General features: G+C 47.4%; 111 protein-coding genes, 1 tRNA gene and 5 pseudogenes (1 of these 117 running past the window's edge). 58 read left to right on the top strand and 59 right to left on the bottom strand.

What is annotated here, in order from left to right:
* Nucleotides 1–2,422, top strand: partial view of a CHAT domain-containing protein gene (locus NDI44_RS19955; protein WP_190411038.1) — the 3' portion only. 287 nt of this gene lie to the left of the window's left edge; the window shows 2,422 of its 2,709 coding nt (coding positions 288–2,709); its start codon lies off the left edge, out of view; the stop codon is at nt 2,420–2,422.
* 84 nt (nt 2,423–2,506) lie between these two features.
* Here the strand turns inward: NDI44_RS19955 and NDI44_RS19950 are convergent, their stop codons facing one another.
* The 6 genes from NDI44_RS19950 to NDI44_RS19925 form a co-directional block, all read right to left on the bottom strand.
* A complete protein-coding gene (locus NDI44_RS19950; protein ID WP_190411037.1) occupies nt 2,507–3,292 on the bottom strand; it encodes an ATP-binding cassette domain-containing protein in 786 nt (261 codons plus the stop codon).
* Between the two features lie 25 nt (nt 3,293–3,317).
* Entirely contained in the window at nt 3,318–4,091 is a 774-nt protein-coding gene (gene cbiQ / locus NDI44_RS19945) for a cobalt ECF transporter T component CbiQ (RefSeq protein WP_190411036.1), read from the bottom strand.
* Nucleotides 4,092–4,111: 20 nt separating this feature from the next.
* Nucleotides 4,112–4,501: a PDGLE domain-containing protein gene (locus tag NDI44_RS19940; protein ID WP_190411035.1), complete on the bottom strand. Its 390-nt coding sequence runs from the start codon at nt 4,499–4,501 to the stop codon at nt 4,112–4,114.
* 38 nt (nt 4,502–4,539) lie between these two features.
* Nucleotides 4,540–5,295, bottom strand: a complete 756-nt coding sequence (locus NDI44_RS19935) for an energy-coupling factor ABC transporter permease (protein WP_190411034.1) — start codon at nt 5,293–5,295, stop codon at nt 4,540–4,542.
* 305 nt (nt 5,296–5,600) lie between these two features.
* On the bottom strand, nt 5,601–6,053 hold the full coding sequence (locus tag NDI44_RS19930) for a VOC family protein (RefSeq protein WP_190411033.1): 453 nt from the start codon (nt 6,051–6,053) through the stop codon (nt 5,601–5,603).
* A 136-nt stretch (nt 6,054–6,189) separates the two neighbouring features.
* Nucleotides 6,190–6,699, bottom strand: a complete 510-nt coding sequence (locus tag NDI44_RS19925; protein ID WP_190411032.1) for a TIGR02652 family protein — start codon at nt 6,697–6,699, stop codon at nt 6,190–6,192.
* Nucleotides 6,700–6,825: 126 nt separating this feature from the next.
* Here NDI44_RS19925 and NDI44_RS19920 point away from each other — a divergent pair, with 126 nt between their 5' ends.
* Both NDI44_RS19920 and NDI44_RS19915 read left to right on the top strand, forming a co-directional pair.
* Nucleotides 6,826–7,380 carry a gamma carbonic anhydrase family protein gene (locus NDI44_RS19920; protein ID WP_190411031.1) on the top strand — a complete coding sequence of 185 codons (555 nt, stop codon included), beginning with the start codon at nt 6,826–6,828 and terminating at the stop codon, nt 7,378–7,380.
* Between the two features lie 120 nt (nt 7,381–7,500).
* Complete coding sequence (locus tag NDI44_RS19915) at nt 7,501–7,623, top strand: photosystem II protein Y (protein WP_190411030.1); 123 nt, start codon at nt 7,501–7,503, stop codon at nt 7,621–7,623.
* A gap of 304 nt (nt 7,624–7,927) precedes the next feature.
* On the opposite strand, the gene NDI44_RS19910 is transcribed toward NDI44_RS19915, so the two are convergent.
* Both NDI44_RS19910 and NDI44_RS19905 read right to left on the bottom strand, forming a co-directional pair.
* The gene (locus tag NDI44_RS19910; RefSeq protein ID WP_190411029.1) at nt 7,928–9,748 is read right to left on the bottom strand and encodes a right-handed parallel beta-helix repeat-containing protein; all 1,821 of its coding nucleotides are present in this window, start codon (nt 9,746–9,748) and stop codon (nt 7,928–7,930) included.
* A 692-nt stretch (nt 9,749–10,440) separates the two neighbouring features.
* Nucleotides 10,441–10,656, bottom strand: coding sequence for an NAD(P)H-quinone oxidoreductase subunit O (locus NDI44_RS19905; RefSeq protein WP_190411028.1), 216 nt, complete (start codon nt 10,654–10,656; stop codon nt 10,441–10,443).
* Nucleotides 10,657–11,193: 537 nt separating this feature from the next.
* Here NDI44_RS19905 and NDI44_RS19900 point away from each other — a divergent pair.
* Nucleotides 11,194–12,636: a methyl-accepting chemotaxis protein gene (locus NDI44_RS19900; protein ID WP_339380913.1), complete on the top strand. Its 1,443-nt coding sequence runs from the start codon at nt 11,194–11,196 to the stop codon at nt 12,634–12,636.
* A gap of 71 nt (nt 12,637–12,707) precedes the next feature.
* On the opposite strand, the gene NDI44_RS19895 is transcribed toward NDI44_RS19900, so the two are convergent.
* The 6 genes from NDI44_RS19895 to NDI44_RS19870 form a co-directional block, all read right to left on the bottom strand.
* The gene (locus NDI44_RS19895; protein ID WP_190411027.1) at nt 12,708–13,553 is read right to left on the bottom strand and encodes a DNA-formamidopyrimidine glycosylase; all 846 of its coding nucleotides are present in this window, start codon (nt 13,551–13,553) and stop codon (nt 12,708–12,710) included.
* A gap of 3 nt (nt 13,554–13,556) precedes the next feature.
* Nucleotides 13,557–13,934: a photosystem I reaction center subunit IV gene (locus NDI44_RS19890; protein WP_190411026.1), complete on the bottom strand. Its 378-nt coding sequence runs from the start codon at nt 13,932–13,934 to the stop codon at nt 13,557–13,559.
* A gap of 81 nt (nt 13,935–14,015) precedes the next feature.
* Nucleotides 14,016–14,675 carry a DUF6391 domain-containing protein gene (locus NDI44_RS19885; protein WP_190411025.1) on the bottom strand — a complete coding sequence of 220 codons (660 nt, stop codon included), beginning with the start codon at nt 14,673–14,675 and terminating at the stop codon, nt 14,016–14,018.
* Nucleotides 14,676–14,836: 161 nt separating this feature from the next.
* Entirely contained in the window at nt 14,837–16,303 is a 1,467-nt protein-coding gene (locus tag NDI44_RS19880; protein WP_190411024.1) for an ATP-binding protein, read from the bottom strand.
* Nucleotides 16,304–16,688: 385 nt separating this feature from the next.
* Nucleotides 16,689–17,282, bottom strand: coding sequence for a PD40 domain-containing protein (locus NDI44_RS19875; RefSeq protein WP_190411023.1), 594 nt, complete (start codon nt 17,280–17,282; stop codon nt 16,689–16,691).
* Nucleotides 17,283–17,669: 387 nt separating this feature from the next.
* Nucleotides 17,670–17,945, bottom strand: coding sequence for a LuxR C-terminal-related transcriptional regulator (locus tag NDI44_RS19870; protein ID WP_190411022.1), 276 nt, complete (start codon nt 17,943–17,945; stop codon nt 17,670–17,672).
* A 212-nt stretch (nt 17,946–18,157) separates the two neighbouring features.
* Between NDI44_RS19870 and NDI44_RS19865 the strand changes: the two genes are divergently transcribed.
* Together NDI44_RS19865 and NDI44_RS19860 are read left to right on the top strand one after the other, a co-directional pair.
* On the top strand, nt 18,158–19,165 hold the full coding sequence (locus NDI44_RS19865; protein ID WP_190411021.1) for a PfkB family carbohydrate kinase: 1,008 nt from the start codon (nt 18,158–18,160) through the stop codon (nt 19,163–19,165).
* An 11-nt stretch (nt 19,166–19,176) separates the two neighbouring features.
* Nucleotides 19,177–20,385, top strand: a complete 1,209-nt coding sequence (locus NDI44_RS19860; protein WP_190411020.1) for a class I SAM-dependent methyltransferase — start codon at nt 19,177–19,179, stop codon at nt 20,383–20,385.
* 5 nt (nt 20,386–20,390) lie between these two features.
* Here NDI44_RS19860 and dndE read toward each other — a convergent pair whose 3' ends face one another.
* The gene (dndE, locus tag NDI44_RS19855; RefSeq protein WP_190411019.1) at nt 20,391–20,798 is read right to left on the bottom strand and encodes a DNA sulfur modification protein DndE; all 408 of its coding nucleotides are present in this window, start codon (nt 20,796–20,798) and stop codon (nt 20,391–20,393) included.
* 588 nt (nt 20,799–21,386) lie between these two features.
* Here dndE and NDI44_RS19850 point away from each other — a divergent pair.
* The 11 genes and pseudogenes from NDI44_RS19850 to NDI44_RS19800 all read left to right on the top strand — a co-directional run bounded on the left by NDI44_RS19850 (nt 21,387) and on the right by NDI44_RS19800 (nt 31,228).
* Nucleotides 21,387–21,803 (top strand): hypothetical protein, encoded by a 417-nt coding sequence (locus tag NDI44_RS19850; RefSeq protein ID WP_190411018.1) that lies wholly within the window; start codon nt 21,387–21,389, stop codon nt 21,801–21,803.
* A 279-nt stretch (nt 21,804–22,082) separates the two neighbouring features.
* The gene (locus tag NDI44_RS19845; protein ID WP_190411017.1) at nt 22,083–22,256 is read left to right on the top strand and encodes a hypothetical protein; all 174 of its coding nucleotides are present in this window, start codon (nt 22,083–22,085) and stop codon (nt 22,254–22,256) included.
* Nucleotides 22,253–24,319, top strand: a complete 2,067-nt coding sequence (locus tag NDI44_RS19840) for an AAA family ATPase (protein ID WP_190411016.1) — start codon at nt 22,253–22,255, stop codon at nt 24,317–24,319. The genes NDI44_RS19845 and NDI44_RS19840 overlap by 4 nt, the downstream gene beginning before the upstream one ends.
* Nucleotides 24,309–24,962: a Uma2 family endonuclease gene (locus NDI44_RS19835; protein WP_190411015.1), complete on the top strand. Its 654-nt coding sequence runs from the start codon at nt 24,309–24,311 to the stop codon at nt 24,960–24,962. The genes NDI44_RS19840 and NDI44_RS19835 overlap by 11 nt, the downstream gene beginning before the upstream one ends.
* 81 nt (nt 24,963–25,043) lie before the next feature.
* A complete protein-coding gene (locus NDI44_RS19830) occupies nt 25,044–25,790 on the top strand; it encodes an SAM-dependent methyltransferase (protein ID WP_190411014.1) in 747 nt (248 codons plus the stop codon).
* Between the two features lie 247 nt (nt 25,791–26,037).
* Nucleotides 26,038–27,984, top strand: coding sequence for a DUF3370 family protein (locus NDI44_RS19825; RefSeq protein WP_190411013.1), 1,947 nt, complete (start codon nt 26,038–26,040; stop codon nt 27,982–27,984).
* 6 nt (nt 27,985–27,990) lie between these two features.
* Nucleotides 27,991–28,542, top strand: a complete 552-nt coding sequence (locus NDI44_RS19820) for a Uma2 family endonuclease (RefSeq protein WP_190411012.1) — start codon at nt 27,991–27,993, stop codon at nt 28,540–28,542.
* A gap of 51 nt (nt 28,543–28,593) precedes the next feature.
* A pseudogene (locus NDI44_RS19815) lies at nt 28,594–29,147 on the top strand (Uma2 family endonuclease).
* A gap of 151 nt (nt 29,148–29,298) precedes the next feature.
* Complete coding sequence (locus NDI44_RS19810; RefSeq protein WP_348235308.1) at nt 29,299–29,439, top strand: hypothetical protein; 141 nt, start codon at nt 29,299–29,301, stop codon at nt 29,437–29,439.
* Between the two features lie 78 nt (nt 29,440–29,517).
* Nucleotides 29,518–29,988: a DNA phosphorothioation-associated protein 4 gene (locus NDI44_RS19805; protein WP_190411010.1), complete on the top strand. Its 471-nt coding sequence runs from the start codon at nt 29,518–29,520 to the stop codon at nt 29,986–29,988.
* Nucleotides 29,989–30,184: 196 nt separating this feature from the next.
* Nucleotides 30,185–31,228, top strand: a complete 1,044-nt coding sequence (locus NDI44_RS19800) for an endonuclease/exonuclease/phosphatase family protein (protein ID WP_190411009.1) — start codon at nt 30,185–30,187, stop codon at nt 31,226–31,228.
* A 121-nt stretch (nt 31,229–31,349) separates the two neighbouring features.
* Here NDI44_RS19800 and NDI44_RS19795 read toward each other — a convergent pair whose 3' ends face one another.
* Nucleotides 31,350–32,951: a DGQHR domain-containing protein gene (locus tag NDI44_RS19795; protein WP_190411008.1), complete on the bottom strand. Its 1,602-nt coding sequence runs from the start codon at nt 32,949–32,951 to the stop codon at nt 31,350–31,352.
* A 129-nt stretch (nt 32,952–33,080) separates the two neighbouring features.
* Here NDI44_RS19795 and dndB point away from each other — a divergent pair, with 129 nt between their 5' ends.
* Nucleotides 33,081–34,169 carry a DNA sulfur modification protein DndB gene (dndB, locus tag NDI44_RS19790; RefSeq protein ID WP_190411007.1) on the top strand — a complete coding sequence of 363 codons (1,089 nt, stop codon included), beginning with the start codon at nt 33,081–33,083 and terminating at the stop codon, nt 34,167–34,169.
* 21 nt (nt 34,170–34,190) lie between these two features.
* Here the strand turns inward: dndB and NDI44_RS19785 are convergent, their stop codons facing one another.
* Nucleotides 34,191–35,315, bottom strand: coding sequence for a DNA sulfur modification protein DndB (locus NDI44_RS19785; RefSeq protein WP_277877510.1), 1,125 nt, complete (start codon nt 35,313–35,315; stop codon nt 34,191–34,193).
* A gap of 90 nt (nt 35,316–35,405) precedes the next feature.
* Here NDI44_RS19785 and dndC point away from each other — a divergent pair, with 90 nt between their 5' ends.
* Both dndC and dndD read left to right on the top strand, forming a co-directional pair.
* Nucleotides 35,406–36,962, top strand: coding sequence for a DNA phosphorothioation system sulfurtransferase DndC (gene dndC, locus NDI44_RS19780; protein WP_190411005.1), 1,557 nt, complete (start codon nt 35,406–35,408; stop codon nt 36,960–36,962).
* Between the two features lie 58 nt (nt 36,963–37,020).
* Nucleotides 37,021–39,006, top strand: a complete 1,986-nt coding sequence (gene dndD, locus NDI44_RS19775) for a DNA sulfur modification protein DndD (RefSeq protein WP_190411004.1) — start codon at nt 37,021–37,023, stop codon at nt 39,004–39,006.
* Nucleotides 39,007–39,241: 235 nt separating this feature from the next.
* Here dndD and NDI44_RS19770 read toward each other — a convergent pair whose 3' ends face one another.
* From NDI44_RS19770 to ndhC, 4 genes are all read right to left on the bottom strand, one after another.
* Nucleotides 39,242–40,639 carry a DNA phosphorothioation system restriction enzyme gene (locus NDI44_RS19770; protein ID WP_242036974.1) on the bottom strand — a complete coding sequence of 466 codons (1,398 nt, stop codon included), beginning with the start codon at nt 40,637–40,639 and terminating at the stop codon, nt 39,242–39,244.
* A gap of 528 nt (nt 40,640–41,167) precedes the next feature.
* Nucleotides 41,168–41,707, bottom strand: a complete 540-nt coding sequence (locus NDI44_RS19765) for an NAD(P)H-quinone oxidoreductase subunit J (protein WP_190411002.1) — start codon at nt 41,705–41,707, stop codon at nt 41,168–41,170.
* Nucleotides 41,700–42,446: a photosynthetic/respiratory NAD(P)H-quinone oxidoreductase subunit K gene (gene ndhK / locus NDI44_RS19760; protein WP_206755316.1), complete on the bottom strand. Its 747-nt coding sequence runs from the start codon at nt 42,444–42,446 to the stop codon at nt 41,700–41,702. Before ndhK ends, NDI44_RS19765 begins: the two co-directional genes overlap by 8 nt.
* Nucleotides 42,443–42,805 (bottom strand): photosynthetic/respiratory NAD(P)H-quinone oxidoreductase subunit C, encoded by a 363-nt coding sequence (gene ndhC / locus NDI44_RS19755; protein ID WP_190411000.1) that lies wholly within the window; start codon nt 42,803–42,805, stop codon nt 42,443–42,445. Before ndhC ends, ndhK begins: the two co-directional genes overlap by 4 nt.
* 319 nt (nt 42,806–43,124) lie before the next feature.
* Between ndhC and NDI44_RS19750 the strand changes: the two genes are divergently transcribed.
* From NDI44_RS19750 to NDI44_RS19725, 6 genes are all read left to right on the top strand, one after another.
* Nucleotides 43,125–43,460, top strand: coding sequence for a rubredoxin (locus tag NDI44_RS19750; protein ID WP_190410999.1), 336 nt, complete (start codon nt 43,125–43,127; stop codon nt 43,458–43,460).
* A 99-nt stretch (nt 43,461–43,559) separates the two neighbouring features.
* Entirely contained in the window at nt 43,560–44,564 is a 1,005-nt protein-coding gene (locus NDI44_RS19745; protein ID WP_190410998.1) for a photosynthesis system II assembly factor Ycf48, read from the top strand.
* Between the two features lie 110 nt (nt 44,565–44,674).
* The gene (psbE, locus tag NDI44_RS19740) at nt 44,675–44,920 is read left to right on the top strand and encodes a cytochrome b559 subunit alpha (RefSeq protein WP_190410997.1); all 246 of its coding nucleotides are present in this window, start codon (nt 44,675–44,677) and stop codon (nt 44,918–44,920) included.
* Between the two features lie 369 nt (nt 44,921–45,289).
* A complete protein-coding gene (psbF, locus tag NDI44_RS19735; protein WP_190410996.1) occupies nt 45,290–45,424 on the top strand; it encodes a cytochrome b559 subunit beta in 135 nt (44 codons plus the stop codon).
* 13 nt (nt 45,425–45,437) lie between these two features.
* Entirely contained in the window at nt 45,438–45,560 is a 123-nt protein-coding gene (locus NDI44_RS19730; RefSeq protein ID WP_190410995.1) for a photosystem II reaction center protein L, read from the top strand.
* Between the two features lie 47 nt (nt 45,561–45,607).
* Entirely contained in the window at nt 45,608–45,727 is a 120-nt protein-coding gene (locus NDI44_RS19725) for a photosystem II reaction center protein J (protein ID WP_190410994.1), read from the top strand.
* 117 nt (nt 45,728–45,844) lie between these two features.
* On the opposite strand, the gene psaI is transcribed toward NDI44_RS19725, so the two are convergent.
* The 7 genes from psaI to NDI44_RS19690 form a co-directional block, all read right to left on the bottom strand.
* Complete coding sequence (psaI, locus tag NDI44_RS19720) at nt 45,845–45,961, bottom strand: photosystem I reaction center subunit VIII (RefSeq protein WP_190410993.1); 117 nt, start codon at nt 45,959–45,961, stop codon at nt 45,845–45,847.
* A gap of 95 nt (nt 45,962–46,056) precedes the next feature.
* The gene (locus tag NDI44_RS19715) at nt 46,057–49,146 is read right to left on the bottom strand and encodes a hypothetical protein (protein WP_199304739.1); all 3,090 of its coding nucleotides are present in this window, start codon (nt 49,144–49,146) and stop codon (nt 46,057–46,059) included.
* Nucleotides 49,147–49,268: 122 nt separating this feature from the next.
* Nucleotides 49,269–50,552 (bottom strand): histidine--tRNA ligase, encoded by a 1,284-nt coding sequence (gene hisS, locus NDI44_RS19710; protein WP_190410992.1) that lies wholly within the window; start codon nt 50,550–50,552, stop codon nt 49,269–49,271.
* Between the two features lie 168 nt (nt 50,553–50,720).
* Nucleotides 50,721–50,987: a hypothetical protein gene (locus tag NDI44_RS19705; RefSeq protein WP_190410991.1), complete on the bottom strand. Its 267-nt coding sequence runs from the start codon at nt 50,985–50,987 to the stop codon at nt 50,721–50,723.
* A 38-nt stretch (nt 50,988–51,025) separates the two neighbouring features.
* Nucleotides 51,026–52,018, bottom strand: coding sequence for a hypothetical protein (locus NDI44_RS19700; RefSeq protein ID WP_190410990.1), 993 nt, complete (start codon nt 52,016–52,018; stop codon nt 51,026–51,028).
* Nucleotides 52,019–52,229: 211 nt separating this feature from the next.
* Nucleotides 52,230–53,006 (bottom strand): RNA polymerase sigma factor SigF, encoded by a 777-nt coding sequence (locus NDI44_RS19695; RefSeq protein ID WP_190410989.1) that lies wholly within the window; start codon nt 53,004–53,006, stop codon nt 52,230–52,232.
* Between the two features lie 417 nt (nt 53,007–53,423).
* Complete coding sequence (locus NDI44_RS19690) at nt 53,424–54,263, bottom strand: photosystem II manganese-stabilizing polypeptide (protein ID WP_190410988.1); 840 nt, start codon at nt 54,261–54,263, stop codon at nt 53,424–53,426.
* Between the two features lie 241 nt (nt 54,264–54,504).
* Between NDI44_RS19690 and NDI44_RS19685 the strand changes: the two genes are divergently transcribed.
* The 4 genes from NDI44_RS19685 (at nt 54,505) to ctpC (ending at nt 59,642) form a co-directional block, all read left to right on the top strand.
* Nucleotides 54,505–54,864 carry a hypothetical protein gene (locus tag NDI44_RS19685; RefSeq protein ID WP_190411053.1) on the top strand — a complete coding sequence of 120 codons (360 nt, stop codon included), beginning with the start codon at nt 54,505–54,507 and terminating at the stop codon, nt 54,862–54,864.
* Between the two features lie 147 nt (nt 54,865–55,011).
* On the top strand, nt 55,012–56,457 hold the full coding sequence (locus tag NDI44_RS19680) for a phosphoglucomutase/phosphomannomutase family protein (protein ID WP_190410987.1): 1,446 nt from the start codon (nt 55,012–55,014) through the stop codon (nt 56,455–56,457).
* Between the two features lie 418 nt (nt 56,458–56,875).
* Nucleotides 56,876–58,102, top strand: coding sequence for a (E)-4-hydroxy-3-methylbut-2-enyl-diphosphate synthase (gene ispG / locus NDI44_RS19675; protein ID WP_190410986.1), 1,227 nt, complete (start codon nt 56,876–56,878; stop codon nt 58,100–58,102).
* Between the two features lie 256 nt (nt 58,103–58,358).
* Nucleotides 58,359–59,642 carry a carboxyl-terminal processing protease CtpC gene (gene ctpC, locus NDI44_RS19670; protein WP_190410985.1) on the top strand — a complete coding sequence of 428 codons (1,284 nt, stop codon included), beginning with the start codon at nt 58,359–58,361 and terminating at the stop codon, nt 59,640–59,642.
* 49 nt (nt 59,643–59,691) lie between these two features.
* Here the strand turns inward: ctpC and NDI44_RS19665 are convergent, their stop codons facing one another.
* Nucleotides 59,692–59,880 (bottom strand): DDE transposase family protein, encoded by a 189-nt coding sequence (locus NDI44_RS19665; RefSeq protein ID WP_190411052.1) that lies wholly within the window; start codon nt 59,878–59,880, stop codon nt 59,692–59,694.
* A 106-nt stretch (nt 59,881–59,986) separates the two neighbouring features.
* Complete coding sequence (locus tag NDI44_RS19660) at nt 59,987–62,032, bottom strand: elongation factor G (protein WP_190410984.1); 2,046 nt, start codon at nt 62,030–62,032, stop codon at nt 59,987–59,989.
* Here NDI44_RS19660 and NDI44_RS19655 point away from each other — a divergent pair.
* Nucleotides 62,031–62,219 carry a hypothetical protein gene (locus NDI44_RS19655; RefSeq protein ID WP_190410983.1) on the top strand — a complete coding sequence of 63 codons (189 nt, stop codon included), beginning with the start codon at nt 62,031–62,033 and terminating at the stop codon, nt 62,217–62,219. The genes NDI44_RS19660 and NDI44_RS19655 overlap by 2 nt on opposite strands.
* A gap of 233 nt (nt 62,220–62,452) precedes the next feature.
* Nucleotides 62,453–63,286 (top strand): tetratricopeptide repeat protein, encoded by an 834-nt coding sequence (locus tag NDI44_RS19650; RefSeq protein WP_242036973.1) that lies wholly within the window; start codon nt 62,453–62,455, stop codon nt 63,284–63,286.
* 26 nt (nt 63,287–63,312) lie between these two features.
* Here NDI44_RS19650 and NDI44_RS19645 read toward each other — a convergent pair whose 3' ends face one another.
* Entirely contained in the window at nt 63,313–63,594 is a 282-nt protein-coding gene (locus tag NDI44_RS19645) for an HNH endonuclease (RefSeq protein WP_190410981.1), read from the bottom strand.
* Between the two features lie 440 nt (nt 63,595–64,034).
* Between NDI44_RS19645 and NDI44_RS19640 the strand changes: the two genes are divergently transcribed.
* Nucleotides 64,035–65,930, top strand: a complete 1,896-nt coding sequence (locus tag NDI44_RS19640) for a DnaJ domain-containing protein (RefSeq protein ID WP_190410980.1) — start codon at nt 64,035–64,037, stop codon at nt 65,928–65,930.
* Between the two features lie 64 nt (nt 65,931–65,994).
* Here the strand turns inward: NDI44_RS19640 and NDI44_RS19635 are convergent, their stop codons facing one another.
* The 4 genes from NDI44_RS19635 to NDI44_RS19620 form a co-directional block, all read right to left on the bottom strand.
* On the bottom strand, nt 65,995–66,822 hold the full coding sequence (locus NDI44_RS19635; protein ID WP_190410979.1) for a pentapeptide repeat-containing protein: 828 nt from the start codon (nt 66,820–66,822) through the stop codon (nt 65,995–65,997).
* 201 nt (nt 66,823–67,023) lie between these two features.
* Entirely contained in the window at nt 67,024–67,653 is a 630-nt protein-coding gene (locus NDI44_RS19630; RefSeq protein WP_190410978.1) for a heme-copper oxidase subunit III, read from the bottom strand.
* Nucleotides 67,654–67,736: 83 nt separating this feature from the next.
* Nucleotides 67,737–69,500, bottom strand: coding sequence for a cytochrome c oxidase subunit I (gene ctaD / locus NDI44_RS19625; protein ID WP_190410977.1), 1,764 nt, complete (start codon nt 69,498–69,500; stop codon nt 67,737–67,739).
* A 131-nt stretch (nt 69,501–69,631) separates the two neighbouring features.
* Nucleotides 69,632–70,723 (bottom strand): cytochrome c oxidase subunit II, encoded by a 1,092-nt coding sequence (locus tag NDI44_RS19620; RefSeq protein WP_190410976.1) that lies wholly within the window; start codon nt 70,721–70,723, stop codon nt 69,632–69,634.
* A 609-nt stretch (nt 70,724–71,332) separates the two neighbouring features.
* On the opposite strand from NDI44_RS19620, the gene NDI44_RS19615 reads away from it, so the two are divergent.
* The 3 genes from NDI44_RS19615 to NDI44_RS19605 all read left to right on the top strand — a co-directional run bounded on the left by NDI44_RS19615 (nt 71,333) and on the right by NDI44_RS19605 (nt 73,885).
* Nucleotides 71,333–72,259 (top strand): heme A synthase, encoded by a 927-nt coding sequence (locus NDI44_RS19615; RefSeq protein WP_190410975.1) that lies wholly within the window; start codon nt 71,333–71,335, stop codon nt 72,257–72,259.
* Nucleotides 72,260–72,371: 112 nt separating this feature from the next.
* Nucleotides 72,372–73,358: a heme o synthase gene (locus tag NDI44_RS19610; protein ID WP_199304738.1), complete on the top strand. Its 987-nt coding sequence runs from the start codon at nt 72,372–72,374 to the stop codon at nt 73,356–73,358.
* Nucleotides 73,359–73,669: 311 nt separating this feature from the next.
* Nucleotides 73,670–73,885, top strand: a complete 216-nt coding sequence (locus NDI44_RS19605) for a hypothetical protein (protein WP_190410974.1) — start codon at nt 73,670–73,672, stop codon at nt 73,883–73,885.
* Between the two features lie 337 nt (nt 73,886–74,222).
* On the opposite strand, the gene NDI44_RS19600 is transcribed toward NDI44_RS19605, so the two are convergent.
* Nucleotides 74,223–75,554 carry a serine/threonine-protein kinase gene (locus NDI44_RS19600; protein ID WP_190410973.1) on the bottom strand — a complete coding sequence of 444 codons (1,332 nt, stop codon included), beginning with the start codon at nt 75,552–75,554 and terminating at the stop codon, nt 74,223–74,225.
* Nucleotides 75,555–75,621: 67 nt separating this feature from the next.
* Entirely contained in the window at nt 75,622–75,822 is a 201-nt protein-coding gene (locus tag NDI44_RS19595; RefSeq protein ID WP_190410972.1) for a hypothetical protein, read from the bottom strand.
* A 95-nt stretch (nt 75,823–75,917) separates the two neighbouring features.
* On the opposite strand from NDI44_RS19595, the gene NDI44_RS19590 reads away from it, so the two are divergent.
* The 3 genes from NDI44_RS19590 to NDI44_RS19580 all read left to right on the top strand — a co-directional run bounded on the left by NDI44_RS19590 (nt 75,918) and on the right by NDI44_RS19580 (nt 78,422).
* Nucleotides 75,918–76,937, top strand: a complete 1,020-nt coding sequence (locus NDI44_RS19590; RefSeq protein WP_190410971.1) for an ATP-binding cassette domain-containing protein — start codon at nt 75,918–75,920, stop codon at nt 76,935–76,937.
* Between the two features lie 63 nt (nt 76,938–77,000).
* Nucleotides 77,001–77,897, top strand: coding sequence for an ABC transporter permease (locus NDI44_RS19585; protein ID WP_190410970.1), 897 nt, complete (start codon nt 77,001–77,003; stop codon nt 77,895–77,897).
* A gap of 135 nt (nt 77,898–78,032) precedes the next feature.
* On the top strand, nt 78,033–78,422 hold the full coding sequence (locus NDI44_RS19580) for a hypothetical protein (protein ID WP_190410969.1): 390 nt from the start codon (nt 78,033–78,035) through the stop codon (nt 78,420–78,422).
* A 95-nt stretch (nt 78,423–78,517) separates the two neighbouring features.
* Here the strand turns inward: NDI44_RS19580 and NDI44_RS19575 are convergent, their stop codons facing one another.
* Nucleotides 78,518–78,958: a peroxiredoxin gene (locus NDI44_RS19575; RefSeq protein ID WP_190410968.1), complete on the bottom strand. Its 441-nt coding sequence runs from the start codon at nt 78,956–78,958 to the stop codon at nt 78,518–78,520.
* A 248-nt stretch (nt 78,959–79,206) separates the two neighbouring features.
* Here NDI44_RS19575 and NDI44_RS19570 point away from each other — a divergent pair, with 248 nt between their 5' ends.
* The 4 genes from NDI44_RS19570 (at nt 79,207) to NDI44_RS19555 (ending at nt 83,308) form a co-directional block, all read left to right on the top strand.
* On the top strand, nt 79,207–79,614 hold the full coding sequence (locus NDI44_RS19570) for an Npun_F0494 family protein (protein WP_190410967.1): 408 nt from the start codon (nt 79,207–79,209) through the stop codon (nt 79,612–79,614).
* Nucleotides 79,615–79,806: 192 nt separating this feature from the next.
* Nucleotides 79,807–81,312, top strand: coding sequence for a cobyric acid synthase CobQ (cobQ, locus tag NDI44_RS19565; protein WP_190410966.1), 1,506 nt, complete (start codon nt 79,807–79,809; stop codon nt 81,310–81,312).
* Nucleotides 81,313–81,385: 73 nt separating this feature from the next.
* Nucleotides 81,386–81,625, top strand: coding sequence for a 2Fe-2S iron-sulfur cluster-binding protein (locus tag NDI44_RS19560; RefSeq protein WP_190410965.1), 240 nt, complete (start codon nt 81,386–81,388; stop codon nt 81,623–81,625).
* 27 nt (nt 81,626–81,652) lie between these two features.
* Nucleotides 81,653–83,308: a site-2 protease family protein gene (locus tag NDI44_RS19555; protein WP_190410964.1), complete on the top strand. Its 1,656-nt coding sequence runs from the start codon at nt 81,653–81,655 to the stop codon at nt 83,306–83,308.
* A gap of 93 nt (nt 83,309–83,401) precedes the next feature.
* Here the strand turns inward: NDI44_RS19555 and NDI44_RS19550 are convergent, their stop codons facing one another.
* The 3 genes from NDI44_RS19550 to NDI44_RS19540 form a co-directional block, all read right to left on the bottom strand.
* A complete protein-coding gene (locus NDI44_RS19550; protein ID WP_190410963.1) occupies nt 83,402–83,848 on the bottom strand; it encodes an SRPBCC family protein in 447 nt (148 codons plus the stop codon).
* Between the two features lie 49 nt (nt 83,849–83,897).
* Nucleotides 83,898–85,367 (bottom strand): 9,9'-di-cis-zeta-carotene desaturase, encoded by a 1,470-nt coding sequence (gene zds, locus NDI44_RS19545; RefSeq protein ID WP_190410962.1) that lies wholly within the window; start codon nt 85,365–85,367, stop codon nt 83,898–83,900.
* 140 nt (nt 85,368–85,507) lie between these two features.
* Complete coding sequence (locus NDI44_RS19540) at nt 85,508–87,160, bottom strand: hypothetical protein (protein WP_190410961.1); 1,653 nt, start codon at nt 87,158–87,160, stop codon at nt 85,508–85,510.
* A 298-nt stretch (nt 87,161–87,458) separates the two neighbouring features.
* Between NDI44_RS19540 and NDI44_RS19535 the strand changes: the two genes are divergently transcribed.
* Nucleotides 87,459–87,815 carry an iron-sulfur cluster assembly accessory protein gene (locus NDI44_RS19535; RefSeq protein ID WP_190410960.1) on the top strand — a complete coding sequence of 119 codons (357 nt, stop codon included), beginning with the start codon at nt 87,459–87,461 and terminating at the stop codon, nt 87,813–87,815.
* 24 nt (nt 87,816–87,839) lie between these two features.
* On the opposite strand, the gene NDI44_RS19530 is transcribed toward NDI44_RS19535, so the two are convergent.
* Complete coding sequence (locus NDI44_RS19530; protein WP_190410959.1) at nt 87,840–88,010, bottom strand: hypothetical protein; 171 nt, start codon at nt 88,008–88,010, stop codon at nt 87,840–87,842.
* Between the two features lie 9 nt (nt 88,011–88,019).
* On the opposite strand from NDI44_RS19530, the gene NDI44_RS19525 reads away from it, so the two are divergent.
* From NDI44_RS19525 to NDI44_RS19510, 4 genes are all read left to right on the top strand, one after another.
* Complete coding sequence (locus tag NDI44_RS19525) at nt 88,020–88,439, top strand: hypothetical protein (RefSeq protein WP_190410958.1); 420 nt, start codon at nt 88,020–88,022, stop codon at nt 88,437–88,439.
* 363 nt (nt 88,440–88,802) lie between these two features.
* Nucleotides 88,803–89,678: a M48 family metallopeptidase gene (locus NDI44_RS19520; RefSeq protein WP_190410957.1), complete on the top strand. Its 876-nt coding sequence runs from the start codon at nt 88,803–88,805 to the stop codon at nt 89,676–89,678.
* Nucleotides 89,657–89,740 (top strand) — tRNA-Leu (locus NDI44_RS19515). The genes NDI44_RS19520 and NDI44_RS19515 overlap by 22 nt, the downstream gene beginning before the upstream one ends.
* Nucleotides 89,741–89,762: 22 nt before the next feature.
* Nucleotides 89,763–89,963 carry a hypothetical protein gene (locus NDI44_RS19510; protein ID WP_190410956.1) on the top strand — a complete coding sequence of 67 codons (201 nt, stop codon included), beginning with the start codon at nt 89,763–89,765 and terminating at the stop codon, nt 89,961–89,963.
* Between the two features lie 6 nt (nt 89,964–89,969).
* On the opposite strand, the gene NDI44_RS19505 is transcribed toward NDI44_RS19510, so the two are convergent.
* The 6 genes from NDI44_RS19505 to NDI44_RS19480 all read right to left on the bottom strand — a co-directional run bounded on the left by NDI44_RS19505 (nt 89,970) and on the right by NDI44_RS19480 (nt 98,517).
* A complete protein-coding gene (locus tag NDI44_RS19505; RefSeq protein ID WP_190410955.1) occupies nt 89,970–95,837 on the bottom strand; it encodes a PAS domain S-box protein in 5,868 nt (1,955 codons plus the stop codon).
* 92 nt (nt 95,838–95,929) lie between these two features.
* Nucleotides 95,930–97,024, bottom strand: coding sequence for a WD40 repeat domain-containing protein (locus tag NDI44_RS19500; protein ID WP_190410954.1), 1,095 nt, complete (start codon nt 97,022–97,024; stop codon nt 95,930–95,932).
* Nucleotides 97,021–97,455: a heavy metal-responsive transcriptional regulator gene (locus NDI44_RS19495; protein WP_190410953.1), complete on the bottom strand. Its 435-nt coding sequence runs from the start codon at nt 97,453–97,455 to the stop codon at nt 97,021–97,023. The genes NDI44_RS19500 and NDI44_RS19495 overlap by 4 nt, the downstream gene beginning before the upstream one ends.
* Before the next feature lie 27 nt (nt 97,456–97,482).
* Nucleotides 97,483–97,776 carry a hypothetical protein gene (locus NDI44_RS19490; RefSeq protein WP_190410952.1) on the bottom strand — a complete coding sequence of 98 codons (294 nt, stop codon included), beginning with the start codon at nt 97,774–97,776 and terminating at the stop codon, nt 97,483–97,485.
* A 247-nt stretch (nt 97,777–98,023) separates the two neighbouring features.
* Nucleotides 98,024–98,194 carry a hypothetical protein gene (locus NDI44_RS19485; RefSeq protein ID WP_190410951.1) on the bottom strand — a complete coding sequence of 57 codons (171 nt, stop codon included), beginning with the start codon at nt 98,192–98,194 and terminating at the stop codon, nt 98,024–98,026.
* 104 nt (nt 98,195–98,298) lie between these two features.
* Nucleotides 98,299–98,517: a TOBE domain-containing protein gene (locus tag NDI44_RS19480; RefSeq protein WP_190410950.1), complete on the bottom strand. Its 219-nt coding sequence runs from the start codon at nt 98,515–98,517 to the stop codon at nt 98,299–98,301.
* A 381-nt stretch (nt 98,518–98,898) separates the two neighbouring features.
* On the opposite strand from NDI44_RS19480, the gene ald reads away from it, so the two are divergent.
* Entirely contained in the window at nt 98,899–99,987 is a 1,089-nt protein-coding gene (gene ald / locus NDI44_RS19475; protein ID WP_190410949.1) for an alanine dehydrogenase, read from the top strand.
* On the opposite strand, the gene NDI44_RS19470 is transcribed toward ald, so the two are convergent.
* The 3 genes and pseudogenes from NDI44_RS19470 to NDI44_RS19460 form a co-directional block, all read right to left on the bottom strand.
* Complete coding sequence (locus tag NDI44_RS19470; RefSeq protein ID WP_277877502.1) at nt 99,976–100,104, bottom strand: hypothetical protein; 129 nt, start codon at nt 100,102–100,104, stop codon at nt 99,976–99,978. The two genes, ald and NDI44_RS19470, sit on opposite strands and share 12 nt — an antisense overlap.
* A complete protein-coding gene (locus tag NDI44_RS19465; protein WP_190410948.1) occupies nt 100,082–101,518 on the bottom strand; it encodes a cation:proton antiporter in 1,437 nt (478 codons plus the stop codon). Before NDI44_RS19465 ends, NDI44_RS19470 begins: the two co-directional genes overlap by 23 nt.
* A 119-nt stretch (nt 101,519–101,637) precedes the next feature.
* Nucleotides 101,638–102,364: pseudogene (locus NDI44_RS19460) on the bottom strand (STAS domain-containing protein); the annotation flags it as partial.
* 231 nt (nt 102,365–102,595) lie between these two features.
* Between NDI44_RS19460 and NDI44_RS19455 the strand changes: the two are divergent.
* Nucleotides 102,596–103,327 (top strand): cytochrome b/b6 domain-containing protein, encoded by a 732-nt coding sequence (locus NDI44_RS19455; RefSeq protein WP_242033258.1) that lies wholly within the window; start codon nt 102,596–102,598, stop codon nt 103,325–103,327.
* A 12-nt stretch (nt 103,328–103,339) separates the two neighbouring features.
* Here the strand turns inward: NDI44_RS19455 and NDI44_RS19450 are convergent, their stop codons facing one another.
* From NDI44_RS19450 to NDI44_RS19420, 7 genes are read right to left on the bottom strand one after another with little or no spacing between them, the layout of a single operon-like run.
* A complete protein-coding gene (locus tag NDI44_RS19450) occupies nt 103,340–103,999 on the bottom strand; it encodes a Na(+)/H(+) antiporter subunit B (RefSeq protein WP_190410946.1) in 660 nt (219 codons plus the stop codon).
* Complete coding sequence (locus NDI44_RS19445) at nt 103,996–104,583, bottom strand: DUF4040 domain-containing protein (protein WP_190410945.1); 588 nt, start codon at nt 104,581–104,583, stop codon at nt 103,996–103,998. The genes NDI44_RS19450 and NDI44_RS19445 overlap by 4 nt, the downstream gene beginning before the upstream one ends.
* On the bottom strand, nt 104,580–104,861 hold the full coding sequence (locus NDI44_RS19440) for a monovalent cation/H(+) antiporter subunit G (protein WP_190410944.1): 282 nt from the start codon (nt 104,859–104,861) through the stop codon (nt 104,580–104,582). The genes NDI44_RS19445 and NDI44_RS19440 overlap by 4 nt, the downstream gene beginning before the upstream one ends.
* Entirely contained in the window at nt 104,858–105,109 is a 252-nt protein-coding gene (locus NDI44_RS19435; protein ID WP_190410943.1) for a hypothetical protein, read from the bottom strand. The genes NDI44_RS19440 and NDI44_RS19435 overlap by 4 nt, the downstream gene beginning before the upstream one ends.
* Nucleotides 105,106–105,495: a Na+/H+ antiporter subunit E gene (locus NDI44_RS19430; protein WP_190410942.1), complete on the bottom strand. Its 390-nt coding sequence runs from the start codon at nt 105,493–105,495 to the stop codon at nt 105,106–105,108. The genes NDI44_RS19435 and NDI44_RS19430 overlap by 4 nt, the downstream gene beginning before the upstream one ends.
* Nucleotides 105,492–106,925: a cation:proton antiporter gene (locus NDI44_RS19425; RefSeq protein WP_190410941.1), complete on the bottom strand. Its 1,434-nt coding sequence runs from the start codon at nt 106,923–106,925 to the stop codon at nt 105,492–105,494. Before NDI44_RS19425 ends, NDI44_RS19430 begins: the two co-directional genes overlap by 4 nt.
* Nucleotides 106,922–107,257 carry an NADH-quinone oxidoreductase subunit K gene (locus NDI44_RS19420; protein WP_190410940.1) on the bottom strand — a complete coding sequence of 112 codons (336 nt, stop codon included), beginning with the start codon at nt 107,255–107,257 and terminating at the stop codon, nt 106,922–106,924. Before NDI44_RS19420 ends, NDI44_RS19425 begins: the two co-directional genes overlap by 4 nt.
* Nucleotides 107,258–107,569: 312 nt before the next feature.
* Between NDI44_RS19420 and NDI44_RS19415 the strand changes: the two genes are divergently transcribed.
* From NDI44_RS19415 to NDI44_RS19380, 8 genes and pseudogenes are all read left to right on the top strand, one after another.
* Nucleotides 107,570–108,679 (top strand): ATP-binding protein, encoded by a 1,110-nt coding sequence (locus NDI44_RS19415; protein ID WP_347276892.1) that lies wholly within the window; start codon nt 107,570–107,572, stop codon nt 108,677–108,679.
* A gap of 113 nt (nt 108,680–108,792) precedes the next feature.
* A pseudogene (locus tag NDI44_RS19410) lies at nt 108,793–109,318 on the top strand (hypothetical protein).
* Nucleotides 109,319–109,547: 229 nt separating this feature from the next.
* A complete protein-coding gene (locus NDI44_RS19405) occupies nt 109,548–110,159 on the top strand; it encodes a hypothetical protein (RefSeq protein ID WP_190410938.1) in 612 nt (203 codons plus the stop codon).
* A gap of 56 nt (nt 110,160–110,215) precedes the next feature.
* A complete protein-coding gene (locus NDI44_RS19400) occupies nt 110,216–111,205 on the top strand; it encodes a hypothetical protein (protein WP_190410937.1) in 990 nt (329 codons plus the stop codon).
* Between the two features lie 52 nt (nt 111,206–111,257).
* Nucleotides 111,258–111,425 (top strand): hypothetical protein, encoded by a 168-nt coding sequence (locus NDI44_RS19395; protein WP_190410936.1) that lies wholly within the window; start codon nt 111,258–111,260, stop codon nt 111,423–111,425.
* 50 nt (nt 111,426–111,475) lie between these two features.
* Nucleotides 111,476–112,450, top strand: a complete 975-nt coding sequence (locus NDI44_RS19390; protein WP_190410935.1) for an ABC transporter substrate-binding protein — start codon at nt 111,476–111,478, stop codon at nt 112,448–112,450.
* A gap of 143 nt (nt 112,451–112,593) precedes the next feature.
* The gene (locus NDI44_RS19385) at nt 112,594–114,255 is read left to right on the top strand and encodes an ATP-binding protein (RefSeq protein ID WP_242036965.1); all 1,662 of its coding nucleotides are present in this window, start codon (nt 112,594–112,596) and stop codon (nt 114,253–114,255) included.
* An 11-nt stretch (nt 114,256–114,266) separates the two neighbouring features.
* Nucleotides 114,267–114,674: pseudogene (locus NDI44_RS19380) on the top strand (branched-chain amino acid ABC transporter permease); the annotation flags it as partial.
* A 229-nt stretch (nt 114,675–114,903) separates the two neighbouring features.
* On the opposite strand, the pseudogene NDI44_RS19375 reads toward NDI44_RS19380, so the two are convergent.
* A pseudogene (locus NDI44_RS19375) lies at nt 114,904–115,343 on the bottom strand (hypothetical protein); the annotation flags it as partial.

Raw genomic sequence — 115,343 nt, 5'->3', positions numbered from 1 at the left:
AGAATTTTATGAAACTGGGCAGTTTGTTGAGGCGGTAAGGATTTGGCAACAAGCGGCAAACACTTTTCAAACGCAAGGAGATATCCTAAATCAAGCTTCTACGTTGAGCTTTCTGTCGTTAGCTTACCAACAACTCGGACAGTGGACAGAGGCGACGGAAGCGATCGCAAACAGTCTGAAACTATTAGAAGCGAGAAATCCCAACAAAGACCACTTCCCCGTTCTCGCCCAAGCTTTCAACATCCAAGGGCAGCTGCAATTGGCACTCGGACAAGCGGAACAAGCTTTAACCACTTGGGAACAAGCGGCGGCTATTTATACGCAAGCAGGCGACAAGGCAGGAATTACGGGTAGCTTAATTAACCAAAGCTTAGCGCTGCAATCTTTAGGGCGTTATCGTCAAGCTGCGAAGGCATTGACTCAGGTAGAGGAGACGCTGGCGAATCAACCCAATCCGATGAAAGCGATCGCGCTGAGTTCTTTCGGTAACACCCTTCGCGTCGTTGGCGATTTAGAGAAGTCCCGGCAGGTTTTGCAGCAAAGTTTGGATGTCGCCCAGCAACTCAAGTCTCCCCCAGACATTAGTGCAGCGTTCCTGGGTTTAGGAAATACCGCGCGATCGCAACAGGATACGGAAGCAGCTTTAAAGTTTTATCAACAAGCTGAATCAACTGCTCCTTCACCAATGACCCGCAACCAAGCCAAACTCAATCAATTGAGCTTGTTGGTGGAAACGAAGCAATTGAGCGCTGCCAAGGCGTTGGGTTCCCAAATGCAAGCGGAAATTGCGAGTTTCCCCCCCAGTCGAACAGCAGTTTATGCCAAGATTAATTTTGCCCAAAGTTTGACCCGGCTCAAACAAGCTGACACGGCAAATACTTCCTCTTGGACAGAAATCGGTCAGGTGTTGGCAAATGCAGTTCAACAAGCCAAAAGTATCCAAGATATCCGGGCAGAAGCTTATGCATTGGGACATCTGGGCGGACTATACGAACAAACTCAGCAATTGCAGAATGCCCAAGACTTGACTCGGCAAGCGTTACTTCTCGCCCAATCAATTAACGCCTCAGATATTTCCTATCGCTGGCAATGGCAATTAGGACGCTTATTGAAAGCGCAGGGAAAAACCAAAGATGCGATCGCGGCTTACACGGAAGCGGTGAATATTCTCCAATCTCTCCGCAGCGATTTAGTCACCATTAATCCTGACGTTCAGTTTTCTTTTCGAGAGGAAGTTGAGCCTATCTATCGGCAACTGGTCGAGTTGCTATTGCAAACAGAGGGAACTTCACAGCCAAGCCAAGACAATCTCAAACTAGCCCGTAACACGATTGAATCGCTGCAACTTGCTGAACTCGATAATTTCTTTCGCACCGCCTGTTTGCAAGGCAAAACAGTCCAAATCGACCAAGTCATCGATAAAGACGATCCGACCGCCGCAGTCATCTATCCGATTATTTTGGCAGACCGATTAGAAGTCATTCTCAAGTTACCTCAACAACCACTACGCCACTACAAAACTGATATCAACCAGAGTGAAATAGAAAGAATTGTCGGAGAATTGCGAAAGCAACTGACCAAACCGTACACGCTGCGAGAAACTCAAGCTTTATCTAAGCAAGTCTATGATTGGTTGATTTTACCTGCATCGCAGGATCTCGCGAGCAACATTAAAACTTTGGTATTTGTCCTAGATGGTTCCTTGCGAAATATCCCGATGGCTGCACTCTACGACGGTCAACAATACCTTGTCCAAAAGTATGGCGTTGCATTAACTCCAGGGTTGCAGTTACTCGGCCCCAAATCTTTAGAACGGGGAAAAATCAAAGCTTTAACTGCCGGAATTACTGAATCTCGCCAAGGGTTTGCTGCGCTCAACAATGTAACCCTGGAATTAAATCAGATTAAATCTGTAGTGCCCACTACGGTACTGCTCAATCGGGAATTTACCAGTACCGCTTTCCAAAAAGAAATGAATGCGGTTTCCTTCCCAGTCGTACATCTTGCCACTCACGGTCAATTCAGTTCTAAAGCTGAGGAGACATTTATTCTGACTTGGGATAATCGGATTAATGTCAATCAGTTGGATAATTTACTCCGCATTAGAGATACGAACCGACCAACTGCGATCGAATTACTCGTCCTCAGTGCTTGCCAAACCGCTACCGGGGACAAACGGGCGGCTTTAGGACTGGCTGGGGTTGCGGTACGCGCTGGGGCGCGGAGTACCCTCGCGTCTCTATGGTCGCTGGACGATGAGAGTAGCGCCCTTCTGATGAGTCAGTTTTATCAAGAGTTAACCAATACAAAGGAGACGAAAGCGGAAGCACTCCGGTTTGCCCAGCTGTCTCTGTTGCAGAATCCGCGATACCAGCATCCCCGTTACTGGGCACCCTACGTGCTAGTGGGGAATTGGCTATAGTTGCGGGAAGATTTCAAATCTATAGCAATATCTCGTTTGAATGCAGTGGGGAACTATCGGTAATTCACCGAAAAGTATTAAATTTCAAACAAGAACGCGCTTTTTAACCGGCGCATCTTCAAGCTGGCAGTAAGGGCGACTGTAGCAGAGGGGCGACTCTAGAGAGTGCTGAACTAAGAAGTCAGGATCGCTCATCACCTGCTCAGTTGCACCATCGTAGACGACCTGACCCTGACTCAAGACTACCGTGCGATCGCATAACTCCAAGGCTAAATCTAAGTCGTGGGTGGCAATCAGTTGCGTCAGCGGCAAGCTTTTTAACAACTCGATCAACTGGCGACGAGAACGGGGATCTAGCTGAGCCGAGGGTTCGTCAAATACCAACACTTGGGGGTTCATTGCCAGCACGCCTGCGATCGCAATCCGCTTCTTTTCGCCTCCAGATAAATTATCTGTATTCCGCTGTCCATAGCGTTCTGGATCGATATTCACCGCTGCCATCGCCTGAAGCACTCGTGCGGTGAGTTCCTTGTCTCGCAAGCCTTGATTCATTGGACCAAAGGCAACGTCTTCCCAAACTGTGGGCATAAATAACTGATTATCTGGATTCTGAAATACCAGCCCCACAAAATTCCGAATTTTTTGCAAATTCTCCTTTCTGACAGGCCATTCTCCAATGATGATTTCTCCCGCTTCGGGTAAGAGAATCCCATTCAGATGTAACTGCAAAGTGGATTTTCCCGAACCATTGGCTCCGATTAATGCCACTCGTTCCGTTGCTTTAATCGATAAATTAATTCCCCTGAGTGCATGAGTTCCATCAGGGTAGATATAGCTAAGATTTTCGATAAATATTGGATTATGGTGCATAGCAACAATTAAAAATTAAAAATTTTTAGAATAAATAAACCACTTGTCCCAGCAATGCCAAAATTACGGTTAAGGTTAAAGCCACAATGTCGCGGCGTCCGCCCGACGGCACCTTCTCGACAGGCGGTAGTCCTTGATAACCCCGCGACAGCATTGCCTGATAAACCCGCTCCCCCCGCTCATAGGTACGGATAAATAGCGTTCCCATCATGTTGCCAATCACCTGACGTTGCCAGTGGTTGCTGCCCATCAAGTTGCGAGAGGCTGCTGCCCGACGCATGGCGTTAACTTCCCCAATCAGGACGCTAATGTAGCGATACATGGATGCCAGAATCGCCACCAATAGGGGTGGGGTTCGCAAGGCGACTAATCCATTCAGGAGCGCTGCAACCGAAGTAGTTAAAGTCAGCACATTTAGCATCATCAGCGAAAGCAGCGCTTTGAGGGTCACGCTACCCAAAACCATCAGCCCGACGGTAGTAATCCGTAGCACTCCCCAAGACCACAGCACCTCGCCGCCGTCCCGAAACAAAGTGCCCAGCAGCACAACGCCAATAAAAGCAAACTCAACGGCGATTCGCTTCAGCAGGATGCTCCAAGTGACTCGACTCAGCAGGACGACACCTAGCACGCCTAACCCATAGATTGCCCAAGTCCACCAGCGTCCGTTTGGCGTCAGGGCGATCGCAAATACAATCAGTAGCGTACACAGGATTCGAGTCCGGGGTGCTAATGAGTGCCAGGGAGTTTTGCGATCGCTATCGGCATCTAATTGAACGGCAATAATGTGCAGCAGCATTCGCTTTACGCTTGTAGTTCTTAGCTATCCAGGGGGCCATCTGGATTATCTGAGGACGAGGGGACTTCATAGTCTGAGGAAGATGAAACGGAATTGCGAACCACCAACTTCCCAATCCCCCAAGCCAAACCAAATGTTGTTAAGGTTCCAATCAAACCGGCTAAGGGCGTGGCGAGTCCTTCCGGTACGCCTCTGAGGGCATATTCTTCAAAAACAGCGTAAAAGGGTAATTTTTGGGCGGGTGCTTCTTCGGCTGCTTTATCCTCAAACTTCAGATCCTGAGAAACTCGGTCTAATCCGTCTGGATCTGAGCTAGCGAATGGCGACAGAAAAATTGCAATCAGCAGGGCAACACCCAACCCAGTGATGACAAAAGCCCGGTTGCGTTCCCGTGAGAGGTTGCTACTCATAAACGTTTCATCCCTATATAACTAAATGCACGCATTGCTTAACGCTGTGACAGCGAACGAGATGCAGTGGAAACAGCTCGGCGGGGTGGATCGAACAACAGATCGGGACGCGATCGCCATACATAACTCACTGCTACGACGGTAATCAGTGATTCTCCAATGCCGATTAGGACGTGCCAAAATGCCATTGCCCCTACGGCTACCCCAAAGGGCACTGTTCCGGACAAAGCTAGTTGTACTGCTGTCAAAATCGAGGCAATAAACACGCTTGTCCAAGCTGCAATTGCCGTACCCACTAACATTCCCCGCCAGTTATCCCGTCCTAAGGCAAAGCGAATTGTTTTGTAGAGGTAGTAACCCGCAAAGGTGCCAATGAGTCCCATATTGGTGATGTTGGCTCCTAGCACAGTCAGTCCACCATCTTGAAACAAGACTGCCTGGACGATGAAGACTGCCACCATGACGAGCGATCCCGCCCACGGGCCAAGTAAAACTCCCGCGAGCGTCCCACCCAGCAGGTGCCCGGAGGTGCCACCTGGAATCGGAAAATTAATCATTTGGGCGGCAAAAATAAAGGCTCCACACACACCCATCAGCGGGACTGCCCGTTCCTGGTAGTCAGCCTGCACTCGATTGAGGGCAAGTGCAATCAGTCCGATGGCGAGTACCCATGTCACGAGGCTAACGGGCAAGCTCAAGAAGCCATCTGGAATGTGCAAGGCTAACTGCGGCTGTATTATCCAGTGCAGTAAGCCAGAGGAGACAATACTAGGGAGCGGGGCTGTAATTATCATTAAAAATTGTCCTTTACTGCCAGATTATTTAATAAATCCAACCCTCTAATAAAACATAAATTTTTCAAAAAAAGCAATGCGATAGGGGGGCATTGAGGATTTTTAAGTTAATCATTGTATGGTGAAGAAATCTGTTACTTTTGGCATAATTTGAAGGAATACTCCTCCTCTCTAAGACTGAGATTCAGAAAATCTGCGATCGCAAGGTGTATAAGCGATCGCATCTGCGCGTCAGGACATTACGAAATCAAAAAATAATGTTGCCGGGGCTACCCTACAACATCATTTCCCCTATTTAGTTCCGCTTAATTTGCCGAGTCTCTGCTGCCCAAAACGCGGATAAATTCCAGGGGTAAGCCGTCGGTATCGGCAATGAAAGCGACTTCGTAGACGCTTGAGCCGATCATTTGCTGCGTTGGCTCTAAAAGTACCTTCAGGGGAAAAAACTGCTCTGGAGAAGTCTGTGCTGCCTCATCAAAGCGTTCTTTTAAAGAATTTAACCAACTCGGCAAATCAGATGCGGTATCGGTGATATCAAAAGACAAATGGTAGTACCCGACGTAATGCTCATCTCCAAAAGCGTCAGGGGCGGGTTTCGGTTGCGGAATCTGGATTAATTCAATGCGTCCGAGACTACCCTCCATCCAGCAGGCAAGGGTGATCCCGGCGGTGAAGCGTTCGCAGACAGTAAATCCCAGATGTTCGTAGAAAGCGATCGCGCGATGAATATTTGCCGTGCGGATCGAAACATGATGCATGATTTTTGTCCTTTGTCATTCGTCTTTAGCCCTTAGTGTTTAGTCCTTCGCGATCGTCTGCCAGTCTTTACCCAATTGACAATAACTAATCACAAATGACCAATGACTAATCACAAATGACTAATCACGAACGAAATTATTCAAACAACCGAAAATAAGGATATCTCACAGGGATACCCGGTTCTTTTTCCAAATCGAAATTAATCACTTCCCAGCAGGGTTCTTCTTCCGGTTCCGGGCTAAACTCTACCGGCAATCCGTACAGCCTGGGTTTCGGCGGATCTGACTGCCCCCGCCAAGGGGTACTGCGTTCCAGATAAGCACTAATTAACTCCCGATAACGACTGGCAATAATGACTCGCGTCGCTCGGTAGCCTTGAGTATACAGCCGGTCTAGGGCTTCGTGAATCTCAAACCGAATCCCATCCGGATGGGTGTGCTGCCGGTACCATTCATCACTCCACCGACGCCAGTGACGCCCAGACTGTAAGTGAATCAGTTCACCAGTCTTCGGATCTGCCTCAAAGGCACCATGACGCGGACACAGATAAGTATCCGTCAGCGTCAAGGCCGGAATCGTTTGGCGGCAATGGGGGCAGTGAATCTCCGGCCCAAAGATCGGGTACTGTAAGCCTGGATTCATCATGGAGTCTGTATCGGCATTCTATGTATCTGTCCAACGGTGCCAGTGGCTTTATTATATCTGTGTAGGTGAAGCTTCGCCCTCAGCATAAAGAGTGTGGTTATTTTGTAGAGTCACTGAGCGCATCGTGTGAGTAATTTAAACCCGTTTTACGGTGCCGATAATTCCTATTGGCCTAGCCCCGATCTCTCCTTAGCTGCCTTTGTCGCCCCGAATGCCGTTGTCATGGGTTGGGTAAAGATTGGTGTAGGGGTCAGCATCTGGTTCGGGGCTGTGGTGCGAGGAGATGTGGAACGCATTGAAATTGGAGAACGGACAAATATTCAGGATGGGGCGATTTTGCACGGCGATCCCGGCAAGCCAACCATTGTGGAAGATCATGTAACCATCGGGCATCGCGCTGTGATTCATTCGGCTCATATTGAACGCGGTTGCCTGATTGGCATTGGTGCAGTGGTGCTAGATGGCGTGCGCGTTGGTGCTGGGAGTCTTATCGGTGCTGGTTGTGTGGTGACGAAGGACGTGCCCCCTTTGTCGCTGATGGTGGGGATACCTGCTAAGCGGGTGCGCGAACTTTCTGAGGCTGAGACGGCAGAACTGATCGAACACGCGAAGCGCTACGAGAAGCTAGCTTTGGTTCATGCAGGCAAGGGGACAGATCTGGGATTTACGACGCCCCATTGATGTCTGGGAAAGTTAGGGAGTCCGGATAAGTCAAGGGATGTATCAAACTGTCCCCCGATGCCTAAAAATAAAATATGAGAATTGTTCAAAAATCTTTAAGCAATAAGAGAGGAAACTTCAATGGAGTTTGACTGGCGCGTGTTAATCGTTTTGCTGCCAATTATCGCAGCAGCAGGCTGGGCAGGGTTTAATATTCTTCCGTATGCTCTGAAACAAATTCAGGGTTTTCTCAACAGATCCTGAACGAGACGATACAAGTAATTAGCAGTAACCCCCTTGTTCCCTTTAGTCAGAGAGGATCGAGGGGGTTCTTGGTGGAGAAGACTGGGCAAGGAGTACGACCTAACCCTACCCCTGCCCCTTCCCGCTCTTCGTGGATGGGTTCAATATTCTATTCTCCCCTCTCTGTGGAGGTCGAGTGGCTGGGGGTTGAGGTTCCGAGGGATTTTAGCTCCGAATGCTCGCGCTGATGCGCCGCTTCGCGAACAGGAGATTGGCAAGCCGAATCGTTGAACGAAGAATATCCGCCCTATCAGTGCGGAGAATGTTATTTCACAGACAAATCTTCTTGAGCGATCGCGGCACCAGCGGTCCACGGTTTCTTATTGTATTCAAAAGCGCCAATATCTGGTTGCTTCCCTACAAATCCATTGGTGTAAGGAGAAGCGATCGCACCTTTATCTACAGCCGCAGAAGTAGCAGTGAGTTGATAGTCGTGGTTGCTTCTATTTACAAACTGTACATCGGGAACAGTGATTTGACCCGCCGCATCTTTTTCCATGACAATATTGTTTTCCACTGTCATCCCCCCTGCGGACTGGGTATCTTTAAATTCTTTAGCAATATTATTTTTGAGGATAGTGCCTTTCATATTAGATCGAGACGGTTCCCACCAAATCTCTCCATCTACAGTGTTGTTATACACTTGCCTATTTGTATTTAAACAGGGAGTGCCGTGACTGTTAATCGCAATCCCATGCTTGGGAATATTCCACAGAACATTGTGATGCACTACATAGTTAGAACTGTTGCCGTCTAAATAAATTCCCATGCTGCCAAAATAATGCAAACTGGGGTTGTATTCTGCTTGACTATCGTGAATTTTGTTATAGGCAATCTCAGTCCCTTTGCCATCGTGTCCCCATGCCTGCACCGTACCTCCGTCGCTATTTTGCCGCCCCATATTAAATGCTTCGTTGTACATCACCTTGCCCTGCGTCAATTCATTGATGTTGATCGCGCCCGGAGTTCCTAAATCAAATAAGGTGTTGTACATAATTGCATTGACTGCGCCTTTAATATGGATGGCGCTGCTAGTGCCGGAGTAATTTGTATCGTGGATAATAGAATTAGTAATTTTACTCGAATTGCCTTCAATTCTAATTCCCGCTCCTGCCGCATACCTAATTTCGCTATTTTTTACTTCGTTATTATTTCCTCCCAATAAAATAGCTGGCGCTCCTTGGTCGTACCAAAGATGGGGAATCACTGCGAAATTAGAACCATACAAAAGCTTGACTTTATTAATTAAAATATTTGAACTATTATTTGAGTGGATGCCTGCCGCGAAAATATTGATATTTTCTATGCTTATATTAGATTTATTATTAATCTCAAATGCCCATTGCCTTTTTTTGACTTCTACACGGTTGCTTGCAGGATTGCTTCCATCTATCGTCCATAAATATAAATTTCCCGAAGCATCTCTAAACCATTCTTTTGGTGCATCCAAAGCTTCATATTTACCCCAAATATAGTAGTAATTACCCGCTTTTGGAGCATAGCCTAGAGAGTTTGCATAATATTGATAGTCGCTAAAATTAATAGTTTTAGGGGTGTGACTGGTAATCGTGCTGGTATGGGGTGCCCAATTTGGACCAGGAACGTGATTGACTTTGGCGTTATTCCAAAAACTAGTAGGAAAGTCATTTAAAGCCTCATCTAAAATTGTGCCGCTGACTCGTGAATTGTCAGCAGCATTTGGGTTGCTAATTGAACCACCATCAGCGATCGCTTTGTCTTTACTGGTAATTTGTGCTGGGTTTTTGTTAATATTAGGCCATCTAGCCTCGACCATCATTTCATCATTTACAAAAACCTGGTTATTCCCTTCACCTAAATCCCAGTTCATTGTTGCTTTGTAGACTTTTCCGCTGGGGTGATTGTGCAGAGTCCAATTAGAAATCGGGTCTGCACCGCTAATTGTTACTTGTTCGTTTTGATAAGCTTTAAAAGTAATAGGTTTTCCAGCGGTTCCAGAATTAGCAGGGATAACAGTTTCTCGATAAATCCCGCCTTGAATCAAACAAGTATATCCAGCCGTCGCTACACTGGCACACTTTTGGATATTTTGAAAGGGTTTAGACAAAGTTCCCGAATTGGAATCTGCTCCAGAGGGCGATACATAGTAAACTTTTGAGTCTTGTGCAGAAGCTGAACCAGGTAAATTGACTTTGCTACTTATCAAAACTAGGCAGAATACTGTAACAAAAATTGAAAATAACTTCCCAGCAATACGAAAGTTTTTATTTAAATAATTCATCGTGAAAATACCATATATAGTTTAATAATTTAAGGTGTTTTTAATCCAAAGTTGTATCAACTTTGGATTAAAAACTTAGGTAAAAAACCAGAAAAAAGCAAAATGAACTTATCTCCTTTCTCCCGATAATCGGCTACTAAAAATGCTTAAATAAACGATTCAGAATAGAGCCTACTATGCGATACATCATAGCCCTCTAAAGCTTTACTGGAATCCGTAAAAATTCGGACGATAGAAAAACTTCAGCGTCTTCGGAACGAGAATCTACTGAAGGGTTTTTCTCGCTCATTGAAAGTTGGTGGACGCGGTAGCGAAGCGGTGTTGCTCTTAGAAAATCGCTCTATTGCAATCATTAGCGAATTGTTAGCGTTGAGGGTAAGGGCGGGTGATAACTGCCTGTACAGCACGTCAGCTGTCAACAGGGACATTTTCAACCCGCCCACAGAAGTCGGCTCTCCCTAAGCTAAAACCTTACTTAGAGGTTCGTCTCCCTACAAGGTTGCAGCTACCCGTTGAGTTTACTTAAAGGGTTCTAGCTGATCGGCACGTAACCAGACATTTGGTGCTGGCACCTGACCAAATTTGACGAGTGCGTAGTCACCCCGCAATTGTACAACTTCACCCTTGGTTTCAAATATGTAGGAAGGGAAGCGCGAGTCGCTAGCTTGCGCTTCCACACTGTTTTCTAATTTTTCTCGCACAGCACGAACCAAATCGCCACTTTTGACTGCCATATTTTTGTTCTGCCCTTGTGTCTAGTTCATCACTATTTTAGTTTCTATGAGGGCGGGAAAATCATCTTAAAGCAAATTTACTTAGAGGATGCCTGAAAAAGTCCTAATTGAGACGCTTAGATGGTGGATATCCCCCTTGAAAAGAAGGGATTTTAGCTGAATTATCCCCTTTCTAAGGCGGGATAGGCAGATAGAATCAACTTTTGATACTTCTCAAACATTGTCTAAACGCTCGCTCTTTCAGACGCAGTTCACGAACGCGGACGTCTCTTTGCTCTTTGCGGTTTTGTGGTTCAATAACAACCCGAAGCTAGTTTCGTAAATCATTGAAAGTTTCTGTACTAATCGAAAATACAATGAGCTAAATTGATAAATATACTGCTCCTAAATATAGAAATACATTTGGTTTGCAAAAGTAAAAATTTTCCTAACTAATTATTTTATTTTAAACTGAACCAAGTTATCTTGGATTATCTCAGCGATCAATAACACTCAAACAGGCAATTAGCAGCCAGTAGCCAGGAAAGGAGTAACTCGGTGAATAAGCCATTAAAACTGAAGTCCCGCATTTTGCTAGGATATTCTGTTCCAATTTTATTGGCAATGGGCGTGGCTGGAGTGGTGCATTACAACATTCACAAAGTCGCTAAAGTTGCGGAAGAGGTCAAATCCATACAAAACAATATTATACAAATAGATGAAATAATTCTTGGAATATCCGTAATGGTACGGAATACCAGAGGTCATGTGGTTTTCCCCAAGGAGAAAAGCTACGAGAAAACCTACGAAGAAGGAATTAAGTTATTTCGAGAAGCATCTAAATTTTTAGAGGGAGAGATTCAAGACCCTCAGCAACGAGAAAATTTGACTAAAATTATTGAGGCGGGTCAGGAAATTGATGAGGCGTCTAGAAAGATATTCAACTTGCTCGATAGCGGTAAGATTGCCGAGGCTGTTGAGTTAACGAAGTCTATACGAATGCTGGGAATTAATGACTGGCGTGAGGATATGCTTAAACAAGCAAATTATCAGTTAGCGGCACAAGCTAAACAACAAGATACTGCGATGTACTGGCTCACGATTGTAGTTTGGCTCGGTGCCGGATTATCTGCAATATTTGCTTTGGGAATTGGTTCGTTAATCGCTTCGCGCATCAGCCAGCAGATTAATGAGATCGTCGATGCGATCGCGCACTCTTCCAGAGCGATCGCTAGCACCGTTGAACAGCAAGAACCCATCGCTGTCTCTCAAGCCAGTTCGGTGAATCAAACTACTACAACGATGGATGAGTTGGGGACTTCTTCCCTGCAATCGGCGCAACAAGCCGCAGCAGCCTCTGCGGGAGCGCGTCAGGCTCTGATATTAGCAGAAGGGGGAACCGAAGCCGTGCAGCAAACTCTGGGAGGGATGGCGACGCTCAGCGAGAAGGTAGAAGCGATCGCAGCTCAAATTCTGCAACTGAACGAACAAACTCATCAAATTAGCAACATTACAAACTTGGTAAGCGATCTCGCGAACCAGACAAATATGCTAGCGCTGAATGCTGCTGTAGAGGCGGTTCGGGCTGGAGAACATGGTAAGGGATTTGCGGTGGTGGCGGGGGAAATTCGGAAACTCGCCGATCAAAGCAAGAAGTCAGCGCAAGAAATCAACACCCTCGTCGTTGACATCCAACGCGCGATTAATTCAACCGTAAAAGTGACAGCGGAGGGCACGAAGACGGTGGAAGCCGGGGTACAGTTCTCTCATCAAACTGCGGACGCCTTTACGGGGATGACGAACGCCATCAACCATGTAGTTACAAACAGCCAACAAATTGCCTTGAGTGCCCAACAACAAGCGATCGCGATTCAACAAGTCGTTGATGCCATGAACGTCCTCAACCAGGGAGCAAAAGAAACGGCGAGTGGGATCGGGCAAACCAAAGCGGGCACCCAAAACCTCAACGAAGCAGCCCTAAACCTGAAGTCAATTGTCTAATCGCCAATCGCGAATTGATAACTCCCTCCCCTCGGCACCCCTGCCCATCTGCATTTTATAGGGCTGACATTCTAGCGTTGACACTGGGGGCAAAAATGCGCGGAGCGTCCGGCTAATCTAATGCGCTCAATCGGTGTGCTACAAACTCGACAGGGGACACCCGTGCGGTTATAAACCCAGGCGACCCCGCCATAGTTGCCGTTAACGCCCTGCACGTTGAGAAAGTTACTAAAAGTCGTTCCCCCAGCCTCAATACTGGCTTGCAACACTTGAATAATTGCCCCTCTCAAACGCTCAATTTGCGCTAATTTTAGATCGGCACAAAGGGTTTTGGGTGGCACACCACTGAGAAACAACGCTTCATCAGCATAGATATTGCCGACTCCAGCCACCAGAGATTGATCTAGCAGAGCGGTTTTGATGGGACGGCGGCGATTTTGCAGTGCCAGCGCCAGGTACTCCACGGAAAACGCTGTGGAAAAGGGATCGGGGCCTAAAACCTGTAAACCAGTGATGATGCTTTCTGGCGGTGTTCCTGGCGGTACCCACCACATCTTGCCAAAGGTTCGCTGGTCAACAAAGCGCAACTCCATCTCACTGGTCTTCTCACTGGTAAAGAACAGCCGCACTCGCGTATGTTTCTGGAGTGATTCCTGCGGATCAATCCACAGCAGCTGACCCGTCATTCGCAGGTGAACGCCCAACCAGGCAGATGAGGAGAGTTCTGCCAGCAGGTATTTACCACGCCGGTGCCACTGAGTAATAACTGAACCGGCAAGCCCAGCCAAAAAATCTACAGAGGAAAGGGGGTGGGCAATTGTGCGTTCAAGCAACACATCGCCACCCCATATTTCCTGATTCAGGGTCAATTTATTTAGACCCCGGCGAACTGTTTCAACTTCAGGCAGTTCTGGCACAACTTAACGTGAGTCAGTTCCCTGATTGGGAGAGCCTTGTACAACTGAGCTACCTTCTCCAGACTCTGGTGCAGCGCTGGCCTTCCCATCAAGAACTCGGTTGCCCTGACCTGTTCTGCGAGTCCGCTCGTCGATGGTGGTTTGTTTGCCACCGGAAGCGGCAGTAGTGGGTTTCTTCCCTGCTGCCTTGGGTGCTTCAACCTCTACCACTTCGTTCATGGCAAAGTTGTTGGTATTAACGCCAGCGTAGTTGACATTATTGAAACGGACAATCACTGGGTATTTGATGCCGCTCTGGTCTATGGAAGCAACAGTCCCAGTATCCTGAAACCAGAAAGATTCTTTGCGGAGAATCTGAACTTTTGAACCACGTTGAACCATAAGTGTTTTTTCCCTTACGTCATTAAGGTACAGCGTACTACTCGATCGGGAGCTGCTGAGCCTCCCAGTCTTTAAGTTTTATTACTGTTCGATCCAACGCAGTCGGACGAAGTGAGCGGGACGACCCCAGATGTCAGGCGTTGCCGAAATGTCTTCTATCGCCAAATTAAAGGGAATGGAGGTTGTAATGTATTGTTGGGCAAGACCGCCCAGATCGGGCGTTAATTGGGCAGCAGCGGTGGTAGCGATGCCTAAACCCAAAAGTTGCTCGATGGGGCCACGAGGCAGGACGAGATGGATACCCAAGGCGAGTCCGGCGGTGACAAGCATCCCGACTGACAAATTCGTGCCGCAACGCGGATGCACGGCGAGGTTCCATTCTCCACGGGTAATGCGCCGGAGGGCAGTGCGAACAGCACGATGCAAATCAGCGCTGTTGACTTGACCGTAGAGGTAAAATCCTTGGTCGGTGGAAAGACCTCCTAGAGTGTTGTTATCTAGTTGCCTGGAGGTTGATACACCCCTGGCGTTCGGGGAGTTACAGGTGTCGCTCAAGACCCAAACCGTGGCGTGTTCTAAGGCATGAACCTGACGCAGCATCAGGATTTCCTTTAGCCCAGGAACAAAGTTCAGGGTTCTGAGGAGATCGGCATCTTGTGTCGGTTGAGGAGCTGGGGAGTCAAAGCTCCAGTCAAAGCTCCAGAAGTTGCCAGTCTGAGAAGAAGCAGAAGCAGTAGTCATAGAGTAGAACTACTCCAAAAGCAGATAGATTAACTGGGATGTTTTTCAACTTTAGCGTTTACGCCTTTGAGCCGTTGCAAATTTTTGTGAGATTGCCACTCGTACTACTCGCGCTCAAAAGCCGGTCACGTTGGGATTTTGTCGGTTGAGTTGTTGAAAGGCTACTCCAGCAAGGTAGATTGATGAGCAGGCTGCTGAATGGGAATTTCAATTGCGAATTCTGTTCCTTTTCCTGGCTCTGAAAAGCATTGCAAGCTTCCACCGTGCTTCTCAACGACAATTTGATAGCTGATGGCTAATCCCAGCCCGGTTTCTCTTTCCACATTTTTAGTGGTGAAAAAAGAATTAAAAATGCGTGACTTTACTTCGGAAGCGATACCCGGCCCATTATCGATAATCCGAATCGCTACTTTATCAGCAACTAGGGGCACCACTGTGCCGTGTGCGTCCTGTTGATTATTTGTTTGATTGTCAGTTGTGTGTTCGCTGACCGCCGAACCCTGAGTGCTGACAATTGAGGTTTGGATGACGATCCGGCTGGGATGGTTTCGGATTTCATCAGGCGATCGCTCTTTGTCATAATCATTCAAGGCATCAATCGCATTGCTGAGAATGTTCAAAAACACCTGATTGAGTTGTCCGGCATAACACTCTACCGGGGGTAAATTCCCATACTCTTTGAGGATCTGAATTCCCGAATGTTCTGTCTTGGCTTTCAGTCGATGCTGCAATATTAGTAAGGTACTCTCAATTCCTTCATGAATATTGACCGGCTTCATCGCTGATTCATCTAAGCGCGAGAAGTTACGCAAACTCGAAACAATCTGACAAATTCTGTCAGCGCCTACTTTCATGGAAGACAACATTCTGGGCAAGTCTTCAATTAGAAAATTTAGATCGATTTCTTCTGCTTGTTCCTGAATCCTTAAAGACGGCTGAGGATATTCTTGCTGATAAACTACCAACAAATCCAATAAAGCTTGAGTATATTCATCTAAGTAAGTGAGGTTGCCGTAGATGAAATTAACTGGGTTGTTGATGGCGTGGACAACACCGGCAACCAGTTGACCCAAACTCGCCATTTTTTCAGATTGAATGAGCCGAGCTTGAGTATTTTGCAGTTGTGTTAATGCTTCAGTCAGTTGTCGAGATTTCTCGCTAAGCATCTCGACTTGTGCTTCTACTTGGGCGTGCAACCGAGCCTGTTTGATAAAGTTAATATAGGCTTTGGAGTGATAGCGGATACGAGCGATTAGCTCAATTTTGTCTGGCAGTTTTATCAAGTAGTCATTTACATCCAGAGCAAAGGCTTCCGCTTTGACTGCTGGATCTTCTTTCGCTGAAAGCACAATAATCGGAACATCTCGCGTTGCGGAATTAGCCCGAAAAAACCGCACCAACAGCAACCCATTAATTTCGGGCATTACTAAATCTTGTAAGATGACTGTTGGAGCAACTTCTGTCGCCATTTGAATTGCTTGAGTCGGTTCACTACAATAGTGAAAAATGATATCTTCTTCAGTGGCAAGCATCCGACGTATTGCTACACCAACCAGAGCTTGATCGTCAACGAGTAAGACGGTTAATGGCTGTTCCAAAGAAGAAGCTGATTCGGTTTCCTTAAGCATTGCGAGCATTCATCAACAAGAACATTTCACTTTTCTAGGAAAAATTTCCCTAGTTACGTTGAAATTTGGTTTACCATGATTTATTTAGTTAGATTTATCAAGTAAAATTATTTTTATGATAAGTGATTTTTAATCAATATTCCGATTGTAAAAAATCGTCCGCGATCGCGATTGTTTTTTCGGACTTATGCCTAAAGCAATCGTCAGTGTTAAGTTGGAACGTAATCGCAGATACAAGAACTTCTAGAGCATCGGTTTATTTATCACAAACGAAGCGTAAAGTTACCGAGTCAGCCAAATTTAGAAGGGTTGCAGAAGACTCGCGGTTAATCATGTCTCTACAGCAGGTCAACCCCTGCTATTTAACTTTAGTGGGATGCGTCCATCAATTGGGAGCCGCTGGTGTGGTTGAGGCGGGGGCTTCAGGGCTGTTTAGAGGTGCCGAACGGCTGGTGGGTAAGGATAATTCGACACTGGGGCCACGATCGTAAATTTCAATGTCCCACTGCCCGGAACGATTGGATTCAAAGGCAATAAATTGACCGTTCCCGCTAATGGTGGGACGGCGGACTTCACCAAGAATATTGTCGGTAATGACCTCAGATTGCAGGCTTTGGCGGTCATAAACGAAAACATCTGGTTTGCCCCGTTCCTCGGAGATGTAGACGATGTAGCGACCATCGGCACTGATATCTGGCTGTTCGTGGATGACACCCGCTTGGTTGAGTCCGGGGAGAGGGATAAGGCGACGGCGCTGAACGTCGTAAAGATAGACGCCGCGACGGGCTTGGCGATTTGAGGTAAAGACGAGGTAGCGACCATCGTAAGAAAACCGGGGTTCTTGTTCGGCGGCTAAGCTGTTGAGGGAGGCTCCCAGCAGTTGCGGAGGTGGAGTGAGCAAACCGCGATCGCGACATCCACTCAAGGTGGCGAACAAACCAACTGCTAAAACTGGCAGATAACGCTTGTGTTTAGTCATTTGTCATTAGTTTTTCGGAATAGATATTAAATAACTTCAGTCTGGTTGGGGAAGTACGTCAAAAGGGCGGGGATTCCCCCCGCCCTTTCGATGTGGCCTTTGATGTTACGACCACCCAACCAGAGTACTGAATGTAGCGTTGGGTAACGCGATCGCTTAACCCAATCTACGAGGTGAAGGGATGTAGGTTATTTAATCCGCGACCCTGATTGATTCGTTTGCTAGCGAATCAGCTATTGACGAATTGAAAAGCAGTTGACAATTCGCCATGAATTCGCTTATCCGTACAATTCGCAATAATTGACTGACCAACAACCCATAACCAACAACCCATGACCAATGACTAATGACGATTGTCTTTTTTCGCAGGGTTTCCCGGTTGCTCGCTTAGGAAATCACTTCATCCGCCGGTGTGGGCAAGGTACAGCAGTTGACTTCATTGATACAAACTTTGCCCCATTGCAAAGCCCAGCGTAGCAGCGCCACCCGATTGTCAGTCTTGGTTTTGGTCAATACATTGCTGATGTGGTTATCCACGGTTCGTTTGCTGATTTCCAGCTTTTGGGCGATGTCATGATTCGTTAAGCCAGCAGCAACTAGCTCAATGATTTGCAGTTCTCGCTCGGAGAGTGTCGCAGGGGTATAAGTCTCGCTACCAGCCATAAGTATTTTTTCCTTAGTTATATCTACTTACTATCTCTTTAATTTTAGAAGATCCTTTGGGGGTAAGCCCGTTCGTGACTGGGATTGAGACAATATCCCCCACCTCTGGGAGTCGGAAAAAAGGCTGGGATCATCTTGAGCTTCTGTGAATATCCGGATCTAGGGGGTAGAGGCTCTGGTAGGCTGAGTTCATGTTGACAAGGAGTGCAGTTGTGACCCATCCCCGCGTTCTCTGCCTCGGAGAGATTTTGTTTGATTGTCTAGCCGATCAACTGGGGCGATCGCTTGAAGATGTCGAATCTTGGACGCCTTATCCGGGCGGCGCACCCGCAAATGTGGCGTGTGCTTTGGTCAAGTTGGGAACCCCTTCTGGATTTATCGGCTGTGTAGGTAAAGATCAGCCGGGAGACCAGTTGGTGCAGTTGTTGCAGGAAGTGGGTGTGGATAGTACGGGCGTGCAGCACCATGACACCGCACCGACGCGGCAAGTTTATGTGGTGCGATCGCTATCGGGCGAACGGGAATTTGCCGCATTTGGCGTTAGCTCCACTTCTGCAAAAGAAACTCGTGACACGACAGAATTTGCCGATACGCACCTACAAGCGTCTGCATTGCCAGAAGCTTTGTTTGAAAACGCTGATTTTCTCGTCCTGGGAAGTCTGGAGTTAGCTTATCCTGATGCGCGAGCGGCAATTACGAAAGCCCTGGAACTGGCAGATCGGTACAATGTCAAAATTGTGCTGGATGTGAATCGGCGCGATATGTTCTGGCCCGATCCCAGCGATTCCAAGCCGATGATTCAGGAACTGATCAAGCACGTCGATTTCTTAAAAATCACTGACGAAGAAGCTGAATGGTTATTTGAAACCACTGATGCTGGCGCGATCGCTTACCGTCTGGATTCAGTAGAGGGCGTTTTAGTAACCGGCGGTGAAAAAGGTTGTGCTTACTGCTTGGGCGGGAATGAAGACAAGGTGCCAGCTTTTTCCGTCAAGGTGGTCGATACCACAGGCGCGGGGGATGGGTTCCTTGCCGGTTTCATCGATCAGTTGTGCAAACACGGCATTCAGTATCTCGCTGATGCTGAAATGGCAAAGCAGGTGGTAACTTATGCAAATGCAGTGGGTGGGATCACCGCAATGAAGCCAGGAGCGATCGCTGCACAGCCAACAACGGCTGAAGTGGAAGACTTCCTCAAAACTGTAAATGTTGAAGGTTGAAAGAATCGTTGATGCACGAGTCTGAATCGCTCTTGAGCTTAATTGCACAGCGAATTGCCAACAGTCCCAACCAGCGGATTACCTTTGCTCAGTATATGGAGTGGGTGCTGTACGAGCCGGACTACGGCTACTATGCCACAAACGCCGTCAACATTGGGCCGGAAGGTGATTTTTTTACCGCTCCCAATCTGGGTGCCGACTTTGGCGAACTGCTGGCTGAGCAATTTGTCCAAATGTGGGATATTTTGGGACGTCCGGCGCAATTTACGCTTGTGGAAATGGGGGCGGGACAAGGACTCATAGCAGCAGATATTCTGCTGCATTTACACCAGCATCATCCAGCATTCTTTAATGCTTTAGAGTACCTGATCGTTGAAAAGGCAGCGGGGCTAATTTCCCAACAGCAGCAGGTGTTGCAGAAATTAGCCCCAATATTCGCCCAAACGCAAGGCGCTACACCCGTTAGGTGGTGTTCTCTGGAGGAGATACCCAGCGCTTCCATCACCGGCTGCTTTTTTTCTAATGAGTTGGTGGATGCATTGCCAGTGCATCAGTTTGCGATCGCGCAAGGGAAGCTCCAAGAAATCTATGTCACCATGCCGGATGGAACCCATTTTGAGGAAGTAATCGGCGAACTTTCTACGCCTCAACTGACTGAGTATTTTGATTTAGTGGGGCTTGAGTTGCCCTCTGCTGCCTATGCAGATGGCTATCGCAGCGAGATTAATCTAGCCGCTGGTGCTTGGCTGAGTACAGTTGCCGATAAGCTGAAGCGCGGGTATTTGTTGACGATTGACTACGGCTACCCAGCGGCTCGATATTACAATCCCCAGCGGAGTCAGGGGACGCTTCAGTGTTATTACCAGCATCGGCACCATAACGATCCTTACGTGCAGATTGGGCAACAGGATATCACCGCTCATGTGGATTTTACTGCCTTGGAGCGTTGGGGCGATCGCTGCGGCTTGGCATTGGTGGGTTTTACGAAACAGGCGTTATTTCTGATGGCGCTGGGATTGGGCGATCGCATTGCTGCCCTTTCCAATAGCGATCGCCCGATTGCCGAGCAGCAAAGCATTATGGATGTACTGCGCCGTCGTGACGCCCTACACCAGCTCATCGATCCAAGGGGATTAGGTGGTTTTGGCGTACTGGTGCAGTGCAAAGGGCTAAGCGAGGAAGAGAGAAAGCTAAAGCTCAAAGGTTTGACGATGCCATAAAACAATTAAAAATTTGCTTTTTCATTTTTAATTGCTTCAACAACTTCAATTAAATTTTCAATTTTCTTGATATTCGGATCGCCTGCTAAATAACCAATCCCGCGATGCAAATGCAGGCGAAATTGAGTCGCCAAAGTCTCCCGATCGGTTCCTAATCTATCGTTGTAGCAGCGCTGCTTTAAGGCAATTAACAGAATATCAGACAATTCTCCCCCAAAGACGCGCCAAGTCATTTCGACATTACTATCTGCTGGAATTGGCACCGGCGAAGGGATTGTTGGCTCTGCCAGAGAGCGACAAAATGCCCAGCGGCAAAGAATATTCCACTGATCGATTTTGGTGTTGCGCTTGAGCTTACTTAGCTGATCTTTGGCTGTTTGAGACAGGCGAATACGGTCAATGGGTGGTTCCATCAGTCTTTAAATAGAGCCTTGAACGATAAAACTTGAGGCTTACTCGCCCGAAAGCGATCGCTTCCAAGGAGTGCTAAGCACGGAGCCTCTTCTAATTCTTTAGATTAAACCGGGCGCAAGTAAATATTTTGTAAACAAATATTTCTTAAGGATGACAGAATTATCTGTAAATTTACATAATGGGTGGCAGGTGAAACTTACGCATAAGCGCTTATCTGGATGACAACAAGTCTCTACGTAAGTATGTAACCAGAGGAAAAATGCGGACACTTAACCTCAAGTTTAAGTATTTTACCGAATTCCTGAATATAGAACAGTTACTTAAAGCCATCAAGTTACACGATGAAATGACAATTCATTGATTTTCCCTCTACCTGTATCAATGAAAATAGCCACTATAATTCCACCTTAAACAACAGTTATATGTAAATCAAAGCCCTCTGATTAGAGGTTGAGTAATTAATGTAAACTTGCTCAACAGCTAGCAAACCCTACTTTAATCCTGAAAGTTTGAGGAATGCTTTAAAAATTCATCCTTGGCGCTACGCGCAACCTTTTACACCATAGCTTTTTAAAAGCCTTAATTCTATGAACATACTCAACAAGTTATCAGCAGCTACATTTACAGCAACGTTGGTTGCTTTCGCAACAGCAGCCTCAGCAGCTGAAGAGGCGATCATCCCAGTAACTCAAGCTAATAAGCCACTGACTCCAGTTCTGGAGGGTGTCGTATCTTGCCCTACTGGACCTTACATTGCTTATTTTGGTTATAAAAATGAAAACAGCGCAACTGTTGACAATCCGGTTGGCGTGTATAACAAATTCACTCCCAGCCCGGAGAATCGTGGGCAGACAACATCGTTCTTGTCGGGACGTGTATACAATGCCTTTAGCGTAAAGTTCGACGGAGGCAACTTAGTCTGGACTTTAGCGATTCCGGGAAAACGGCGAACTGCGACTGCTTCGAGTACTAACGCAACACCTTTAGATGTTTGCCCCTTATAAGTAATCTAAGCTCAATTTATCTTCCTGCCAGTGGGGAGGGCTGGGGAGAAGTGATTCAATAATGACTATACGGCACTCTAAGAGCATTCCTAGAGTGCCTTGTGGTGTAGCTTTCCAAAAGCTATATTCCTTTAATTCTTTTTAAACGCAGAGGACGCGAAGGAAACCGCAAAGGTACGCACAGAGCAATAATTCCTCTGTGCGTACCTTTGCGGTTAACTTTTGCTACCTAAAGCGTTTAAAAATAAAATAGAGTTGATTTGCAGGGTGGTAAGCCAAATGACAAAAGAACCCTATTTAAATGAAGTACAGGAGCCAATTACGACAGCTCCATCAGAAGTTTATCAAATCATTGAGCGAGTATTACAGGCGGAGAAAGATAAGCTCTACATGAAACAACCGCGCAATATCAATGATGATATTTTGACAATTGTGAAGGAAGTGGTGCGATGAAGCTAACTTCCATCAAATTATGCAATTTTCGGCAATTTTATGGTAAGACTCCAGAAATTTTGCTTTCCTGTGGAGAGGAAGAAAATACTACGATTATCCACGGCAATAATGGTGCGGGAAAAACAACGCTGTTAAATGCATTTACGTGGGTATTGTACGAGAAATTTAGTGCCGCTTTTGCTTCACAAGAGCAGTTAGTAAATAAGCGATCGCTTGCAGAAGCCAAACCAGGCTTTCCAGTAGAATGCTGGGTAGAGGTTACTTGGGAGCATAACGATAAACGCTACCGAGCAAAACGCGAGTGTCGCGCTTATAAGGGTGCAACTATCGAGAAAGGCCAAAGCAAGCTGTATATGCAAATCGCCGGAGATGATGGAATTTGGAGATTGCCTACCCAGCATCCAGAAGATATCATTGGGCGAATCTTACCAGAAAGTTTGCATCAGTATTTCTTTTTTGATGGAGAGCGAATTGAGCAAATTGTTCGCTCCGAAAAAAAGGAGGAAATCGCTGAAGCAACGAAAAAACTTTTGGGAGTCGAAGTTTTAAATCGTGCCATCAAGCATCTGGGGGAGGCAAGAAAAACCCTAGAAGCTGAGTTAAAAGCAATTGGTGACTCTCAAACTCAGCAGTTATTAAAGAAAAAAGAGCAGCGAGAGAAAGAAAGCGCTCGCTTATCTAATCGTCAAACTGAAATAGGGGAAGAGTTAGCAGCTCAACAGACGTTCAAAAAAGAAATTAGCAACCAGTTGCGGGAACTCGATGCGGCTAAAAGGTTAGAAGAAGAACGAAAATCTCTGGAAGAACAAAAAGCCGTAAATCAACAAAATCTCAAAAGAAGCCAAGAAGCCTTAAAACGGGCTATTTCAACCCAAGGCTACACAGTTTTATTATCCGAGACAACAGCAGCATTCCGAGCAATTATTGATAATTTGCGGCAGCGAGGCGAGTTACCATCGGGCATCGATCGGCAATTTGTCACAAATTTATTATCTCAACAACGCTGTATTTGCGGTACGGAATTGCCTGAGGGAACTGCTGCTTATGGAAGTGTTGAAAGCTGGTTGGATAAAGCGGGAATTGCGGCTGTTGAGGAAACCGCGATTCGCATGAGTGCCCAAGTAGATGAAATTGATAAGCAAGCACCAGCATTTTGGGAAGAGGTGGATACAGAGCAAGGAAATATCAATCAGTTTAGACAAACAATCTCTGAAATAGAGACGCAGCTAGATGAAATTAGAGAGAAGTTAAGGAAAGATCCCAGTGAGGAAATTCGCAACTTCCAAAAGCGATTAGATGAAATTGAAGCAAAAATTCGAGATTTAACCCTAGAAGAAGGGGAAAATCGACAGAAGATTGCTGATATTCAAATTGAAGTTGAAGGCTTAGGGAAGCAAATTGCCAAACATGAGATGAATGAGGCAAAGCAAGCGCTAGCCCAGCGACGAATTGCTGCAACCCAGGATGCAATTGAGCGATTAACCGAAGTGCGATCGCGTCTTGATCAACAGTTTCGCGTGCAGCTAGAAAAGCGAGTACAAGAAATATTTAGCGAAATTTCCTTTACTCCCTATATCCCAAAGCTTAGTGAAAAATACGAGCTAACATTAGTAGAAAATACCGCCGGTTCAGAGTCACCCGTCGCCGCTTCTACGGGAGAAAATCAAATTCTCAGCTTATCGTTTATCGGTAGCATTATCGATAGGGTTCGCGAGTGGAGTCATAAGGAAATGCTGATGGTACCAGATAGCAGCACGTTTCCAATTGTGATGGATTCTCCCTTCGGAAGTTTGGATGAAATTTATCGGCGGCAAATTGCGAAGACGATTCCCAGATTAGCAAATCAGTTAGTGGTTTTAGTCACTAAAACTCAATGGCGCGGTGAAGTAGCCGCAGAAATCGCTACTCGGATTGGTAGGCAATATGTATTGACTTATTACTCTTCTAAGCCGGAATGCGAAAAAGATTCGATTGAATTAAACGGAAACGATTACGATTTAGTTAGGCAAAGTCCTAACGAGTTTGAATATACCGAGATTGTAGAGGTGGATTATGATTTCTAGTTCATCAGCGGCTGTACAACAGAATTTAGTGACAGATACGTGGATAAAAGCACCTTGGGAAGAATTTATTGTACTAGCTGATAATCCTGCTTATGAAAATGGTAGGTTTTATTACGATCGGGGCTACATGAGGATTGAAACAATGCCAATTGTTTCCAGTCACGGGCAGGATAATTCTATCATGTCTAAGGTAGTGAGTCTTTATGCAGCAGTCAGGAATATTCGGATTAAGGAATTAGTTAATACCAGTTTCAGGAAATCAGGAGCAGGCGAATGTCAACCTGATTCTGCTTTTTACATTGGCTCAGAATTTGTATTTCCACCGCGTTCAAACTCTCCAATAGACTTAAATGAGTTTGAACCCCCAACATTGGTAGTGGAAATTGCGGCAACAACGCTCAATGATGATTTAGGGCGCAAACGTTTACTCTATGAACGGTTAGGAATATCTGAATATTGGGTTGTTGATGTAGAAACTGGGGATGCGATCGCATTCTCAATTTCCGATGGGCGGAGTGGCGAAATCCAGGAGTCGTTGGTATTACCGGGATTGACGCTTTCCCTCGTTGAAGAAGCACTACAACGCAGCCAATCTGAGGATGATGGGGCAATTACTCGCTGGCTGCTACAATCATTTAGCTAATCAGCTAAAAAGGCTTCTCATACAGAAGAGGCTAAAAATAGCGATCGCTATTTTTAAAATTTATCCGCCAAAGGAGTAGGAATGGAAGTTTCTCCCAACACAGCCCGGATAATTGATTATTGGCTTGGCGGTTCTCATTACTTCCCAATTGATGTGGAAGCAGCCAAAGTTTGTGCCGGAGTATATCCTGATTTCCCAACCGTTTTTCGCGAGTTACGAGACTACATTGGTCAGGTATCCCGCTATATCGAATCTCAGGGCATTGACCAATTTATTGTTTTTGGTTCCGGATTACCAACTTGCGGCAATGTGCATGAAGTTGTAGCGCAAGCAAAGGTTCTTTATACCGATATCGATCGAGCAAATATCAAACTGGGTCAAGAGATTTTAGCCGAGAACTCGAACGCTGGCTACATCTTCTGCGATGCGACAAACCTGGATACCCTGGAGCAATCGGTTGTTGCACAAGTGCTAGGGTCAATTCGGCGTTTAGGTATGGTTTTTGTCGGTGTTGCAGCCTTTATCCCTGATGAAATTATGACCCAGATGCTCGATCAACTTTATGATTGGGCACCGGCGGGTAGTTTCTTGGCGCTGGATTTTGATGGTGAAGCGGGGATCGTGTATCCGGAAATGCTAGAACTATTGGACTCGATGGGGGCGCATGTTTATATGCGTAATCCCGAAACGATCCGAGCGCTGCTGGGACGCTGGCAATTAACTGAGCATGGTATCCTGCCAGTTGAGGCGTGGCAGGCTGACTTATCGGCAAAACCAATTGAGGCTAGCGAGCCAGTTTTTATGTATGGCTGCGTAGTTTATAAATAAAATTGGTCGGTGGAGCACTCCTGCAATGTTACTACAACATTGATTTAGCAATCAAAAACCTAACCCCCCAGTCCTCTTCCCTGCAAGGAAAAGGGGAAAATTACTGCCTTCCTATAGCAGGAAAGAGATTCTCCCTAGGATTACTGAATCAGCGTTGTAGATACAGGGCGATCGCGCATCGCTTCCCACTGGCAACAAATTTGTCTAAAAATACTTCAAAGACTTTCGTTGATATTCAAGCCTTTTAATGGTTAAAACTCTCAAATTCTTAACAAATCCTGCCGTTACTTCCGTTCTTTTTGTGTCTCTGTTGGGTTTATCAACGCCCAGTACTGCCGCTTTTTCTGACATTCAAAGCCATTGGGCGAAAGATTGCATTACTCAGTTAGCCCAAAGAAAGTTAGTGACGGGCTACCCGGATGGCAGCTTTCGCCCAGAAGCAACGGTGACACGCGCTGAGGCGGCGGTGCTGATGTTGAATGCCTTCCCGGATGCGCCCGTAAAGCGTAGCAGCACAGCTTTTAGAGATGTGCCTGCTAGTCACTGGGCGAATAAAGCGATCGCTACCGCTTATCAAAAAGGCTTTTTTTCGGGTTATCCAGGCGGGATTTTTCAACCGAGTCAAGCCATTCCCAGAGTGCAAGCAATCGGCGTTATAGCAGGTGCGGCAAATTATCCCATCCCGGAAAATGTCAGTCAGACGCTGGGGCAGTATTTTAACGATGCGGCGCAGATTCCAAGTTATGCCCAAAATGCGATCGCTTCCGCAGCCGTGGGCACCCTTGTCGTCAATTATCCGAATGTCAAACAACTCAACCCCAATCGCAGCGCCACCAGAGGGGAAGTGGCAGCGTCGATGTGTCGGGCGTTAAACATTTATACGATTCCGCCCCAGTATATTGCCGGGGTGGAAGTGCAACCGATGGAGGTGCGGACTTTACCGGGAAAACTCGATGCAGTTCCCACCTTTAACAGCAACAGTCCCGAACTCGTGACAACTGAAGGCATCCTGCTGTCTACCTTCCCCCCGGCAGGCAAACAGGTGCCGGAAGCGCATTTAAATTTCCCCTTCCAGGGACGATTTGATTTATTTTCTCACCACATCGCCAGGGCGGAAAATTCCTCGCAAACGCGCACCCTCTACCAAGGCGTGATTTTGCACAATCCCGGCGATCAACCTGCCACCGTCGAAGTGCTGCAAGCAGCAAGTTACCTTTCCACTCCCGATGCGCCGTTTATTTCCTTGCCAGATATTCAAGATAATCCTAACGGCACCGTCTACTCTGGCCCTGGCAGTCGGACGATGAACGATGTGCTGCGAGGAATTAGGCAGGAGAAATTCTCCCAAAAGGTGACAATTCCACCGGGACAAAGCCAAATGCTGATGAATCAGCCAATTCCGGTGAAGGCTCCTTCATCCAATGGTCGCTCCACAATGATACGGTTGTCGAGCGATCGCCCGATTTATGTTGCCAATTTAGCCATGAATGCCCCCCGCAATGGCAATGGTAGCGAGAGGACACCTACCTTGGCTGAATGGCAAAAGCTGCTGAATACAGGCGGTTTGGCGGGGAAGCGCGATCCAATTCCCACACCGTTAGATCCTCCCAGAGAACCTACAGTTTTTAGCCGCGTGGCGGGTGTGTCCCAAGGGGCACAATGGCAAGCACAAATGACCGATGGTTCTAATTCCTCAGATTTAACGATTCCTCAGCCGGGGAAAGCGTTTTCTTATGTATTAGGCACTCTGCATCTCATTACCCTCGGCACAAAGCAAATTCAAAGCGCCCCGATGCTAGTTCGCTATCCCGATACGGCGTATTTTGCCCACAGCAACTATGGGGTGGAATACAATCTCACTTTGCCGCTGAAAAACTCTACTAATCAAACCCAAACTGTTACTGTATCCGTGCAAACACCCCTGAAGGATGAGGGAGGAACCGATAGACTTTTGTTCTTAAATCCCCTCACTAAGCAAGTGTTTTTTCGAGGCACAGTCAGGCTGCGTTACAACGATGATAATGGAGTGGAAAAGACGCGCTACGTGCATCTGGTACAGCGACGCGGACAAGCGGGAGAACCATTGGTAACGCTAAAGATGCCGCCAGGTGACAAAAGACTTGTACAGGTAGATTTTCTCTATCCTCCAGATTCCACTCCGCCGCAGGTTCTCACCATCAGCACAAATGGGTAACTCACAATGAATTTAAAAACAGAAACAACAATTGAAGCTTTATACCGCATACCGGAAAATGGCAAAGCGGAAATTGTAAACGGAGAATTGGTACTAATGGCGGCGACAGGTTTTCTGCCAGGACGTGCAGGAGGTGAAATATATGTTAGCCTGCGCGATTACGAACGCAGCACCAAAAGTGGTTATGCTTTGCCTGATAATGTCGGCTTTATTGTCAATCTTCCAAACCGCCGTTCTTTCAGCCCTGATGCTGCATTCTACATCGGCAATCCTAGCGGCGGAAAGTTCTTAGAAGGGGCACCCGTTTTTGCTGCTGAAGTGAGAAGCGAGAATGATTACGGTGAGGCAGCAGAAGCGGAAATGGCAGCCAAGCGTCGGGATTACTTTGCGGCGGGTACGCTGGTGGTATGGGATGTAGATGTACTCAAGGCGGAAGTTGTCAAGGTGTATCGTGCTAGCAATCCCTCAAAGCCGCAAGTTTACCGTCGTGGTGAGGTGGCTGAAGCTGAACCCGCTGTGCCGGGATGGTTGATGGCAGTAGACGATTTGTTTGTTTAGACGCCCACTTTTAATAACACTCAATCAAGCTATTTTTACAGCTAAAAATCTATGACTGTAACTGGTAGACGCTTGTGGACTGTAGATGAGTACCACCGCATGATCGAGACAGAAATTCTGACAACTGACGAGCAAGTGGAACTCCTAGAAGGACAGATTCTAGAAATGAGTCCTCAACAACCTCCCCATGCTGCTACGATGCAACGGGCGTTCAACTATCTCAACAGTCTACTGACAAATCAAGCGTTCCTGCGGATGCAGTTACCAATTACGCTGCGCCCCAACTCAGAACCCGAACCCAATATTGCTGTTGTTCGTATCGATCCCCGCATCTTGAGCGTCACCCTACACCCGATGATATCTTCCTGTTAGTTGAAGTGGCAGATTCTACTCTAAATAGAGATTGCAAGCTGAAAGCACGCACTTATGCCAAAGCTGGGATTGCTGATTACTGGGTTCTGGATGTGAACACGCGACGAGTTTACGTTTTCCGCGAACCGGGAGAAGCGAATTATCAACAAGAAATTATTTTGGATGAAGATGCCACGCTTTCTCCGCTTGCCTTTCCAGAGATTGAAGTTCAAGTGAATCAACTGTTTCCCTAATCTGAGGATCGCTCTGTATCTGCATCGGTTCGGCAGATAATATAAAGAAAGTTCATTGTGCAAAGTCTTATTTTCTAATCAGACTATGACTCAAAAGCCTAAAGGATTTGACCCAGCGCCTCGTCAGCCCAAGAAAAAGGAAAAAGTGGATTTGCCTCAAGAAACCGAATTCAAAAAGCCGAAAGGTGTTCTTGAGCTTGGGGGAACAATTTTTAGGCTTGGCAAGGAGTTGGTTAGCTTGGGAAAAATATATCTGGAGCAAAGATTGAAACGTTCCCAAGGCAAAAAATGAACATCTTAGCTTAGAAGATGAACAGAGCGATCGCTATTTCAATTCGTTATCAGTATTTAAGCAAAAAACATTAAAAGAATGGGTGCAAACAGAATCAGAATTGCGAAAGATAAAGCTGATTTGGTGCAATCCTTAGTCGCATCTGATAGCACAACTGGCCCTTTCCAAACCTACGCTGATGCGATCGCGTTTGCAGCAGCCTTGGGGGCGAAGCGGAAAAAGCGATCGCCTTTAGGGGAAATATCCAAAAGGGAACCGGGTGCGATCGCGCTAGAGGTTTTTGTATCTAGAGGCACCGACCGGGTAATCCAGTTATTAGCGATCGCTGGAACTAAAGACATAAAAATTCTCTCCCCGACTGATGAAAATTCTGAAGAACAACGCATCCGTATTTTTGAAGAATATGCCAACGGGGGGCTAGAGATTATACAAGATGAGTTGCGGGGAACAGTAGACTATACAGCCACCCTTTTATTACTACTTAGTTCTGAACGTAATAAGGAAGAACCAGTAGAAGGGGAATTCGATCTCAGCAGGTTTCTCACTTAAGTTAGCTTTTATTATTACGTCCGACAAGTTTATCTAGCTAATTTACATGAATCATTAAATTTTTTCTCTCCCTCGTGTACTTAGCGAGCATTAACGCGCATAGCTAAGCGCATCCGCGCCGCTACGCAAACGTGGTTCGTCGGGAAAATCTTTTACATATCCAACGATACACAAAATAATTTAATCAAGCCAGGAAATGATTGCGATTAAATTTTGCCGAATTTTGAGGTTAGTCACTCAAATTTTGGCTTACGCCTACTCAGGATTCATTGTCTTGTATTTCCTGCTGAGACTAATATTTTGGGATAGTTTCTGGCTTGTTGGCTTTGTTAGCACCTTTATCCCTTTTATTTTTTTACCGATATTAATTTTACCACTATTGGCATTTTCAATTATAAAAAAACGATGGTTATCGATTATTTCATCGATTGCTTGCATCTTGCTGGTCAGTTGGTTGCATCTGAAATACTTTTCTCCTCACGCTTTACGAGCAAATGGTTCCCAGCCTAATATCAGAATTTTATCCTTAAACAGTAGTTGGCATAAAACCAGTTCCCAAAATTTAGTTAAATTAATTCAACAACAACAACCCGATATCATTTGTTTACAAGAAATTGTTCGCAGACATACTGAAAAAGCTTTTCCCCGCTTACAGACATCCTACCCCTACCAAGTTTATGCCCAAAGCGTGGCAATCCTCAGCAAATATCCAATTTTATTCTCCGAGAATTTACACCTAGCGGGTCATCAAGAAATTCAGCAACGAGCGATTACCCAAATTAATCAGCAAGACGTAGTTGTTTATAACATTCAAGTTATCTCTCCCTGGATTCGTCCTCATAAAATTTTGCCTTTCCTCACTATCCCGATTTATGATTACACAAAACGCTCGGCAGAAATTCAGGATTTAGTGCAGCGGCTCCAGAAAGAAACCAAGCCATTTATTGTGGTTGGTGATTTTAATATGACAGACCAGTCGCAAGACTATCATTATTTAAGAACAGTTATGCAAGATTCCTTCCAAACATCAGGGTTAGGTTTTGGCTTTACTTGGCCTCATGGCTGGGAACTAAGCTTCCTGATTAAAAACTCAACTTCAAAATTAAATTATCCTCTCTTCAGAATTGACTATATTGGGTATTCAAAACATTGGGGTTCTCACTCTAGCAAAGTTTTACTGACAACAGGTTCAGATCACTTACCCGTAGAAGCAGAACTCATTTATCTCAAATCTGGTTGAGTCATAAAATCAGTAGTAATCTGTCAAAACAATTTTGATAGTTTGTTCCAGGCGCAATTAGTCGCGTCTGGAACTTAGGAACTCATTCAGTTACACGAAAGCCGTATCTAGAAGGCAAAGCTCAAGATAAGATTGGCGGTAATCCTACCTGCCTTGGCTCTACAAACTTGCCATTAAATCCCATTGCTTTATCTTCGATTGTTCTTCCTTCAGCTACCGCGCGGCGAATTTCTGCACGTTCCATGTCATCATCAACACCACCCAGCAAGTAAATAATTAATCTAGCGGCTAAGTCTTTTCCGGCAACTGAAACGCGCTTTTTATTCGGATCGTACAAAACGCCATACCAAAGAGAATCAGGAGACTCCATGCCGCTGAAACCATCATCCGCATCGTATTTCTGAAGCTTTTCAAAAATAGTTTTTAGCGAAAATCCCTTTTTAAAAACCAGAATTCCTAAAGCTTGAGCTAAGGCAACTTGCCCAACTGGACGGAAAAGTATATTTCCTTCCCCCCCACCTTTCTCAAAATTGAAGCGGCGCATTTCCGGGGTTTCTGCACCATTTTCTAGCCTTTGAAAGCTGAGCAGAGTTGTTAAATAGTCGAAAAGTTGCTTAAATTCCTCAATTCCCTCCTCAAGTTCTCCATCATCAGGGCGCATCGGAATTAACCCTTTTTTCCCCACAGGTTTCCACTTGGGAAATTTGTACTCTAAATAACGCTCAGACATTTCTTTAAGCGCTTGCAGGGTAGTTAAAACGGTTGACTTAGCGGCAACTGTTGCACTATCCCAATTGACGCGGGGATTGCGCCCGTCAATATCTTTTAATAGAGGATGGGTGACAGCAACTTTTCTGGCAACAATTGAAAATGCATCATCTTCATCTAGCTGTGCCATCTGACCTTTACTTAAAGGTACTGCCATGAGATTTACATGGACAAAGATGGATCTCACTCGTCGTCGTGCCTGTTCCCGCGTCTCTCCAGTCACGACTGCTGAAATAAATTCAATGCCTATCTTTTCTTTGGCTAAGTTTTGCAAATAAGCCGGGTCTATCTGATAGTTCTGTCTGAGATCGTCAATTGTAATAACAGCTCCTGAAGGCTTTTTATCTTTTTTATATCGTGGAAGTTTACCTGTTTGAAGTAACTCCATTAAACCCTGCACGCCCATCAGTCGATGTTGACCATCTAAGGCAAAAATCGTGACATCTGGGCAAACGTTTAACAACCCTACTTTGCCGTCTTTATCTAGTGCCATAAAATCAGCAGCAGATTTAATCGCCCGTCCGCTTGCATCCCACTCGGCAGCATTAGGATTGTCTACCCAAGGTTGATTGACAACTACTAGAACTGGCGGGAATTTGTGAGTTTTTCGAGCTGCTAAATACTGCGTCAAGGGCGCTTGACGCGACCAATCTAGGGGTCGTTGCTGAATCTCCTCAATACTCTCGGCGTCGATTTCCACATTGTCTTTTTCCGGGTCGAATTTTTGCCGGAAAAGCGGCAGGCGAGACGCGAAGCGAACGCGACTGGCAAACCACTCCAGGGTTGCCGAACCGATATAAGCCTCGGTGCCGCCCATTTCTATCTTCTGAACCAGGAATTGGTCGTTCCGCGCCAGATATCTATCTAAAAGGAGCGCGATCGCTTGTTTTTCTTGGTTTTCCCGTTCCAAAATCTGGCTGGCAAGGTCAGTTGTGGGGTTGCTGGGGCTGTTCATAGGCAGATTTACCGGGGAATTTAGCTAATTTTTAAAAACTATCAGTCAAAACTTGTTGTGTCAAATTAAGTTTTTAAAAACTTTATGTATACTGAGATTGTGTCTAAAACTAAATAAGGCTGGGTATTTATGCTTACCCCCTCCTTTGAGTACGTTTTGCCTGTGATTCGAGGAATTCAGGCAGGGCGAGAATACTACGTTTCGATGTGTCCGGTGCGATTTATCCCAAAGCTGTTCCCGTTGGACGATGGGGAAATGCCGCCGGAAATGAGGACAAAGCGATCGCTTAACCGCACCCGCGTGCCAGAAATTGCCCGATATATTTTGAACAATCCGACTAACTACATTTTCTCGGCAATTACGGCATCGATTGACGCGGATATCACTTTTGAACCGATTGGAACAGAGACAGAAGCGCGGAAGATTGGACGCTTGAAAGTGCCTATGGATGCGCGTTTTGCCATCCATGACGGGCAACATCGACGGGCAGCGTTGGAAATGGCGCTGAAAGAAAATCCCGAACTGGGGTATGAAACGATCGCGGTTATCTTCTTTTTAGATATAGGTCTAAAGCGATCGCAGCAGATGTTTATTGATTTAAACCGCTATGCAGTCGATGCCGATCCATCGCTAAATATTCTTTACGATCATCGGGACGAGAAAACAAACTGGGTGCGGTCAGTTGTCAACCAAGTCCAGGTTTTTAGAAACCTGACGGATACGGAACGCAGTACGCTGCCTACTCGCTCCGGCAAGCTATTTACTCTCAACAGCATCTATAATGCTACTCTTGCCCTGCTAACGGATCGCCAGGAGACTGAACAGCAGATTGAACGAGCAGTCCATTACTGGAATGCAGTTACTCGCTATATCCCAGCATGGGAGCAAGTTCTACACGGGAAGGTCAGCGCAGGCGAAATCCGGCGGGATTACGTGCATAGTCACGCGATCGCGATCGCTAGTTTAGGCGCTGTTGGAGCAAGTTTGCTGTCGCTTTATCCGGAAAACTGGGACTCACATCTAGAAGGTTTGCAACAAATCGACTGGTCGCGCTCTAACCCTGATTGGGAAGGGATAATTATGTCTAGTGGTGGGATTTCTAAATCCCGCACCAGTGTCACTCAGATGAGTGCTTATATTAAAAAGCACCTGAATTTGCCGCTGACACCAGAAGAGGAAAGGTTAGAGAATGCCCGTTTAAGAAGGAGGGGGGAATAAGTGCAATCTAACAGCGATCACTTACATCCATCCCAGTTCAGCTTTGACTACCTTAACTGCATCTGCTACAGCGCTTGCTCCCCATGCTATTTTCTTATTTTGAATGTTCTGTTTGGGGTTGACCCTAATGACATTATTCTGCCAAAGCCTACTATCTCTTGACCAATCCAGCTTTGCCAATTGCGAGACTTTTTTATGATTAAAAGAATGACTTTTTGGCTCATAAGCACAGTACAGTAATCGCCCCAAAATTTCTACTCCAACACTCACACCTAGTAGACAATTGTCCTTAAAGTCAATTACTTCGTTAAGGGTTAATTTTTCAACGTTGGTTTCATGAAAATACCGAGTATACTTACATTCACTGAAAAACTGATTAAAACATTTAGCCAAAAAATCAGCGTGTGTTTCAACGTCGTATTTTTCAAGTTCATCGTTAGGATTATCAGTAAATGCACAACTAACAGATGTAGCGATATATTTAGTTGTATAGATTAATTTTTCATTTCTACCAGGAGCTTTATTGAATTTATCAGTCTTATTTTTAAACATCAAAACGTTATTAATTATTTTCTCTGTAATCTTATGCCTAACAGAATCGCTAAATGATGATAAGAAAGTTTGATTAACTGGTTTTGCTTGAGCCAAATCTAGAAAATCGGTTTGACACTGCTTGAAACTTCCTTCTAAAACTACTGTAATGGGAAAAGAGTCATGACCAATTAAATTGCTATTTCTATTTATGTCCTTAATTGCTAGACTACGGTGTTGTCCATCAGTGATATCTAATTTGACATTATGCGGAATAACTACTATACAAAGTCCTCTTCCCAGTTCTTCTACACTAATTTGTTCGGGAGCAACATTAGCCGTCAGGCTGCCAAGAATCCAGGGTTTATTTTGCGTAGCATTTTCAACAATATACTGTTTGATTTGTTCAGCATGGCCTTTTACCTCTGGGCGATGTTTACCAGACTTAGGATCGTTGCCAACGGATGGCCTTTCTTGAAGAAGAGTAGGCAATTCATTAGCAGGAGCATTGATCTGTATCATTGTGCGTTTCCCCTGGTAGAAAATTAGCCCTAGATAGCATCTGTGAGGATGATATTTGGCAAAATACGACTCAAAATGCTCTTTAAGTGACATATAAATAAATAAAATCATGAGGCAACATATTCACTTATCATAATCATAAGTTAATAGCAAAATAAATGAGGAAAATACGGAGTTTAAAATATGACCCAAAACCAACAGATGGCAATATTTCCACCACGGACTGTTGAGGAGTTAGTTGAAGACATACAAATGCTAACTCAAGAAATCCAAGAGTTATATTGTTTGGATGAAATACCTTGGGTAATTGGATATAGCGGTGGCAAGGATTCAACCGCAGTCTTGCAGCTAATCTGGAATGCAATTGCTGCTCTTCCCTTAGAAAAACGAACAAAAAATATTGATGTTATTACTACGGATACGCTGGTAGAAAATCCCATTGTATCAGCCTGGGTTAATAAATCAATTGAGCAGATGAAGGTGTCTGCTCAAGATCAAAAAATGCCAATAGTTCCTACTTTATTGAAACCAGAGCTGACAGAAACATTCTGGGTTGGTCTGATTGGTAAAGGCTATCCAGCGCCTAGAGGTAAATTTCGCTGGTGTACTGAACGACTGAAAATTAATCCATCCAACCGTTTTATTCGGGATCTCATCCGAACCAGTGGTGAAACTATCCTTGTCTTAGGTACTCGAAAAGCTGAAAGCACTAAACGTGCTTACAGAATGAAAAAAATGGAAGCCAAGCGGGTACGCGATCGCCTTAGCCCCAATATGAATTTGCCAAACTCCCTAGTTTACAGCCCTATTGAAGACTGGCGTGATGATGAAGTTTGGCTTTATCTGATGCAGTGGTCAAACCCTTGGGGATACAGCAACAAAGACTTATTCGCGATGTACCGAGGTGCTAGCGCTGATAATGAATGTCCCTTGGTTGTCGATACTTCCACCCCTAGTTGTGGCAGTTCTCGTTTTGGGTGTTGGGTTTGCACGATGGTTACTCAAGATAAATCGCTGACGGCGATGATTCAAAATGACGAAGAGAAAGAGTGGTTACAGCCTCTGCTCGATTTTCGTATTGAATTGGATGTTGAAGATAGTCGGGATCGACGTGATTTTCGACGTAGAAAAGGTAATGTCCAACTCTATGAGCGAAATTTAGATGGGCAAATATCCGTTGAGCCTATTCCTGGCCCCTATACTAAAGAAGCGCGGGATCATTTACTAAGGCGACTTCTCACTGTTCAAACTGAAATTCGCCGCAAAGCACCTGAAGATATGCACGATATCACCCTAATAACCTGTGAAGAGTTAAGTGAAATTCGTCGCATTTGGTTAGAAGAAAGACACGAATTTGATGACAGCTTGCCGCGTATTTACGAAGAAGTCACAGGCGAATCGTTCCAAGACATTCGTCCTGGTGCTGAGAGGAAACTCCTAGGCAGTGATGAGTGGGAAGTGCTACAAGAAATCTGCAATGATGAAATGCACCTAGAACTGATGGCGAAACTGCTAGATACAGAACGTCAATTTCATGTCAAATCGCGGCGCGGCGTTTACGAAAAACTGGATAAATGCTTTGAAAGCAGTTCTCGATCGAAAGAGGATGCAATTCAAAATGCCCACGATCAGCGCGAATTGAAAAACGCTGTTGTAGAAGGCGATATTGATAAAGTGAAACAGCTAAGTTGGGCAAGCATGAAATTTCCACCGCCAAAAGCAGATGACGCTAATGAATAAGTGCTGTTTATTCCCGATTACCCATTAGCCGTTACCGATTACCTATTCTCAATAAGCTGTGATATTCCTCGAACTCGTCCTGCAAAACTTCGGCCCTTATCTGGGGCGACAAGTCATCAACCTCCGCCCCGAAACGGATGAAAATACCCGCCCAATTATCTTAATTGGAGGCATGAACGGCGGCGGTAAAACGACCCTGATGGACGCCATTCGCCTTGCTTTATACGGTTCTCGCGCCCAATGTTCTACACGCGGCAACTTAAGCTATAACGACTTTCTTACCCAGTCAGTCAACCGCAACACCCCACCCACAGAAAAAGCCAGAATTGAATTAGCTTTTGAAGTCATTCAAGACGACAAACCCACTACTTTAAGAATTGTCAGATATTGGGAAAAAGAACCTAAAGACGGTAAAGACACTTTAGGGATTCTTGTTAAAGATGAATGGCCCGATAAAGCCCTTGCTAACACCTGGGACGAATACATCGAGAACCTGCTACCCCTGGGAATTTCTAATTTATTTTTGTTTGACGGCGAACAGGTAAAAGAACTTGCCGAATTAGACACTCCACCCCCCTTAGTGGTCGGGGCAATTCAATCGCTATTAGGCTTAGAACTCTCAGAACGTCTATCCGCCGATTTAGATATCCTCGTTAGCCGTAAGCGCAAAGAAATTGCTAGCGCTAAAGAACTCGCTACCTTAGAAGAAATTGAACAAAGACTTAATGTACAAAAAGATGAATTAGAAGCTGCAACCCAAGAAGTAGGTTCTTTGCGAAATAACTTAGATAGGTCTGAAGAAAAGCAGCGTGAAGCCTCTGAAAAATTTCTCTACGAAGGCGGGAAAATTGCGAGCGATCGCAACCGTCTAGAAAAACAAAAAGACCATTTCACAACCCAAGCAGAAAAGGCGCGGGAAGCGCTGCGAGAATTAGCTGCTGGTAGCTTTCCTCTCACTTTAATTTCTCCCCTGCTGGAACAAGCTAAATCCCAAGCGGAAAAGGAAAGCCGTCAACAACAGAAAAAAATCGCACGGGATGTTTTGATAGAACGAGACTATCGCCTCCTAAATTATATTGAAGAGTTGTCATTAGTTTCCGAGCAACTTGACAAAATAAAATTCTTCCTAGAACAAGAAAATCAACAACTTGAGCAAGAAATTACCGCCAATGAAAGTCCCTGGTTATTAGCAGAACCAGAAGAAATCAAGGAACTGGATAACTTCTTAAGTTTTGGCATAAATACTGCTAATTTTAGAGCCAAAGAAAAACTAGAAGAACTAGAAAACCTAGAAATTGAGATAGATGCTCTCGATAGACAGATAGCCGCCGCAGCTTCTCCAGAAGCGTATCAACAATTACAAGACGCTGTTAGAGAAGCGAATAATGCAGTCGCAAAAGCTCAAGTTGCTCATGAAATGGCTACCCGCCGTTGTGAAGAATTAATGAGAGCGATCGCTAAAACCAAAAAAGAATTAGCAGACTATAGCGAAGACAATATCAAGCTAAAAAATAATCAGCACATTATTGCCTCCGTCGCCAAAGTCCAAGCGACTCTAAAGCTATTTCGGGAAAAATTAACCCTGAAAAAACTGAATAAATTAGAAATAGAAGTAACCGAGTGTTTCCGCTATCTGCTGCACAAATCCGACTTAGTGCATCGCGTAGCCATTGACACTCAAACCTTCAGCCTTTCTATCTACGATCCGCAGGGACAACCCGTACCAAAGCATCGCCTCTCAGCCGGAGAAAAACAATTACTTGCGATCGCTTTCTTATGGGGATTAGCACGAGTCGCCGGACACCACTTACCTGTAGCAATCGACACACCGCTGGGGCGACTAGATTCTTCTCACCGACAGAATTTAGTTGAGCGATATTTTCCCTCTGCGAGTCATCAGGTGATTCTATTATCCACCGATACTGAGGTTGGCAAAACTGAAGCCGAAAGGTTGCGAGAATTGGATGCGATCGCTCACGAGTATCTGCTGAAGTATGACACAAGCGATCGCCAGACAACCGTAGTACCCGGTTATTTCTGGTGATCTCACAATTCTATGTGAGTAAAGAGGGCGAATAGAATTCGCATCTACGCCAACCCCCCTTACCCCCCTTCTTCCGAAGGGGGGCAGAAGTTGCTTCGCATTTATTCAACTAAACCCGCCTACGCGGGTTTCAGAAGTCCGCGTAGGCGGACTTTGTTTGTGTAGCCGCGATTTCTAATCGCCAGGTATATTTGCTTTTACAACCCATTAAGGAATACTAGATTCAGCCGAAGCATTACATATCCATCAACTCGTAGTTTCTCTGTAAATCCAGTAACTTCACTCTAGCTTCGCCCGCATTATCTGCTAAGTCAGCAAACTCTACAAATCGCCGCAATTCCTTTCTTAATAAATTGCGTTCTACTTCCAAAGTTTCCCGATCTAACTCTGGTGGCAGCACAATCATGTCAAATAAAGTGGCACGTTGTTTACCTGGGTGAGGGCGCAAAATTCGTCCTCGACGCTGAATAAATTGGCGCGGATTGCTGCTACTAGCTAAAATTACAGCATTCTGAATTGCTGGAATATCGACACCCTCATCTAGACACCGAATCGCCACCAAACCTTGTAAATCTCCCGACTCAAATTGACACCGCAAATTTTCTCTTTCTGATAATGGAGTTTGGGCAGTGTAGGTGTTTATTCGGTATCCCAATTCATCTCCCAAAATTTTAGCAACGGCTTTCAATTGGCGCGTGCTTTCTACCGAACCATCTCCGCAATAAAATAAAGTGTGCGTCGTGTCCAAGCGTCTACTCATTAACTCGCGCAAAGCAGTTAACTTGTTGGTAGCAGCACCAATTAATCTCGCCCGTTGCATCAACAACGGCTTGAGTTTTTCCTGGTCTTCCCAACTGCCTTTAATAGCACCGTTCTCGCGTTCTTGGAACAACAGCGCCCTGCCAATCCTAGCGGTTAATTTTACATAAGCACGGGCTTCTGCCTCTGTTAGTTCTACCAGGATAGGGTAGTACAAATAATGCACCAACGCCCCCTGTTGAATTGCATCTTTCAGCGTAAATTCCGGCTCTAAAACTCTGCCAAAATAATCAAATAAAGATTGCGTTCCTTCATCATCAAAATACCGTTCCGGTGTTGCCGAAAGCGCCAGTCTTAACCCCACCTTAGAAGGCAAACTCTTCTCCAACTGCCTTGCACCGAGATTATGCGCTTCATCTCCTACAATTAGCGTTTTGTCTGGAAAATATTTAAGTTGAGATTGCAATCCTTCACTCATCAAGGTGGCATTTGTTGTAATGAGTGTGAGAAACCGTTGATTGCCAGAACGCAGATTGTAGAGTTGCGTTGATAGCTGACTCTGCCAGTTGCGTACATTCTCAAAAGCTAAAACTGGCTGTAGTCCAAATTTCTCGCATTCTCGCGCCCACTGTGTCACCAGATGTCGGTAGGGACACACTACCAGCAACACTTGCAAGCCAATTTGTTGATAGAGTGAGGTAGCGATCGCTAGCGCCGTAATCGTCTTTCCACTCCCCGTCGCCATCTTCAGCGTTCCTCTGCCTTGATTGGCAAACCAGCTAGCAACCGCTTCCTGCTGATACTGTCGCAGTTGTAAAGACGCTGGTATTCTGGGGCATACTAGGGGTATTTCATGCCCTTCTGAGGGATGCAGATGGTAGGTTCCCTTAGAAGCAGCAACTGCTAAAAGTCTGTTAATCGGTTGCAGGTCATACTCTACTGGCGAAGCTACGCGAGCAGATTGCTCTTTTGCCTGACTTTCGACTTTATAAACGCCCTTTGACGACAACTTCACGCGCCACTACCCCTGCCATTCAAGTTGTTGATTTATTTTATGGGTTTAGGGGAGTAATCGGGTGCGATCGCTATTTATCTACCCAGCATTTATCTACCCAGCGAACTTAAGTATTACTACACCAAAATCGTTGCTTACTTAACTTAAAAATCATTTACCTGGACGCATAGATCCCCATTCTTAAAATATAGGTCAATACGCATTAAATTTCAGTAATATTTGATACAACCTCGCTTGAGTTCCTCATTTCAAGTAGAGACACTTTCATGTTCTATCGCTACGGTTCCTTCGCTAAAAAAATAAGCACCCACTTCAAACAAAAAGTGAGTGCTTTCCACAAGTCAACCCGGAAAAAGTCTTTCTTTGACTAATTGCCTTTTGCCTGAATCAATAAGCATCCTGCAACTCGTAAAAATCAGGCGAGACATAATCCTTCCGCAACGGATAGCCTACCCAATCTTCCGGCATCAAAAGCCGCTTCAGGTTCGGGTGTCCTTCATAGACGATGCCATACATATCAAAAGCTTCCCGCTCTTGCCAGTCTGCCGTCTTCCAAATCCAATATACCGAAGGAACTCTAGCGTCATCTCGCGGCAAAAACACCTTCAGCCGCAGTTCCTCCGGTCTGTCAGCATTGTCGCTCACTTGGATTAGATGATAGAAGCTAACCAATTCCTCTCCCGGCCCCGCATCATATCCACCTTGACACTGGAGGTAGTTAAATCCGTAAGCGTAGAGAGCTGTAGCAATCGGAATCAAGAAGTCCCGGTCAACTTTGATGATCTCAACATCACTGCGATCGCGTTCTAGTTCCTGATGCTCAAAACCGTTTTCCTTCAACCAAAGGGAAACCTTACCCGCTTCCACAATTTGGGATTCTGCTTGGGGTTCCCCTGAAGATTCTGCTGGGGATTCTGCTTCAGCCACGAGGTTCCTCCTGTTTTTCTGCCGTCAACAGTGCTGGTGCTACAGGCATACCCATCGCTGCCGCCAGCTCTTGCGGCGGAGTTTGGCGAGTAGCCAACTGTAAATACTTGCCATCGTGGATGGTTTCTACAGCTTGCATCTTGTGAGTGGTGCTGTAATAGCGATGGATTTGCTGAAACTGATCCCGCTCTTGGATAGAATCGTTCCCGATTTTCTTCCGCAGTTTAATGATCGCATCCATGATCGCTTCCGGACGTGGGGGACATCCAGGCAAATAGACATCGACAGGAATCAGCTTATCCACACCCCGCACCGCAGTCGGGGAATCAGCGCTGAACATCCCGCCAGTAATCGTGCAGGCTCCCATTGCAATCACGTACTTGGGATCTGGCATCTGCTCATAAAGGCGCACCAGAGCCGGTGCCATCTTCATGTTAATCGTGCCAGCAGTAATAATTAAATCTGCTTGCCTAGGGCTAGAACGGGGGACTAAACCAAATCTGTCAAAGTCAAACCGGGAACCAATCATCGCTGCCACTTCGATGAAGCAGCAGGCGGTTCCAAACAACAGAGGCCACAGGCTGGAAAGCCGCGACCAGTTGTAGAGGTCGTCAACCGTTGTCAGGATGACATTTTCAGAAAGTTCTTGAGTAACAGAAGGTCGCTCAATCGGGTTAAGGATCTTCTCTTTCTGCTGCGCCTCAAAGGCAGCAATATCACTGTTACCGTTAGATTTCATGACCATTCCAAGGCTCCTTTGCGCCACGCATAAACAAGAGCAACTACAAGAATTGCAATAAAGACCAAAGCTTCAATAAACGCCAGTACACCTAGACGATTGAAGGCAACGGCCCACGGATACAGGAAAACAGTTTCCACATCAAAAATGACGAAAACCAGCGCAAACATGTAATAGCGGATGTTGAACTGAATCCAGGCTCCCCCAATCGGTTCCATGCCAGATTCGTAAGTGGTGCGCCGCTCTGGACTACTACCACTGGGCCGCAGGAGCTTGGAGGCAGTCAGCGCCAAAATCGGCACCAGACTGGAAGCTAGCAAGAAGCCTAAAAAATACTCATACCCACTGAGGACAAACACGATCTTGTACTACCACTCAGATGAAAGGACGGCTGTTATTACTTCTTCACATTTATACATTATAAAGCGCCTGCCTCTGCCAAAGTTGCTAGTGGCGGGGCAGCGAACGTCGATCATCGATACTGTTTTCTGATTGACCCGTTCAGCTTTTCTAGTCAAGGCTCCTACTGAAGCGGACAACGTTACTGCTAGCGAGGGATGACAGCGAAGTCCTCTCCTCAAGGCAGAGGCAAGCTAAACAATATTAAGAAAATCCCCTACTTATGGCATAATTTTTAACATACATTTTAAGATTGGCTTCTCAATTTCATCTTGAGCCATGAGCAATCAAGCCGTCGATGCCCAACCACTAGATCGCTATGAATGTCGCGCCTGTGGCTACATTTATGAGCCGACTAAAGGTGATAGTAAGAGTAACGTTCCCTCAGGGACATCCTTTGAAGAATTGCCAATAGATTGGCGCTGTCCAATTTGTGGGGTGCGAAAAACACAGTTTCAAAACATTGGCGTTGTAGGCTCACCCTCTGGATTCAAGGAAAATCTGAGCTATGGTCTAGGCGTTAACCGTTTAACCCCAGGACAGAAGAATCTTCTCATTTTTGGGGCATTAGCCTTGGGCTTCTTGTTCTTTATCAGTCTCTATGGTTTGCAATAAAACCAGCCTCAGCTTGCAACAGCTAAAGCGAATCCCCGCCGCATTCGCTGGATTAACACTCGTATAGTAGAAGATTTGCACGCACCAGTTCTGGATAGTATGAATTTATTTGTGAGAAAGCTGAAACAAATTGCAATATTGTTGGCAGTTGTCCTCTTTTGCGCCAGTTGCAGTCAAGTTCCTTCCGTGAGCAACAGCCCCTGGCACGCCATTTCTCTACCAACACAAGCAAACTTACAGGATCTCGCTTTTACGGGCGACCCCAATCATGGCTGGGTTGTGGGGAGTGACTCCACACTTTTGGAGACAACCGATGGCGGCAAGACTTGGGAGCCAAGAAACCTAGAACTGGGAGATCGGCAATACCGCTTTACTGGCGTAAGTTTTGCCGATCAAGAAGGCTGGATTACAGGCGAACCCTCTATCTTGCTCCACACCACAGATGGGGGAAAATCTTGGACTCGCATCGCGCTGAGTAACAAGTTACCGGGGGCACCCAATAAAATTGTGGCACTCGGTCCGAACTCCGCTGAGATGAGCACCAACGTTGGAGCAATTTATCGCACTCAAGACGCAGGACAGACTTGGAAAGCAATGGTGCAGGAAGCGGTGGGCGTTGTCCGCAATATGTCTCGCTCTCCCGATGGCAAATATGTTGCGGTGTCTGCCAAAGGTAACTTCTACTCCACTTGGGAGCCTGGTCTAGATGCCTGGGTTCCCCATAATCGGAATAGCTCCCGAAGAGTGGAGAATATGGGGTTTGCACAAGATGGTCGGCTGTGGATGCTGGCGCGGGGCGGTCAGCTACAATTTAGCAGTCCTGAAAAGCCAGACGAGTGGGAAGAAGCACAATATCCAGAGGTATCCACCAGTTGGGGTTTACTCGATTTGGCATACCGGACACCTGAGGAAGTTTGGGTATCAGGAGGCAGTGGAAATTTGCTGCGGAGTCTGGATGGCGGCAAAACTTGGGAAAAAGCTCGCGAGATAGAGGATATCCCTTCCAATCTTTACAGGATTATGTTTCTAACACCCCAGCAAGGATTTATCATAGGTCAGCGAGGTGTTTTGTTGAAATACGAAGGTTCGTCGCAAGCGGCTTGAAGAGGAAAGCAAGATTATTGTCATACAACTAATGCTTTGCTTGTGACTCTCTACCGAGTTTCGTATCATAATTAAGTTAGCTTTTAATTGTTGTCAGAGGAGGAATCTGAATGGCTGGTACAACTGGAGAGCGTCCATTTTCGGACATTATTACAAGCGTTCGTTACTGGGTAATTCACAGCATCACCATCCCTGCATTATTTATTGCAGGCTGGCTATTTGTTAGCACAGGTCTTGCATACGATGCCTTTGGGACACCCCGCCCCAACGAGTATTACACCCAAACTCGGCAGGAAGTGCCGATTGTTCAAGATCGCTTTGAATCCAAGCAACAAATCGAGGATTTTATAAAATAAGCGGGCAGTCTCTAGACATCGCTGGGTGTGAAAATAAAAGCACCTATTTGTGTTAGGCTTGCCGGGGCAATTTTGGCTGGATTTGATGCAAAAAAGGGATTAAAAGTACCGCATCAATTCGGCTCTAAAGAGCGAACGGGAATCCAGTTTGATACATCGGTAGTGAAGTACCGTAGGTATACGGAAGTGTTTGGAAAAAGAATCACCTCTAGCTGGTTGGAGGAGACTTCAAAGGGTCAGTAGGCTCAATATAGGTTTACGAAGCCCTTTTTGCAGGAAAAGCCTTCCCGTTACGGTACGAAAAGTCCCATTTCTATCAAAAGAATTGGGAGTGTCAACAAGTAAGTCGTTTAAAAGAGGTGGCAAAACATGACTACTAATACGCCCAATCAGCCAGTTTCATATCCCATTTTTACCGTTAGATGGCTAGCGGTTCATACGCTGGCTGTCCCAACAATCTTTTTCTTGGGCGCGATCGCTTCTATGCAATTTATTCAACGATAGGAGAAACCTAATTATGCCAGAACGGAGTCCAAATCCCAATAATCAACCAGTTGAGTTAAACCGTACTTCTCTTTACTTGGGCTTGCTACTGGTTTTTGTCCTTGGTATCCTGTTTTCCAGTTATTTCTTTAACTAACTGGGCTTGACTGCATCATTTTTAAGTTTAATTAGGAGGGAAAAGCTGTGTCTGGAAGTGGAAGAATCCCGTTGTGGATTGTAGCTACCGTCGCTGGTCTGGGCGCGATCGCTGTGCTAGGTGTTTTCTTCTATGGTGCCTACGCTGGTCTAGGCTCCTCTTTGTAGAGAAAAGCTGGGTAATCAACTAGATTTGAGAGAACTCTCATCAAATCATCAAAAAAAACCGCCTCTCTGACTAGAACAGGCGGTTTTTTCCATTGCCCAACTAATGCCCAGCTAAAGTTAAATTCCCGTTGGATCTTCGTGTTCAATGTAAAGAAACAAGAAGGCCATCGCGACAGCCGGGAAGATCAAGCCAGTTAGCGGCACTAGGATTGAGGGTAAGAATGAAGCTCCCATCTTTAAATTTCCTATTTTAATGAAACAGCTTTCGTAATTGAATTTACAGTGAATTGGTAGCCAAAAACCGAATCATAAAAATTTTTAACAAGCGCCTAATCCGCAAACTCATCTAGCGACCAGTTGGGCAAATCGGGGGGAATAACTATACGGTCAACAGTTACTTTATGGCTCTCTCGTTGGGTATAAGTATCAACCGCGACAGCTTCAAAACGGATTTCTACGCTCCCAAATGGCACAGTTAGTTGAGTCGTTGCCTCTAGGGATTCTAAACCAGTAGGGATAAAATCGACTAGCCACCGGGGGCCATCCAGCAGCGATCGCGTTTGGCGGTCATGCACCCACAGCTTGACATAGAGCCGGGGGGACTCAGATCGCAACGTCAGGCGGACAGCCAACGGTTGTCCGGCAATCAGTTCGCCTTCGGGTAAAACTAGCTCAGGCTCTGGCACGGGTTCCTCGTCCAGCGACGATGGCTGCGGTTCTGGGGGAACCCCCCGCCCCGCATTGGCAAAACGCGATCGCCCTGGTTGTACCCCCCTAGAGGAAGCTTCTCGCGAGCCATACCCGCCTCGCCCACTGGTGCTGGGAGGGAGTTCAGAAGGATCATCGTCTACCACAATTTCTCGCTCTGTCCAGTTAACCGCAGACTCTGCCATCGATAAAACGTTCTTAGCCATCTCAACTGGGTTCTGCGGAGTTGCTGGCAGTTGACCAGAGGCGGCTCCCACCTCTTGGGAATTGTTCGTTGCATCGCTGGCAATACCGCCATCTTCACCCAATTCTTCCTCCAACTCTGGGAGGGGAGGTTGTTGGTCAAGCAATAGTGCTACAAGTTCCCAGTCTGTCGGCATTTGTGGCAAACGGTCATCCGTTTCCCCCTGCGGCTCGGCGGCAGTTGCTTCGGTGCCATCCGCAACGTCACCATCCGCAACGTCACCATCCGCAACGTCAGTGTCTTCGCTGCCCTCGGTCAGGTCTGCTGAAGGCTCTGCTTCCTCGGTAGATTCCTCCTCCGTTGCAAATACCTCTTCCGGTTGCAGCCATGCTGAAGATTCCTCATCCGTTGCCAGGTCGTTCAACCGGGACAAAAAACGATCTTGCAGCTTCAGGGTCGCAAAAGCCGTATCTAAGGGCGATGCTTGAGAGTCAGCGGAGGGATGCGCTTCTCTTTGTTCGGCGGAGTGTTCAGCGGAGTGTTCTGCTCCCTCGATATCAGAAGCATCTTCAACACCTACGTCCTGCTGACTATGCAAATCTGTATCGGCATCAGCGCTGGCATCTGTTCCATCGGGTTCCTCCGAACGCTGCCAAGTCTGAGCTAAGTGATTCAATAAATTATCAAATAACTGCTCTACATCAGGCGCAGCCCCTTCAGGAGGGGCGGTATCAAGAGGTTGGGAAGGATTTAGGGAAGAAGATTTATCTTCTTCTTTCGCAGCGGATGTGTCGCCATTCTCGATGCGCTCGGTTGCAGGCATCGCATCAGAAATCACCGGAAGTTTAAGCGATCGATTAACTGGATTGGCAGGATCGGGTCGATAAAGTTGCGGGGGAAGGGATACCACCGGCGGAGGTTCAGAAGTCACTGATGTATTGCGATCGCCCAAAGCGAGAATGTCCTCAGGCTCATCGCTATCGGGTGCCTCCCTGTTCCTTATTGCCTCAGTATCGGAAGCAATTGCTGGAAGTTCCGGGGGTTTAAGCGCTGCAATGGCAGGATCGGATTTAGCAATCTGCTCCGGTAGGGGTTTATTAGGTAAAGGTTCTAAGTGCAGCGGCGGAGTATCTTTTGCCGTTTCCACCAGATCGAGGAAAGATGAATCGATCGGGGGTGTCTCTCCTAAAAGGGAATCTAACGGCGGGTTCAATAAATTTGCGTGCTGTTTATCGTGAGCGATCGCATCGAGCAAGTCTTCCAAATCGGCGGTCACGGTAAATGAGTGAGTCACTAAGACTGTCTGAGCCTCATCGATTAACGTGACTTCTCCTAAAATCAAACGGGTTTGGCAATTTTCGGGCAGCTCTAAATTACAGCTAAAAGAAAAACTCGGCACCTGTTCGGGTATCAGCTGCTGGACATCTACCAAGATTTGTGAGTTTTGCGGATCGCGCATTTCAATTCGCAGTACGTCTGGCGGCAAAAGATGCAAATCCCTAAAACTGTCTAGGATCTCTACTTGTCCGCTGAAGGCAATCAGCTCTCCTCGACGCACGACCAGCGTCTCCCGATCGAGGGTCAGTCGGATCGGTGCTTCATCAATTTCAGGTGGCTCAGTTTCTGCTGAGTAACTTCTTCCGGCGGCAGCAAAGGAAAGCTCCGACGAGTTACTGACAGGGGGAGACGTTAAGGAATCGCGGGAAAACTCACTCTGCGGGATAGCTCCACGAGCCGTAGATGTCGGCTCAAACGCTTGCCAGACGGGATCGACGACTTCCTGTAAGATTTCGTCCACCATTTGTAGCGAGTGTTCTACGAGGCGGCTGACGGGCACTGCCGCCTTTGGAGGGGTGCGGTTGAGTGCCGTCTCCCATCTTTGTGACTCCGATGCCCCGAAAGAGAGGAATAATTCATTGACTGCTTCATCATCGTCTTCTTCCCACCCAGCATTAGTCATCGCCTCTGTCACTGATTCGTCCTCTGGGGAAGGAGGCACTGGATTCGGAAGGTCAACGTCGGCGGTGAGCGTTTCAGTGGTTGTCGGGGCAGGGTTAACGGGGCGGTCAGCGGCAGAACCTGCGGATGATTCTTGGACGGTTTCGGTGGCGACACCTACCTGGGCACTCCAAACGGGTCGCATGTGTCCAACTAAATCGACATCTGCATCTGCCGGGGTGGTTGGAAAAACCTGGAATTGAATTGCCTGCTGCCAAGTGTTGCCGAGGAAATCTGACATAATATCGCCAGAGCAGCGCAACTCCCAGCGCCCCGACTTGAGATAGGTGAAGGGAATGACCACCATCAAGCCTTCGGCGTTGGTGCGGCGCGATCGCTTCTGAAACCGCCGCTTGGGGGGAACTTCCTCAGTGCTGTCATAGGTGATGCGAATTTCCACCTCGATGTTGGGACGGCTGGAGTGAGCAACCACCCGATACCGACCTTCTTGGATTTCCACACTTGGCGTCTCTAGGGAGAGCCAGGAAGAATCACCCTCTTGTTGTATTAGAAATTGCCAGTATTCCATAGGAGGCAAGCAGCAAGCATAAAGGATGAAGTATAAAGGATGAAGTTATTAGAGGCGCGGCTGAAAGACAGTGTGACGTATTATTACACGCCAAACTTCACACTTCATACTTCATATTCTTGTTATCTTTTTACTTTAATCTGCTGCCGCAGTTCCTCGATCGTTCCTAATAATTCACTTTGAGCGATCGCACTCTGCTCTTTCGATGCCATCCACTTCAGCTTGACGGTTTGGTTCTCTGCTTCTTCCTCTCCCAAAACCAAGCAAGCGACAGCACCGCTACGGTCAGCCCTAGCGAACTGCTTTTTAAAAGCACTTCCACTCAGGTCTAGATCCACGCTAAACCCAGCTTGACGTAATTTTTGAGCTAATTGTAAAGCTTGGGATTCGGCTTTCTCGCCTCTGGAAACAATGTAAAAATCCAACGCCGGGACGGGTGCCTCTTGCAGCTGTTGCAGCAGGATGATCAAGCGTTCTAAGCCCATTGCCCAACCCACTGCTGGTGTCTTGGGTCCCCCTAGTTCTGCTACCAGCCCATCGTAGCGTCCCCCACCACAGACAGTCGCTTGCGCTCCCAGGTCGTCCGAGATAATTTCAAAGGCAATGTGGGTGTAGTAATCCAGACCGCGCACCAGACGCGGATTGAGTTGATAGGCAATCCCCAAATCAGCCAGACGGGCTTGGATTTGCTCAAAATAGCGACAAGAATCTGCACTCAGATAATCCAAGATACTGGGAGCATCTTGAACAATTTCTTGCGTCCGCCGATCCTTGCTATCGAGTATCCGTAATGGATTGCGACTCAGCCGTACCTGCGAATCCGAGTCCAACTCTTCTTTGTAAGGAGTCAGGTAATCTACCAGTGCTTGCCGGTAACGCTGTCGATCTTCAGGATTTCCTACTGAGTTAATATCCATGCGGAGATTTTTTAGACCGAGGGTTTGCAGAATATCGGTCGCGATCGCAATTACTTCTGCATCTGCCCTCGGATCGGCAGTCCCCAACACCTCTACACCCAGCTGATGAAATTGGCGCTGTCGTCCCTTCTGGGGAGCTTCGTAACGAAACATCGGTCCCAAATACCAGAGGCGCTGAATCCCACTTTTGACATCAAGAGCGTGTTCAATATAAGAGCGCACAACCCCAGCCGTTCCCTCCGGTCTCAGGGTCATGGAATAGGGATTTTCCCCCCGACTCTTGAAGGTATACATTTCCTTCCCTACCACGTCTGTGGTTTCGCCAATCCCGCGCTCAAATAGCGTCGTCAGCTCAAAAATCGGGGTGCGAATTTCTTGATAAGCCGCTCTGCTTAGAATATCCCGTGCGACCGATTCTACCCATTGCCAGTACCCGACTTCTTCGGGCAGAATATCCCGCGTTCCCCGTATCGCTTGAATGCTTCCCATTGTTTAGATTTTAGATTTTAGTGAGTGTCATGAGTTTTTCACCCCCAGGATTTTCACTTTACCCCCTTCGGGGATTGGGGGTTAGGTCATTGCAATGGCGAAAACTTCATGACACTGAAGATTTTAGATTCAATCCCATCTAAAATCCAAAATTTATTGGTTTTCCTCCTAAGGACAATAGCGCTGACTATAGTAGTCCAAAATCTGCGTGACCCATTGGCGACTCAATAAATCGGCATCTTCTGCATACTGAATCCACAAACCGCCAACTTGGCTTTGATAATAGTCGAACGATTGCCCCGAAGGCTGGGGAACCAAACCTGCGTCTACCCCTCCCACCTGACACAAATGGGCAGCAATTTCCCGATATACCGCTAAGGGTAACCCAGGGAAGCGAATTTCATACCGCAGGTTTTCTCCTCCAGTAGTCTGCACCCTTTCAACTCCTACAACAACTGAATCGTGGTCCTTGTTTAAGCTTGAGGAGAGCCATTGATTCCTGGTTTCTTAGCAGGAGCAACAGCCGTTGGTGTACCGGGTTGATCGGGCGTTGCCACTGGTTTTTCCCCAACCCGTCTGGCAACTTCTCTGCCGTATTGCTCCAGAATCACTACCGGACTAGCACCATTATTGACTTCAATCCGCTTGACTAGCACCTGTCCATTAGATAAGCGCTGTCCCACTCCAACGTAGCGACTTGGCTCGTTTGGTACCCTCACAATTGCCTGAGGTTCACCACCCACCTGAACCACTCCTGTGACTTCTACACTTCTTGCCAGGTTTGGTTCTGGTAGCGGTGGCAGTTTGGGTAGAAGTGGCGCGGGAGCAGGAATCCGAGGAGCTGTCGCAATCCGGCTACCTGGCGTTATACCGTTTCTGTTCCCTGGAGGTGTAGCGTTTCTCCTACCCGCAGTCGCCCCATTCCCATTTCTAGCACCTGGAGTGGTAGTGGGGCGTATCGTCGTCCTGCCGCCTGCGTTCCCCCGACTGCCAGCATTCCCTCCGCCTCCAGCGGTTCTGGAAGGTCTGACAGGGGGCAGGGGTGGCGGTACGGGAATCACTCGACGCCCAGGAGTCAAACCCTGAGGAGGAGCTACACCAGGGGCCGGAAACGGAGGGGGAGGCGAACCCGAACCCGTCTCGTTTGGTGTCACTTCCACAATTGGTTTCAGGGGAACAAGTGCAAACGGATCTTGCCGCCCTTTCTGAATTTCTCGCAGCCGCACATCAGAGTTAGTGGATGGAATCAAGCCGGAAAGCCCAGGAACGTTTGGCGGTTTTGGGGGAACGATCCCACTATTGGGAGGAAATGGCGGGGTTGTTGGTGAAGCAGTAGGTACAGCAGACGGAGCGGGAACTGGAACAATGCTAGGGCTAGGAGCTACAGCCGTATCCTCTCCCTGTGAACATCCCCCCGCTAACACAGCAAGTATTCCCAAAAACGCAATCCATGAATGTTGACGCATGACCAGTCTCCCAGAGCTTTACCTGCATCCGCCCATAGAAATTCCCTGTTTGCTTTCAACAGTTCTAAATATATGCGGATAATTTATTTTATTAAATGTGTGCAAAAACACCCATCTATATATTCAGTTTACTGGACAGAGATCGATCCATCGCTTTTGTGTTCCTTATCTTCAAAGAATCGGGAATCTCAGTTTCCGGTTGTTGGAAGAATCAATCATCAATCCCAACCATTGACTTTTTCAGTGCATCCAGTCCCTTTTTGACCCGTCGAGAAACGGTCACAACACTGATATCTAAGCGTTCTGCAACTTCTTTTTGCGTTAAGTCGTGTAAGAAAACAAATTCCAAGATTTCGCGGGTTCGCTTTTCTAGCTGAACTAAAGCTTGTTGCAGGCGAAGCTGGTCTTCTTGCGCTAACTGAAAACTCCGATATTGCGGGTCTGGGACGATTTCACCTAAGCAAGTTTCACCTTCCGAACCATCCCCTAGGGGTACATCTAAACTTACAAGTTCGCGGTTTTGAAAGGCCAACTTGATTTCCTGCCATTCTGCCTGTGAAATTTCTAGCTTTGCTGCCACCTCTGAATCGGTAGGAGGTCGGTTGTACTTCTGCTGGAAATACCGCGTCAAAGAAACTGCCTGATAGTGCAGTGCTTCCCAACGGCGAGGAATGCGGAATGAGCCGCCTTTATCCCGTAAATAGTGCTGAATTTCTCCGCGAATGTAGGGGATAGCAAAGGAACTGAAGGCGTGACCCTTGGACAAGTCAAAGCGCTCAATTGCTCGAATTAAGCCTAAACAGCCGACTTGAAGCAAGTCTTCATAACTTTCTGTACACTGATTAGTCCAGTGATGTGCTTCTTTTCTCACCAATCCAAAATTCAGTTTTACCAGCTGATTGCGAACAGTATCTAAACGATTTTGCTGGTACTCTCGCAACAGCCGTAAGCTTTCATGCTTCAGTTCAGGAGTGGCAGTGCTATACATATACGAAGTTCAGTTGGTAGAGTGGCCCGGTTAAAAACGTTTGTTTCAGTTATATTCTGTTTTTGAAGTGGGTGCTGTGATACTAAACATAGGTTGCGATAACAAAACTTTAAGCCGGAAAGCGAACAAATGCAGTTGGGGAAACGCCCAGGAATGTAGCCTTTTCCCCAAATTGCGATAAGTTGCTTTCTTTTCCTCGCTTCAAAATTCAGTTTATTCTCTGAACCTGGTCAATTACAACAGCATTTTCACCGAGAAACTCTCTTGTGGGAATCACTCACATGATTGCGGAGTGTAGGCAGAAGGATTAAACAGCAGATGCTGACCTTGCTAAAGAAAAGAAAAAAGGGGTTCCAAACCCCTTTTCCTCACCTGCAAGCAAAGCCAAGCCGCGTGGCTCGGTGCTAACGATCAGATTTAAGCCTGGTCTGGTGAAATCCGAGCATAGAAAATGCCGCGAATTTTCACTTCCTTAGCTTCGCCAGCGCCTAGATCGGTATCGGATGGCTGTTCGCTCTCAAATGTACCGGCAATTTCACCTGTGGCGTTATCCACTTTAGCGACTTGGAGAGAAATTTCGCCCTTAAGGGTTTCAGCACGCTTCACATTGGCACGTGTCAGTGCTTCCTGATCGGCTTGACTGGGGAGTGCTACTGCATTGTCATAACCAGTGACAACACCGCGACCCTTGGGATCGAGGAAAGCTGCTCCCCGATAGGAGGGAACGTTAAACTCGCCTTCAAAGTCAGTCGAGGTGTTAATACTGTCCATTCCTGGCTGGCTTTTGGCAACCAGATTTTTGATCGTGAATAGAAAGGGTACTCGCTCACCACCCGGTAGCTGGACGGTAATAGCTTGGAAGTCGAGACCATCCTGTTCAATAAAGGTCAAACGACGATCTTGATCAACTTGCAATTTACCCAGCACCTGGTCGATGCTAGAAGTAAACCGGGTCAACAACTTACCCTGAACGAATTGGGCGGATTGACGTTTGTTTGTAGATTCTTCTTTGACAAAGAAGCTGGTTGGCTGTAGGCACAGATTCGTCAAAGCATACGACTGTCCAGGCTGAATGGGAATGGCACCGCGTGTCGTTTCTGACAGTTGCGGGCAGTTATTCGCAAGCCCGGTACCTCGAATTTGGTCGTAAGTGAGTGGAGTGGGAACACTGGTCGCAGCTGCTGGACCTTCACTACAAGCAGTTAATACTCCCAAGCACAAAGCTAGGAAGGCAACAATGAAAGCGCGATACCTCATGGTCAACCTCAAATATTTAATCTAGGAATCCCTACCAGTAGAATCTGATATTGGGCTTAAGTTACAACAGACAAAAGTGAAATTCTTAATCAGGCTCGGAATGGTTCGGCTCAGAATCTCTACAGTGAATTTTACAAGGCTTTGTGTTGCCTTTATCCTGAAGCTCAGTGTAAATTGACCATTCCAGTCAGTGAAAGACTCGGTTAAAGTTGAGTTTATCAAACGGAGTAAAGGGGATGGCGTGAACAGCGATCAGAATTTAGAATTGGGGCTTTTGAAGCCGGAACTGCAAGCGATCGCTACTTCTGTTCGCGCTTTGGCACAGACTTGCCAGGGGGATACTCTGGCTCTGTTGGCGTTGCTGCGGGCGTTAGAAAGTTGGCATCGTGAGATTCGAGATACTGTGTTTCAAGCGTCTTTACCGGATAATCGTCAGGCTCTATATGCCCTGCTGAAGGATATGGAAGAAGAAGGCGGCTGGCCCTATATTGAGCGCATGAAGGTGCGATCGCTGTTGGAAAAGCTCTCAGCCGCAGAATCGCCCAATTCTTCACACCCTCTACCACTGGAGTCAGAAACTCACCCACCTCAGCCTGGTTGAAGTTACACGGTTGAAGGCAAAACTCTTTCACTGGCGTGGCTCTAGGCGTGTGAACTTGTCAATCTTTATTGGGCTATAGAGTACAACAAATGCTAAGATCCTCCAGTTATTAATGCAATCTCTGAACACTAACCCCCTGCTTAATTTATGCCGGTTGCTGTTAATCCGATTAAGTTTGGTACAGATGGCTGGCGAGGCATCATCGCCGCAGACTTTACGTTTGAGCGGGTGGCTTTGGTAGCACCGTTGGCGGCACAAGTCCTGGCAAATGTCTATGGCGAGACGACGGGTAGCCGCACAATTATTGTGGGTTATGACCGGCGCTTTATGGCGGAAACGTTTGCCCGTAAAGCGGCCCAAGTCGTGCAAGCAGCCGGATTTGAGGTGCTGCTGAGCAGTAGTTATGCCCCCACACCGGCATTCAGCTGGGCGGCTTATCAACGGAGAGCTTTGGGAGCTTTGGTGATAACCGCTAGTCATAATCCCGGATCATATTTAGGGTTAAAAGTCAAGGGTGCATTTGGAGGATCGGTACCTCCGGAAATTACTCAGCAGATTGAAGCGTTGTTAGAGAAGGAACCGTCACCTGACTCGACGATGGCGGGAAGCTTCGAGATGTTCGACCCGTGGCCCAATTACTGCGAAGCACTACGGGCGAAAGTCGATATTGCTTGCATTCAGGATGCGATCGCCCAACATAAGCTTGCTGTCTTTGCTGATGTGATGCACGGTGCTGCTGCGACAGGACTAGAACAACTGCTGCAAACGCCAATCCAGGAAATTAATAGTTCCCGCGATCCTTTATTTGGTGGCAGTGCACCGGAACCTTTGCCGCGTTACCTTTCCCAGATGTTTCGGCAGATGCGGACTCACCGACGCCGCAGCGGTGATGGGTTGGCAGTGGGGTTTGTATTTGATGGAGATAGCGATCGCATTGCGGCTGTCGATGGACAGGGAAATTTCCTCAGTTCCCAAATCCTCATCCCAATTTTGATCGAACACATGGCATCTCGGCGGGGATTGACGGGAGAAGTCGTGAAAACGGTGAGTGGTTCCGACTTGTTTCCCCGCGTAGCCGCCCTGTACAATCTGCCGGTGTATGAGACGCCTATTGGATACAAGTACATCGCCGACCGGATGTTAATGACTCAGGTGTTAGTCGGCGGTGAAGAGTCAGGAGGGATTGGCTACGGCAATCATATTCCAGAACGGGATGGGCTGTTGTCAGCGCTGTATCTGCTAGAAGCGATCGCGCAATCAGGAATGGATCTCAGCGATCTTTACCAGCGCTTGCAGGAGAAAACTGGCTTTCATTCTGCCTACGACCGCATTGACCTACCATTAGCGAGTATGGAAGTGCGATCGCGCCTGCTAGAACAATTACAAAATACACCTTTAACCGAGATTGCCGGTCGGTCGGTAATTGATTGCCTAACGATTGATGGTTATAAGTTTCGGTTAGCCGATGATAGTTGGTTGATGATTCGCTTCAGCGGAACCGAACCCGTTTTGCGGTTGTACTGCGAAGCGCCAACGCTGAAGCAAGTTCATCAGACCTTAGAGTGGGCGAACAAGTGGGCGAATTCAGTTTAAGCCTTACAAAGTATCTGTATCGGTGCCCAATTCCTATCGTTTCACCGCAAAAGGAGTCGGCTCAAGCTTGAGCCAACTCCTTTTTGTGAATAAGCAAAAATAGATTTCAATACTGACTAAACCCGACACTTTAAACACTCCTTCTGGTTCATGATTAGGAATGCGGAATGCCAAGGAATTGCATCATTTACTAATGTAAATCTTGGTTTTCCTATTCAATATAACGACGGATATAAGTTGTATATTCTAGCACTGATATCAAGACTGTGAAAACGGTTGGCTTGCTGCTGACAATATCCTTCCTTACTACTAATACTACTAAACATATAAAAACAGATAAAAGCGGACTTAGCCAAATTTGCCCCTTTCTGTGGCAATCTGAGAAACAGAGAGGAAAGCCAAAATTAAACAAAAGGTTATGCAAACCCTGCCCAATCCAAGCACTACCAGTGCATCTTCCAGTCAACCCTCCTTTGAAACCACTATCAAGCGGCGCAAAACTCGTCCCGTCAAGGTGGGAAATGTCACGATTGGCGGCAACTACCCAGTGGTAGTGCAGTCGATGATTAATGAAGACACGCTTGATATTGATGGGTCGGTTGCCGGAATTCGCCGCCTGCACGAGATTGGCTGCGAAATTGTCCGCGTTACCGTGCCAAGTATCGGTCATGCCAAAGCTTTAGCGGAAATCAAGCATAAATTAGCTCAAACCTATCAACCAGTGCCCCTGGTCGCTGATGTGCATCACAACGGCATGAAGATTGCCTTGGAAGTTGCCAAGCACGTTGATAAGGTGCGGATTAATCCGGGGTTGTATGTATTTGAAAAGCCAAAAGCAGATAGAACGGAGTATACCCAAGCTGAATTTGATGAAATTGGCGAAAAAATCCGCGAGACTTTAGAACCCTTAGTAGTTTCCTTGCGAGATCAGGGTAAGGCAATGCGAATCGGGGTAAATCACGGTTCTCTTGCTGAAAGAATGCTGTTTTCCTACGGCGACACCCCCGAAGGGATGGTGGAATCTGCCCTAGAATTTATCAAAATTTGTGAATCTCTCGACTTCCGGAACCTGGTAATTTCTTTGAAAGCCTCGCGGGTGCCCGTGATGTTAGCTGCTTATCGTCTGATGGCACAGCGGATGGATGCGCTAGGCATGGATTATCCCTTGCATTTGGGCGTCACTGAAGCGGGTGATGGCGAATACGGACGGATTAAGTCTACCGCAGGTATTGCGCCTCTGCTTGCTGATGGGATTGGCGATACGATTCGAGTCTCAATCACCGAAGCACCGGAAAAAGAGATTCCCGTTTGCTACAGCATTCTGCAAGCACTGGGATTGCGGAAAACGATGGTGGAATATGTCGCCTGCCCCTCATGTGGGCGGACATTGTTTAATCTAGAAGAAGTGCTGCACGAAGTGCGGGAAGCCACCAAACATCTTACAGGTCTGGATATAGCAGTCATGGGATGTATTGTCAATGGTCCCGGAGAAATGGCGGATGCCGACTATGGTTATGTTGGTAAACAGCCCGGTTACATCTCTCTGTATCGTGGCAGAGAAGAAATCAAAAAAGTGCCAGAGTCTCAAGGAGTTGAAGAGTTGATTAATTTAATTAAGGCAGATGGACGTTGGGTCGATCCTTAAGTAAGTGCTGAGTGGTGAGTGTCGAGACAAAAGTTAATTCAAAACTCACAAAATAATAAGTGTTGAGGAAAGCATTAATTTAAAACTCAGGCGCGATAAATCGCGTTTTTACAGCTCAAAACTCAAAACTCTCTACTTCCGGACTTGCACTTAGTGCAGCTGGATAAATAATTGCGCTCTCCGGCTTCCATATATGGCCTGTGCTAGAGTTAGCGTAATTCCTTGGCAGTAGTTTCCCCCCGGCTCAGAAAGGATCATGGTAATTACAAAACGCGGGCTCGTTCTCGGTGCGACAGCACTGGTTTTATCGACTGTTGCTGTTACGGGCGCTGGTATTCATCTGTCTCAAGGTCAGGCTTTTTTTCGTGAAAGTCCCAAGGAACTTGTAGATGAAGTATGGCAGATTATTGACCGCAGTTACGTAGATGGCACCTTTAATAAAGTCAATTGGCGGTCAGTTCGTAAAGACTACCTGAATCGGTCTTACCCCAGCAAGAAGGAAGCCTATGAGGCGATCCGGGAGATGCTGAAAAAGCTGAACGATCCCTACACCCGCTTCATGGACCCGGAAGAGTTCAAGAGCATGCAGATTGATACTTCTGGGGAATTAACTGGCGTTGGCATTCAACTCGCTCAAGATGAGAAATCGAAAAAGCTAACGGTTATTGCGCCAATTGAAGATACACCAGCGTCTAAGGCTGGTGTTCTGGCAAAGGACACTATCACTAAAATTGATGGCAAGAGTACCGAGGGCATGGATGTCAATGATGCTGTGCGCCTGATCCGAGGACAACCAGGAACGCAAGTAACCTTGACCATTCAGCGGGGCGAAAAGGAATTAGTATTTCCTCTGAAACGAGCGCGGATTGAAATCCATCCGGTGCGCTCTAGCAAGCAGAACAGTCCTACGGGTGAGATAGGCTACATTCGCCTGAATCAGTTTAGCGCCAATGCTGCTAAGGAAATGGCAGATGCGATTAAGGGTTTAGAACGGCAGAAGGTAAATGGCTACATTCTGGATCTGCGTTCTAATCCAGGTGGATTACTCTACGCCAGTATTGAAATTGCCCAGATGTGGTTAAAAGACGGCACAATTGTCTCAACGGTGGATCGTCAGGGCGAAAGGGAGCGAGAGAAAGCGAATAATCGCGCCCTCACAGATAAACCGTTGGTGGTGTTGGTAGATGGCGGCTCGGCGAGTGCTAGTGAAATCCTCTCTGGGGCGTTGCAGGATAACAAGCGAGCTGTTTTGGTAGGGACAAAAACCTTTGGTAAAGGCTTGGTGCAATCGGTGCGGGGGCTGGGGGATGGTTCGGGACTAGCGGTGACGATCGCTAAGTATTTCACTCCCAACGGGCGCGATATTAATCAGGCGGGGATCAAGCCGGATGTGGTGCTGGAAATGACGGAAGAGCAGCGCAAGGCATTGCAAGCCGATCGCAATAAAATCGGCAGTGCTGACGATCCTCAATACGCTAAAGCGCTGGAAGTGCTGAATCAGAGGATTGCCGCCCAGCGAGGGAACCAGGCGCAGAAATAGTTTTGAGTTATGAGTCTTGAGTTAAAATTCCAAACTCAAAACTCATAACTTATTGGGGTTGGCACTTCCCAGCGCGAATTAAGCCGACGCGACGAGCGATCGCTTCCGCTTGAGAATCAAATGGTCCCCATCGTTCCACAAAAGCTGATTTATCCTCTCCTTCGACTTGTTCGCTGGAGAGGATTTCGCATTTTCCTTCTTGGCGCTTGACAATATACCAGGTTTGTGTAGCAGTCATTCGGTGAAGATTCGCAAAAAACGCCTTGAAGAGTAGCTTAGTGATGAGTTTTGAATGATGAGCAATTAATTCAGAATTCAAAATTCAAAACTCATAACTTTTCTAGTTAATGTGCGCCGTTGCCGTTTCCAGAAGTTGCGATCGCGCGTTCAACCAGCTTGTCTGGAACTTCTTGGAGATGGTCGTACTTCCAGTGAAAGAAGCCGACGCCCATTGTAAGCGATCGCAATTCCACAATAAAATTGTGCATCTCTGCTTGGGGTAAGTAAGCAGAAATGCAATCCCAACCGGGCCAATCTGACTTCCCTTCGTAGCCGAGAATTTGTCCCCGACGTCCGCTGACTAGCTGGAGAACCTTAGAGGTAAATTCGGCTGGGGCACACGCCTGAATCGCGGTAATCGGTTCTAAGAGCGTTGGTTCGCACTTGGGCATTCCTTCCTGCATCGCAATCCGGGCTGCCTGTTTAAACGCTTGTTCGGAACTATCAACCGAGTGGTAAGAACCATTCGTCAGCGTCACCGCTACATCGACTACGGGGAAGCCCAAGGGGCCATGTACCAAATACTCCCGAACACCCGTCTCAACGCCAGGGATATACTGTCTCGGTACGACGCCACCGACAATTGTTTGACTGAAGTTAACGCCTTCGCCACGCGACAGCGGCTTGATATCCAGATAAACATCACCAAACTGTCCGTGACCGCCACTTTGGTGCTTGTAGCGCCCGTGAATCGAGGATGCGGGTTTGCGGATGGTTTCTTTGTAGGGTACGCGGGGCAGGTGAGTCGTCATTGGCAGGTTGTACTTGCGCCGCAGTCGGTCGAGGGCAACTTGCAGATGAATTTCACCTTGACCCCAAAGGATGACTTCGTGGGTGTCTCCATGTTGTTCCCAAGCTAGGGAGGGGTCTTCTTCTAGCAGCTTTGTGATGGCGCTGCTGAGTTTAACTTCATCGTTGCGTTTTTCGGGCGTAATCGCTAAAGCAAAAACGGGTGCCATTTGCTCGGCTTTGGGGAGTTCGGTCGCCAGTGGGTCGCCGGAAGCGGTCAAGGTATCGCCTGTTTTAATTCCCTCTAAGCGTCCCAAGACGACAATCTCACCGGCTTCGGCTGAAGTCAGCGGCTGTTGTTGCTGACCCATCAGACGATACAAGCCACCAGTCCGAACGCCATTGAGGACAATTCCATCAGTCAACGTGCCCTGCCACACCCGCACCAGGGAGATTTTCCCGCCTTGAGGAGTGTAATAGGTTTTAATCGCTTGTGCGAGGGGGGCATCGGCATGGAGAACGATTCCCCGACGTTCGGCAGTGGTGGATGGATCGGGTGCTTCTCGCAACAACGCTTCCAGCAACGGTCGCACTCCGTAATCTTGCTCGGCAACGCCCAGGAATACAGGCACGATTAAATCTGCCCCTAACTCCATCTTCAAGTCTTGGAGAATTTCTTCTTGGGGCGGGTTAATTTCTTCTAGCAGTTCTTCTAGCAGGTGGTCGTCAAAATTTGCCAATTCCTCCAGCATTTCGGTACGGGCGGCTTGTTCCTGCTCTTTGAGGTTATCTGGCATCGGCACCGGGTCGGCGGCGGCACCGGGATGGTAGTGATAAGCTTGTTCGCTCACCAGGTCGATAAAGCCGCTGAGCTGTTCGCCTTGACCAATAGGATACTGGTGTGGGATCACGGGGCGACTGGAGACCGTTTTTAGGGCGTGCAGCACGTCCATGAAGTTGTTGTTCGCCCGATCCATTTTGTTGATGAAGACTAGGTGCGGAATTTCCCAGTCGTCGAGGAATTTAAATAGCGGCGCGAGAGTCATGACGCGATCGCTCACGGGTTCGCACACGACAATTGCTGCATCGACGCCAATCAGAGCATTGTAGGTTTCTTGAGCAAATTCAACCGATCCGGGACAATCGACAAAGGTGAAGCGGACACTGTCGTACTCGGTGCTGGCAGTTGATACTTCCACGCTCATGTGGCGATCGCGTGCCTCTTGGGAACTATCTCCCACCGTGTTACCGTCTGAAGTGCGACCTTTGCGGGAAATCGCACCCGTGACGAAGAGCAAACTTTCTAGTAACGTAGTTTTGCCACTTAAATAGGGGCCAACAATTGCAACATTGCGTACCCCGGACATGACTTTTTCGTTCATGATTCACCCCCAACAAAATAAAAAAGATGTAGAGATGCGAGCGATCGCATGGGTATACGGGATTGATGCCATTGGCAGCTCCCGGAGAATTTTTACCCTCCCGTGCCGATGGCGATCGCTGTTAACAGTTAGATGGAATTTTGTATCCCTGAATGTGAGGTTAGCGCGTTCTAGGGGCAATGACTGAGAAATTGCAATTTCTTTTAAAGCAAACCCAGCAAAAACTTAAGTTGAATGAATCAGTATTAATTAGCTATAAATTTTATGAATATATGCAACAAATAACCGCAAATTTGTTAGAAGAAAATCTGAATGGGTGGCGACAAACGTAACAATTGTAAAGAGGTGACACGGAGAATGAGAACGTACCAGCGGATGAGATGGATAGCTGGAGGGTTAATACTGTTACTGGGTGGGAGGATGACGCCAGCGGTGGCTGGGACACCCGCGACGCCGGTACAAATTGCTCAAGCTCAATCGGCAGTGGACTTGATGAATCAAGGACTCCAGCTGATCGGTCAAGCAAAAACACAAGAAGCGATCGCCTCTTTTCGACAAGCCGCCAAACTCGACCCCAAACTGGCACCCGCACATTACAACTTGGGGCTGGCTTTGCGTCAGGTGGGGCAATTGCAGCCAGCAGCGGATGCCTTTTACCAAGCAGTCCAAGCCGATCCTAACTTTGCTCTCGCCTATGCCAATTTGGGTGCAGCGCTGCTTGAGGGAAACAACTTGCAGCAGGCAGGTGATTATTTGTCACGGGCGCTGGAACTCAACCCACAGTTGGGAGTTGCTCATTACAATCTAGGTTTGGTAAGGGAACAGCAGGGAGATGAGGAACGAGCGATCGCGTCTTTTAAACAAGCGATGCAGTTGAGTCCCAACGCACCAGAACCTGCTTATCATTTGGGACTCGCTTATCTCCAACAGAACAACCTGAACCAAGCAAAAAAAGCATTCCAGCAAGCCATTAAAATCAGCCCTAAATATCCAGAAGCCCACTATAATCTCGGTTCCATCCTGATGAATCAGGGAAATTTAGACGAAGCTCTCGCCGCCTTTCGCAAGGCAGCAGAGGCTAATTCTAACTACCCCAATGCCTACTACGCTGCCGGGTTAGTCTTTCTGCGCCAAGGTCGTTACAGTGATGCCCAGCAAGTTTTGCAATATGCCAAACAGCTTTACACTGCCCAAGGGAATAGCCAGTGGGCTTCTAATGCAGAGGAGTTATTGAAGCGATCGCAAAACCCCTAAACAATTAAAAATTAGTTTTTTAATCTTTAATTGTTTCCCCGATGCACTCTAACCCGCTTATTCGGGTCTTGCTTCTTCACCCAAGACAAAAACTTCTCCATTTGCGGCTCATCCTTCAGCCTATCCAAAGAATTAAGTTCCTGGGCTAATCGCGTATTGTCAAATAAATTATGTATTTGCCGATGGCAGGCAGAACATATCTTTGCAGTCGGTCCTGGCTCTTCATTTTTCCGTTTCGTTTTCTGCCTTGGAATCAAGTGATGGACGGTCAACCGCTCCACTTCTCTTTCACACAATTCACACTGCATTTTTTGATAAGGCTTATAACTCAAGACTATCTAACATCATTATATGTCGATGAAAAAAGTGAGTCGCTTTTCATGTGCTATTCACTAAAAACATAACGTCAATGAAATTGAGACTATAGCAATCTATTTCCTTCGTGAACCAATCAGTTCCTCTTTGTCTCTTCCTAAGCGCTAGCTCTTTCAGAGCCGCTTCGCTAACGCACAGGCTAAGCACATCCGCGCCGCTACGCGAACGCCAACGTGTCCTTTGTGTCTTTGCGGTTCAATACACTGTTTTTGCCTTCACAAATAATTTCAGATAGCAACAAATACTAATTGGATTTGTTGTAAACAAATTTAAAATTCAGTAAAAATACGATTTAAGGCTAAACTTGCTTGTGCTAGGTATATAAAGAAACTTCCAGTTGCCAAATTATCCCAGCCATCTAGCAAAAAAAGCAATGTTTCAAACCCATAAACAAGATGATGTTATCTCAGGTGCTGCATTTGTTACCGGAGGCGCGGCGGCGGGTGCTGGAGTTTCCGCAGCAGTTGGTGGGATGGGATTAGTCGGAGGATTCGGAGCAGTTGGAATTGGCATGGCACCCGTTACAGCAGCGGGCGCGGTTGCTGGTGCTGCTGCTTATGGAGCATTCAAAGCGGTAGGAGAAGGAGATGCTTTCGCTTTAGGTTCGATGGGAATTGGTGCAGTAGGCGGCGCAGGTTTTTCCTCTGTTTTTGGCAGCATGGGATTAGCTTTCAAGGGAACAGCGGTTGGAATTGGTATGGGTTCTTTTGCGGCAACAGGTGCAGTTTTTGGGCTGGGAGTTTACGGTTTATTGAAGCTGATTGACGGCTCTGGAAGCGGGGAAACCGCATATCAAGCTTTCGAGCGGATGGAAGAGAAAGTATCATGGCAAGAAGCTTATACTAATGCTCTTCTAGAGCTAGAATTAGCAGCGCTAGATAAGAAGCTAGCAGGTGATGTTTTAGAGGAAAAATTTGCCGCTATAGAAATTGAAGACGAGTTGAAGGCGCTAAAAGCAAAAATACCAGCGAAGACTGTTTTAAATCTAAATTATTCTGCACCTTATAAAAATATTTCATCCAAATTTTCTACATTTCACCCAAATTTAAATCCCTCTGTAACGCCTAAAATTTCTACTCATCAAACACCGTTACCTCAACCGGAATTTGCTCAGCCTAAGATGGCACCAGGATTGACAAAAATTGAGTCTCAGGAACCTCAAGGTTGGAAATGCATACACACCCTAAAAGAGCATTCAGCCTCAGTCAATTCTATTGCCATCAGCTCCGATGATCAGACGATTGCTAGTGGCAGTGATGATAAAATCGTTACCCTGTGGAGCCTGAAGACTGGAAAACAGATTTTTAACTTCTTTGGGCAAGGACAGGAAGTTTCTTCAGTGGCAATTAGCCCAGATGGTCAAACGATTGCCAGTGGCAGTTTTGACCAAAAAATTACTACCTGGAATCTGCCTAAAAAAGAATTTCTCCGCACCTTTTTTTATTTAAACTCCTCTTACAGTCATTCGGGCTTTGTTTACTCAGTTTCCTTCAGCCCTGACGGAAAAATTATTGCGAGTGGAAGCGCTGATAAAACGATTAGGCTTTGGGGTGCCTATACGGGAAAACTAAGAAGCACTCTTAATGGACATTCTGACGCGGTTTTGTCTGTTGCGATTAGTCCTGATAGCCAAATTCTTGCTAGTGGAAGTGCCGATCAAACTATCAGGCTTTGGAATTTGAGCGGTGGACAACAGCATCGCATCCTTATCGGACATTCAGGCTGGGTTACTTCTGTCGCCTTCAGCCCGGATGGAAAGACTCTAGCGAGTGGGAGTGGAGACGCGACAATTAAGTTGTGGAATTTCCAGACTGGAGAATTGCTTCGCACTCTTACAGGACATTCATCTGGGGTTGTTTCTATCGCTATTAACCCTGATGGAAAAACCCTCGCCAGTGGCAGCCGAGACGGTACTATCAAACTTTGGAACCTAGATGGAGAACTGCTGGATACTCTGCCTGGGCGTCATCCTGTTGCTTTCAGTTTCGATGGACAGACGCTGGTGAGTGGCGGTGAGAAGAACACACTGAAAATTTGGCAAAAATGCTTTGGCGTGAGTGAATCTACACTTGACGCAGTGCCATCTGGGGAATGGTGGGAAGTTTTAGGCGTGGAAAGGAACGCTGATGCTGATGATGTTAAGCGTGCTTACCGACGTTTGGGAAGGCAGTATCACCCTGATGTTAATCCTTCTACCAATGCCCAAGCTCAAATGCAGGCAATTAATCAAGCTTATGCCCAGTTTGAGAAACAATGGAGCGATCGCTAACAGCATAAATCCTTTAGAGATTCGCCCTACGAGTCTTGTCTAATCTCTCACTGTTTGAGCTGACCTAGTCGTGAAGGCTGCCATCCGGCATGATGGCTCCACTCAAATTAGCTTCGCTGAGGTCGGCTCCACTCAAATTGGCTCCACTCAAATTGGCTCCACTCAAATTAGCTCCACTCAAATTGGCTCCACTCAAATCTACCCAAACCATATCTGCCTTGCTCAAGTTAGTACCGCTCAAGTTAGCTCCACGCAGATTAACCCCAGGAAGGTTCGCTCTACTCAGGTCTAGCCCTGCCAGCAATACATTCGGGGCAATCAACAATGCTCCTGCTAGTTTTGGATCAAACTCTTCGGGAAACTTAGTTTGTTCGTTGTAGAGCGCTCTACGGAAGTTCGTTCCCTCCAAGTTGGCCTCGCTCAAGTCAGCTTCATAGAGATGGGATGCGCTCAGATTAGCCTCATTCAGATTAGCTCCACTCAGGTCAGCTCCCCGCAGGTCGGCTAAACTCAAGTTAGCTTCACTCAAGTCAGTTCCAATCAAGTCAGCTCCAATCAAGTCGGTTAAACTCAAATTGGCTTTCGTCAAGTCGGTGCCAATCAAGTCGGCTAAACTCAGGTTGGCTGCAATTAAGAAAGCTCCAAACATTTCAGCTCCACTCAAATCGGCTCTACGCAAGTCTGCCTCACACAAGTCGGCTTCCTCCATGTGGGTTGCGGCTAGGGTGCATCGGCTCAGAATCGCTCGACTCAAGGTAGCTTTTTTTAAGTTGGCCCCACTAAAATCCGCCTGACTGAGATTTACCCCACTCAGGTCGGCTCCACTTAGGTCGGCTAGACAAAAATCTCTTTCGCCCTCTACATATTTCCTCAGTAGTTCATCTGCGTCCATCGATTCATACCAATTTGCGGAACAGTTGCATGATTTTCAATCGGGAAAGTCGCTGACTGTCTAAGATTTTCAACCCAAAATCCCAAACCCCAAATCTAAAATTTTAGGACTCCTTCCCGCCTCCAATCAGTAGAGTAACTTTTCCTCATAAAAAAGCCCCCAATTGGGGGCAAGCTTTGTCAAAAAAGCAAAAACAAAGATTCAAATCAGATAGAGGATGGTGAACAAAATAATCCACACAATATCGACGAAGTGCCAATAAATCTCTGCGGCTTCAACGCCAAAGTGGTGTTCGCTGCTGTAGTGACCGGGTTTTAAACTGCGCCACAAAACAGCAATCATCGCCCCTAGTCCTAAAAGAACGTGGAGACCGTGGAAACCAGTCAGAACATAAAACGTGCTGGCAAACAAGTTAGTGCTGAGGCCAAATTCCAAATGGGTATACTCGTAAACCTGACCCCCCAGGAAAATCGCTCCCATTAAGGCAGTTGCGGCAAACCAAGTCCTTAAACCTGCCACATCGTTCTTTTTGATGGCAGTATCCGCATTGTGGATCACGAAACTGCTAGAAATCAGAATCAGTGTGTTGATTCCGGGCAGTAATAGCTCTAACTTTGGCGTTCCTTCCGGGGGCCAACTGGGTGCCACAGCGCGAAAGGCGAGATAGGCGGTAAATAAGCCGACAAAGATCATGCCTTCCGCAATCAGAAACACAATCAGCCCCTGGATGCGGAAATCATGATGTTCTACGCCGTGGGCTTCCACAGTCGCTTCTGAGTTGTGGTGATAGTTGAGGGCAGTTTTCGCTGGGTCAATCGTTGAACCTTGCATGAATCTCCTCTAGAAAGAGTTGGATACGTAATGGGTAGTGGAGAATCGGTAATAGGTCATCGTTTCCCGATTACCGATTACCATTACCGATTGTGACTTTCTCCTTGGCGGTCATCGGGATTCACCGCCACTGCGGGATCGGGATCGGCACGGAGAGCCGAGTCAGGGCCAGCAGCCAAGACTGGATTTCGAGGCTCGTCAAAGGGCACCTCTACTTGAGTGCGGCGATCGCCCATCCCATAGTCATAAGGCCCAGTGGCTAACACTGGGTCTTTCTCAAAGTTTTCCGGTGGCGGGGGCGAGGTTGTCATCCACTCTAGGGTCAGTCCTTGCCAGGGGTTATCAGGTGCCTTGGGACCCGCTATCCAACTCCAGCAGGCATTAACAATGAAAGGAATGGTGGAGACGGCGAGGATGTATGCCCCAATCGTGCAGATCACGTTGAGAGTGGTAAATTTCGGGTCATACGAAGCAATCCGTCGGTTCATCCCTTCTAGACCTAGCTTGTGCATCGGCAGGAATGCCATATTGAAGCCAACCAACATCAGGACAAAGTGAACTTTGCCCCAAGTTTCGTTCAGCATCCGCCCCGTCATCTTGGGGAACCAGTGATAGAATCCGGCATAAATGCCAAAAACACTGCCGCCAAAGAGGACGTAGTGCAAGTGAGCCACGACAAAGTAGGTGTCGTGAACGTGGATATCAAAGGGCACGGCTGCCACCATGACGCCACTGATGCCGCCGATGACAAACATGGAGATGAAGCCCATTGCGAACAGCATGGCGCTGTTCAGGCGCAGTTTGCCACCCCAAATGGTTGCCAACCAGCTAAATACTTTGATCCCGGTAGGGACAGCAATCACCATTGTGGTGATCATGAAAAACATCCGCAGCCAGGCAGGGGTGCCGCTGGTAAACATATGGTGCGCCCAGACGATTAGCCCCAAAAAGCTGATCGCCAGACTGGAATAAGCGATCGCCTTATAACCAAAAATCGGCTTGCGGGCGTGAACCGGCAAAATTTCTGAGATCATCCCGAAGAAGGGGAGGATCATGATGTAGACCGCCGGGTGGGAGTAAAACCAGAATAGGTGCTGATACACGATGGGATCGCCCCCCCCGGTCGGGTTAAAGAAGGACGTACCCACCAGCAGGTCAAAGGATAATAGAATCAGTGCCCCTGCTAAGACTGGCGTAGCGATGAGAGCCAATGCAGAAGTGGCGAGCATTGCCCAGCAGAACAAGGGCATTTGATTCCACCCCATCCCTGGCGTCCGCATCTTCCAGATGGTGACGAGAAAGTTGATTGCTGCCAGGATCGAAGAGGTTCCCAGGATCAGGACGCTGAGAATCCAAATCGCTTCACCGGGTTTGCCACTAACAACGCTCAAGGGGGGATAAGAAGTCCAACCCGCACCGGGTGCCCCGACCAAGAAACTGCTCAACAGCAGCAACCCGGCCGGTGGGATGATCCAGAAGGCGATCGCATTCAGTCTCGGAAACGCCATATCCCTTGCTCCAATCAGCAAGGGCACCAGGTAATTCCCAAAGCCGCCGGTTCCCGCAGGCACGATCCACAAGAAGATCATCACCGTCGCGTGAACCGTAAATAAGCTGTTGTAAACATCTGGGGCGACAAAATCGGACTCTGGGGTTGCCAGTTCCGTGCGAACGGCTGTTGCCAGGACTCCACCAATCAAATAAAAGATAAACGTCGTGACCAGGTATTGAATCCCAATCACTTTGTGGTCGGTACTAAAGCTAAAGTATTCTCGCCAATGCGTTACCTTCGGTTGTTCACCGTGGGCTGGTAGATTTGCTTTTTCTTGAAGCTCTACTTGTGTCATCTCAAATTCAGAAGTTAAGGGGGGTCAGAAGAGTTTTGAGTTTTGAATTTTGAGTTTTGAATTGAATAAAAGATTTTTACGAGAACTTTTTTAACTCACAACTCAACACTCATCACTCATCACTCTCTTACTCAGTGGTGGTGGAGAGGGTGTAGAGTTTCGGCATCGATCCCCATTTCACTGGCGTAGGGAGCCAAAAACTCAGCATCTGAGCGTTCTGCGGGGTTTACTGCCACCGCCCGATCGAGAGTCTCCGAACTGGCAACTTCTTGCTGCTCGGCAAGCCAATTCTGGAAATCTTCGGGGGTCTGAACAATGACCGTTGTCTTCATGACTCCATGATAAGCACCACAGAGTTCCGCACAAATGAGCGGATACTCACCGAGTCTGTTGGGTGTAAACCGCAGCTCAGTTTGGCGTCCTGGAACCGCATCCTGCTTGAGGCGAAACTCAGGCACCCAAAAAGCGTGTATAACATCATTTGCCGAGATGTTCAATTTCACTTCCCGTCCAAGCGGAAGATGCAATTCGCCCGCTGTCACATCGGTTCCGGGGTAGCTAAAAAGCCAAGCAAACTGTAGACCCGTAACATTCACATAAAATTCTGGATTTTGTCCTTGCTTGTCAGGTGTGGGACCAATGCGACCGGAAGTTACGCCTACATCGGCTGAATCCCGCAGTTGAGGAAGCTCCTTGCGGACTTTTGCCGTAGCGGGGTCTTCTAAGACTTTATCTTGCAGCTGCTGATTGCGATTTTCAGTATCTGTGGCGCTTTCAGCCTCTGTCAAGGTAGCTGCGATCGCTGCCCCTGGCATTTTGGCAACCTGCTGATGACTTGGAGCGTGGGCAACCGAGTGATCCATCGGATTCAGCCCGCCGATTTGACCATAAACCTCAAAACTGTAGATCGAGATTCCTAGGACGATCACCGCTGGAATCGCCGTCCACAAAATTTCTAAGGGAACGTTGCCATGCACGGGTGGCCCGTCCGTATCATCGCCAGGACGTTGCCGAAATCTAATTGCCGCAATGATAATTATTCCCTGAACCAGCAGGAACAGACCTGTGGAAATGGTCATCATCGCGTTAAACAGCCTGTCGATTAGGGTTGCTTCCTCAGAGGCTGCTATCGGCAAAAGACCGTGGTTTTGACCGTACCACAGGCTGACAAGGGTCAGCACAATGCCAACCAGTAAAGTTAATATCGAGCTTGGGATTTTCACGGGCTTTGTCTTGGATTTGGTGCAATTCTAAACAAAACAGTGTGGGCTGATGCCCAGACCGATTTGGTCTATCTAGACTGCCTCGAAGTGAAGCTGCCTTTGTGTTCGATCTTAGGAAATCAGTAAGAGCCTCATTAACCACGGTAAGGCAGAGATCCCATAAAGGTGAGCCAATCTGAGTTATCTTTTGGAATTTTTTTGGGATCGCCGCCATTTTCAGGAAAGGTACCAGCAGACAAAGCCATTTCCGCTAGGATGAATCCTGGGAGGCGTCTCCCGCCCTGTCAGGGATTCGGGATTTAGAGCTAGAAGATTGCTTCTGGATTCTAGCGGTTTTCTCTTTGAATACCAGTATTCTTTTTTACAATGAAATACTTGATTTAGAAGCAATCTAAAAATTTTAGCTACCAAGATGATTGCATTGCCCTAATTCGCCTCAATTTCCGCCAAATCTCGGCAATTGGAAGAAATTCCTAAAGCGGTGGCTGATGATGCAACGGGGTCATTAGAGTGGTAGCTAGAGCCGGTCATCTTCCTCCATTCAGATGCTAGGTTGGAATTGAGCGGATACTCTGATTTGATTGGTGAAAAATTAGCTTTTTGAACGCTATGACAGAATCCGTCCTTCATCAGGATGTTCGCACTCCGGAGGATTCCCACCCTAGGGACAAGATCCGTCGCTTGGTGTTTCGGTTGGGCGTAGCTACGCTGGTTTTGATGGCGATTGGGAGTGCCACAAGAGTGATGAATGCTGGGCTGGCGTGCCCGGATTGGCCTCTATGCTACGGTCAACTGGTGCCTTCTTCGCAGATGAATCTTCAGGTGTTTCTGGAGTGGTTTCACAGGTTGGATGCATCGGCGATCGGCTTAGGCGCGATCGCGCTAGCAGTTCTTTCCTGGTGGCATCGGCTATCGCTCCCCAAATGGCTGCCTTGGGCGTCCACCTTCGCACTCTTTTTAGTCGTATTTCAGGGCGTTTTGGGGGGACTGACGGTCACGCAACTGCTGCGTTTTGATATTGTCACTGCTCACCTAGGAACAGCACTGTTGTTTTTCATGACCCTCCTGATAATTGGCGCGGCACTGTTGCCTTATCAAGGCACGGGCACGGTTGGAAAATTGCCGTGGGTGAGTTTAACGGCTGCAATTTTGGTCTATCTACAAAGCCTCCTGGGTGGATTAGTGGGTTCTCGCTGGGCGCTCCATCAGTGCTTTGGGGCGCAAGAGTTGTGTACGGTGATGAATAGCCACATTGCGGGTGTCGTTCCCCCAACTTTAGCGATCGTCGCTATCGTGCTTTTGGCATGGCGCACACCCGCACTGCACCCGATGCTGCGCCGTCTGGCTAATCTGGGTGGTGGTTTACTGGTGTTACAAGTGATTCTCGGTGTGGCGACCTTCCGCTTGCACCTCCAAGTAGAACCACTGACCGTCGCTCACCAGGCAGTCGGAGCCGCCTTACTCGGAACGCTTGTTGCTTTTACTGTTTTGGCGTTGCGCGATCGCGCCAGTGTCATTCCCAACCCTTCCGTATAGCTCTTCATCAATCCGCACCCCTCAGGGTGGGACTCTACAAACAAAGCCTGCACTCGTTTACCCTTGAGAGATCGCGTTGCGGCAGGCTAAGTAATTTAGGAAAAAATAAATAATGCAGGAAATGATAGTTGGAACCGATGTCTCCCGCAGACACCAAAACTTCCTAGAGGTCATTCAGAGTTACTACCAGCTGACAAAGCCCCGAATTATCCCGCTGCTGTTGATCACAACGGCGGCGAGTATGTGGATGGCATCAGATGGACAGGTAGATCCGCTGTTGTTATTGGTGACGATGGCGGGTGGGACTCTCGCTGCCGCATCTGCTCAAACCCTCAACTGCATCTACGATCGCGATATCGATTATGCAATGGAGCGTACCCGCCACCGCCCGATTCCTTCCGGTCGGGTGCAGTCCCGCGATGCGCTAATTTTTGCAATTGTCCTGGCTTGTCTCTCTTTCACCTTGCTGACCGTCTTCGCCAACCTGCTCAGTGCCCTGTTGGCAATGTCAGGCGTTGTCTTCTACATGGGCATCTACACCCACTTGCTAAAACGCCACACCACGCAAAACATCGTGATTGGCGGTGCCGCAGGAGCGATCCCGGCGCTAGTCGGTTGGGCCGCTGTTACCGGCACCTTAAGCTGGGCAGCTTGGCTGCTTTTTGCGATTGTGTTTGTGTGGACGCCTCCCCATTTCTGGGCGTTAGCTTTAATGATTCGAGATGACTACGCCAAGGTCGGGATTCCGATGCTGCCAGTGGTTGAAGGGGAAGTGGTCACGACTCGGCAAATTTGGCTTTACACGCTGATTATGGTACCGATGACGTTGTTGCTGGTTTATCCTTTGGGCGCGTCTGGTATCGTTTATGGGATTGTTGCCTCAATCCTGGGGAGTCTCTTTATTAAGAAAGCATGGCAGATGTTGCAGTCACCTGGAGATAAACAGGTCGCGCGATCGCTTTTTAAATACTCCATCCTCTACATGATGCTGCTCTGCACCGGCATTGTCGTTGATAGTTTGCCAGTGACGCATCAATTTACTGCATTGGTTGGCGAGCATCTACAGACATTCATTAGCGCGATCGCAATTTTGCAATGATCCCGCGATTAGAAATCGCGACTAAACAAAAAACCCGCCTTGGCGGGTTTTTGCGTTGAAAGCGATCGCGTTTTGGCAAGGAACTCTCAAGAGGCACTCAAGGCTAAACTAGGAAACATAAAGTAAGGAAGGGTATGAATTATTCCTACATCAGCACAGCTATTGACTTGCTTCATCCTGAGTTCTTGGGCAACGAAGATGTATTTGCCTATTTATATAGTTCGCATAGATGAACCTACAGGAGGAGTATTCTTCCTAGCTGGAGAAGAAACCGAAATTTTGATTTTCCGCAATGGAAGCTGGAGGTATTTATGATAAAACCTAATTTTGAGGCAATGAGTCGCAAAGAACTACTAGCCTACATACAAGAACATCGAGACGACGATGAAGCCTTCCGTATTTACATGGATAGGGTGACGGCTGAACCTGCTACAGAAATATATCCGGCACCGCAATCAATTGACGATCTTAAACATTTTCCTGAGTTGCTAGAAAAACATCGCGCCCGACGAAAAGAGGATTTGTAGTAGTAAAGTTTGAGGGCGATCGCATTCCTATCAACAATTCGCGCGATCGCATACATTGAAAATGAAAGTAGCAGTTTCTTCATCAGCTCTATCTATTTGTTGGCTGTTAGTCAATTCCCCAGTTTGCTGTAAGTTACCCTACCTGCTGAACTTGAGTAAATACTGCATCTTACAGTCCACAAGTTTCGATGCGCGAGAACAGACAACCACCCAAAACTAAATCCCATACAAACAACCGCCAACCTCGATCAGTCACACCTGCTTGAACACGCGACACTCGTGCGGGAAAATGCCCATCGGGGGCATTTGAGGTGAAAGTAAGACCAGAATAGTATTGCTATTTATTATTCACATACCATCCAACCCGCTCACCAAACTTATACCAGGCTTGGTAATCGTAGTAATCACAGACGCCGCTTGGGCTTTCCTGCTCTATCCAAATGCGCTTCTGTACGCTAAAACCGAAGCGTCCTTGGCTGTACTTTACCCACAGATGATCAATTATGCACAAATCTTCACAGGGGAAGTCCTTGATGTTTTCTTCTGTAAGATCGTCTCTTACTGTCCTTCCTCTTACCTGTAGCATCTTACTTAGCGTTTCCCAATCGGCTTCTTTCCAGTTGCCAGTTATAAGTAGCTTTTCTAGATGCCGGTAATCAACTCCCCTAGATGAAATAAGCTGGATGGAAGGTAGAGGAAAATTGTGAGTATGGATTGCTAAGTGTTGAGTTGACAAAGCTAACGGCTGAGTCCTTAAAGACGAGGGCTGTGGCTTCAGAGTTTGTAGCACTTCATCAGCACATTTATAGCGATTCTTCACATAGTCTTGGAGCAGTTTATCTAATACTTGCTGCATTTGAGAACTAATGGTTGTAGCACGTGGCAGATGCTCTGTCCATATCCAACGACCATTCAAAGCATCATAAATATCATCAGAACCGTCTTCCTTTGGCAAACATTGAGTTAGTAGCCGAACACAAGTTACGCCCAAGCTGTAGAGATCGCTAGCTGGGTAAACTTGACCACGCATTTGTTCTATGGGTACATATCCAAGTGTCCCCACTGTTGTACCAACTCGACTGAGAAGCGTTCCAGCTACCTGTTTGGAAACCCCGAAATCAATCAGCATCAACTTGCCATCCTTGCGGCGGCGCATAATATTTTCTGGCTTAATATCCCGGTGAATTACACCGCATTCGTGTACAAACTTGAGGACTGGCAACAAATCGGCTAAAAGTTGTTTTATCTTTTCTTCGCTAAAAGCTCCCTGCTGGGTCAATTCTTGTAATAAATTCTGCCCCTCAATAAACTCTTGCACCAAATACAGGCAGTTATCCTGTTCAAAATAAGCCCCTAATCGGGGAATTTGCGGATGTTCTCCCAAGTCATACAATCGCTTCGCTTCTTGCTTAAATAGTTCCGTCGCTTTCTCAAGTGCTGCCGTTCCCTGCACTTGTGGAACAAATTGCTTAATGACGCAGGGATCGTCCATTCTATCTGCATCTGTAGCTTCATAAGTTCTGCCAAAACCACCTTTACCCAAAAGTCGAATTACCCGGTAGCGGTTGCGGAATAATGGTGAAAGTGCTTGCAAACCACAGCTTTGACAAAACTTATTCCCATCGGGATTGAAGGGATTTGAGCAAGTGGGAATGGAACAATAGAGCATATCTGGGAAGGCTTCAGCAGATTGTGTCTAGATTCAGTCTTCCCGAAAAACTGGTAAATATTGAGCCTCAATCCAACAACTCATCCACCGCCACACTAAATCCCTGCGATACCACTTCTGGGACAACAGCAGTAGTTACCATAGCCATCCACTCATCTTTACAGAATGCTCGGAGTTTGGGTTTGAGGCAATGGTAGCGCGATCGCTTATCCGTATAATTGTCTGGCGCTGTATCGTCCTGAGATGGTACGGACTTTTCGCCTTTCAAAGGATGAATTCAGTACGGTGGGAGTATAAATCCTGATGAGGGATTGAAATACAATAGAAACAAATAGTGTTTAGATTTGTTAATTAGGGACATCTATGGCTCCCGCTGTTTTAATCGAAAAGCTTCAGAAACGGTACGGCTCAGTAGAAGCCGTTAAAAATGTTTCCTTTCAGGTCGAACCTGGTGAAATTTTTGGTCTATTGGGACCCAATGGTGCCGGGAAAACAACAACCCTGCGGGTCTTGTGTACCCTGACAACACCCGATGCTGGCAAAATTGAAGTTTCTGGCATCTCCGTTGTGGATAACCCCAGGGGGGCAAGGCAACGCTTGGGCTATGTGGCTCAGGAGGTCGCCTTAGATAAGGTGCTGACAGGAAGGGAACTCTTGCAACTGCAAGCCGCGCTGTATCACCTCCCCGGTGCCGTGGCGAAACAGAGAATTGAGGCGGTGCTGAGCGTCTTGGGATTGCAAGAATACGCTGATAAAAAAACTGGCACCTACTCTGGCGGTTTACGCAAGCGCCTCGACTTAGCCGCTGGGTTGCTGCATCAGCCGGATGTCTTAGTTCTGGATGAACCAACCGTAGGGCTAGATATTGAAAGCCGTGTAGTCGTGTGGGATTTCTTGCGCCAGTTGCGAGCATCCGGGACAACGGTGCTGATCACCAGCCACTATTTAGAAGAAATTGATGCTTTAGCCGACCGGGTGGCGATTATCGACCGGGGGGTAGTGATTGCCTCTGGGACGCCTTCTGAGTTGAAGGATCGGGTGGGAGGCGATCGCATCACCCTGCGTATCCGCGAATTTTCTCCCATTGAAGAAGCAGAGAAAGCGAAAAATATGCTGCAATCTCTGCCCTTTGTGCAAGAAGCAATCATCAATAACGCTCAGGGGAATTCGCTCAATTTAGTAGTGACGCCCCAAAGCGACGCGCTGATGACGATACAGCAATCTCTCCAAGCCGCTAATTTACCGATTTTTGGCATTGCCCAAGCTAGACCTAGCTTAGATGATGTTTACCTTGCGGCTACGGGGAGAACCCTGATGGATGCAGAACTTGCAGCAGCCGGTAGCCGAGATCCGAAGGCAGAGAAAAAGCAGAATATGCGCTAAAACAAGCTTTTACACCACCAAGCGACCAAAATCCAAAATCCAACATCAACATCTGAAATTGATATGAGCAGTACGATAACGCCTCCTAAACCTGATATCCGGTTGCAGCCAGAGGCAGCGGGTAAATCTAATGCCGGTGCTGCATCCAGCCTCGTCAGTGACTTTATTCAAGAAACTCTGGCTTTAACGAAGCGCTTATTCATTCAATTGCAACGGCGTCCTTCGACTCTCGTGGCGGGAATTATCCAGCCTTTAATGTGGTTGGTTCTATTCGGGGCGCTGTTTCAAAATGCTCCTCAAGGCATTTTTGGCAATGATTTGAGCTACGGGCAATTTCTCGGTGCCGGTGTGATTGTTTTTACCGCCTTTGCCGGGGCACTGAATGCTGGATTGCCGGTGATGTTTGACCGGGAATTTGGCTTTCTCAACCGCTTATTAGTCGCTCCTCTGGCATCCCGATTTTCGATTGTTGCTGCCTCAGCTATCTATATTGTGACGCTGAGCTTAATCCAAGCGGCAGTAATTGTTGCAGCTAGCGCTTTTCTGGGAGCCGGTTTACCTAATCTTTTAGGCTTGGGCGCGATCGCATTGATTGTTCTGTTGCTGGTTCTGGGTGTCACCGCTTTGAGCTTGGGTTTAGCTTTTGCTTTGCCCGGTCACGTCGAGCTGATTGCTGTGATTTTTGTTACTAACCTGCCTTTACTGTTTGCCAGCACAGCCCTCGCCCCTTTATCCTTCATGCCCAATTGGTTGCAGGTTGTTGCAACTCTCAATCCCCTCAGCTATGCGATTGAGCCAATTCGTTATCTGTATCTCCACAGTGATTGGGCACTCAGTAGCGTGGTAATGCAAGCTCCTTGGGGCACTGTAACTTTTGGCACTGCCATATTGGTGCTTCTCGGTTTTGATGCAGTAATATTATTAACAATTCAACCCCTGCTGCGTCGTCGGTTTGCTTAAGAATCGTCTTGAGTAATGAGTACCAAGTCTTGAGTGAGTTTTGAGTTATAAAGTTGAACATAGAGATCAATTTTTTCGTCTTTATTCAAAACTCAAAACTCACAACTTTCGTAGCGTGTTTCGCCCCAAATTGTCATGAATAAAAAAACTAAACTGGTTCTCGGTGTTCTGGCTGGCATGGGATTCGCCTCCTGCTTGCTGCCTCAATTGACTCTGGCTCAATCAACCCTGTCGCAACCAGGAGCGGTCAGTCCCGCAGACACTTTCCAAGAGCAAAATACAGACCCATTTTCTCGGACGAATAACGGCGGTGCGTCTGGTGTCTTTGACTTGATGCATCGAGCCACCTTGGGCAACATTCGCAGTATGGACGAGTTTAATACCGACCAGAAGAATAATCTGAATACTGCCGCCGATCAGTTCCGACGTCAACAACTACAACTTCTTGGTACTCCCAATCAGGCAGCACCTGTAGCACCTGTCACTCCAGTAAACTCAGTAACACCCGCCTCTTCGACGCCATAACTAATCAGTATTCAAAGAGTCCTGTGATTGAGAAGCCCGGTTTCCTTAAGGAAACCGGGCTTCTCGGATTATTTCTAGAGACTAAAGTCGTCGGCTCAAGAAGCCAGTGCCGCTAAGATATCCTGAGCATGACTACCCGTGTTGACGCTGGAATCAACGTGAACGATCTTGCCAGTGCCATCAATCACGTAAGTTACGCGCTGGGCATAACCGCTACTTCCTTCAACGTCATAAGCTTTGATAATGCTGCCATCGACATCTGCCAGTAGGGGAAAAGGCAAATTGAACTTCTCGGTGAATTTCTGGTGAGACGCTTCATCATCCTTGCTAACGCCCAAGACTACAATATCTTTGCCTTGATAGTCTGCATAGGCATCTCGAAAGCTACAAGCTTGTTTGGTACAGCCGGGTGTATCATCTTTGGGATAAAAATACAAAATCACAGTTTTTCCTGCCAAATCAGACAACGAGACAGTGTTCCCATTGGTATCTTTGGCGGTGAAAGTGGGTGCCGTTGTACCGACTGCTAGAGCCATAAATTCTATTTCCTGCTCAGTTATGATTGTTTGGTGAAAATCAAATTTTACAATATTTTAAAATTCCGCTTGGGCTAAGCTAAGGTGGATGACGGCAGTCAGTCTCCTAACGAGACGCGCCGGAGAGCGTCTACAGCTAAAACCATAAAGCTTGTGGGTGCGATCGCGAGAAGTCGGTGAAAGAATAACCGATATTGACTAGATAGCAATTTTTAATCCTCTGCTGTTTCCTGGCATTAGAGATAGAGATGAATTCTGTTGAGGCAAAAAACTCCCAGTCGATTCAATATTCCCCTGGCAGTGTGTCCCGTGCCGACCGGGCGATGCGCTGTTCGCCCTTCCTCCTGCCTTTGTTTGCGGCGATGCGCTCAACCAGCGTTCCCCTGCAAGCGATCGCTGGTGCTTCAGGCGTCCAACACCAGTACACCCGCCATCCTGTGCGGGAACTAGGCGCAGAAAGTTCTCTGTTGTGGCTGATTCAAGTAGGCATTCTGCGGCGAGAGGTGGATGGTCAAGGAATCACCGATAGTTTTCGCCTCACGCCTTTGGGACGCCAATTGGTTGAAAAATGGGAACTTCAGGGTGGTTCGTGGCCTGCCCCCTCTCTTAGCGATCGCTTCTATAATGCCTTAAATCGTTGGTTCCGCTTGTTTTGAGGACTGAGGACTGAGGACTGAGGACTGAGGACTGAGGACTGAGGACTGAGGACTGAGGACTGAGGACTGAGGACTGAGGACTGAGGACTGAGGACTGAGGACTGAGTAAGAATTTTTCCCTGCCCCCCTGTTTTGTGCCTTTCGCCTGCTTGCCTGCTTGCCTGCTCTTCCCTATAACCCCAAACTATTAAAATGAAAGCGATTATGGTCGTGGGAACCACATCCCACGCAGGAAAATCTCTACTAACCGCAGCACTTTGCCGGATTCTATCTCGGCGCGGCTGGCGAGTATCTCCCTTTAAAGCGCAGAATATGGCGCTGAATGCTTACGTAACGCCCACTGGAGGAGAAATTGGTTATGCCCAGGCAGTGCAAGCTTGGGCTGCGGGAGTAACGCCCTGGGTGGAGATGAACCCAATTTTACTCAAGCCCCAAGGGGACATGACTTCCCAGGTGATTATCAAGGGCAGATCCGTCGGGCAAGTGGGTGCTGCGGAGTACTACGAGCAGTATTTTGATATAGGTTGGCAGGCAATTGAAGAATCGCTGCAACGTCTTTCCGAAGAATTTGACTTACTGGTCTGTGAGGGAGCGGGTAGCCCAGCGGAGATTAACCTTAAGCACCGCGACATGGCGAATATGCGGGTCGCGAAGCATTTAAATGCCTCAACCTTGCTGGTCGTGGATATCGACCGGGGGGGCGCTTTTGCCCATGTAGTGGGTACTCTGGAGTTGCTGGAGAAGGAAGAACGGGCGCTGATTAAGGGGATTGTCATTAATAAATTCCGAGGACAGCGATCGCTCTTAGACTCCGGCATCACCTGGCTAGAAGAACGCACCGGCATTCCCGTTGCAGGTGTCATTCCCTGGATCGATCAAGCTTTGCCCGCCGAAGATTCCCTAGATTTGTTTGAGCGTCGCACGACCAAATCTCACAGCGATCTCACCATTGCCATCATCCGCCTTCCCCGGATTTCTAACTTCACCGATTTTGACCCCCTAGAAGCAGAATCCAGCGTTACGGTGAAATACATTAGCCCCAGAGAACCCTTGGGACATCCGGATGCCGTGATTATTCCAGGTTCCAAAACCACCATCGCTGACTTGATGCTGCTGCAAAAAACCGGCATGGCGCAGGCAATTCAAAATTACGCCGCAGCAGGCGGTACTATTCTGGGAATCTGCGGCGGTTTCCAGATGCTAGGCAAATTTTTAGCCGATCCTGAAGGAATTGAAGGTGAAACCGGACGTTACAAAGGTCTGGAATTGTTACCCGTAAAAACCGTAATTACCGCCCAAAAAATTGCCCGCCAACGACTCGTAACTTCTAACTATCCTCAAACTGGTTTACCCGTCGCCGGTTATGAAATCCATCAAGGGCGCACGCGGCTGTTGGATTCAGAGGAAGGAATGGGGGCATCCGGACACGCACCCAAGCAATACTCCTACAAAACCCTATTTGACGATCCGAGTTTAGGGATTGTCGATGCTACTCAATCCGTTGTGGGCACTTATCTCCACGGTCTTTTTGATAATGGCCCTTGGCGAAGAGCCTGGTTAAATCACCTACGGCAGCAACGGGGACTTCCATCTCTCCCCACAGGCGTCGCCAACTACCGCGAACACCGAGAAACCATTCTGGATTCGCTGGCAGATACGGTGGAAGCTCACCTAGATTTAAACCCTATTTTGTCTTAAGGCATGGGTAATGGGTCATTGCTTTTCACCCATTACCCATTAGCAAATACCCATTACCCATTACCAACTACTGATGAGCGTAAGTGTACTTTTTTTACCTGACGAGATTGCGGTTGACGCTGAGGTAGGAGAAGCGTTATTACAGGTAGCAGAACGGGCTGGGGTGTTCATTCCCACCGGGTGCCTGATGGGTTCGTGTCACGCCTGCGAAGTGGAGGTAGCGGACGGACATACCATCTGTGCTTGTATCACAGCAGTACCGGCAGGGTGCGAACAATTAACAATCAATCTCTACGTTGACCCCGCCTGGTAGCAAACTACACACAGGGTTGGGCCGTTAATGGAATATTTGCTTTACGGATTAGCAGTCTATGGGTTGCTAGTAGCGTGCCGCTACTTGATTTTTTTTCAGCGACTTTTAGGCTTGACTCTACAGTACATCGATTACGAAATTCGGAGCGGCGAGGAAATCCCTACTTATATCAAAGATTTATTTGAGATTCCGTTGCCAGAACTTGAAAAGCTAGGGTTTCAGTTCCATTCCTATTTCAGCTTTAATGACATTTACCTGGATGTCTCGAAAAGCTGGGGGATGGTGCTATACAACGAGGCATTTAAAACATTCGCTAATGTAAACATTCGTAGCCTACCGGAATCGGTGAGGCTGTTTACGATCGAGTTTCTTACCTTTTTTGAGGATGGTCTCCTATTACACACGATGAATGGACAGGCTTTCGGGGTGATTGGAGAAATACCCAATACCATTCTCCAAGATCCTTACGCGGTGGAAACCCAAGAGCAGTGGCAAGTCCATCAAGGCAAGCTTGAGCATTTGGCACTTGCAAAAACGCCCGTCGCGATGTCATCAAAAGCGTTTATTGAGAGATTGCGATCGCATCATGTCACCTACATAGACAGCTTGGTGAAATCAGGGCAGCTGTCACCGATTAGAGGAACGGAACTGCTAGAACTCAATCTCAGTGCTGCGATGAAAACAGCTATCAAGATGGGGCGGGATAGCGGCAAGTATACAACTCTGGTCAAAAAGTGGACGCAAAAGGCAAAAACAGAACCCTATCGGTATGTGGAGATTCCTTCGGCGGTGGAAGTGGAGGGATTCCGCCGCATGGAACGAATCGAACGGGGACGTGCCAGAAAGGGGATAAAGTCGTGGTTGTTGCTTGGCAGTTTGGTCGTGTTTGCTATCTCGTTCACGCCATTTTTCGACTTGCAGACACTGCTGATTCTCATCGGCGTCCTGTTTTTGCACGAACTAGGGCACTTTTTGACGATGAGAGGCTGTGGCTATAAAGATACATCGATTTTCTTCTTGCCCTTATTTGGTGCTGCGGCTTCCGGACGCAAAGACAATGCGACGATTCGGGAAAAATTTCTAGTTTTGCTGGCGGGGCCGGTTCCGGGGATAATCTTAGGAGTTGCGATCGCGCTGGCAATTCCCGATTCTCTCCAGCGTTCCCTAGGGTTGCAAGAAGTAATCAGCTTTCTGGTCATTATTAACTACTTTAATCTACTTCCTATCTTGCCCTTGGATGGAGGACGCATCCTAGATTTATTAATATTTTCCCGCCATCCCTACACCGATGTTTTGTTCAAACTTTTCGCCGTCGGGTTGCTAGTTTTTATCGGCATGAGTCCGGGGACTGGTATTTTTCTTTTCCTCGGATTTTTGATTGCGTTTAGCATCCCTGCTAGCTTTCGCAGTGCCAAGATTCTGAAGATCCTGCGGCGAGAACTGCCCCAATCAACTGACGATTCTGATAGCGTACTGATGGCTATTTTCCTGACGCTCAAAAAGTCTGGTTACGGTTCCCTACCGTTTGCTCAGAAGTACAGAATGGTCAAAGATATTGCCCAACGCTGTCGGGAATCCCATTCCAGTTGGGGAACCAGGCTGTTGTTGTTAGGCGTGTATTTGATGTGCTTATTTGGCGGATTGGTGATTGCGTTTGTCACGCTGCTACCGCAAAGTTCTTGAACCGCGAAGATGGAAAATGCGATCGCATTTGCGTTTTTTTCTTAATATCTCCCTCTAAAATCTCTCTCAGCTTTTAAGAAGGGGTGATTACTACTAAGTATTCCCTTGGGATTTAATCGCGTATTCTCGAAACCGATCCAAATCAGCTTGAATCGTGGATTCGACAACGCGCCCCAGGAAGAGATTATCCATTAACCTGCCCAACCAGCCTGGAATGGCGTAAGCCACCGTTAGCTTAACAATGCTACTGCCGTGCCGGTCATAAAAGCGAATCGCACCCCGATTGGGTAATCCACCAACAGATTCCCATTGGATAATCTGGTTAGGCACCTTTTTGACGATACGGGCAAGCCAAGTGAATTCTAAGCCACCCGTGGCAAGTTTCCAGCGCGACAAGGTTGGGTCATTATCCAGAACTGTAACCGAGTCAATCCACTTCATCCATCGAGGCATTTGCTCCAGATCGGACCAAAGGTTCCACACCTCATCAATGGGAACCGGCACCTCTACCTGCACGCTATGCTCTAGCCACTCAGCCATTTACTTCTTTTCTTCCTCTGCTATAGCCGCGTTTTTGCGGTTTATTCGTCTAAACCGCCGACAGTTGGCTCTTACCCTTTATTTCCTGCACATTTTCTAAAATCGCTTTTGCTGCCTGACGCCCAGACAGGGTTGCCCCTTCCATACTATCGATGTAATCTTGCTGAGTATAGCTACCTGCAAGGAAGAAATTGGCGATTGGCGTCTTCTGAGGAGGACGATAGGGGTCCATGCCAGGGGCTTCGCGATAGAGAGACTGAGCCAGCTTCACCACACTGTACCAAGTCATGTTCAAATCGCGGGAGGAAGGGAATAGCTCGTGTACTTGCTTGAGGACGTGTTGAGCGATCGCTTCGTTACTTTCCTTGATAAACGGATCTCCCGGCGTTAGCACCAACTGCAACAGCGAACCTTGTCCTTCGCGGTAATAATCAGAGGGACTCGTTAAAGCTAAATCTGCAAAGCAGGAAAAGTCGGCATCCGCTGTATAAAGCAGATTATCAATTCCGGCAGCATGATGCACTTGGTGTCTTTCTTCGGCATCGTGCAACTCAGTCACCCAGCCATCAAACCGCAGCTGCACTGTCGCGACGGGCACTGTATCCAGCTTATAAATATTGTCAAATTCCGACCATTGACGCCACGCTTGCGGCAAAACGCGCTGAATTCCGGGCACGTCGCAGGCGCAGACATAAGCATCGGCGGTGATGGTTTCTTCAGTTTCGCCTTTAGCAATCAGTAAGCCAGTTACTCGCGTCTCATTGCCTTCGCCAGTATATTGAATTTCTCTTACCCGGCGACGAGTGTGAATTTTCGCGCCTCGGGCTTCTATGTATTCAATAATCGGCTTGTGCAGATACTCGGAGGGAGAACCTTCCAGCATTCGCAGCACCGATGCCTCGGTTCTAGCAGCAAACATCTGAAAGATGGTCAGCATACAACGAGCAGAAATATTTTCGCAATCGATGAATCCAAGTGCATAAGCAATTGGGTTCCACATCCGCTTGATGCTGCCATTACTGCCACCGTGACTGCGAAACCAATCGGCAAAGCTAATTTTATCGAGAGCGCGAATTGTTTTCATCGAACCCTCGAAGTCTACCAAGCCGCGCACGATGGTACTGCTGCCAAGGGCGATCGCATTCTGTACTTTATCCTGCAACGACAGCTGCGATGTTGTGAAAAATGCTTTTAATCCGTTGAAAGGCGCACCCGTGATGAAGCGGAAATCCAAGGCACCTGTGACGCCGCCTTGATTGATAAAGGTGTGGATATGTTCTTTCAGGCGCAAATTGTCACCTGCCCCCACCTTCTTCATCAATTCAAATAGCTGGTAGTAGTTCCCAAAAAAGACGTGCAATCCCATCTCAACGTGATTGCCGTCGGCATCCACCCAACTGCCGACCTTACCCCCCACAAACGGACGAGACTCAAAGATTTCGACTTCGCAACCGGCATCGACTAAATCGACTGCCGCTGCCATTCCAGCCAATCCTGCCCCGACGATTGCAACCCGCATGCCATCTGTCCTTCTCAATTTCTTTACAAAGTTTAACAGGTGACAGCAGAAGATTACCGATTTTCATCGCCTGGATTAAGGAATTGGGTATTGGCGATCGCTCACGGCGAATTCCCCATCTCCTCTAGCCCTTTGCCGCTTTACTCGAACTCAAACTGGGGCATCAGCTGGAGCATCCCCAATCCTAAATCTTTACTAGAGAGCGATCGCGCTTCAAATAAAGCCATCATGTCGCCTAGCTGAGGATTTCCCCTAGATGCGCCTTTTAGCCCCCTAGCCACAATCAAGCCGCAGTAGCCTTTGGTTTTCTTACAACGCTGATCCCATTTGCGACGAGCTTCGCTATGAATCGGATCGTCTTCTTGAAATTCTCCAAACAGGTACATATTGCCATTTTCTGTTTGGAGAATTCCCAAGTCATAGCGATCACCTTCAAAAGGATCTTCTCCCGGATTAAAGCAAATTCCCTTTAACCCTCCCGCGCTTTGGATTTGCTCAATCAATTCCTTTGCCTTGGGACGGGAAGTTTGAATCAAAACCACTGGCATTCCCTCTCCCGCCGCGATCGCTTCCTTCGCTTGATAGCAATCAACGGTTTTACGCAGCAACTCTACTTTCTCCCAAGTCATCATCCCCAAGCTGAGGAAAGAATCTTTGGGCACTAAGTCATCCCGCAGGGGCAGCATCATCTCTTCGAGATCGCTGTCTTCCTCCTCTGCCAACCCTGCCACCTCTGCCATGTCAAACAGTTCCGTCGCCACATCGGGAACCGTTGCCACCTTAACGGGAATCGATTTTTGCAGATCCGCCTCTAGCGGCGCGGCGATGCGGTAGCGTTTGCTCAAGGTAGGGAATTTCTCTGCTGCCAGCTGCCGATTGGATGCTCGGAAAAAGCGATGGAGGGCTTCGAGTGCCACGTAAACTGCGATCGCTTCTTCCTCATATAAAAAGGGTCGCATCCCCTCTAACGGATGCACATTTCCGAAATTGGGTTGAATTTCTGAAAGCGGCAAGTCAGCTAAATCAATGCCTTCGTCCTCTTCATCTTCGTCTAAGGAATCTTCAGCCTGCTCGAAGGTGACAAACAAGCAATCTTGCCCTAAAAATGCTTCTTCTAGCTCCTCAAAAGACTCTTTTGCCAAAACCGACGAGCGAAACCGTTTCAGAGAGTCCAGAGAGCGATACAACAAAATGCCGTACTCCATGCCCAGCATCCCCATCACCGAGGCGTACAGCGTCTCCACATCCCACTGATTTAGCTCAATTGAGATAATCTGGTGATCGGCAAGCAGTTCCCAAGGTGCATCGTCCCAAATCTCATAAGCTTTTTGCACCAGTAACTCGGCATATTCAGGCGGTAGTTTGGGGGGGCGAGTGCTGGTGATTTCTTGGAACCCGCGAAATAGTTCGTCAATCAGGGGCAGTTCTGGTACATAATCAACAGCAATGTCTAGATCCTGGAGAACACCCCGCAGGTAGAACTGAAGTTCTCTGTGTCGGACTACAATTTTCTGAGGACGGGATGGCTTGGCAGGGCTGTGGGGATGTTCCATTGCTCGCAGCAGGGCGCGAACAACGGCTTCCGGCCCAGTCTCGGAAGTTACGACATCCATCGCTCGAACCATTCCTTCGACGCCATCCACCCAAACAATGCATTCGCTGTCTGTCTGAGTATCCGACTCTAAGCTTTGCGCCATCCCAGCAGATAATCGACGGCGATCGCCTTCCCAGACGCTAGGAATTTGTTGTAAAGTTTGCAGCCGACGAGACGTGGAGCGAGTGAGAACAGACATAGACTATGCCAACTGGGGGAACAACACACCGTGCGCTTTGTAGATCCTCATTTTAAATACTAATCGCCTCTCTGCCGTCCTCCTCTAAACGAATGCTTGGCAGTGATGAAAGCACCACAATACAATCCTTGCGCGATCGCTCTATCTAACCCCAACGCCTAATCGTTAACATAAATAATAAAAAGCTTTTCGCTTCGCCGGTCTGCGGTTAAGTTAAGAATCTTCGATAAAATTGACCTAGTGGACTGGCTTCCTCAAGTCGTCTAGATAAAACACCAAATTAGGAGTCGAGAGCGCCATGACACAAGCTACTCAATCGCAAAAACGCGGTATCCAATTAAGCGAATCTGCCCTCAAACACGTTCTCTCTCTGCGGGAGAAACAAGGCAAGGATCTGTGCCTGCGAGTTGGCGTCCGCCAAGGTGGCTGCTCTGGAATGTCGTACATGATGGATTTTGAAGAGCCTAGTCAAATTCGGGACAACGATGAAGTCTACGACTACGATGGCTTCAAAATTGTCTGCGATCCCAAGAGTATGCTATACCTCTATGGTCTGATGCTGGACTATAGCGATGCCATGATTGGCGGTGGCTTCCAATTTACAAACCCCAATGCTGCTCAAAGCTGTGGCTGCGGTAAGTCATTTGGAGTCTAAGTCATTTGCATTTGGTGTCTAAGTTCAAGCTTGGCCTACAGTTTGTAAAAACTTCTGATTGGAAAGCAGGTATCCCGCCTGCTTTCCAGATAAGGGTGGATTCAACCCCCCATTGCCCCGTAAAATAACGCATCCGGCGAAGAGAGTGTCGCTATCTAGCCCGCCATCCGCTACGCGATCGCTAACATCTTTCATCTTTCAGAAATGACCGAGCCAATTAACGACCTTTTTGACAATGGCCTAGAACGCTATAAAGCGGGAGAAGGCCCGGATACTTTGCTTCCTGTTTTCAAGGATATTTGCGATCGCGCCCCCAAACTTACTGCTGCCTGGATTTGTCTATCCTGGCTGTATCTATTAGACGATCAAGCCACTCTGGCCTACAAAGCCGCTCAAAAAGCTGTTAAGTTAAATCCCCAAGATCCCCAGGCTCACATTAACCTAGTTCTGGCAATGCTTGAAGAAGGGAAAACTGGCGTCCGGCAACACATTGAAGAGGCTCAGCGATCTCTGGCGATTAATCCAGAATTACGCCCCGATATCCAAGAAAGTATTGAGGATGGATTAGCCAGAAAACCCGACTGGAAGGGTTTAAACCGGGTAAAAAACTGGTTGTTTACCTAATTGGAAATTGTCCTCAGAATCCCTAACTTTGAAAGTAAAATATTGAAAAAGTTAGGGCTTTTCAGGATATAATTATTGAATTAAATCTGAATAATATATTTTAAAAAATGGAATATTAACCGTTATAAAAAAACAAAACTATTCCATTATAAAAGTATACCAGTTGTGGACGAAGAGGAAGATAAAATAGGTACAATATTTTGTAAATCGCATTAATAAATCATAGTTAGATGCGCCGCTTAGAAACAAAAACAAAGCGCCCTCGCTATACTAATTTGGGATATCTAATCTCACGATCGCCCTGAGATTAGCACCGCATCAATCAATTCTTTTGTTTTAGTTCTTTTTTTTGAGATTTCCTCCATGTTGCCTTCAAGGACACCCTTAATCGGTCTCTCGGCAGATAAATTTCGCCATCCCTTAGATTTAGAAGCGACTAACGCCTTAAAACAACTGCCGGGAATGGATATCCTGGTCAGAAATCTGCTTGGTCCCCTCGCAGAACAGTTTTTTTATTTGGAAAATATAGCGGCGGGCGTCCTCGTAGGCGAACAACAACTGCCTCATCTGCATAAACTGCTGTTAGAAGCGTGCCAAATATTAGATTTGGAACCCCCGCAACTGTATGTCCGTTCCTCACCCACGCCAAACGCCTACACCTTTGCCATGCGAGGAAAGCAGCCATTTATTGTGTTGCACACCTCTTTAATCGATTTGCTGACACCCGAAGAGATTCAGGCAGTCATCGCCCACGAACTGGGACACCTAAAATGCGAGCATGGAGTGTACCTAACACCCGTCAATATTATGGTGTTAGCAGCAGGATTAATTCCGACTTGGGGTGCAGCGATCGCTGAAACTTTGAGGGGACAGATGCTACAGTGGCTGCGATGTGCAGAATTTACTTGCGATCGCGCTGCACTTCTCGCCACTCAAGACTCTAAAGTCGTCAGTTCCGTCTTAATGAAACTGGCTGGAGGTTCACCCATTCTTGCGCCGCAGCTGAATCTGGAAGCCTTTTTAGATCAAGCCAGAGCTTACGACGATATCAGTAAAAATCAGCTGGGTGAAATGCTCAAACAAGCGCAGACAGCCCAACTCAGCCACCCAGTACCCGTCCTGCGGGCGCGGGAAATTGACCGTTGGGCTAGCAGTCAAGAATATCAAGCCTTGCTACAACAGCATTCGATAGGCTATAATAGTGAAGCTAAACCCAAGGGCGGGTGGCGAAATTGGTAGACGCATCAGACTCAAAATCTGACGATCGTGAGATCGTGAGAGTTCGATTCTCTCCCTGCCCACTCTTTACACAAGAGAACGACCATGACTCAACGACTCAAGCGGTGGGAATCTCCCCGCCGAGAGGGACGAAACGACAAAGGGAAAGGTGGCTCCGCCAGGGCAAGACAGATTAGAAAGCAACAGAAGATGTTGCGGAAGAAGCTAAAAGACCAGGGCGCATCTGAAAATCGTCAAGATTCGAGGAGAGGGAAGTTAATCTTCCCTCTCTTTTTTTATGCATAATTCCAGTTAAGTTAGACCTTGAGAAATGGGAATCTCAATCCAAAACTCCGCTCCTTGTCCTGGTTTGGAGACACATTTTAAAGTGCCACCGTGCTTTTCCACCACAATTTGATAACTGATGGATAATCCCAGACCTGTACCTTTCCCTACAGGTTTAGTCGTAAAGAAGGGATCAAATAGGCGAGCTTTTACTGGCTCGGTCATCCCTGGGCCGTTATCAGCAATCCGAATCAAAACATAAGGGTCAGGAAGGGATTTCCCACGTCCCACTTCAGTCCGAATGGTAATGATTCTCGGTTCGGGCTGCGTTTCTAGGGCATCAATCCCATTGTTGAGCAGGTTCATAAACACTTGATTGAGCTGTCCCGCGTAGCATTCCACCAGCGGTAGATTGCCATACTCTTTAACAATTTCAATGCTGGGATAGTTGGGGGCGGCTCTCAGTCGATTTTGCAAGATCAGGAGGGTGCTATCAATCCCTTCATGAATATCCACTGCCTTCATGGCGGCTTCATCCAAGCGCGAGAAATTCCGCAGCGATAGAACAATCTGACGGATGCGGTCAGTCCCCATCTTCATCGAACCCAGGATTTTCGGGAGGTCTTCTACCACAAAATCAAGGTCAATCGCCTCGATTTCATCTTGAATTTCCGGAACTGGATTGGGATAGTGCTGCTTGTAAAGCTGGAGGAGATTCAGTAAATCTTGGCTGTATTGATTTGCGTGGGTGAGGTTGCCGTGGATGAAGTTGACAGGATTGTTGATTTCGTGAGCAACACCAGCAACCATCTGACCGAGGCTGGACATTTTTTCACTTTGAATCAGATGACTTTGAGTTTGTTGCAACTGGTGCAAAGTTTGCTGTAGCTGGTGAGCTTTTTCTTGAGCTTGCTGTGCAGAGTCTTGAGCTTGCGTGTAGAGTTCGGCTTGGAAAAGCGCGATCGCGAGTTGGTCAGTTACCGCTTGCAGCAGTTCCACCTCCGAGCCACTCCAAGACCGAGAACCACGATGATGGATGCAACTGACCACACCAATCTCACCAGAAGGAGCTTGAATTGGCAGCGATAGGATAGCATTGTAGCCCGAAGCACTATAGAGTTCCTGTTCGGCTGGATCGCTGGCGTTTGCAAGATCGTCAACTTGGAGGATTTCCAAGTTGGTGAACTTCTGAGTTAGCGAACTTGCTGGGGCTGGGTATTGACCCAGCAAGCTAGGCAGGGTAGGTATCTTCGCTTCTTTTACCACTTCCCAGACTGGTTGTTCTGCTGATGGTCGATACCAAAGAAACAGGCATCGGTCAATCTGCAACAAATTGCGGATCTCCTGCACAGCCGTTCCTAATATGGTACTGACATCAAGGGAGTTCCTGATATCGCTGGACAAACGGTTGAGCAGTGCCTCGCGTTGAGCGAGTTGTCTAAATCGTGCTTCCGAGTGTCGCAACGCCTCCTCTGCCTGTAGGCGCTTAACACCTAATGCAATCTCGTCCGCTGCAAATTCTAGCGCCCCCAGCGTAGCTTCGGTAAGCGGTTTCCGGGCAAACATGGCGATAACCCCTAATATCTGGTTTTCGATAATCAGGGGATAACCAGCGAAGGAGATCAAGCCCTCTCTTTTTGCCCAATCTTTATCAGCAACACGAGGATCGTCAATCACAGAGTTGGTCAGGTGGGGCTGGCACTCTTGGGCAATTAGGCCGATCTTGAATTGACCAACGGGTACGCGGCTATGAGAGCCATTAAGGTGGGTATACATCCCCGCACTCGCTTGCAACTCCAATACATTCTCCTCTCTGTTAAGCGTCCATAGCCTTGCAAACGCGGCATCGAGATGTTGGACTACAGCCTCGGTGCAGCGTTGCAGTATCACCTGCAAGCGATCGCCCTGAGTCAGCGCAGTGTCTACATCCGCACGAAACGCGGCTAAGCAAGCTTTCTCTGCTAGCGCTTCTTCAGCGGCTTTGCGTTCGGTTACGTCCACACCAATGCCCCAAGTGGTCCAGCCGGGAATGGGGAATCCCTCGGAGATATTCGACCATGCTACTGTTTTGACACTTCCATCTTTAGCCGTGATTTCCCATTCCCAGTTACGGTAGTTATTGCCAAGTTCAGCCCATATGGTCAGCATTGATGTGCGATAGGCGGGATCTGGATACACCCACTCCAGTGCTTTGGGATTGCCAACAATTTCCGCAGCACTGTAGCCTGCAACCCTTTCGCACTCGCGGTTCCAGACAGTGATGTTTCCGTCTGCATCGAAGGCAGTCATCATAACTGGCATATTCTGAAGAATCTGGCGCAATTGTTCTTCCCGTTGCCGCAACGCTTCCTCTGCCTGTTTGCGATCGCTGATATTTTGCGTCAACGTCATCCCCGCAAAGATTTCTCCCTGCTGGTTGGTGACGGGCAGAATTTGCAACAGATAGGTGCGATCGCCATAGGGGATTTCAGAAACCGTCATGGCACCAGCTAATGCTGCTTGATACATCGGTTCCACAGTTTCGCAGGTGTCTGGAGGAAAAACCTCCCATAGGGTTTTTCCTTCCATAAGTTCTTTGGAAAGCCCGATGGCGGCTAATTCGCTTCCATCTGCCAGCAGGTAGCGCAAGTCCTTATCAAATAAAGCCACCGAACCGTCGGGGAAATTTCGGGCAAGGGCGCGGTATAGTTCTTCGCTTTGTCGTAGGGCTTCTTCTTGTTGCTTGCGCTGGGTGATGTCTAGTCCTGTTCCAAATAGCTTGATGACCCGACCCTCAGAGTTGATAATCGGTTGCCCTTTGGAGAACATATATCCAATCGAACCATCAGGGCGCAAAGTGCGATTGTCGAATTCGTAGGGCTTGCCTTCAGTAATTGCTAGCTCAACTGCTTTTACAAAAACTTCCCGGTCATCCGGATAAATTTTTTGCACCAACTCTTCGTAAGTCGGTACGGGTTGGTTCGGCTCCATACCCCACACGCGGAATAGTTCCTCCGACCAAGCGATTTCTCCAGTCGCCAGATCGAATTCCCAACTGCCGATATGGGCAATTTTTTGAGCTTCTGCAAGTCTAGTTTCGCTTTGGCGGATGGCTTCCTCTGCCCGCTTAGCAGGAGTGATATCGCGGGCGATCGTAGAGAAAAATTCAACCTCCCCATTTTCTAATTTATGGCTCATCCATACCTGGGAGATAGGAACCTCTCTGCCATCCCGGTGCTGCAACGCTGATTCGCCACTCCAAATACCTTCTCTGACAACAGTCTGCCACCCTTCGTTCAGAATCCCGTCGATGACTGAAGCTGCCATGAAATCGGGGATATACATCGTTGTGATATCCTCATTCTCGCCAATTCCTATCATTTGGCGACCGGCCTTGTTGACGTATAAGGCGCGTCCTTCTGCATTGGCGATGCCTACGAAGTCAGGTGTTGCTTCTAAGATTGCGGTCAGTCTTGCCTGAGCTTTTTCTGCCTGTTTACGCTCGGTAATGTCAGAAGTTAAACCATCTATACGAATAGCTTTCCCGGTTTCATCGTAAATCACCCGGCTCTTGTCACGAACCCAACGAACTTCGCCATCGGGTCGGAGAATTCGGTACTCTATGTCACCGCTGCCCTCGACTATAACCTGACGGTTGTATTCAAAGGCGCGATCGCGATCTTCGGGGTGAATGCTATCAAACCACACTTGGGGGTTGTCAAAGAAATCTTGTCTTGGGCGTTGATAAACACTCTCGGTCGCTGGGTTGAGGTAAAGCACTTCAAAGGTGCTGGCTGAAACAGACCACACCACGTCTTTCAGCGAATTTAGAATGCTGTTGAGCCGCGACTCGCTTTCGCTCAGAGCTGCCTCGGCTTGCTTGCGATCTGTGATATCGGTGGACAGACCATCCATGCGGGTAGCAGTACCGTGCTCGTCATAAATCATCCAGGCTCGACTGTAAACCCATCGCACTTCGCCATCGGGTCGGATAATTCGGTACTCCAGTTCACCATTGCCCTCTTGCATAACCCTGTGGTTATAGGCAAGGGCGAGTTCGCGATCTTCTGAATGAATAACCTCCAGCCAGAGGTTGGAGTTGTTGAAGAACTCCGAGTAAGACCGCCCATAAAACTTCTCAGCCACTGGGTTCATAAACAGCGTTTTATAGGTGGTGGCTGAAATAGACCACACCAAATCTTTAAGGCAATTTAGAATACTGTTGAGTCGTAACTCACTCTGTTGTAAAGCCGCTTCTACTTCCTTGCGCTCGGTGATGTCGTGCATCGCCACGACTGCACCTAGTTTTTTTCCTTGAGCATCAACGATCGCTTGTCCGCTAGCTAGTAAGGTGCGGATTTTTCCTTGCTTCGGGGCGATGATCATTTCTACTTCCCGAACCGTCTCTCCCCGAAACGCTCTAAACAACGGAATATCTTCCGTTTTCATCAGTGTTTTCCCATCAGGCAGATATAAATCGAAATGTTCAGCCCATTGCTCGGCAGGAAGAGCTTGTTCCGGCAACCCATGAAACTCTTGTGTCGCTCGATTAAATAGCGTTAAAACTCCATTGGCGTCACAAGCGACAATGCCGTCTGCCAAGTTATTGAGCAATGCATTTAAGAATTCTCTTTCTTTGTATAAAGCTTTCTCTGCCCGCTGGCGCTCAGTTATTTCGTCTTCTAGCTGCTGGAGGGTATGCCTTAATTGGGCGGTGCGTTCCTCGACTCGGATTTCGAGGGCTTCATTCGCCTGTTTGAGTGCTGACTCTGCTAACTTGCGATCGCTGATATCAACGAAGGTGACAACAGCCCCTTTGATTTCCTCACCCTCAAAAATCGGATAAGCCGAATATTCGGCAGCAAAAGCAGCTCCATCCCGCCGCCATAGAACTTCGTTGTCAATCCGGCAACTGTTCCTGTTGCGAACAGCACAAAAAATCGGAGACTCAACACTGGGATAGAAGGAGCCATCGGGGCGACTGTGATGGATTAACTCGTGCATATCCTTGCCCATCACTTCATCCGGCTGGTATCCCAGCATCTGAGCCGCCGCTTTGTTGATGAAGGTACAACGTCCCTGTAAATCTATGCCGTAGATGCCTTCCCCGGTCGATTGCAGCAGCAATTGGATGTGATTAGCTAATTGCGATCGCTCTTGTTCGGTTCGGTGACGTTCGGTGATGTCTTTCATAAAACAGTGATGACCGATAAATCGCTGCTCTTGGTCGTAATCGCAGATCATCACCACTTGCTTATAAAAAATAGAGCCATCTTTACGGATGCCTCTCGTTTCAGCTTCTACCTTGCCATCCACCAACATTTTGTGGTAAGCAGCGATCAGCTTGTCGATCTCTTCCGGATGAACCGTTCGCTGCCATTCCATGCCAATCATTTCTTCAGGTTCGTAACCCGCTGCATTGGCGTAGGCTTTATTAACGGTAACGTAGCGCCCTTGAGTGTCTAGCCGGGAAATTCCTTCGACGGCATTCTCCAAGACAGCTCTTAAATTGAGGAGTTTTTCTTCAGCCGCTTTGCGATCGCTAATGTCACGAGCCACTGCATACAGCAAACCTTCTTCAGTGGAGACCGCAGAAGTCCATAATAGCCATTTATAGGAGCCGTCTTTGCATCGGTAGCGGTTCTCAAAAGAGATTGTTTCCGCGCCTGTAGCAAGCTTCTGCGCTTCGGTGATGGTTGCTTCCCAATCTTCCGGGTGAACCAACTCCATAAACGATTGGCTTAAGAGTTCTTCCTTCGTAAAACCCAGAGTTTTTTCCCAGGCAGGGTTCAGGTGCTTGAAGTAGCCATCAAGTCCGGCGATACAAAGCAGATCCAGCGAGAGATTGAAGAAACCCGCCTCTGCCCACTCGTATCCGTTTAGGCTCTTTCCTTTGTCGCGATTGTGAGTCAACACTTTGGTTTACTTCCTTCGTCTCAGATGGAACTGAACTTAGTTTTCCCATAAACCGAACTAAAAGTTGCCGCGATCGCACACTTAATGAATGTTTAGGGAACAGAGCCGACTTGCCAAATTTTAATGGTTCTGTCAAACCCCCCACTCGCCAGAGTTCGCCCGTCAGGACTAAAGGCAACCGATTTCACCCAATCGGAATGTCCGACCAGCAAAGCAATCAGTTCGCCCGTTCTCAAGTTCCACAAGCGGACTCCATCCTGACTCGCGGTAGCCATAACTTGTCCAGAAGGAGCGATCGCGATCGCCCGAATCCAACCTGTATGCCCTGAAAGGGTGTAAAGCAATCGTCCGCTATTAAAATCCCAGACTTTGATGGTGCGATCGTAGCTGCCACTGATCAGCGTACTTCCATCCGGCGTGAACGCTAAAGTACTGATTGCACCGCTATGTCCCGACAATGAGTCAAGAAATCTTCCATTCTGGAGATCCCAGACCTTAATCGCAGTATCTTTGCCGCCGCTTGCTAGAATCTCCCCATTGGGATTTGGGGCAACTGCATAAGTTTGGTTATCGAAACGCACCAGGTTGTAAATCGGGCGCTGCGTTCTCAAATTCCAGACTCGAATCCCATCCAAAGCACCCGTCACCAGCATTTCACTATCCGAGGTAATCGCCGCTGACAGAATATTACTCGTATGATCCAGAAAAGTCCGGGTATATTTTCCAGTCTTCCAATTCCATAAATTCAGCGAGGAGTCATTGCTGCAACTCGCCAGAATTTCTGAATTAGGACTCATCGCAAGGGTCATCACTGCCTGACTATGCGCCCTGAGGCTACCCACTTCTTTCCAACTTCTCACCCACCAAAATTTTATTCTGCCGTCATTGTCGCTCCCCCCGCTGATCAGAAATTTTCCATCAGGGGTGAAGGTCAAGGAATCAATTGTCGCGTTGTGACCCTTGAGGGTGCGGAGGAGTTGAACGTTTCTCCAAGCTTCAGGAGGCAGGTTTTGGGCTGGGGCAGACGGAACAGCTTCAGCTTCCTGGATTATTGTTTTGGCGGCGGCTGGGAGAGGCTGACTGGCAAGGGCGAAACAATAAAAGCTAAAAGGTAAAAATGCAAAACTCAGAATTTTTTCTTTGTATAAATGCCTTTTGACTTTTGCCTTCCGAGCCGGAGGTTTCATGGTGCTGATTGAATATTGGGGCAGATAGTATGATCGATGTGGTGAGCGGGCGGTCGGTCTTGCCAACCAGAGATTAACCCTTCTAGCTCGCTCTTGAGGATTTCTAGCGATTCAATTTGTTCTGCGATCGCCTCTACTTTCGCGTGCAGAAGCTGCTTCAAGGCACCGCAGGGTAACTGCCCCCGATCGTGAACTGTTAAAATTTCTTGAATCTCGCTGAGAGTGAGTCCGAGTGCTTGCGATCGCTTAATGAATGCCAGCCGATTGACAATCTCACGATTAAAAAGACGATAGCCGGAAGGTGTCCGCTTCACCGTTGGTGCTAACAGACCAATATCTTCGTAATAGCGAATGGTTTTGACAGGCAGACCACTCCGAGCGGCAACTTCACCGATTTTAAGCCATTCAATTGAAACAGAAGTGCCAATCATGGTTTTCGGAAGCTCCCACCCAAAGGGTTACGGTTTTGGATGGTGTTTGGAGTTACTCAGCATGGGCAGGACAGGACGAGAGGTTGGGGGGGGAAGAAAGTGTTTTGCCGTTTGGGGGATTGGTTCGACTTCTTTACCCTGGGTTTGCCACCAACGCAGAGCGATCGCTGCTCCTACTGTCAACACTCCGAAACTAAACAAACCCCAGCTTTCATCTACGCCGCCAATCACTGCATCTACAGCACCAACGATTACCACAAAGCTGGAAATTGGCTCTTTACGATAGGCTGACTTTAAAAATCTAGGCCACAAAGCATTCATCACGACTTGCTCTATTCCGTTATTCTTTAATCTAATTTCAGGTTATCTCATTCAGGAGTCAGGAGTCAGGCGGCAGAAGTCAGAATCATTTTTGGATTCTAAACTTCATCCTTCATCCCACCCTTCGGCAAGGGCAGAACCCTACATCCTGTATCCTGAGACAAATTCTTGTACTTGTTGTGCTAGACCGAGGAAAGCCTGTACGGGTTGCCGATTCCGAAGGACTAGACAAAAGAAGAGCGCTTTTTTATTGCAAGCCCAGCCAGGATAGCACTCCTTGACCCGTGACATATTCAATGAGCACCATTAGCAAAAAGCCGATCATTGCGGCTCGACCATTCAATCGCTCTGCGTAATCATTGAAGCCTAACTTAGGTTCTTCCAGCTTAGGAGTGGTCGTAGGTTGAAGTTGTGTCATGGCTTTGGCAATCCTTGCCCCTTCAGAGGTTTACAATTCGTTATAGATTGTCTTCTATTGTAGAGGTGCTAAGCCTTGAGTCAAGAGCAAAGCAAACACAGTTGCTAATCAACCTCTTTGATCACCATGACTTCGGTCGCCTTGATCAGGGCACTCACTTCATCGCCAACTGAAATTTGCAGATTTTCTGCCGAACGACGAGTAATCACCGCATCAATTAAGTTATCTCCCACCTGAATTGTCACCTCGGCGAGGATATCACCCAGTTGAATCGCAGTCACTTTACCCCTGAGTTGATTCCGTCCGCTAATTTGCATCGTCATATTGGTGTTTCCAAATCCTTTGGATAAGGTAGCCGTCTTGATTGTTGCAGCATTTTTGTGAAGTAATCCGAAAATTTTTGGGACTCCTAAATAAATAAGTAATGATGGGGATCAGGGGCGAGAGAGAGTTTCAGGAATAAAGAGACTTCAGGAGTAAAGGGAGAGGGGAGCGATCGATACCTCATTCGATACCTCATTCCCGATCGGCTGCCCCTCCCGATCGATGCGCGAATTACCCAAACCAAAAACCGTTTTACTTGAGAAGTTGTCAGTCCAATTTCTCACTCGCTCCTTCAGGGAGGTAACTCTCAATGCAACAAGTCACCAGGTGTGGCACCTATAGTCAATTCAATAGATAGCCGAGCAATTTGAGGTATATAAATGGAAATTGGCGTTCCCAAGGAAACCAAAGATCGTGAATTTCGGGTAGGGTTAAGTCCTAGTAGCGTCCGGGTACTCAGTGAAAACGGTCACGCGATTTTTGTAGAATCCGCGGCTGGTAATGGTGCTGGCTTCTCTGATGAAGATTATATTCTTGCCGGGGCAAAAATTGTCCTAGAAGCGAAGGATGCTTGGAACCGAGAACTGGTGGTTAAGGTGAAAGAACCACTGAAGCCAGAGTACCAGTTTCTCCAGAAAGGGCAGATGCTGTTTACTTATTTGCACTTGGCAGCCGATCGGGGGTTGACCGAGCATCTGATTGATTGTGGCGTCAGCGCGATCGCTTACGAAACGGTAGAACTCCCCGATAGAAAATTGCCCCTGCTCACCCCCATGAGCATTATCGCCGGTCGCCTCTCCGTACAGTTCGGGGCACAGTTTTTAGAGCGCCAGCAAGGAGGTCGGGGGATTCTTCTGGGCGGTATTCCCGGTGTCAGACCGGGTAACGTGGTGATTTTAGGCGGCGGTGTCGTTGGCACCGAAGCAGCTCGAATGGCGGTAGGCATGGGTGCCCGCGTCCAGATTTTGGATGTGAATGTCGAGCGGTTGGCGTATCTGGAAACCCTCTTTGGCTCCAGAGTTGAGCTGCTCTACAGTAACTCCCTGCAAGTAGAAGCGGTCGTTTCGGAAGCCGATTTACTTGTGGGGGCGGTTTTAGTTCCAGGGCGTCGCGCCCCTATCTTAGTCCCTCGAAAGTTGGTACAAAAAATGCATCCCGGTTCGGTAATTGTCGATGTGGCAGTCGATCAAGGCGGTTGTGTCGAGACGGTGCGACCAACGACCCACACCAATCCTATCTACATCGAGGAAGGCGTCGTCCACTACGGCGTCCCGAATATGCCGGGAGCCGTTCCCTGGACAGCTACTCAGGGACTGAACAACAGCACTTTACCCTACGTCCTGAAGCTGGCGAACCAGGGGATGAAAGCTCTAGAACTCGACCCGGCTTTAGCAAGGGGCATCAATGTACAGAATCACCGCCTGGTTCATCCTGCCGTCCGCGAAGTGTTTCCCGATTTAGCTGATTAACTGTGACATTACGGGTAAGGAAATAGGCCAGAGGCTAGTAGTGGGGCGATCGCGATCTGTGGCGTTCATGGTACAGCGATCGCCCCCAGCGTCCTCACGGCGTAGGCTGAGATTCACTCACCAAAATTGATTGCTCACTGGCAGGTTCGCCCTTGCTTGGGGGTTCGACTGGCTCACCAAAGGCGATCCGCAGAAACGGTGGAGCCAGAAATGTGGTCAGAATCACCATGATAATAATGGATACCTCTAACGGCTTATCCAGAACCCCACTCGCAGAACCGATTCCGGCAAACACTAGCCCGACTTCACCCCGTGGAATCATGCCAACTCCGATCGCGAGTCGATTAATTCCGGGCTGACCAAACACCGCCCAACCCGTCACTACCTTGCCGAGAATGGCAACTACCATCAAAAATGCGGCAATCAAAATTCCGGCACGATTCTCAGGCACCGTCGGATTCAACACACCCAGATCGGCCCGCGCTCCCACCGTCACAAAGAAGATCGGCACCAGTAGATCGGCGATTGGCTTCACCAGTTCATCCAACTCATTGCGGGCATCGGTTTCATCCAGAACCAAGCCAGCGGCAAAAGCACCCAAAATCGCTTCTAGATGAATCGCGCTGCCCAGAAATGCCATGAAAAAGGCAAAGATAAATGCTGGCATAACCACATTGCCACGGGTTTTGAATTTCTCCACAATCACATTGAAGGTTTGGTTGAAGATGCCACCCAACAAAATGGAACCGAGCAGAAACGCTGTTGCACTCACAATCAGGTAAATGACATTAGCAACATCAATCTCACCCGTTTTGGCTAAACTGGCGACAACAGCCAAGACAATGATTCCCAGGACATCATCAATCACCGCCGCACCAACAATGATTTGACCTTCTTTGGATTTAAGCTGTCCTAACTCAGACAACACTTTGGACGTAATTCCGATGCTAGTTGCCGTCAAAGCAGCGCCTGCAAAAATTGCTGGAATTGCAGGTGTGTGAAAGAACATCATCAAGCCAGCGGTACCAGCGGCAAACGGAACTGCCACCCCCACGCAGGCGACTATCGCAGCTTGAGAACCCACTTCTTTGAGTTGTTTGAGATCCGATTCCAGACCAATTTCAAATAGCAGAATAATCACGCCCAATTCAGCCAGCACTGAAATGACTTCACTCTGGGACTCATATACGCTCGTGAGGGCTGCGGGAGACAGATGATTAATCCATTGCAGCACGGTCATCACCGCTGAATCTGAGGCTGACAGTCCACTTTCGGGAAAGACGATCAGGTGTAAAGCAGATACCCCGACAATCACCCCTGCCACCAGTTCACCCAGAACGGGTGGAAAATCAAATTGTTTAGCGAGTTCCGCGCCGAGTTTACTGGCGATATAAATCACGACTAAACTCAGCAGAACTCCAGCCAGAACAATCGGTGAATTTTCTGCCTCTACCGTTGCTAACAAGGGCATGGGAGCAATCAGAGATGCCATCCCAGAACTTAAAGCTGTCATTGTATGGTTCAAAAACATGGGTTAGGTTTTGGTGGTAAAAATGAATCAAACCTTATTTGAATGAGAGGCAATTGATTGCCAGCTAGTTTTCTGACGCATTAGATCGCCTCGATTCATCAAACCTCCAAACAGGTGAATTAGGCAACTATCTCTTTGCGGTAAACCAGATCAACCGCTTGACGCAGGGCTTCAGTGCGATCGCTTAAGATATGCGCTGGGTTCATCAGAGCAAACAGTCCTAACTTTTGCAAGCGGCGCTGAATTTTCTCGCTGGCACCGACTATGTAAACCTGTAACCCCTTATCGTGGGCATCGCGAATCGCGTTTTCAATCGCCAGCGAAGCCGTTACCCCTAGCAAGGGCACATCGCTAAGATCCATCACCAACGCATCGGCTTCCTTCATGGCATTGTGTTCCCGTGCGATCGCTTTCGACAAGCCAAAAATCATTAGGCCACTCAGGTAAAACAGCAAGACGCGCCCGTTGCCTTTATCCAGCAGTTGCTTCTGCTCATCGCTCAACCGAACGTCATCATCTGTATCGGTAATCAACTTGACTTCCTTGGATTGCAAATTGCTCAACCGTTCAATGGTGAGGATATTGGCAATAAACACACCCACACCCACTGCCACGATTAGATCCACAAACACCTTCAAGAGCAACACCCCATACATGATCGGGGAACCCTTGAGGGATACCTGGTGCGATCGCTTCAGGGAAACTCCAGTCGAGAATATCAATCCCGACCCTAAGGGCAATCCCCGTTAACACTGCCATCGAAATCGGTTCGGTAAGTCTGGCAGCCCCCAAAACTACAACCAGCAGCACCAACGCCCGTGTTAAACCTGATAACGCTGAGGTGGCAACGAAAGGATTTTAGGTCAACCTACTTCAAAGGCGATCGCTCCTCAAATCATTGAGTAAATCACCCATAACCTCAAAGGATTTTTCATTAGGGGAGCATCATGACTAGGGAGAATAGGCGATCTCCTATTCTCAAACTCTGCCAAGCATCCGTCAACCACTATCTAAATCAATAGGTTATGGCTTTTTTGGATAGGCGATCGCAGAGTGAGACAATTGAATGAGTGGAAGATGAGTGGACAATTTCAGTTCATGCCTGCAAAACCCTCTGAGCCATATCAACCTTTTCTTCTCCGTATTCTGCATGGCTTTACTGGTCTTTTCGTAATTGCTGCGATTTTGACCGCTTTCTGGACATACGATGTCTACGATGGGCGATGGGGAAGAATTCCCTTGCCTGAGTTAAAGGAAATAGAAGGAATTCATGGCACGTTTGGGCTATATGCCTTACTTGTATTTCCTCTATTTGCTCTATATGCTTTCCATCGTGGACACACAAGACTTATCCAGCAGGATTTTGTGGCAAAACTTGGACAGTTGGGTAAACCTGTATGGTGGTACACGCTGCATCGAGTTATTAACACCCTTGCTATCTTGGCACTGACTTTTGCCGTTTTCTCTGGCAAGATGATGGATGAAAATTGGTTGCCAAGGGGAGAGCTTAATCATGGTTGGTATTATGCTCACCTCATTTCATGGGTAGTGATGGTTGTCTGTATCGCCTTGCATCTCTTAATGAGTGCCAAGGTAGGAGGAATTCCCCTTCTCTTGTCAATATTAAGTTACCAGTTCCGCCCTAAAGATAGTCCCACTTTGTGGCGAGAAAATATTCTTCAATGGTGGTCTGGTTGGCAACCGACTTTTGCTAAAGAGTGGTTGAAACTGTCCTTTCCTCTCAAAGTTTTAGAGATTCTCGTGTTGATGAGCCTAACTGCTGCTTGGATTGTTCCACTCTTTAAGTAGCTGCATAATCCCTCACAACAATCCCCGATAATGAATAAACACCAAAACAGCCGCCCAAGAACCCAACGCAACTTTTACGGCAACCAGAATATTGAGCAGGGGGATAACCCCGCCGCTGAAAAGTGCGCCCAACTCTCCGTGCGGTAATTCGTATCCGGCTAGAGTGATAACCGACAGGACAATGAAAATCAGAACCGAAACCTTCTCCCATGTTGCGGCGTTCCAGCGCTTGTAGATTTCCTGCATCCACTCCGTTGATGAGGTAATCGCAACAAGACCGATCGCCGTTCCGCCCGCAACTCCAGCCGCAAAACCACCGCCGGGACTCAGATGCCCCCGAATCGCCAGTTCGATACCCACCAACGCGGCAATGGTTGCTCCCAGACGCGCCATAATAATCGAGGGTTGATCGGTGAACTGATAGATCGCGCAGAATGGTCGTTCATTCGCCAGCAAATAGTGGGCACCCATTACCGCGATCGTAAATACCACCACTTCAAAGATCGTGTCATACAGCCGATTCCTGAGAATGACAGCCGTAACTGCATTAGGTACTCCACTTTCTTGTACAAGCGTTTGGACGATCGACAGCGATAAGTCCGGTGCTGGATTGGGCATGACGAGGAATTTGATGAACAGCGCTATCCCCGCTGCAATGTAGACCCATTTCATTTGTGTTCCTCCCCGGAGTCTGGTGCATTTACATAGGTTAGGCTTGTCGCTGGTGACGAAAGTTCGGTTCGCATGATGTCATAGAGGCGTTGAACCCTAGTTGTGGTGTGATAGGGTTGCTGTTCGTCCTCATTGGCTACGAGGTTTTGATTATCGTACTCTCGTCTGGCACAGGTGGCATGGATTTCTTTGTCCATCAGTGCTCGGTGCAAAGCCTGCGTATTCGTGTACGGGACTACCTCAAGACGCATATAGTGTTTGCCAACAATTGTTCGTAAGTTATCCATCAGTTGCCCTAAATGGGACTCGTCATCTGTCTCGATTGCCCCGTCTTCGAGTACACCAAGACGCATCACCAGCGATGAACGCACTGCGATCGCATAAAGCGTAATCGCGAGCAGAGTACCCATCAAAGCTTGCGTCAAAGCAACATCCGCCGCCCCCAAAACCGCAAATACCAATGTTGCTACCGCTCCCTGTATTCCCTGGATTACCAGGGCATGGTATGGATTGGTCTGAAGTAGCAGCATGAGCGCGGACAACGGCATCAGGGCGGTTATGACATAGATATAGCTATCATTCATGATTGATTCCCTCCACTGCTGGAACAGTAGGCCAACACATACCCGATCACTGTATTCCAGATTGCCAAGGTGATGATGCCAAGGATGAGCAGCGGCCATTCGCTGGGTATCTTCGGAAGGAGCAGTCCGACCATGATGAGCATCGAGCCGAGCGTATCTGCAACCGAAAGAGTATGCAGCTTGAATAATACGGAGCGATCGCCGATTAGGGGCAAGGTTCCCCAAAACCAGAAGAAAATTCCTATACCGATGCAGGTGTAACTAAGTGCGGTGATCATACTTCATTCAGGCGTTTAAGGACTTGTGCCAACAACATTAATCCGGCATTACCCACACTCAGGATGATGACTCCTACAACACCGAGCATCCAATCATCCCGTAAGACCGATACAACCAGGAGTATGATTGATGCTTTGGTAGCGACACTGGCAAATGCCAACATTTTTTGCCAAATATCATCATCCTGCCAAGCCTCGTACATGGGTATGAGCAGAGCCAGAATCATCGCAATCAGTGCCAAGTTCATGCCTTTTTCCTCCGTCGTACCCAGTGGACTTCGTACCAGCCATTTTCGTGGTATTTCAAGACAATGGTCTTGGGCGTAAAGGTGATTAGAAATATATCCAGGAAGATAAGTCCAGGTGTGCGTTGTGGTTTGACTCGTTCCATCGTCACATCTTCGTGATTATGGGGACGGACGATCATTTCAAAGGCTTCCATATATGCCTGCGGAATCGCTACGAGGGTTTCCCACAGCGCCCGCAGCCAATCATTTAATGCTTCCGGGGTTTTGGGGCGTCCCGGTAATAGGAGTGCGATGCTGACGCCGATGATGATATTTGCCACACTCAGATTGGCGGTGAGCAAAAACCAGATGGCTAGTCGCAATATCAGATTCAGATGTCCAATCATGCTAGTACCATCCAAAAGAGCAGGATTAACATTAGACTCATCCCACCGATCAGATGCTCAAATTGCTCCACAACACGGGGCAGCTTGAGTAGGGATCGTTTAAAAATCAAAAGATACGCCAACCAGCCAAGGCCGATGGTTGCCAGTGGTTTCACGATATTGGCAAGGCTATACGCCTCGTAATACACAATGTTTGCCGCAAACAGGCCACCGAGCAGCAGGATCGTCGCCGGCCAGAAACCGGGCTTTACTACGTCCTCGCCGGCAGCTTTATGCGGCAAGAATATGAATTTGGCAAACGAGATGGCTGTTCCCAAAGCCGCAACGTTCATGGCGATCGCTTGCCAGGGCAGTAAATTTTTCGTCGTCAACACCTTCGCCCCAAAGCCGGACAACAAGGGAAAGCCTGAGATCGAGAAGCTGGCGATGACCAGAGCAATCCAGACGGTTGTATTGATCGGCTTGTGTTGCAGTTCCTTGAAGTTGCGGCTTGGTAAAGCACCTGCAATCAGGAAGAGTGCCGATTTGACCAAGCCGTGCGTCAGCGCATAAAAGCCACCTACGACTGGGGCAGCGAGGATAAAGCCTAACTGCGAAACCGTATGAAACGCCAGCATCCGCTTGGCATCCTTTTCAAAGACAGCATAGAACACGCCGAGCAGCGCTGTCCCAACTCCGAAAATTCGGATGAGTGGATCGAGTTCATCCACCATTAGCGCACAACGCACTAGCGGATAGACTCCAGCTTTGACCACAACTCCCGACAGCAACGCCGATACTGGTGTCTCCGATTCGGAGTGGGTCAACGGTAGCCACAATCCCGATACAAAGATTCCCCCTTTAATCAAGAGTCCCAGAAAGATAAGGGCTAGCGCCTCTGGTGGTGCCCCGCGCAAAGCTGCAAAACTAAACGAATGATTGGTCTGATAGGCAAGCACCGCGCCCACCAGATAAAACAGCATTGCCGTGTTGCTGATAAACAGATAGCGCAAGCCAACCCAAATCGAGCGATCGGTGCGAGTATAGGTAATCAAGAGAAACGCGGCAATCCCGCTCACCTCTAACGCCACGTATAAACTGATAAAGTCGGCACAGGCGAACGCGGCATTGAGGCTGCCATGCAAAATGATGGCTTGTGCATAAAAGAAAGTCGTCTTATCGCTGTGCCAACAGAAGAGGATGACTGCGGCTGTTACCAGCGCATTGGTCAAGATAAAGTAGCCGCTTAACTGATCGACTATTAATGTGACGCTGAAATGATCTAGTAACTCTAGTTTCAGTGGCGACTGTTCGACAAATAGCTGCAACGCATATGCAGCCGAAGCAAATGCCGTGAACAATGCGAGGGTTTTGTCAAGTTTGGGGAGCAGATAAATGGTGAACCCCAAGAAAAACGGTAGTGCGATCCATGCAAGGGTAATGGTAGTCATGGCGTATTGCTCTTCTCGATCTCGTTGGTTTCCAGGGTGGGATTATCCCGTGCCAACTTCATGACACCGACCAGCATTAAGCACTGAATCGAAAAGCCAATCACAATCCCTGTCAATATGACTGCCTGGGGGACGGGATCGGCGTAAGCCCCTTTTGCCGCGTCTGAAATAATGGGTGTGAATAAACCATCTCGCGATGCAATCAGCACGTAATAGGCGATAACGCCTGTGCTCATGACATCCATAGAGATGATCTTCATAACTAGGTTCTTTTTAAGGATGATGCCGAGAAATCCGCAGAATATTGTTGCGAAGACGAATGCTTCTAACACGGGAATTGCCTATGAGTAAATGCCTGTTAAATGGTGCTAAAAAATATATAGCACTTTTTAATAGTGCCGCAAAGTATTAACACTATTGAAAAGTGCCAGGGTAAACTATAGACTCATGCCACACTAACTTGTTGGTTTGAGCTTGCGATCGGGTAGGATAAAACACGCAGCAATAGCGGTATGACAGAATCGATTGGCAAATCAATGCTTAACCTCAGCCCTGGCTCGTCCACCGATACAGGTGGCGGCTTGCCAACGAGTCAAGGCGTGCTGCCAGAAGGTTTCTACACTTGGGAGCGGGACGCTAAAGCCGTGAATCTTGTGGATTTATCAGCACCGTTTCAATTAGTTGGGCGGCAAGGGCAATTCCAGCGAATTACGCAGGTTTTAGCGCGTGATGGCGACCTGCTAATTACTGGAGTGCCGGGAAGCGGACGGCGGACTCTGGTACGGCGCGCAGCTCAGGAAGTTGGAATTAAAATCGTGGAGGTTGACTGCATCCGGGTTACTGATGGTCAGCGCTTCGTGCAATTGCTGTGCGAGAGTATAGATCAGACGTTTCAAAGTGCAACGGCTCAAGCTTTCATGCGAGAGTGGATTGAACGCAAGGCCGCTGAATTATTTGTCCTGCAAGACGAAGGGAATGGTAGAGAGCGGCTGAAACCCGTTCGGGTAGAAGATCAACAGCAGCAATGGAGCGCATTTGAGGTATTACTCGATCTCCTGCAAGGGTTAGCCGAATCTTCGGGCGGACGGGTAGTGCTGATTTTGGAAAGCTTTCCCCATATCCGCTCTTGGGATCGCAATGGGGTGTGGGAAACATTTTTGCGGAGAGAAATCGAGCGCCAGACTCAGGTGAGTTATGTACTGGTGGCAACGATTGCAGAAATCAGTCTTCATGCTGATGAACCGGGGAATCATTTGGAAATCGTGAAGCTGGCTCCCTTAGCTAATGATGTTGTTGCTGCTTGGGTTCAGGAAGTTTTGCATGGCGAAGGGTTGACATTCGATCCGCGATCGCAAGCGCTGGAACTCTTTGTCAATGCGGTGCAGGGACACTTAGGCGATGCTTCGGCACTGGTGCGACGCCTCAAGTCGGTACGAGTTTCTGATGGGTTAATTCGCGATTGGCACGTCCAGCAGGCAATCCAAGAACTGCTAGCCGACCTATCGATGGTCTTCGAGTCATTACTGATGCTGCTTCCAGCTAACCAGACGCATCTGTTGGAGTCTCTGGCGTTAGACCCCACTGACAAGCCGCAAAGTCGAGATTACATTCACAAGCATTGCCTGTCTAGAGGGGGGAGTCTTCAAGGTGCGATCGCGGGATTGCAGCACAAAGGCTTGATTTATGGTTCGGAACAAGGCTATCGATTAGCTCTACCTCTGTTTGCATTGTGGCTTCGCCAACGCCTCAGTTGATACCAAATTTAGTAGACCGAAAAATGAGAGCGATCGCTTAAGGGGGTAGTCAAGATGTCAGGTGGCTGAATGCTATATTCAGCCTATCAGCGCCTATCTGTGAAGGTAGCTTTATGACTCCAGAACTAATCGACCTAAGAACCAGCATCTTAGAAGGACGCTATGCAGATGCTTTGGCAATTGTGCATGAGCTGGAGGGGATGAGTAATGAGTAAACAAGCGATCCTTTGTAATATCGAAGCGTGTCTGGTCACAATGCTGACTCACTTGATTCAAAACCAAGTTGACCAGTGTTTAACTAATTCCTGGGCAGCTTTAATTTCAGATTCTCTCCAGCAAATTCAAACATTAAATCTCAAAGAGAATAAAACGTCTTACTACATCGAGCAAGATGAATGGAAGCCTTTTCTAGAAGAGGCAATTGAGGCAGCACTTCGTCCGGCAAATATAGAAGCTATGGATTATTTTTATCATCCTTGCCAACTTGCAGCGTCGGTGGATAGAACAGATTTAATAATGACGGCTCAGAGATTGCTCGATTTAACGTATGAACATTCGGCAAAAACTTTACCAGCAATCATTGATGAGAATTCAGTTCAGCTACCAGGTGGGGAAGAGTGGAAAGAGGGTAGGCGATAAAATAACACTCTTTGAAGGGACGCGATCGCAGTTTCGGGCTGGTGGATACAATAACAGCGATCGCTTACAAGCATGACTTGTCCAGAGGGGGCAGTCTCCAAGGAGCGATCGCGGGGTTGCAGCACAAAGGCTTGATTTACGGTATCTTGAGATAATCTTGCGTAATCTTGCAAATTTTGGTGCAAGAAAGCTAAACTAGAATGCAAGAGAGGCAAGAAAGTGCTGCAAGATGCAAAAAGATTTACTTATTTCACTGCTAAGAACCGAACTAGATGAGAGAGAGCAGGAAGCGGCAAAGCTCAGGAAAGTGGCTGAGGAGGCGCAAGCTGAGGCAATCCGTCTAGAGTCTTTGGCTGCAAGTATTAGGGCTACTGTAGAAGGGATAAGTGGTCAAGACAGTCAAGAACAAGTGTTGACACCTGACCAGTTTCGGCAGTTACCGGCAAAATCCTCCACCAATGGCAATGGTGTTCTATTTAATGGGAGTAGGGCAGACCCTGAAATCGATCTTGCAAGTAATGCAGGGGAGAATCTCAGTGAAAGGCAGGGTACAGCTTTAAACTCTGAACCTAAGCTGGACACCTCTCGCCACCCCAAAGATTATCAGCGTCCTGAGTACAAGGGTCAAAGAGGCTACATTCAGATAGCAAGAAAAATCCTTGAGAAATATCCAGAGGGCTTACATATAGGTCAGCTAGTAGAACTTATCTTTGAATACCAATGTCCAGAGGAATTCAGGAAAGCCAAAAGATGTCTGCAAGCGGAACTGATGCGAGGGGCTAAAGAGAATAGGCTGCGAAAGGAAGGAGATTATTACTTCTCCAACCGAGAGTACCCATGATGGCGGCTAAACAATAATCTGAACTGTGTGTGACACAAAACAATTAAGGAAATCTAATGAGTCAATTAGCAACAAGTTCCTCAAAATATTTACTACATCACATTGATGAAGATGGTGCTGAATACTTTACAGTGATTTCTACTGGTCGAGCTGGTATGTCTCATAGTGGGCTAGCCCGATTTGTAGGTGTGACTCAGTCATCTATAACCGGGTTAGCGAAAAAAGTGAGAAAAGCTAACCCTACAGATCACTCTTTACCAAAATGCCTGCAACCTTTTGCTAGCAAGAACTTGACTCTAACAGGCTACTCCGATCCAGGAGGGCGTGACATTCTCGAAGATAGATTCTGTGCTGCGGTTGTAGAGTATTATGCCCGATGGTCAAAATCGAAAAATAGGCAGAATAAAGCTAAAGCTGAACAAGCACTGGAGCTAATTCAGTACCTTGGTATGGAGTTCATGCAAGAGAGAGCTGGAGAGCTAATTCAGAATATTGGTATGCGTCGCTTCATCCACAAGAAAACTGGATGGCAACCCAACTATAACTCTTATGCTTCTGATAAATTTGAGCAAGCATTTACTGTTCACAAAGAACGATTAACTGTAAGAGAACTCCTGAAGCATGAACTCGATCCAGAGTTGAAATCTGCTATCGAGGAATGGCGAAAGGCAAATCACGCTTCCAGAAAAATTTACTCGGACACCTACAACGCGATGAATCAGGTTCTTCAAGGGTTGAAGTCCTGGGAAATTAAGCAAAACAACAAACTTCCTAAAAGTGCCTCAATCCGAGATTACTTCGAGGCTCGTCCTCTGTTCGATTACTCAGGACTTAATCGCCTTGCAGCTAACTTCATACGAGATCGTAATAAGCATCCTGTAGAAGCTGTGCATGAAGCTGGTAAGCTTTTCTTACCCCACGACTATATACCTAAGCCAGTGCCTATTGTTGAGAATGTTTATAAAGCAGACAAAAGGTTGCGAGCCGAAAAGGAAAAAAGAGAGCTTGCGGCTGGACTCCAGTTATCCCTGCCGCTAGGTACATAATTCACTTTATGTACGAAAGATGTAGAGGAAAAAGGGTGATCGCAAGCATTACTTGTCCAGAGGAGGAAGTCTTCAAGGTGCGATCGCCCGATTGCAGCACAAAGGCTTGATTTACGGCTCCGAGCAGGGCTATCTTGTTCATCATGCTTCTGGTTCGACAACAAGGATTACTGGGGCGATCGCTCCTCAGAAAAGTCTAGTCCTGAAAAGTATTCGATAATACTCAGGTAAAAAGAGCTTTCTATTAGGACTGCACTCAGAGGAATAAAGATGAGAGGTTTCACTTTGCCTGTGAAGTTGTTAATTGTGGCGATCGCCCTCTCAAGCTTCATTCTAATCAGTTGTGTCCCAGCACCCCTGAAACCCTTACGGATTGGTACCAATGTTTGGCCTGGGTATGAACCTCTATTTCTAGCTCGCGAACTGGGATACTACGGTAAAACCCCGATTCAATTAGTGGAGTATCCCAACTTCGACCCAAACAGAGCTTACCGGAACGGTGAAGTAGAAATGAGCGCCACACCGATGACTGGGTTTTTGCCATTAGCGCCGACTCATCCAGATGTCCGTGCTTGGCTAATTATGGATATCTCTAATGGTGCAGACGCCATTGTAGCTAAAGGAGCGATCGCGAATCTGCAAAGTCTAAAAGGGCGCAGGGTTGGCTTTGACAGGTCAATGCTGGCACCATTTGTCCTGAGCCGTGGCTTAGAACAAGTCGGTCTGTCACTCAAAGATGTCAAGATTGTCCCTGTGGAGCTATCGGAGCAGGAGGAGGCGTTCAAACAAGGTCGCGTTGATGCCATTGTCACCTTTGAGCCATACCGCTCCAATATACTCAACGCCGGAGCCAAGTTACTCTTTGACAGCAGCCAGATTCCTGGTGAAGTAGTCGATGTGCTAATTGGCAGTGAGTCGTTGTTGACGACGCATGCTACTCAATTGCAGGTGTTAATCCAGGGTTGGTTCCGCGCTCTCGATTATATTGAGAAAAATCCCGAAGATGCCGCTCGTCGAATGGCACGGCGACAAGGAATCACACCCGAACAATTCTTATCATCCCTCAAGGGGCTTCAGCTCGTCACCCTTGAGGAAAACCAGAAACTCTTGGGAAAAACCAATTCTGTGTTGCTCAAGGGAACCCAACGGTTATCCCAATTCTTGGTTGAAAATAACATACTGAAACAAGACGTAGACCTTAACCCTCTGCTCGATGACAGACTGGTTAGAGATGTCAAGCCCTAAAGCGTAGACCGATTGCAACACTCAACATACCTTTATGAAAAAACTACAGATGCCTACAGTTAATATCAGATTCATCTGTGTTTATCTGGGTTAATCTGTGGTTCATGCCTCCAGGCAAAACTATTTTTGCAAAAAGTCTACCTATGCATCGCTTCCCCTTTCCTCTGCGGTTTTCGATTCCAGGGATTCTGTTAGTGTTCGGCAGTGTGTTAGGTTTGGTTTCGTTTCAACGGGAAGTCTCTCAGTCCTTCTCCCGTACCGAAACGATTATCAGACAGCAGGCTGAATTTTCTGCAAGTCAAACAGCAACGTTACTAGAGTACTTGTACAGAACGGCTCAAGGTAAGGGTGCCCATTTAGCGATCGCTCAGATTGCTCCCGCTCCTAATCTGCGGTTAGCTTTGCTTTGTGATGAAAATGAGCGAGTACTCTTGTCAACTCGTTTTGACTTGCAAAATCGCTTAATCAGCAACACTCTAGCAGCCTCCAGCTTATCAGCGATCAAAGAAGTCCAGCAAACTCAGTCAAAGCAGGTAATTTTCTGGGACGATAGACAAACCCTCAGGGCAATTTATCCAGTGCTTTTGGGAGCTTCGCCTGGAGAAATCCTACCGTCGAGGGTAGCTGTGTTGTTGTTGGAGTATGACCTTTCGTCGCTAAAAGCTCAGGCATACAACGATGCTTTAGAGCGATCGCTAACCTACAGTGTTGCTCTCGCCGTGCTTTGTAGCATTCTCTGGTTCTTCTTTTACAAAACCTTGAACTTGCGAGTAGGCAAACTGGTTGCAGCTAGTAACAGCTTAGCGCAAGGAAATTTAGAAGTCCGTGCTAATTTAAAAGGCTCTGATGAACTGAGTCAGATTTCAATCGCTTTCGATCGAATGGCTGAAGAAGTTCAGAAGAATACAGAAACACTGCGCCAAAATGAAGAACTAAAACAAGCTTTAGACAAGCTAAAACAAACCCAAGCACAACTGATTCACGCCGAGAAAATGTCTAGCTTAGGTCAACTGGTTGCGGGAGTTGCTCATGAAATCAACAATCCTGTTAATTTCATTCACGGCAATCTTCTTTATGTCAATGACTACACCCAAGACTTACTCAGCCTGGTTCATCTCTATCAGCAACACTATCCGAATCCCGTTCGTGAAATTGTCGAACAGACTGAAGAGATGGAGTGGGAATTTCTGGCTGATGATTTACCCAAGATGCTCGCTTCTATGAAAGTTGGCAGCGAACGCATCCGTCAGATTGTCCTTAGTTTGCGGAACTTTGCCCGTCACGACGAGTCAGAACTTAAAAAAGTTGATATTCACGAAGGTATTGATAGCACTTTATTAATTTTAAAACATCGATTGAATGGGGAGAGAGATTCTCCCAGTATTGAAATTATTAAAGCTTATGGAAACTTACCCAAGATTGAGTGTTATGCTGGGCAGTTGAATCAAGCGTTTATGAATATTATCAATAATAGTATTGATGCTTTATCAGAAGCAACAGGTAATGAAAAAAAACAGATTTTTATTCGCACTTCCATTAATGAATCAGATTGGGTAGTGGTAGCGATCGCCGATAATGGATCAGGGATGAACCAAGAAATACAACAGCGGATATTTGACCCGTTTTTTACTACGAAACCAGTAGGAAAAGGCACGGGATTAGGATTATCTATTAGCTATCAGCTTGTGGTAGAAAAACATAACGGTCAATTAAAATGTATTTCTGCTCCCGGAGAAGGAGCGCAGTTTATCATTGAAATTCCCGTGCGACAAAAAAGCAGAGAAGCTGGGAAAATGGGGGAATGAGGAAATAGTAAATGTCAGATTTTATTAATAACTATGGCTTCTTAATCGTTTCGATGATTTTAGGAGCAATTCTATGACTTTCGGTTTACTTGCCGCTGATGGGGGGTCAACTATCTCTCGCGACTCCGGGATTCTATGCTTTGGGGGGTTATATAGCAGCAATTCTATCAATTCAGGTGTTTAAGTTCAGCGGCAATTTATTCGCCGTCCCATTTTTATTGTTAGAAATGCTGGTGGCAGCTTTAGTCTCTGGAGTCCTCGCGATCGCACTGGGAATCCCAGTTCTCTGATTGCGGGGAATTTTCTTAGCAATTGCCACAATCGCCTTTGTCGAAATTCTACGAGTTTTGGCTTTAAACTTGGAGATTACAGGTGGTGCTGTGGGGATTTTTGCCATTCCTCAACCCTTTCAATCTCAAAAAGATGTTACCAGCAATCATTGATGAGAATTTAGTTCGGCTACCAGGTGGGGAAGAGTGGAAAGAGGGTAGGCGATAACAGTGGCTCTCTTGCTGCTCTGTTTGAGGTTTATGGTATGGCTGTTCTGCATTGGTGCTAATGTTGTTTGTCTTGCGTAATTTGAATTTGTGCCAGAACAGGCGTGGAATGAAGTTTGTAAGTCTTGAGATTGTAGAATCCTTTGCTGAATCAGTTCAGCCTCAGTTCTTCAATTTCTTCAGCCAACTGAACAGCGCCATTGTCGAGATAGAGGCAAAACCTATCTACTACTTTCCATGTATGCAGCATGGCTGATACACGGTTTTCTCCAGACATGTAAGGAGATTTTCCGTGACGTTGATTCCCAGCTTCATAAGATTTAGTCAAAGCATCGATCCAACTTCTATCTATACGCAGTGAATTCCTCAATCGCTCCCAACTTGGTTTATCTGTATCGCGATCTTGCGGTTCGTAAAAGTGCTGTCTAATGCTCTCAATTGCCCGAAAACAAAAGAATCCCGTATCATTCGGTTCCCTAATATAGCAATCGCCAAGGTAATTAGGACGACAAGCATAAGACATGCTCGATTGCATCTCGCAAACAATTAAACTGGTCGAGTTGTTTGCGGATGCGGCTGTTGAGCCAAGAC

The sequence above is a fragment of the Trichocoleus sp. DQ-A3 genome (assembly GCF_039961975.1).
Classification (GTDB): domain Bacteria; phylum Cyanobacteriota; class Cyanobacteriia; order Cyanobacteriales; family FACHB-T130; genus FACHB-T130.
This window is presented reverse-complemented; position numbering and strand designations above follow the sequence as displayed.

Excerpts from the sequence above, each read along its gene's own strand:
- NDI44_RS19950 (WP_190411037.1), bottom strand. The coding sequence starts at position 3,292 with ATGCACCATAATCCAATATTTATCGAAAATCTTAGCTATATCTACCCT.
- cbiQ (WP_190411036.1), bottom strand. The coding sequence starts at position 4,091 with ATGCTGCTGCACATTATTGCCGTTCAATTAGATGCCGATAGCGATCGC.
- NDI44_RS19940 (WP_190411035.1), bottom strand. The coding sequence starts at position 4,501 with ATGAGTAGCAACCTCTCACGGGAACGCAACCGGGCTTTTGTCATCACT.
- NDI44_RS19935 (WP_190411034.1), bottom strand. The coding sequence starts at position 5,295 with ATGATAATTACAGCCCCGCTCCCTAGTATTGTCTCCTCTGGCTTACTG.
- NDI44_RS19930 (WP_190411033.1), bottom strand. The coding sequence starts at position 6,053 with ATGCATCATGTTTCGATCCGCACGGCAAATATTCATCGCGCGATCGCT.
- NDI44_RS19925 (WP_190411032.1), bottom strand. The coding sequence starts at position 6,699 with ATGATGAATCCAGGCTTACAGTACCCGATCTTTGGGCCGGAGATTCAC.
- NDI44_RS19915 (WP_190411030.1), top strand. The coding sequence starts at position 7,501 with ATGGAGTTTGACTGGCGCGTGTTAATCGTTTTGCTGCCAATTATCGCA.
- NDI44_RS19905 (WP_190411028.1), bottom strand. The coding sequence starts at position 10,656 with ATGGCAGTCAAAAGTGGCGATTTGGTTCGTGCTGTGCGAGAAAAATTA.
- NDI44_RS19890 (WP_190411026.1), bottom strand. The coding sequence starts at position 13,934 with ATGGTTCAACGTGGTTCAAAAGTTCAGATTCTCCGCAAAGAATCTTTC.
- NDI44_RS19885 (WP_190411025.1), bottom strand. The coding sequence starts at position 14,675 with ATGACTACTGCTTCTGCTTCTTCTCAGACTGGCAACTTCTGGAGCTTT.
- NDI44_RS19880 (WP_190411024.1), bottom strand. The coding sequence starts at position 16,303 with ATGCTTAAGGAAACCGAATCAGCTTCTTCTTTGGAACAGCCATTAACC.
- NDI44_RS19875 (WP_190411023.1), bottom strand. The coding sequence starts at position 17,282 with ATGACTAAACACAAGCGTTATCTGCCAGTTTTAGCAGTTGGTTTGTTC.
- NDI44_RS19870 (WP_190411022.1), bottom strand. The coding sequence starts at position 17,945 with ATGGCTGGTAGCGAGACTTATACCCCTGCGACACTCTCCGAGCGAGAA.
- NDI44_RS19860 (WP_190411020.1), top strand. The coding sequence starts at position 19,177 with ATGCACGAGTCTGAATCGCTCTTGAGCTTAATTGCACAGCGAATTGCC.
- dndE (WP_190411019.1), bottom strand. The coding sequence starts at position 20,798 with ATGGAACCACCCATTGACCGTATTCGCCTGTCTCAAACAGCCAAAGAT.
- NDI44_RS19850 (WP_190411018.1), top strand. The coding sequence starts at position 21,387 with ATGAACATACTCAACAAGTTATCAGCAGCTACATTTACAGCAACGTTG.
- NDI44_RS19845 (WP_190411017.1), top strand. The coding sequence starts at position 22,083 with ATGACAAAAGAACCCTATTTAAATGAAGTACAGGAGCCAATTACGACA.
- NDI44_RS19840 (WP_190411016.1), top strand. The coding sequence starts at position 22,253 with ATGAAGCTAACTTCCATCAAATTATGCAATTTTCGGCAATTTTATGGT.
- NDI44_RS19835 (WP_190411015.1), top strand. The coding sequence starts at position 24,309 with ATGATTTCTAGTTCATCAGCGGCTGTACAACAGAATTTAGTGACAGAT.
- NDI44_RS19830 (WP_190411014.1), top strand. The coding sequence starts at position 25,044 with ATGGAAGTTTCTCCCAACACAGCCCGGATAATTGATTATTGGCTTGGC.
- NDI44_RS19825 (WP_190411013.1), top strand. The coding sequence starts at position 26,038 with ATGGTTAAAACTCTCAAATTCTTAACAAATCCTGCCGTTACTTCCGTT.
- NDI44_RS19820 (WP_190411012.1), top strand. The coding sequence starts at position 27,991 with ATGAATTTAAAAACAGAAACAACAATTGAAGCTTTATACCGCATACCG.
- NDI44_RS19805 (WP_190411010.1), top strand. The coding sequence starts at position 29,518 with ATGGGTGCAAACAGAATCAGAATTGCGAAAGATAAAGCTGATTTGGTG.
- NDI44_RS19800 (WP_190411009.1), top strand. The coding sequence starts at position 30,185 with ATGATTGCGATTAAATTTTGCCGAATTTTGAGGTTAGTCACTCAAATT.
- NDI44_RS19795 (WP_190411008.1), bottom strand. The coding sequence starts at position 32,951 with ATGAACAGCCCCAGCAACCCCACAACTGACCTTGCCAGCCAGATTTTG.
- dndB (WP_190411007.1), top strand. The coding sequence starts at position 33,081 with ATGCTTACCCCCTCCTTTGAGTACGTTTTGCCTGTGATTCGAGGAATT.
- NDI44_RS19785 (WP_277877510.1), bottom strand. The coding sequence starts at position 35,315 with ATGTCACTTAAAGAGCATTTTGAGTCGTATTTTGCCAAATATCATCCT.
- dndC (WP_190411005.1), top strand. The coding sequence starts at position 35,406 with ATGACCCAAAACCAACAGATGGCAATATTTCCACCACGGACTGTTGAG.
- ndhK (WP_206755316.1), bottom strand. The coding sequence starts at position 42,446 with ATGAAATCTAACGGTAACAGTGATATTGCTGCCTTTGAGGCGCAGCAG.
- NDI44_RS19750 (WP_190410999.1), top strand. The coding sequence starts at position 43,125 with ATGAGCAATCAAGCCGTCGATGCCCAACCACTAGATCGCTATGAATGT.
- NDI44_RS19745 (WP_190410998.1), top strand. The coding sequence starts at position 43,560 with ATGAATTTATTTGTGAGAAAGCTGAAACAAATTGCAATATTGTTGGCA.
- psbE (WP_190410997.1), top strand. The coding sequence starts at position 44,675 with ATGGCTGGTACAACTGGAGAGCGTCCATTTTCGGACATTATTACAAGC.
- psbF (WP_190410996.1), top strand. The coding sequence starts at position 45,290 with ATGACTACTAATACGCCCAATCAGCCAGTTTCATATCCCATTTTTACC.
- NDI44_RS19730 (WP_190410995.1), top strand. The coding sequence starts at position 45,438 with ATGCCAGAACGGAGTCCAAATCCCAATAATCAACCAGTTGAGTTAAAC.
- psaI (WP_190410993.1), bottom strand. The coding sequence starts at position 45,961 with ATGGGAGCTTCATTCTTACCCTCAATCCTAGTGCCGCTAACTGGCTTG.
- NDI44_RS19715 (WP_199304739.1), bottom strand. The coding sequence starts at position 49,146 with ATGGAATACTGGCAATTTCTAATACAACAAGAGGGTGATTCTTCCTGG.
- hisS (WP_190410992.1), bottom strand. The coding sequence starts at position 50,552 with ATGGGAAGCATTCAAGCGATACGGGGAACGCGGGATATTCTGCCCGAA.
- NDI44_RS19700 (WP_190410990.1), bottom strand. The coding sequence starts at position 52,018 with ATGCGTCAACATTCATGGATTGCGTTTTTGGGAATACTTGCTGTGTTA.
- NDI44_RS19695 (WP_190410989.1), bottom strand. The coding sequence starts at position 53,006 with ATGTATAGCACTGCCACTCCTGAACTGAAGCATGAAAGCTTACGGCTG.
- NDI44_RS19690 (WP_190410988.1), bottom strand. The coding sequence starts at position 54,263 with ATGAGGTATCGCGCTTTCATTGTTGCCTTCCTAGCTTTGTGCTTGGGA.
- NDI44_RS19680 (WP_190410987.1), top strand. The coding sequence starts at position 55,012 with ATGCCGGTTGCTGTTAATCCGATTAAGTTTGGTACAGATGGCTGGCGA.
- ispG (WP_190410986.1), top strand. The coding sequence starts at position 56,876 with ATGCAAACCCTGCCCAATCCAAGCACTACCAGTGCATCTTCCAGTCAA.
- ctpC (WP_190410985.1), top strand. The coding sequence starts at position 58,359 with ATGGTAATTACAAAACGCGGGCTCGTTCTCGGTGCGACAGCACTGGTT.
- NDI44_RS19665 (WP_190411052.1), bottom strand. The coding sequence starts at position 59,880 with ATGACTGCTACACAAACCTGGTATATTGTCAAGCGCCAAGAAGGAAAA.
- NDI44_RS19655 (WP_190410983.1), top strand. The coding sequence starts at position 62,031 with ATGATTCACCCCCAACAAAATAAAAAAGATGTAGAGATGCGAGCGATC.
- NDI44_RS19660 (WP_190410984.1), bottom strand. The coding sequence starts at position 62,032 with ATGAACGAAAAAGTCATGTCCGGGGTACGCAATGTTGCAATTGTTGGC.
- NDI44_RS19650 (WP_242036973.1), top strand. The coding sequence starts at position 62,453 with ATGACGCCAGCGGTGGCTGGGACACCCGCGACGCCGGTACAAATTGCT.
- NDI44_RS19645 (WP_190410981.1), bottom strand. The coding sequence starts at position 63,594 with ATGCAGTGTGAATTGTGTGAAAGAGAAGTGGAGCGGTTGACCGTCCAT.
- NDI44_RS19640 (WP_190410980.1), top strand. The coding sequence starts at position 64,035 with ATGTTTCAAACCCATAAACAAGATGATGTTATCTCAGGTGCTGCATTT.
- NDI44_RS19635 (WP_190410979.1), bottom strand. The coding sequence starts at position 66,822 with ATGGACGCAGATGAACTACTGAGGAAATATGTAGAGGGCGAAAGAGAT.
- NDI44_RS19630 (WP_190410978.1), bottom strand. The coding sequence starts at position 67,653 with ATGCAAGGTTCAACGATTGACCCAGCGAAAACTGCCCTCAACTATCAC.
- ctaD (WP_190410977.1), bottom strand. The coding sequence starts at position 69,500 with ATGACACAAGTAGAGCTTCAAGAAAAAGCAAATCTACCAGCCCACGGT.
- NDI44_RS19615 (WP_190410975.1), top strand. The coding sequence starts at position 71,333 with ATGACAGAATCCGTCCTTCATCAGGATGTTCGCACTCCGGAGGATTCC.
- NDI44_RS19610 (WP_199304738.1), top strand. The coding sequence starts at position 72,372 with ATGCAGGAAATGATAGTTGGAACCGATGTCTCCCGCAGACACCAAAAC.
- NDI44_RS19605 (WP_190410974.1), top strand. The coding sequence starts at position 73,670 with ATGATAAAACCTAATTTTGAGGCAATGAGTCGCAAAGAACTACTAGCC.
- NDI44_RS19600 (WP_190410973.1), bottom strand. The coding sequence starts at position 75,554 with ATGCTCTATTGTTCCATTCCCACTTGCTCAAATCCCTTCAATCCCGAT.
- NDI44_RS19590 (WP_190410971.1), top strand. The coding sequence starts at position 75,918 with ATGGCTCCCGCTGTTTTAATCGAAAAGCTTCAGAAACGGTACGGCTCA.
- NDI44_RS19585 (WP_190410970.1), top strand. The coding sequence starts at position 77,001 with ATGAGCAGTACGATAACGCCTCCTAAACCTGATATCCGGTTGCAGCCA.
- NDI44_RS19580 (WP_190410969.1), top strand. The coding sequence starts at position 78,033 with ATGAATAAAAAAACTAAACTGGTTCTCGGTGTTCTGGCTGGCATGGGA.
- NDI44_RS19575 (WP_190410968.1), bottom strand. The coding sequence starts at position 78,958 with ATGGCTCTAGCAGTCGGTACAACGGCACCCACTTTCACCGCCAAAGAT.
- NDI44_RS19570 (WP_190410967.1), top strand. The coding sequence starts at position 79,207 with ATGAATTCTGTTGAGGCAAAAAACTCCCAGTCGATTCAATATTCCCCT.
- cobQ (WP_190410966.1), top strand. The coding sequence starts at position 79,807 with ATGAAAGCGATTATGGTCGTGGGAACCACATCCCACGCAGGAAAATCT.
- NDI44_RS19560 (WP_190410965.1), top strand. The coding sequence starts at position 81,386 with ATGAGCGTAAGTGTACTTTTTTTACCTGACGAGATTGCGGTTGACGCT.
- NDI44_RS19555 (WP_190410964.1), top strand. The coding sequence starts at position 81,653 with ATGGAATATTTGCTTTACGGATTAGCAGTCTATGGGTTGCTAGTAGCG.
- NDI44_RS19550 (WP_190410963.1), bottom strand. The coding sequence starts at position 83,848 with ATGGCTGAGTGGCTAGAGCATAGCGTGCAGGTAGAGGTGCCGGTTCCC.
- zds (WP_190410962.1), bottom strand. The coding sequence starts at position 85,367 with ATGCGGGTTGCAATCGTCGGGGCAGGATTGGCTGGAATGGCAGCGGCA.
- NDI44_RS19540 (WP_190410961.1), bottom strand. The coding sequence starts at position 87,160 with ATGTCTGTTCTCACTCGCTCCACGTCTCGTCGGCTGCAAACTTTACAA.
- NDI44_RS19535 (WP_190410960.1), top strand. The coding sequence starts at position 87,459 with ATGACACAAGCTACTCAATCGCAAAAACGCGGTATCCAATTAAGCGAA.
- NDI44_RS19530 (WP_190410959.1), bottom strand. The coding sequence starts at position 88,010 with ATGAAAGATGTTAGCGATCGCGTAGCGGATGGCGGGCTAGATAGCGAC.
- NDI44_RS19525 (WP_190410958.1), top strand. The coding sequence starts at position 88,020 with ATGACCGAGCCAATTAACGACCTTTTTGACAATGGCCTAGAACGCTAT.
- NDI44_RS19520 (WP_190410957.1), top strand. The coding sequence starts at position 88,803 with ATGTTGCCTTCAAGGACACCCTTAATCGGTCTCTCGGCAGATAAATTT.
- NDI44_RS19510 (WP_190410956.1), top strand. The coding sequence starts at position 89,763 with ATGACTCAACGACTCAAGCGGTGGGAATCTCCCCGCCGAGAGGGACGA.
- NDI44_RS19500 (WP_190410954.1), bottom strand. The coding sequence starts at position 97,024 with ATGAAACCTCCGGCTCGGAAGGCAAAAGTCAAAAGGCATTTATACAAA.
- NDI44_RS19495 (WP_190410953.1), bottom strand. The coding sequence starts at position 97,455 with ATGATTGGCACTTCTGTTTCAATTGAATGGCTTAAAATCGGTGAAGTT.
- NDI44_RS19490 (WP_190410952.1), bottom strand. The coding sequence starts at position 97,776 with ATGAATGCTTTGTGGCCTAGATTTTTAAAGTCAGCCTATCGTAAAGAG.
- NDI44_RS19485 (WP_190410951.1), bottom strand. The coding sequence starts at position 98,194 with ATGACACAACTTCAACCTACGACCACTCCTAAGCTGGAAGAACCTAAG.
- NDI44_RS19480 (WP_190410950.1), bottom strand. The coding sequence starts at position 98,517 with ATGACGATGCAAATTAGCGGACGGAATCAACTCAGGGGTAAAGTGACT.
- ald (WP_190410949.1), top strand. The coding sequence starts at position 98,899 with ATGGAAATTGGCGTTCCCAAGGAAACCAAAGATCGTGAATTTCGGGTA.
- NDI44_RS19465 (WP_190410948.1), bottom strand. The coding sequence starts at position 101,518 with ATGTTTTTGAACCATACAATGACAGCTTTAAGTTCTGGGATGGCATCT.
- NDI44_RS19455 (WP_242033258.1), top strand. The coding sequence starts at position 102,596 with ATGAGTGGACAATTTCAGTTCATGCCTGCAAAACCCTCTGAGCCATAT.
- NDI44_RS19450 (WP_190410946.1), bottom strand. The coding sequence starts at position 103,999 with ATGAAATGGGTCTACATTGCAGCGGGGATAGCGCTGTTCATCAAATTC.
- NDI44_RS19445 (WP_190410945.1), bottom strand. The coding sequence starts at position 104,583 with ATGAATGATAGCTATATCTATGTCATAACCGCCCTGATGCCGTTGTCC.
- NDI44_RS19440 (WP_190410944.1), bottom strand. The coding sequence starts at position 104,861 with ATGATCACCGCACTTAGTTACACCTGCATCGGTATAGGAATTTTCTTC.
- NDI44_RS19435 (WP_190410943.1), bottom strand. The coding sequence starts at position 105,109 with ATGAACTTGGCACTGATTGCGATGATTCTGGCTCTGCTCATACCCATG.
- NDI44_RS19430 (WP_190410942.1), bottom strand. The coding sequence starts at position 105,495 with ATGATTGGACATCTGAATCTGATATTGCGACTAGCCATCTGGTTTTTG.
- NDI44_RS19425 (WP_190410941.1), bottom strand. The coding sequence starts at position 106,925 with ATGACTACCATTACCCTTGCATGGATCGCACTACCGTTTTTCTTGGGG.
- NDI44_RS19405 (WP_190410938.1), top strand. The coding sequence starts at position 109,548 with ATGCAAAAAGATTTACTTATTTCACTGCTAAGAACCGAACTAGATGAG.
- NDI44_RS19400 (WP_190410937.1), top strand. The coding sequence starts at position 110,216 with ATGAGTCAATTAGCAACAAGTTCCTCAAAATATTTACTACATCACATT.
- NDI44_RS19390 (WP_190410935.1), top strand. The coding sequence starts at position 111,476 with ATGAGAGGTTTCACTTTGCCTGTGAAGTTGTTAATTGTGGCGATCGCC.
- NDI44_RS19385 (WP_242036965.1), top strand. The coding sequence starts at position 112,594 with ATGCATCGCTTCCCCTTTCCTCTGCGGTTTTCGATTCCAGGGATTCTG.